The sequence below is a fragment of the Acinetobacter sp. ABJ_C1_1 genome (assembly GCF_044684115.1).
GTDB classification, from domain to species: domain Bacteria; phylum Pseudomonadota; class Gammaproteobacteria; order Pseudomonadales; family Moraxellaceae; genus Acinetobacter; species Acinetobacter nosocomialis_A.
The window spans coordinates 1-115343 of the sequence record NZ_JBITPU010000004.1; the positions used below are offsets into that span (position 1 = coordinate 1).

Consider the following 115343-nt stretch of genomic DNA (forward strand, 5'->3'; position numbering starts at 1 on the left):
ACCGTCACCGCCGCCACCGCCACCGCCGCCGCCACCGCCACCGCTACCGCTACCACCATCATCTACAACAGTAGTATCTTGAATACCCGCCCCTTGTGAACAACTTGTACCAGGCGCACACTGAACACTAACATTTTCAGCTGCTAGAGTAGATTGGCTACATTGTCCAAAAGGCATACAGAACTGATTTAAAAAGCTTTCGCCTTTTACTCCTGCTCCACAATCTCCAGACATACCTGCTTTTCCACCATCAAAAGTAGAAACAAACATACGATGATTTAATACGATTGGTGTTGAAAACACTTTAGCATCTTGAATATTGGTGGACTTAAATTGATAGAACCATCCACGGGTAGCAGAAAGTAAAGCGACTGCACCATCATCATATGTATTCCAATTTGAATTAGTAATTTCCCCCAATTGATTAGTATTTGTGATTGGAGTTTGATATACAAAATCAGCTTTATATAAATTTCTATCTGCTACATCTTTATCGTAAATATTATATACCGCATCATAATTATAACCTTGGCCCGAGGCATACTGAGCTAAGGGTTTACTACGATTACCACTACCAATAGAAACAACGGCAAACGTTGTGCCATTATAGTCATACACTGAAAATGCAGGCATTTCATAAAAACGTGGACTAGCAGCACCATTATTTAAATTCAATAATAATTGTGGAGGTTTAGCAAAGTTTGCATTTGTTGCTGCAGTGTTATCTAAATCGATACGGAATAGTTGACCACCTAAATCACCAAAATAAAGATGATCAATCAAACCATCACCATTTCGATCTTCGGTACGAATTTCACTTACTACGCTATATTTTAAATTATTGGATTGAGTATAAGCTTCGGCACCTTGAGCTGTAGTCGCTTTAGCACTAGCCCACCAAAGGAGCTTACCGTTATCAGCGTCAAACATATATACACCTGCACCTTGGCTAATGCTCGGGTTATAGGTATCACTTTCATAGCCTTCATCATAACCACCGCCAACAAACATTACTCGTTTACGTTCAGTAGTTTTACCATCGCTTTTCTTCCAATTTACCCAGCCAATACTCGGCTTAGACCAACTTTGGCCCATATTACTTAATGCGGCATAAGTAGTAGTTGTACCGTTATAATAGGTTTTCTGTTCATCAGGAGATATTTGGAACAGTAACTTTGGATTACTCATATCTTGCAAATTGAGTGCATAATAACTACGCCCTCCCATTCGCAAACCGCCATACACGATCTGCTTCCCTTCTTGAGAACCATAGCCTTTACCGACAGTGAGTCCTTTTCGACTACCATCTAATACATACTGAGTATAACTAGCCCAGGGTCCATCAATACCATAATATAATTGATCGACCCCTCCATTCATGGCATCGTTTTTCAAAAATGCTTCGGGTTGTTTCTCGATCATTTCATTTGGTACAAAGGTGAATACTTCTTTTCCGCCATTACTATCCACAGAAGTACTATCATTTTTGCCAGCCTTAACTATATGTAAAAGCCCCTGTGTTGTGCCAAATAAGACATAGTCTTCACGATTTTGAGTATCAATTACGCCATTTGTATACGTAATTTGACCACTATTGGTAATTAATAGTGGTGAGGAATGCATTAACGCACCAATCTGTCTTAAAGAAGTGGACGGAGTAGCATTAAGAACTAAATGATCAGGATCCTTTGCTTGAGTCACAGTCATTGGATACCCAAGCAACGCCATTAAATAACCACGTTTCCCATCAGTTTGGTACGTCGTATCTGTTAAATCGGACTTTTTAATTTGTCTTAGAGTTGTTGTCGTTGAACCGTCTGCACTTCGATTCGTCAAAAGATTACGATTCTCTTGCGTTGTTTGATTCATTGTTAGGAGTAACTGTGACCACGCTCCTCCTTTTAGAGTGTAGCTATTACTTCCAGGCGTATTGGAATCAGAATTATCATTTGTACTGTCATTATCGGTATAAGCCCAAAAGTCACGATTTGGCAGTATTTGTCCCTTTGTAGCAGTTGCTGTACTAATTAAAGTACTATTATCACGATCTTTTAAAATACCATTAACTACTGCATATTTTTTGAGATTACCCGCCCAAAGTTGATAGTTTTTATCTGGAGTCGGTTGGAACTGAGGAAAATAAGCCTGTTTTTGTAATACAGCAGGGTTAAGACTATCTTTAGGAATAGTAGGTGAACCTGTAGTTACTGCTGGAATCTCCGAACCTAAATCTCCAAGAAATGCATTTACACTATTTACAACGTCTTGAGAGCTTGAACCAGAATACCAACCACCACTTGCATTAACACCCCATTTCGCAGCTTCTTTTTGATTTGCCGATGCAGTAGAGTTGTTAATATTTGCCAAGTTGTCAGCTAGAGAAAGTGACCTATTAAAAGATGGAATAATATTAAAATCACTTCCAAAGCCAACAACAGCAGTCTTAATCTTTAAACCAACAGGGTTACTGCCATTGTTTAGTAAAAATTGTGAAAACTGTTGAATACAATTCCAGCCTGTATCGCTATCCGTACAAGCAAATGTTTTACCACTTAAAGCTTTCTTCATTAATCCTGATGCTGAAGAGTTTCCATTTGGATCACCATCAGTTAAAACATAAATACCTTGACCACTACACTGTGTAGTACTCCCTGTCATTTGTTTAGTAATACTATCGGGACGTACATAGCTCCCTCCACTGGTTGCACCTGTACCAGCATAGTTAAAACCACTATTACTTAGTCCTTGAGTGGTGGTACCCATTAAAGAAGCCGCTGCCTCTGCATAAGCATTAGCTGTCGGAGTACCACCTCTGGCACCAAGTTTTGCAATTTCTTCTATTAGTATTCTTCTTTGAGTTTTACCATTTACAACTGCATCTAAACGTCGAGCTGGAATACGGACCTGCCCCGTTAAATTGTCTGCAGCAGTCGGCTCACCAGCAGTATTAAATTGCGTTGGACGGGAGAAAGTCGTCAGACCAATTAATTTATCATCAGAAACAGGTAAGATTCCTTTACTAGTATTACCGTTAAGCAGATCAATCATGCCATCTTTTACACGAGTAATACGATCAGGATATTGAGTATTCGGACCAGCCTTATAGTAATAAGTACTATAATTTGAAGACATTGAGGTCAAACCACTAGTAGAAGGTGCACTCTTTAACTTAGTTGTACAATCACTTTGCGAACTCGAATTACCACAACTATACCAAGATGTCCCCGACTTCATATAATAGTAAGTTGGAGCAGTTGCAGTACAATAATAACGCTTATATTCTGCAATTCCATTACTCGACAACACATTGTTATAACCCGTCTGCACAACATTACTGGGGATATCACAGGCACTAGCATCATTTTGAAGCTGCGGATATCCCATAGAACCTGAAATATCCAATACAAACATTAAAGTAATATCACCAGCTTTTGCTTTTTGATAAATATCAATATCACTGGCCTGACTTACGCTACTCGCTACTAACCCAGTACATAAAGCAGCTACCGCACTTGTTAAAAGCTTTGGATGATATGAAAACTTTAAGTCTTTCTTATCCATTATTATTTTCCCCAATTAATTAAAAATCTTGTGCAATAGTGTATTCAGTGACATTGGTGGTAAATGGAACATTTAAGCTTGTTAAACACTCTGATACTGATCTCAAAGGATTATCTAAGTCGGATTTATTAGTGACATCTGGCACTGCCGTTCCATCTGGAAGTGTCACTTCACTCATGTGTTGTTGTAGACACTTGTTAATATCAGCATGACTAACACTACTTAAACTTGGCATTAATGACACAGCAAATACTTTGACTCGTTTAGCTTCTTGGACTTGTCCTTCTTTTTCATCAAGACCACGAGTTCGAGCATAAAATGGGTCATCCTCCCCAACAGTCGAAAATTTAACTGCGACCTGAGTCATAACTGCCCTACGACCACTGGTAAACCAGTTATTGGTTGTATCGACTGCATCGCAATAACCATCTGTACCTAATGCATTATTAGTAGGTGCACTATTTCCGTCTATCCACTGCATTAAGCTGGCACGTCCAATATTAAAAAAGTCACTTTGATCTCCGCGATAACAAAAGACTAATTCCTTATTTTTGTCATTTGCATTGCTGATATAACCGAAAAGACCTGTTGCACTTAAACTCTGAATTAAGTTAGTTGGATTCTCTATTTGAAAGAAAGAAGCGTCTGAATTTTGCAATATCAATTGCTGCACTTGGCTATTCGTCGCTATATTTAAATTAATCAAACCTTTACGAATGGCTATTGTGCCAATAATCATAATTGCAACTAAGAAAATGAGTACAACAATTAACGCTGAGCCACCCTGCTTCAGTTTCATTTCCCACGCTCCCCAATTACATTACGCAAGGTAATGGTTTGTGATATCACTTGACGCACATATTTTTTTGTCGAATTCGTAGGCTTTTTTACTGTAATCGTTTGGTCCAATACTGAAAATTGTTGGTCATCTTGAATTGCGACTTCTGCACCGACTGGTTGCAATGAACGTGTTAATAATCCGATTTGAACTGAAACAATACGTGGACGAGGAGCAGTCAAACTTAAATAATCATGTATTGAAATATAACGTCGCCCAGAATTTCCTTGGACATTCAGTAAAACCCGAAAATAATCCACACGTTTCATTATAATTTCACCTGCATCCCCATAACGAGTTATAGCAGTTGGGCTCCCTGTTAGAGGGTAATAGCCAGCATCACAAGCAAGTGCTAAAGGTTGATTAGGTTCATCACTATTATTTTTATCGTCTTTACGTAAAAAATATCGTTGGACTATGACTTGACGGCCACTAGCAAGAGGAAAATTCAGATTATTTCCTTCACAATCTGTACCGCCTATATATTCATCATCAGCTTGAGTTGCGGTACCTTTAGTATCAATTGTATATTGCGGTATATATTGAATAACGAGTTGGTCACTAGCAATATCACTTCCATTACTTTGGACGTTTGATGCTCCAGTCCAAGCATTACCACTACCAACACTATCCCCCTGACTACGAGAAAGTAGATTAGGATTAGCAGTTACACCAACAATAGTTTTATAAAGATTACTAAGAGGCTCGTTAGCCGCATCTTTAGCTGAATTAATTGCAGAAGTTAAGACAATACCACCATAAGCAGTTTGATCATCAATAACCGCTTTTGGATTATTTAAGTTTGCAAGGCGAATATCTTGAGTTAAATAGTTAAGGCCAAAATTTGCATTATCTTGCACATCAGAAACACCTATCTGCATAGATAAACTTTTTTGACTAGACAAAAATAATAATATTGCAGCAGCAGTAATTATGAGACCTAAGGCTAACGAAATTATTAATTCGATTAATGTAAAACCCTGATGTTTTTTCATTTTAATAGGCCTCCATAATCACACATGTTGAATTATCGTTATATGAAGTATCTTGAGTACAATCTCCTACACCAGTGCCATTCGTTGCACTAGTATCGCCCCATGCAATATAAATACATTGACGATTATTAGTTTGTGGACAAGCAACCATATTCATAGTCATGCCTAAAGAAGACGCACTTTTCACAACCTGAGCAACATCAAAATCTGCTAGCTCCGTATCAGTACAATTGTTTTGAAAGCAATTTTTAGCGAAGTCTGTTTGTTTACTGGCATCTTGAAGTTGCTGGTTATATACAGTTAAAGAATTACGATTAACTCTCATTCGCTCGGCAAGATCACGCGCCAATGTAATTGCTTGAACACGCGAAGTACTTTCTGCACTTGCTTCTAAAGCTCTATACTGCAAAGCAATAAAGCCTAAAATGCCAATTGCCAAAATCAGCAAAGCAACTAAAATTTCAATCATACCCATACCACGCTGGAGTCCAAGGCTCTTCATGAACATGTCCCCATTGTGATTGACTGAATTGATCCCATTCTTGAAACACTAATAATTTTTGATTTATTACCAGATGCCGTATTACAAATTTCAAAAGTTGTATCTCCGGTTGCATCTTTTACCAAACCGGACATTAAAAATACTATAGAAGTATTAGATCCTGTCTTTAATTGAGCTTTTCCACTTGGCATCCAATCGATTTGATTGTCAGTATCTGCAATATAAGTAGAATTTAATTGCACTTTGACTTGTCTACGTTCTACTACAGCTTTCATACGTGCCTGATTTATACTTGAAACTAGATCTTCTGTGCTTCTATTTAAATTTTGGTTATTCAACATATCCCCAAACATTGGAACAGCCATAGTTGCAATAATAGCCATCATTACAATCGTCACTATGAGCTCAATTAAGGTGAACCCTTCTTGCGGAATAATCCCCCTCATCCCCATAACCCCAAATGAACTTAAAAATTTTATTTCTATATAAATTTTACGTTTTACTTTTACAAAACGAATACAAACCAGATAAAGGGTATAAAAAAACAGATAACTGTCATATCACAATTATCTGTTTAACTTTTTAAAATCAGTATGTTAAACAAGTCACACTTTATGCTTGTGTTACATGAATACGTAATTCTTTAGGAAGACTAAAAGTAATATTTTCTTCACGTCCTTCTAACTCTTTAGGCGCCTGAGCACCCCAATCTTGTAAACGTTGAATGACTTGCTTAATTAAAATTTCTGGAGCCGAGGCACCAGCTGTTACACCAATTTTACAAGTTTCATTGAACCATGATTGTTCAAGCTGATCAGCATTATCCACAAGATAAGCGGCTTTACCCATGCGTTCAGCAAGCTCGCGTAAACGGTTCGAATTTGATGAATTAGGTGAACCAACAACCAGTACGACATCGCATTTTTCAGCTAAGTCACGTACTGCATCTTGTCTGTTTTGAGTCGCGTAACAAATATCATCTTTGCGCGGCCCTTGAATTTTAGGGAACTTCGCACGTAAAGCATCAATAACTTTCGCTGTATCATCAATAGATAAAGTTGTTTGAGTAACAAAAGCCAATTTCTCTGGATGTCTGACTTCAAGTGCTGCCACATCAGCTTCATCTTCAACCAGATAAATGTCACCGCCTTTTAATTTGTCATATTGACCCATTGTTCCTTCAACTTCTGGATGACCTTCATGACCAATTAAAATTGCTTCAGTTCCTTCACGAGCATATTTAGTTACTTCAATATGTACTTTCGTAACAAGCGGACAAGTCGCATCAAAAACTTTTAGACCTCGACGCTCTGCTTCTTGCTGAACTGCTTTTGAAACCCCGTGCGCACTAAAAATGACAATCGAATCATCTGGTACTTGATCCAGTTCATCAACAAAAACTGCCCCTCTTTGACGCAAGTCATCTACCACAAATTTGTTATGGACAACTTCATGACGTACATAAATAGGAGGATTAAAACATTCCAAAGCCCGATTGACGATTGCTATGGCTCGATCAACACCGGCACAAAAACCACGCGGATTAGCTAACACAATTTCCATAACAGCCTCAAAATTAATAAAACAGGGGAATTTCTCGTAAATATTTGCAGTTAAAACTATTCAGTTTAAACGCACGGTACACTACAATAGCGAAGATATTTTATCATATCAGGAAAAATATCATGTCGGGTCTATTGTTTGTCGTTTCTGCTGCATCAGGAACGGGCAAAACATCTTTGGTGAAAGCCCTACTTGACCGTGTAAGCAATTTACATGTTTCAGTTTCGCATACTACCCGAGGTCAACGACCAGGTGAATTAGATGGTGTTCACTATCATTTCACAACAAAAGATGACTTTTTAGACCAAGTAGACCAAGGTGGATTTATTGAATACGCTGAAGTATTTGGTAACTACTATGGCACTTCGCAAGCAACCGTAAAACAACAGTTAGCTCAAGGACATGATGTCTTGCTTGAAATTGATTGGCAAGGTGCAGAGCAAGTACGTAAGCTGTTTCCTGAATCTAAACAAATCTTTATTTTACCGCCTACTCAATTCGATTTACGTCAGCGTTTATCTAACCGTGGTACAGATTCTGTTGAAGTTATTGAACATCGTTTAAGCTGCGCTGTTGAAGACATGCAGCATTATACGAACTTTGACTACATCATTATCAATGATGATTTTAATAAAGCCTTACATGAGCTTGAAGCTGTGATTACAGCGAACCGTTTAGTGCTATCTCAGCAAGCAAAAAGACACCAAACCTTAATTCAAGACTTGATTACTCCTCAACCAAAACAGGAATAACTTGAGTCTAGAACGAAAGCCTTTTATACTATTTAGTCTGTTCAAATTTACCATTCCAAAACGAGAACTTTTATGGCACGCGTCACCGTTGAAGATTGTTTAGATCATGTAGACAACCGTTTTGAGCTTGTGCTCGTTGCAAGTAAACGTGCTCGTCAATTGGCACGTCAAGGCATGGAGCCAACTGTAGAATGGGATAACGACAAACCAACAGTTGTTGCTTTACGTGAAATCGCTGTAGGCCACGTAACGAAAGAAATTCTTAAACAACGTGAGCAAGATTACCAAACTTCTAGTCTTGATCTTGCCCTTTCTACAAACAGCTTAAATTTAGAAGGTTTTTCTTTCTAATTACTCCTGTTTCTATAAAAAACCATCGTTTCTTTGCGATGGTTTTTTATTTGGCTTCTTCATATTTAAAACATATTGGCAAAAGCAATTATTTTCATTGAAAAAAAAATACACTTTTTCAAATGAAAAAATTGACAAGTTCCGCAATATGCTTTTCATTAAGAAGTAGATAGATTTAGTTTTTTAAGCAACAGAAAAAGGGTGGTCTATGCCAGGCGAAGAGGTCAGCCAAGCCAAGCAACAGCTCAAATTAATTATCGAACCTTACTTATCAGTAAGCGAGGTCGAGAAAGTGCTTGCTGCCTGTGATTTTGGAGATCTGGCACACACTGGTATTACACGTAAAAGTGGCGAACCCTATATTCTGCATCCAATTGCTGTTAGCTGTATTTTAGCTAACATGCGACTGGACCCTGAAACTTTAATGGCAGCGCTTTTACATGATGTCATTGAAGATACTCAATATACCAAAGAAGATATTATTGAGCGATTCGGACAAACTGTTGCAGAGCTCGTTGATGGTGTAACCAAGTTAAGCCAATCAAGCGACAAAGAATATAATAAAGCGGCGTCTTTCAGAAAAATTTTGCAAGCAACGTTACAAGATCCACGTGTCATTATTATTAAACTAGCCGATCGCTATCATAATATGACAACCTTAGGTGCTTTACGTCCCGATAAACGTGCTCGTATCGCGCAAGAAACTTTTGATATTTTTGTACCCATGGCAAGATTAGTCGGCATGAATGAAATGGCTGATAATCTTGAAAACTTGTGTTATCAAAATCTAGATTTAGACATGTTTGATAACGTCCAGAATGCTTTACTCCAAACCAAACCAGAACGATGTAAATATCAAAGTATCTGGGAGCAAAATCTTGCAGAGCTTCTGCACAATTATCATATCCAAGGCCGTATTAAAAAGAAAAATAATAATATTGAACTATTACGCCACTTCGTTAAAAACGAGATGGATTTGCAAGAGCTTACTCATAGCCATGCCTTTGAAATCGTTTTACAGTCTATTGCTGACTGCGACCGTTTATTTGCAGCATTAAAAGAAAATTTCCAAGTCATCCAATATCAAGATCATATCCGTCGTCCATTGCCTGGTGGCAATCAGTCTTTATTGATCAAGCTCAAAGGCGAAAAAACTACATTATCGCTCACTGTCCAAACTGAGCTCATGCGTAAAGCTGCCCGTTTTGGTGTGGTATTAGGTGAAAATGCACCGCAAACTTGTCGTTCTGCCATTCAGGCATCAATGCAGAACTTAAATACACTCATTGATGGTGAATGCGCTAAAACAACTTTTAATGATTTACTTGATTATTTACATCAAGAAAAAATTTGGGTCTATACCCCACATGGCCAATTACATGAATTACCACAAGGTGCAACAGTAGTTGACTTCGCCTATTCAGCAAGTCTTTTCTTGGGTAACCATGCAGTAGGCGCAAAAGTTGATGGTGAAATTAAACCACTTTCAACACCCTTAGTCAGTGGACAAGTTATTGAAATTATTACTGATGTCTTGGCAACTCCAAATCCAGATTGGTTGAGTTTCATTAACACTCAGAAAGCTCGCCGTGCTTTACAACATGTACTCAAAGATCAAGATATTGAAGAACAACGTTTAGTGGGTGCACAAGCACTTTCACGAGCATTGAAACTCTTTAATCGTTCAATCACTGATCTTTCAGAAGCAGATTGGCTAGACCTCTTACAATGGCGTCATATTGACAATAAAGATGCATTATTTGAGCAAATCGCAGTTGGAGACTTACTTCCTCAACTCGTAGCCAACCATTTGTTTGCAAATGACAAACACCCACAAGTAGAAAATTCAGACCGATTAATTCAGGGTACTGAAGGCATCGATGTTAAATATGCTCACTGCTGTAACCCTGTATTGGGCGATCTAATTCAAGGTCATTTAACACGCCGCGGATTAATTGTGCATCGAATTCGTTGTCATAATTTACTTCATGAACAACATTTGCATCCAGAAAATATTATGCCGCTTCAATGGAAAGCAGATGACGTAGATGATGTACGTTTTACTGCCTACCTTGGGATTTATATGGCCATGAATGATGAGCAGGTATCAGACCTCATCTATCAATGTCGTAAAAATAATGCAGGGGTAGAAATGGTGCATTCCAATGAGCAGCGAACTTTTGTGAACATCGTGGTGAACAATCGTAAGCACATAGCAAAAGTCATTCGTGATTTACGCATGCACTATGGGTTCCCCCGTATTGAGCGTTTAGATGCCCCTGCCCCACAAGCGGAAATTTCTAAAGTCAGCTAAAATTTGTTCTACTTTACTAAAATCTAACTTTCCAGAAGCACATAATCAATTAAATCGATGATACTTTTGTCAAAACGTATCATCGATTATGATGGAAAAAGATTTAATCAAGGAGAACCAAATGTCCCGCCAAGTCATTCATACTGAAAATGCCCCTGCTGCTATTGGCACATATTCTCAAGCCATTTTAGTAGGTAACACCTTATACCTATCAGGGCAAATTGGTTTAGACCCTTACAGTATGGAACTTGTTGACGGTATTGAAGCTCAAATCCGCCGTGTATTTGATAATCTAAAAGCAGTATGTGAAGCTGCGGGTGGCTCACTCGCAGATATTGCAAAGCTCAATATTTTCCTTACTGATTTATCTAATTTCCAGCTTGTAAACCAAATTATGGGCGAATATTTTGCTCAGCCATACCCAGCTCGTGCTGCACTTGGGGTAGCAAGTTTACCTAAAGGTGCATTAGTAGAAATGGATGGAATTGTAATTATTAATCAATAAGATAAAGATTTAACTACAGATTAATTCTTAAATATTTTGCTCTAAAATTAGATACCGCCATGCTTAGAAATCTGAATAATTATTAGATTTCCGCTTAGGTGGTATTTTTTTATCCAAAATCCCAATAAAGATAAATGAGATTTTAAATGAATTTCATTGACAAACGATAATAATTATCAATAATATCAATTATCGCATTTATATTTGGGGATCACTCCCATGTACGTTTGCTTGTGTCGTGGCATTACCGATCAGGATATTAAAGACGCTATTGAAAATGGCGCTGAAAGCTATCGTGAAATTCGCGATTTGCTTGATCTCGGTACTTGCTGTGGACGCTGTGCACCAGAAGCACGTGCTATTATTAGTGAAGAATTAGCAGAAATTGCTGCACGCATTTCTGTAGCTGCATAATAAAAATTAGTATTTAACAGTAAATTATTGACTCCTCCACCGCTTTTTGCGGAACGTTAATTGTTCCTCATTCAAGCGGTTTTTTTTGGAAGGAAATTCACCTTTACCAATATTGTGTTGTTTTTGATTGCGATTTTCATTTGCTGTTCTATAAATTACTCGCTATATCCATGATTGTTCACTAAAATGAATTCATAGATTGCCTTAAGTGAATTAAGGCAGAAATTGTTTTGGAGTAACTACAATGAAAGGCAATCGTGATGTGATTAATCAGCTTAACCAAGTGCTGTATCATCATTTAACTGCAATTAACCAATACTTTTTACACTCTCGCATGTTTAATGACTGGGGAATTGAACAACTCGGTTCCGCTGAATATAAAGAATCAATTCGTCAAATGAAGCATGCAGATAAAATTATTGAACGTATTCTATTTTTAGAAGGCCTTCCGAATCTTCAACATCTAGGTAAATTATATATCGGTCAACATACAGAAGAAGTTCTGCAATGTGATATTCGCAAAGTGAAAGAAAACATTGAAGCTATTCAAAAAGCAGTTGCATTAGCTGAAACAGAACAAGACTATGTAACACGTGATTTGGTACAAGAAATTCTAGAAAAAGAAGAAGAATATTGGGATTGGTTAGATACTCAAATTGACCTTATCGGTAGCGTTGGTATCGAAAACTATATCCAGAGCCAAATGTAATCTTTCATAAAAAATCCCCTTGAAAACAAGGGGATTTTTTATTTATCTTTTAGTAATTGCGTCAGTGTTATTTGCTGTCCATAAAGGTGCTGCAAAATAAATATTTGTTGCTCTGCTTGATCTACTTTTCCATTATAAGCAAGTAACTGAGCATATTTACGCAAATTATAAGGGGTTGCTTTGTTCTTCACAAAATTTCCCCATTGAACTAATTCTGCTTCAGATAAAGTTACATTAGGATTAAGTGCAATCCATTTTAAACGCTGCTCAAATTGGGTTAGTACAAAAATCTGGTCACTTCCCATGAGCTCAGCATTTGGCTGCTTATTTTTAAATAGTAAATTACTATTCATGACATAAACATTGTAGTCGCGCCAAATTGCGATCATAAGTATTAAGCTGACGCCCCATATTAAACGCAGAAGTTGTTTACTTAGTACAAAGCCTTTCAGTATAGGAGTCTGTGCTTGAATTACACCCAATAAAAAGCCACAAGTCAGCAAGAAATAAGCATAACGCTGCGGAAACTCCAACATGGCGTGAATAAGCACAGTACAGACCATCATCACTGCGATAATCGAGATTGTTTCTTTTGCTTGTTGATTTAGCCAAAATAACCAACATGTAAAGTAAGCAATAATCACTGTACCAAGTGGAATACCATTCCAAATAATAAGATCTAGCAACACATTATGAGCGCTGGTCGTCCACTCCGTCGTTGGAAAAAGAGCATAAGCAGACATTTGAGCAACACTGGTTTGATTCCACCCATATCCCAACCAAGGATGTTGCTGTACAGCGATTAACATTTGCGTCCAAATATTAAAACGCAGATAACCCGAGCTTGCCCGTTCAGCCAAGCTACTCGCCTGAGTTATATCTGTATGTGACCATGCCTCAATTAAGCTTGTGATAAATGGTAATACCAAACCAGCCATCAAGAAAAAACCAGCACACCATAACAGGCCTTGAAACACCCCAAAACGCTTAGGTTTATTAAATTGCTTAATAGCCCAATAGGTGAGTAAAAATGGAAAAACAATCCAAGAAGTGCGTGACTGGCTTAGGACAACTGCAAATAAAATAGTTAGCGCTGATGGCAAAAGTAACCAAACCGATGCTTTATTCTTTTCATATAAATATAAGCATCCTAATAGCCCCATAATGAGAAAGGTTGCCATATTATTAGGTTGGCCAAAGTTACCGTATGGACGGTTACCAATTAAATGCAACATATGAGCAAAATGTGTATCAATATTTAACCACTGACAAACTGCAATAAGACTAGTTGCAACTGAAACGATAACAGTAAGTAAACTAAACCCTGTAAAAATTTCATCTCTTTGTTGTGGTTCTAATGACAAGTTATAACCTACCACCACCATAAACCAGAAGCCTAACAAGTAAAGTGAACTTAGCAAAACGGTACTAAAATCGAAAACTAGCCCAAAAGCCCACTGTGCTATGGGAATTAAAATAAATGGCAATAGTAATAATTGTGCCCGTGGAATTTTTATATTTTGATAAAAAAGTGCAGCTAAGACACTTAGACCTGCCGCAAAGGTACTCATTTCGCTAGAAAACATCACCCAAGGGTTATAGTGAAATGGTGATAACCACGCAAAACCTAACAGGATTGCTGCGAGGAACAGAAAGAATACTTGCATAGTGACAGGTTATAGGTCAAAAACTTGAGAAGGATTATACATGGAAGAAAGTGAGAAGAATTAGCTTGTATATGTATCTTCTCACAAGAGATGCTAACTTATTTCCATGGTCTCAAGTCTACAATTTTAACCACTTGAGCTGAGTTTTTATCCATTAAAACAACCATATCTACAGCATTGGCTTTTAAAGGAACCCATGCATTCGCTTCTGGATATTTTCTTAAAATATTTTTTACTTGCTGTTTAGAGTTAAATTTTTCAAGTATTTCTAGACCTTGTAAATGTTGTAAGAGTTGTGGTTTTATTTGACTTAATTTTTTATAGTTTTTGGGATCTTGTGCTAAAGCTATTCCACTGAATAACTCTTGGAACATTTCTTTTTGCTTTAATTGAGGAACATTAGAATATTGGATACCAACAAATTTTGGGCCTAAAAAAGAAGATTGATATGATTTAGAAACCACTTCATTATCACGTATTAATTCAAATTGATCGACACTGTATACTACCCATACAGGTCTGCCTTTAAATACATGATAACAGCCAAAAAGAAACGCACTAATTTGAAAAATGCAAATAATAGCCAAATCAAACTTTAGAGTTTTCTTACCTTCTTTATAAATAAACAAACCTAAAAAGGGCCCAACAATAACATCGACTAAAATTAGTAAAAATAATATATGTTCCAATCCAGTTGCTTTATGCAAAGGAGCGGGATACCACATAAGAAAAATACAACAAAGCAATAAACTAATGACTATAAGTGAAAAAGTTATATGTACTATAAAGAACTTAATACGTTTACTCATATGTAATCCAAATAAAAAGCTGGAATAAATCCAGCTTTTCACTTTAAAAAAATATTTAGTTTTTGCAAGAACCAGGTAAGTATTTAGCATCAATGGTTGTATTATTTGTTGCAGTAGTAGCTAATGTTACACCTTTAGGCGTTGAAGCATTGCCACAAACCCAAGTAACGTTTTTAGCCGTATCAGAACCAGGAATAAGCGACAACACTTTGGTCGCTAATGCATTTGTGTTTGCTTTATTACCATAAGTAATATCAACGCCACCATTCGTCACATCAACTTGTGTTACATAATTACCTTTATAATCAGTATTTGTACCACCAGCACAAACTTTAGTTGCATTTTTACCGCAAACAGCAGCTTGAATATTAGCTGGCCAATCACCTACATCAGCAAAATAATCATTTACAGCTGTTTTAACACCACCCGCCACATTCAACCCTTCTGTTACTTGTGCACGAACAGTGTAATCCTGATAAGCTGGAATCGCGATTGCTGCCAAAATACCAATAATCGCAACCACGATCATGAGTTCAATTAATGTAAAACCTTTTTGTGCATTCATAGCCTTTTCCCCAAAGATTGTATGTATGTTTTTATATAAGCTTTTTCAGCTGTCATCTATATTGCAGCAACCATGCCAACTTTTATTTTAATTTAAAAACAACAAGTTATGATTTATAACAATTAAACTTAAGAGTATATTAGGCAAATAACTGACAAAAATTGTCACTCCAATTTTATTAGGATTGAATCACCAATAAAAAACCACTTCACAACTCATTTCTTTTTTTTACCATTTAATGTGATAAAAATCTCTTTAAAAGCAACCAAATAGATGACAATTTTTGTCAGTTGTTATATTAAGAGTGAATTTAAAAAAACAGCTAATCAGAGAGCAAATAACTTAATTAATAATGATAGGCGCATTCCCTAATTCATTATTTTGATCTGGCATATTTTCATCGTAAAAGCGTGACATCACATCACCAATTTGCTGAACCCCAATCACTACAGCTTGTAGATACTGTTTTTGTTTAAGCTGCTGCACAATAGACTCACAAATCTGTTGCCATACCTGATCATTCGTCGCGTTTCTAATACCACGATCAAATATAATTTCTACAGTGCGCTCACATAAATTTAAATAGAGCAGTACACCGCTATTAAGTTCAGTATCCCAAACACCAAGTTCTGCAAATAATTGCTGCGCCCTTAAGCGCGTGTTCTGTCTATATGCTTGTGAACAAGGAATATGCCCTTCTATAACGACCTGTATTTCACCAACATGACCAAGTTCTGCTTTTTGAACAGCTTCAGCAATAGCTTGTTTATCCCTTTTACTAAAATAGCGGCTACTAGCAGGAAAATAGCAAAGATGCTTAAACCAACGTTTTAAGCTTGGCTCTACATATTCCTCAATTTTTGGTTGAGTAATAATTTGTGTTGTTTCTGATATTGTTACCATGAGCCTGAAGCACCTCCACCACCAAAACGACCTCCGCCGCCGCCATAACCGCCGCCTCCACCACCGAAGCCACCTCCGCGTCCACCCCCACCAGAACCACTTAAAATAGCCTGTAAAATAAGTTGGGCAATTGAGGTAATGAGTAAAAAGAAAATACCAAATCCAAGTAGCAAACTAGTAACCACGCCAGCACCGTTTACAAAGCCTGCTACTGCTGCGGCAACACCTGCGGTAGAGGCACTAAGAGGCCGACCAACAATAAATGAGCCTACAATTCCAGCAATAAGAATAAACAATGCCATCGTCAGAGTTGTTTGTTTGGCTTGTTGTTCTTCGGCAGCCTGATGTTGGCGCTCTTTTAAATCTTGGGCAGCTTGCTGAGCAACTTCCGGATCTAGATTTAAAATTCTTGTAATTTCATCAACACCAGCGTTTAAGCCTTGTGCATATTGGGCTTGTTTAAAATAAGGTGTAATTTGATTTCGAATAATCCGACTTGCCACAATATCCGGCAATACCCCTTCTAAGCCATAACCGGTTAGTATTTGTATGCGGTGATCATTAATTGCAACTGCAATGAGTAATCCATTATCACGTTTACTCGAACCAAGTTGCCATTTTTCACCAACACGTAAAGCGTAATCAAAAATATCTTCTTGACCCGTAGTCGGTACAATTACAATACCTATTTGTGCCTTACCTTGCTGGTACAAATTTAAAATTTTCTGGTTAAGTTGCTGCTTTTCAGCTTCACTTAAAATATTAGCTTGATCAATGACAGGCTGATTTAATGTAGGTAAACCACGAATTGATTCACCATCAGCCATATCATTCGCAACCTGAGCTTGAGGCGCGGCACTTGAAGCAGCCTGCTCATTTACTTTAGGCTTCGATGCTTGAGCTTGCTGCTGTTGAATAATTTTACCTGCCACCACCGTGTCAGTTTCATCTGTAGTAGTGGCAATATTATTCTCACTCCAAGCCGCACTCTGAAACAGAACACTACAGCAGAGCATAATTAAGGTAATAACGAATACCTTAATTTGCTTAGACTGAAGCAATATAGTATTTCTCATGCGGCACTTCCTTGATTTAAATTAATCAAAAGAAACTTTTGGAGCCTGTTGAGCCGATGCTTCCGCAGAGAAATTAGCTTTAGGATGCATACCAATCACTTTTGCTGTTACGGCTTGCGGGAACTGACGGACATAAGCGTTATAGTCCTGAACAGTTGTAATATAACGATTACGTGCCACAGCAATTCGGTTTTCTGTACCCTCAAGCTGAACCTGTAATTCTTGGAATTGGGTATTGGCTTTTAAGTCTGGGTAATTTTCTGAAACAGCAATAAGTCGAGATAATGCACCTGTTAACTGGCTTTGCGCTTGTTGATATTTTTCAAGTAATGCTGGGTCTTCTAATACTTCTTTATCGACCTTCAAGCCTGCAACATTTGCACGTGCCTGAGTGACTTCTGTTAATACTTGCTCTTCATGCTTAGCATAGCCTTTAACTACGTTTACAAGGTTTGGTACCAAATCTGATCGACGTTGATATTGGTTCTGTACCTCAGACCAAGCCGCTGTTACAGCCTCATCTTTGACCTGTAAAGTATTATAGCCACAGCCAGAAAATAGTAAGGTGCTTGCAAGTGTTGTCGCGATTACAAGTTGTTTAAACGTTTTCATCGTCACTTTATCCTCAAGTTTTTCTTTATATTTTTAACCTCTTGTCTCGATTGTATGATGAATTTGGCATTATTGTGTTGCTTTTATTTTATAGATTTAAAAAAACCGGATCTTTAAATCCGGTTTTTATTCTAGCTTGGTCTTAACCTTGTCTCCTTTTAGAAACTTGTCATTTGGTATTCATCGGCCAAATAGCTTTTCCAGTAATCGACCATATGTCCATAATCTGTTTGACTCGGATGAAAGTCCTTTTTGTAATAAGCAAAGTATTCTGGTGTCAGTTGTATAATCATTTTAACAAGCAAATACACACCAAAAATATTTCCTCCCATTTTAGGCAAGCTTTTCCATTTATCTTGCCAAAATAATCGCGTTGTACCATAGAAAGCAAGACTCGCAAATCCTGTAGTGACACTACGCATTAATAATCTGCGAATACGGTCATCGCCATAGACATGTTGATAGACATCAAATGCAACTGAACGATGTTCAATTTCCTCAATAGCATGCCAAACCCAAAGCTTTAGAGCATCTTGATCTAAAGTTTTTAATAATTCAGGATGCTGTAAAATATATCCTCCAAGCAAAGCCGTAAAATGCTCAAATGCACAGGTAAGGGCGAGCTGTAGCTTAGGTGGAATTGTCCTTAAGTATTTATCACGTTCATTTAACCAAGCTTGAAAACGATCCAAATTATAGTCATCACGGCGCCAAGCCTCATTAAATTCACTATGAGCTTTGGAATGCATGGCCTCTTGTCCGATAAACGCTGCAATTTGTGCTTGTAGCTGAGGATCTGAGACTTTATCACGCACATTACGGACGCTATTTACAAAAAACTGTTCTCCGACTGGAAATGTTGAAGAGAGTGCAGTTAAAAAATGGGACATTAAAGGCGAATTTGCAAAATAATAGCGCTTGATTGCTTGAGGATTAAACTCAAGCCGACGCACCGTAATACCCAACGCTTTTCGACGATTTAAATATGATTTTTCTGCCGTCATACCTGCGATGTTCATGCTCAACACCTACTGTATTGAAGAAGAGAGCTTTGAGTATGTCGTGGGACTTAGGCACTAAAAAGGGCAAAAAAGCTTATTGTATTTGCCAAAAACGTCAAACCGATTAATGGTAAAAAATAAAGCCTGCATATCGCAGGCTTTATCAAAAACTTTAGTAATGATTTTTTAGATTAAACACCAAGGTAATCTAAAATACCTTCAGCAGCTTGACGACCTTCCCAGATTGCTGTAACTACAAGGTCTGAACCACGGACCATATCACCACCAGCAAAGATTTTTGGATTTGATGTCTGGAATTTAAATTCTTGCTGTTCCGGTGCAACAACACGGCCTGAACCATCAAGATTGATATTCACATTACCAAACCAGTCTGCTGGGCTTGGGCGGAAACCGAATGCTAGTAAAACTGCATCAGCTGGTAATACTTCTTCAGAACCTGGAATTGGCTCAGGACTACGACGGCCACGACTATCTGGTTCACCCATTTGTGTCGTTACCACTTTTACGCCTGTCACTTTGCCATTTTCACCAACAATCTCGATTGGTTGACGGTTAAATAAGAACTTTACGCCTTCTTCATACGCATTTTTTACTTCACGTGCCGAACCCGGCATATTACTTTCATCACGGCGGTATGCACATGTTACGTCGTGGGCACCTTGACGTAATGAAGTACGGTTACAGTCCATTGCGGTATCACCCCCCCCAAGAACAATAACTTTTTTACCATCCATGCTAATGTATTCACTTGGGTCCTTTTCCCATCCCTGACAACGGTTCACGTTAGAGATTAAGAAATCAAGCGCATCATAAACACCGTCAAGATCTTCACCAGGGAAACCACCCTTCATATAAGTGTAAGTTCCCATACCCATGAAGACTGCATCGTATTCTGCTAGTAATTCATCAATAGTAACGTCTTTACCAATTTCAGTATTTAAACGGAATTCGATACCCATACCTGTGAAAATTTCACGGCGGCGTTTCATGACATCTTTTTCCATCTTGAATTCTGGAATACCAAATGTTAGTAAGCCACCAATCTCAGGACGCTTGTCAAATACCACCGGTTTAACACCACCACGAGCTAAAATGTCGGCACAGCCTAGGCCTGCTGGACCTGCGCCAATGATTGCAACTTTTTTACCTGTCCACTTCACATGTGACATATCTGGGCGCCAACCCAAAGCAAAAGCTGTGTCATTGATATATTTTTCAGCATTACCAATGGTTACTGCACCAAAGCCATCATTTAAGGTACAAGCACCTTCACACAAACGGTCCTGCGGACATACACGACCACATACCTCAGGTAAAGTATTTGTTTGATGGCAAAGCTCAGCAGCCTGGAAAATTTGGCCTTCAGCAATGAGTTTTAGCCAGTTTGGAATGTAGTTATGTACAGGACATTTCCATTCGCAATATGGGTTACCACAACCTAAACAACGGTGCGTCTGATTAGTTACAGTTTCCGAAGTAAAAGGTTTATAAATTTCCACAAACTCTGCTTTGCGGACAGTAATATCTTTTTTCTCTGGATCTTGACGTGGTACATCCAGAAATTGAAAGTCATTATTTAGGCGTTCTGCCATGTCTCTCTCCGTGGGTAGGCGCGGATTTCCTTGTTGCCCGCACCTGCCTATGTCTTTGCAGTCGTGGAATTATTGTGGGTCAGCTTGTGTAGTTTTCAAAAGCGATTGCAAGTTAGCAGCTTTTGGTTTTACAAGCCAGAATTTACGGCTGTAGAAGTCAAACTCGTTGCGGATTTTGTAAGCCCAAGCACTACCTGTTTCCTTGATGTGCTCGTCAATAATACGCAATAAGAATTCTTTATGATCTTCCATAGATTCGGTTGAAATACGGGTTAAGTCAATTAACTCGTGGTTGTAGTAATCTACAAAGTCATTATCGAGGTCAAGCACGTAAGCAAAACCGCCTGTCATACCTGCACCGAAGTTATGACCCACTTTTCCAAGCACAGTCACAACACCACCAGTCATATATTCACAGCAGTGGTCGCCTGCACCCTCAATAACAGCGAACGCACCAGAGTTACGAACTGCGAAACGCTCACCTGCTGTACCTGCAGCAAATAACTTACCGCCAGTTGCGCCATACAAACAAGTATTACCAATAATTGCTGTATTTTGTGTTTGGAAAGGTGAACCTTTTGGTGGGAAGATCGAAATACGACCACCAGCCATACCTTTACCTACATAGTCATTTGCATCACCTTCAAGACGGATGTGCAAACCACCAGCATTCCAAACACCAAGTGACTGACCAGCAGTACCTGTTAGGTTCATTACAACCGGATGTGCTTCCATACCCAAGTTGCCATAGCGACGAGCAATCTCACCCGATACACGTGCACCAATTGAACGGTCACAGTTCACGACATTAAAGTTGAATTGACCACCAGCGCTTGACTCAATTGCAGGAAGCATTTCTTCGACCATTCTTTCAGCCAATACGCCCTTGTCAAACGGTGCATTACCTTCTACTTCACAATACTGCGCTTTACCTTCAGCAGCAGGATGAGAAGTTAACAATGCACTTAAATCAAGATGAGCATGTTTCTCTGTTTCACCCGGTAAGACTTCAAGTAAATCTACACGACCAATCAAGTCTTTAAGTGAAGCTACACCAAGAGCTGCCAACCATTCACGCGTTTCTTCTGCAATAAAGTGGAAGAAATTAATGAGCATTTGTGGTTCGCCAATATAGTGCTCTTGACGTAAATGATCTTGTTGAGTCGCAACACCAGTCGCACAGTTGTTTAAGTGGCAAATACGTAGGTATTTACAACCTAATGCGATCATTGGTGTAGAACCAAAACCGAAACTTTCAGCACCTAAAATAGCTGCCTTAATAACATCAAGACCAGTCTTTAAACCACCGTCAGTTTGTACACGTACTTTGCCACGCAAGTCATTTACACGAAGTGCTTGATGCGCTTCACTCAAGCCAAGCTCCCATGGCGAACCTGCATGGTGAATTGATGAAAGCGGAGACGCAGCAGTACCACCGTCATAACCCGAAATAGTAATAAAGTCTGCATATGCTTTAGCAACACCTGCAGCAATCGTACCTACACCCGGCTCAGATACTAACTTCACAGATACCATGGCTTTCGGGTTAACTTGTTTCAAGTCAAAAATCAGTTGCGACAAATCTTCAATAGAGTAAATGTCATGATGCGGCGGAGGTGAAATAAGTGTCACACCCGGAACAGAGTAACGTAAACGTGCAATCAAGCCATTCACTTTACCACCTGGCAACTGACCACCTTCACCTGGTTTCGCACCTTGAGCAACTTTAATTTGCAAGACTTCAGCAGAAGTTAAATATGCAGGTGTTACACCAAAACGACCAGATGCAATTTGCTTAATTTTGGAGTTACGAATTGTGCCGTAACGCGCAGGATCTTCACCACCCTCACCAGAGTTTGAACGACCACCAATGGTATTCATGGCAATTGCAATTGCTTCATGGGCTTCTGGAGAAAGCGCGCCTAATGACATACCTGCCGAGTCGAAACGAGGCAAGATAGCTTCAACCGATTCAACTTGCTCAACCGGAATTGGATTGGTTGTTTTTAACTTAAATAAGTCACGAATAGTCGCGATCGGACGGTTATTCACTAACTCGGCATATTCTTTAAAGTCTTCGTATTTGCCAGAACGAACTGCCTTATGTAGCGAGTTAATCACGTCTGGGTTAAACGCATGATATTCTTTACCAAATACGAATTTCAGTAAACCACCTTGATCAATTGGTTTACGACTTGACCAAGCTGTTGCTGCTAATTTTTTCTGGTCATTTTCAAGATCAACAAAAGTTGCACCTTGGATACGACTTGGAACACCCAAGAAACACTGATCTACAACTTCAGAAGATAAGCCTACTGCTTCAAAAAGCTGACCACCACGGTAAGAAGCAACTGTAGAGATACCCATTTTTGAAAGAACTTTTAATAAGCCTTTCTCAATACCTTTACGGAAGTTTGCTTGTGCATGAATCGGATCACCTAAAAGCTCACCTTTAGCAATCAAGTCATTGATCACATCGTATGCAAGATATGGATAAACAGCAGTCGCACCAAAACCAAGTAATACCGCAAATTGGTGCGGATCACGTGCAAAACCAGTTTCAACCATAATGTTTGCATCAGTACGCAAACCAGTTTTAATGAGGTAATGGTGTACCGCACCCGTTGCAAGTGCAGCGTTTGCAGGTAAGAAACCTTCACGAATGTTTTTATCAGTTAAAACAATTAGGGTTTTACCATCACGAACAGCTTGTGCAGATTCTTCACAAATACGCGTAATTGCCGCTTGTAAACCTTCTGTTTCAGCATAGTTCAAATCAATATCAACTGCTTCATAACCCGGACGCTCAATGCTACGGATTTGCTGCATTTTTGAATTTGACAGTACAGGGCTAGAGATGATGATACGATCAGCATGCTCAGGGCCTTGTTCAAATACATTCTGCTCACGACCTAAACAGGTTTCGAGCGACATGACAATTGATTCACGCAGTGGATCAATTGGTGGGTTTGTCACCTGTGCAAATTGTTGACGGAAATAATCTGTCACATGGCGAACTTGACGAGACAATACAGCCATTGGTGTATCGTCACCCATAGAGCCAACTGCTTCCTGACCACTCTCAGCGATTGGACGTAATAACTGGTCGCGCTCTTCAAATGTCACCATAAACATTTTTTGAGCTGCTTTTAATGTTTCGCCAGTTAAACCTTTATCAACTAGTTGTTCTTCAAGTTCTGGATTTGCATTTAAGCGAATGGCATGATCACGTAACCATTCACGGTATGGACGCATGTTCTTCAAATGCGTACTAACATCTTTAGTATCAAGTACTTTACCTGTTAGGGTATCAACCACTAAGATTTGACCTGGGCCTACACGACCTTTAGAAACTACGTCTTCAGGTTCATAGCCCCAAACACCGATTTCAGATGCCAAGGTAATGTAATCATTTTTGGTAATGACCCAACGTGCAGGGCGCAGGCCATTACGGTCAAGCATACAAATCGCATGACGACCATCTTGAATAACGAGGCCTGCCGGACCATCCCAAGCTTCCATATGTTTTGAGTTGAACTCATAGAATGCACGTAAGTCTGCATCTAGAGTTTCTACATTTTGCCAAGCTGGTGGCACGAGCATACGTAAGGCACGGAATAAATCCATACCACCACCCACCAAGATCTCAAGCATGTTATCTAAGCTTGAAGAGTCCGAACCCGTACGGTTAACGATTGGATTAAGTTCAGTAAGACCTGGTAATAATGGGTTTTCGAATTTAGGAGTACGCGCTAATGCCCAATTACGGTTTGCTGTAATGGTGTTGATTTCACCATTATGTGCAAGGTAACGGAATGGCTGAGCCAAAGGCCAACGCGGTAATGTATTTGTAGAGAAACGTTGGTGGAATACCACAATATGCGATTTTAAGCGCTCATCTGCTAAGTCTGTATAGAACTCAGCAATTGCCGCAGGCATCATCAAGCCTTTATAGCTAATGACTGTTGAACAAAGCGTAGTCACATAAAATAACGGATCTTTTTGGAGTTGTTGTTCCGCACGGCGACGCGCCAAGAATAACTTACGGTTAAATTCAACCTCAGTTACACCCATTGGACAGTTCACAATGACTTGTTCAAAAGCTGGTAAAGATTGAAGTGCAATTTCACCTAATGCATCGTTGTTTGTAGGAACGATACGCCAAGCGAGAACACGTAAACCTTCTGACTCGATTTCTTTCGTTAAAATATTTTTAGAGTGCTGTGCTAATGCTGGATCAATATTTAAAAATACCGTACCCACAGCAAAAATTTCACTTAGTGTAATATCACTTAGTTTTTTTGCTTCATCACGGAAAAATTGCTTTGGCATCGCCAATAATAAGCCGCAACCATCTCCCGTCTTGCCATCTGCGGCAATACCACCACGGTGCGTCATGCAACTTAAACTGTGAATCGCGGTTTCTACTAGATGATGACTTGATTCACCCTTCATATGGGCAATCAGTCCAAAACCACAGTTATCCTTAAACTCATCAGGTTGATATAAACCTTGAGCGGGAGCTACAGTATTAGGCGATGGCATGTGCATAGCGTACCCTTCTTTCAATAAGGCTCTTTCGAGCGTCAAACAAACAACTTCTTTTTGCGATAGTGCCTACGGATGATAGTTAGCTCAATGTTTCGCAAACAAAAAATTTTGGGCTGATAAGCCAATATACGCTGTTCCATTTTTACGTACACTGGTTTTTGCTAGAAAAATGTTTTGACTTATTTCGCACTCTTTTAAAGCAGTTCGACCCCACGACTCTGCATAGAATTCACTTCTTAGAGGGCTAAAATAGTTTGCAGCACATTAATAAGCACAACAATAAAGCAAAAAGTGTGCCATATTAAAAAATTAAGACTAAACCCTTATATTTATTATAAATATAGTTATTTTATTCACGTTATCATGTAAGAAAATGACTAAATATGCACCACATCTGGTCAAAAAATATTATTATTTAACTAATTTGCACCATTTTTGCGCATATTAAGAGGTGGATTAATTCCCTTTTGTGCCCTCATTTGTGGCATTTTTCTGTTGTCCATCATTTATTCGTGTTTGCGCAGTTCTATTAGGTTGATCAATATTGGAATTTGATTGCTGTACATCAACCACATTTCCTTCTGCATCACGACGAACTATCGTCGTTTTTGTAGCTGAGTTTGTACTAGCCGCTTTCGGCTGAGCATTTGTAGCACTACTGGTAGCACCTGCCATCAATAAAGATTCATCAATTGTAGGCAAAGCAGCTGGACGCAATCGAACTTCATAAAGCTGATTATTACCACCTTTCATCTCATCTGCCCCCAAATCATTTACCAGTGAGGCATAACTTGAGAACTGTTGTGGCTGAGGTTTAACTGACTCAGGTAATTGCAGATTAATTTGTGTTAATTGCTGAATTGCATCTTCTGAACGTTTGAATGTGCCATAGACCAACACATACTGCTCTGCTTGTTGTTCCCCACTTAAGCGGAAATAAATAAATTTATTACGGTCGGTACGGTTTTTTAAAAAGTTTTTAATAATGTCTTCATCAGAGGCACGGAATAGCTCAAGCGTCCATTGTTTTTTATTTTCATTAATAAACTTTGTACCACGGAACTCAGGTTCATGCTCACCCGAAGCAACTGTTCGAGTGGTCAAATCTAGTGGACGGACTTCATCCGCTAAAGCACCCAGATTAGGAGTTGTAGCAACTTTCTCTGGTTGAATTTGTACAGGCGCCTCAGAATCAGCCGACTTTTCAACTTCAACCAGTTTTTTGCTATCGGTAATTACCCAAAAAATAAAAGCAAGGAATAAGCAGGCAATACCACCAACCAACCAGATATATTGTTGAACATTCTGCCAAAGTGTACGTGATACAGTCATGCTTTACCTTATTTATTATCCGTGTTGATTTGCCAAAATAGCCTGTTTCATCAATTCGACATCAAAGTCTTTGGTAATTACTGCTTGCCCAAGTTGCTTTAACAACACCAAACGTAATTGCCCATTGAGAACTTTTTTGTCATGAGCCATATATCCAAGGAAATCATCCAATGGAATTTGTGGACATGATATCGGCAAATTCGCACGTTGAATGATTTTTTTTGTACGAGCTACATCTTCATTTGAGATCCAGCCCAAACGTTGTGATAAATCTGCCGCCATAACCATACCGGTTGCTACAGCTTCACCATGTAACCATGTCCCGTAACCCAGATATGACTCAATCGCATGACCGAAAGTATGGCCTAAATTAAGTAAAGCGCGCTCACCTTGTTCTTTTTCATCATTCGCAACAATACGCGCTTTATGAGCACATGAACGATAGACAGCTTCTGCAAGTAAATTAGCATCTCTTGCAACAAGGCCATCCATATTTTCTTCAAGCCAAACCAAGAAATCTACATCACCTAAAAGTGCATATTTAATCACTTCAGCTAAACCAGCTGAAAGCTCACGTGCTGGCAATGTATTCAATTGTGCCATATCAGCTAAAACGACTCGTGGTTGCTGAAAAGCACCTAACATATTCTTGCCAAGCGGATGATTGATTCCTGTTTTCCCACCCACACTTGAATCGACTTGTGAAAGTAATGTGGTAGGAACCTGAACAAAATATACGCCACGTTGGAAACAAGCAGAAGCAAAACCTGCCATATCTCCAATCACACCGCCACCTAAAGCTAAAACTGTACAATCACGGTTAAAACCAGCTTCAAGCAACGCATCAAAAATTAAATTTAAATGTTGAATATCTTTATATTTTTCACCATCGGGCAGAATACAGGTCGCAACCGTTTTACCTAGACTCTTTAGAGCTTCCTGATAGTGGCTTAAATATAAAGGTGCAACTGTAACATTACTTACAATCATGACCTGTTGACCATGAATATATGGTTCTAGTAATTGTTTCGGGTCAAGTTGACTACCAATAAAAATAGGATAACGGCGTTCGCCTAATTCAACATGTAAAGTTTGCATGAATTTATAAAACCACTAGTCAGTTCGTCTATTTTAACTTGTTCGATAGAATAAGTTGCAAAATCTTTTGTGCAAGATCACGTGCAGCACCTTGATTTGTTTCAATCGTATAGTGTGCAACTTCGCGATACAAAGGATCTCTAATCTTTAATAAATCCCGCAGTTTTTGTTCAGGATTTTCAACTTGTAATAAAGGTCTGTTTTTATCGCGATAGGTTCTTTGTAGTTGTAATTCGACAGGAGTATAGAGATAAACAACAATTCCACGTTGCTTTAAAAATTCTCGATTAGGTGCTTGAGTAATGGCCCCTCCGCCTGTTGCTAGCACTAATGCTTTACGTGAAGTGAGTTCATTCAAGACCACAGTTTCACGGGTGCGAAATCCAACTTCTCCTTCTTTTTCAAAAATCCAGGGAATAGTTGCCCCTGTCTTGCGCTCAATTTCATGATCACTATCTAAAAATTCACGCCCTAATAGTTCTGCTAAATGACGTCCAACGGTTGTTTTTCCTGCCCCCATGGGCCCTACCAAATAAATATTTGGTAGGGTTTCAAACGCTTTGCTTGGCAAGGCGCCACCTATTTCAATTGCTTTCATTAAAAAATATATTAATGATTTCTCGCTAAAGTGTCATTAACAATTCGTGGTGTAACGAAAATCAGCAACTCTTGTTTATCATCAGACTTTACGTCTTTTCTAAATAAACGCCCAACTACAGGAATATCACCAAAGAAAGGAACTTTGGTTTGAGAATTCTTTGTCGTCTGCTCAAATACACCACCTAAAATGACAGTCTCCCCATTATCCACCAATACATTGGTATTGATATTATTCTTATTCAGAATTAATTCTCCATTCGGTGCCTCACCAGCTATAGAATCCTTAGAAATATCTAATTTCATTTGAATCTTGCCATCAGGTGTAATGCTCGGAGTAACATCCAGACTTAAGAGAGCATCTTTAAATGATGTTGTCGCTGCAGAACCAGCACCAGAAATGGTCGTCATTAAATAAGGAACTTGTTGACCTGTTGCAACTTTCGCAGTTTGTTTATCGGCAGTCATGACTTTAGGTGTTGAAATCACTTCACCATAGCCATCAGCTTGTAAAGCAGATAACTCAAGATCCAACATGAAGTCAGACATACTGATGAGCCCAAAGGCAATACTTCCCGCTGGATTAGAAACTCCCAAGTCAACGTTTAAGTTATCAGGGCGCTCAATAGTATATTTATAGCCTCCCGTAGTCTCATCTTTTTTAGGCTCACGCAAATTCCACAGGGTTGTTTCACTACCACCAACCAATAAGTTTTTATTATTGGTAATACCTTGCGAAAGAATACCCCACTTCACCCCAAGTTCTTTGGTAAATGATGTAGAGGCTCTTACAATACGTGCCTCAACCATGACTTGCTTAACTTGCACATCAAGCAACTCAATCATTTTACGAACTTTATCAATATTTTGTGCTGTGTCATTTACAATCAAGGTGTTAGTGCGTGAATCAGCTACAGCACTACCACGGGAGCTCAATAAACTCTCTAAAGCAAGAGTATCTGAATTGGCAGTACGGTTTGCAGCTGCCCCTTTTGCATCACGAGTATCTTCAATTAGCTTAAGTACATCAACCGCTTTCGCATAACTCATACGAATATAATCTGTTTGGATCGGAGCTAACTTAATTGTTTGCGCTAAGGCTTTTGCTTCATCATCTTCTGCTTTAATTAACTCAGCGACTGGTGCAATCCAGATCACGTTCCCGTTACGTCGTTTATCAAGGTTTTTCGTCTTTAAAATAATATCGAGTGCTTGGTCCCAAGGCACATCTTTCAAGCGTAGCGTGATATTACCTTGTACACTATCCGCAGCCACCATGTTGATACCTGTAAAATCAGCAAGTAATTGCAAAACACGGCGTACTTCAATGTCTTGGAAATCTAACGAAAGCTTATTACCAGAATAAGTCGGTGTCTTAGATGAAGAAGGTATACTTTTATCTTGTGGACGTTTTAAGCTAATCGTAAGTTTATTCTCAGCCTGATACGCCATATATTCATAGCTGCCAGATGACTGAATAGTAATTACACCAGCATCTTTTTCATTATAAGCATCAATACTTGAAACTGGCGTTGCAAAATCATTTACATTTAAACGGCGCGCTAAATGGGCCGGAATTTTTGTACCTAAAGTTCTTATAACAACTTTACTGCCTTGTTGTTGAACATCTACAGGTGTATTACTCCCTAAAAGGTCGACAACAACTAAGCCTTCTCCCTGATTACCACGTTGAAAACCAATATTTGAAACGCCTTGTTGTTGTACAGCGGCTACAGGTATAGGCTTATTACTGGTTTGGGCCGAATTAATTTTTAAAATGAAAGTATTACCTTCCACACGTGTTGTAAAAGCGCCAGCATCTTTTAGGTTTACGGTTAAACGTGAACGCTGGTCATCTGAAGTCACATCAACAGAACTTGCTTCATTGGTTGCAACTGCAATTTTAGACTGTTTTAAACTTTGCTGTGCCTTATCAAAATCTAGTATTAAACGTGAAGGATTTTCAAGTTGATAAGCTTGTGGCTGTGGTGGTAAGCCATTAAACATGACTCTAATTTCTGTGCCCTGACCTGCTATTTGCGTTGGTACAATATTGGTCATGCTGACCTGTGCAGATGCAGCCTGCATAATTGCAACAGCTACAACCCCCAAAGAAAACTGACGGAATACCTGATTCATTGTCTGACCATCCCCAATTAAATAATCTTTAAAAATACTTTTTCGTTGTTATTCCCTAAGTTTTAGGGTGCTGGCCCAATCAAGACCAATGTTCTCGGTCTCTCGACATAGCCTTCTCGACCATCTGGTACGATCTCAACCAAATCAATCTGGGTCGGGCTAATATGAGTAATACGGCCCTGATTCATACCCATATAATTACCCACTTGTACCCGTTCAATTTGATGATCTGGTGTTTGGATTAAAGCCAATATTTGACCACGATTATTACGCATGCTCCCTTTCATATTTAAAGCTTCAAGTGCATAACTTTCTAATGGCTGTGGCGTACGTGAGAAATTTGGATAAACCCGTTTTCCAGCCATAATCTTGAGTTCAGCAGCCAACGAGCTTGGCATAAATGGGCTTTTCAATTGATGAGCAGCATAATTAAATTGTGGTACAGGGGTAAAAATCGGTGCTGGTTCAATAGGTAACGGTGGCTGGTTACGGATACTTGCCATTTGCTGGTTCACAGCATCGATTCTTGAATCACATCCCACAAGGGCAGCACAAGCCAAAACATAAAGAGTAATTTGCTTAATTTTCATCATCACTCTCCTATTTCGGCTGAGCAGAAGTGCTAGTAGATGCAGAGGCTGCTGGAGCCTGGGCCGATTGTGTCGGTGTATCTGTTGCTTCTACATATCGATAAGTTTTCGCTTTAATAGAATAATTCAGTACAGGAATATCCGACTTACTATCTTTGGCTGGTGATGCATCAACAGTAAAATCGTGCATGGTTACAATACGCGGTAAAGCGGCAATACTACTTACGAAAGCTCCAAATGCGTGATAGTCCCCTGTAGCCTCAATTGCGATAGGTTGTTCGATAAAAATTTCTTGCTTAACTTCATTTTCTAAGCGGATATTTTTAAATTTCAATCCAGAGTTCACACCAGTTAAGTTAATATCTTCAACTAAACTTGGAATCTCTGTTTCTTTCGGCAACTGTTCTAATTGCTGGTTGAAATTTGCCTGCATCTCTTGAAGCTGCACTTGATACTGTTGAAGGTTACGTAATTTCGAGTCTTTTTCTCGAAATTCATTTAATAAATTACTTTCCTGAGCTTGAGCATTGTCAATTGCTTGTAGCTTTGGCTGAATAGCAACAAAATATCCCAAAGCTAACACAGCAAAGAAAATAAAAATCCAGCAAGTAATTTTTACAGATATTGGCCAACTACCATAGTTGTTCATATCCAGCGTATTAAATTGCTGAAGGAATTTATCTAAATTGAATTTCTTTTTCTTTGAAGCTGATTGCTCTAATGATAATTCTTGAAGTTCATCTTGACTCATTTGGCTGCCCCCGTGTCTTTAGCTACGGCTGGCTTATCAGCATCCTTATTCGTTGTGGTCACGCCCATTTCCCCCAAATCGACAGTCACAACAAAACTGCCATAATGATCTTCTACTCTAGGAAGAAGAGAGCTAGCAGTCTTATCTTTTTTATCTTCAGTCGCCAAGAAAGAGCTCATAAAAGCATTACGATACCAAGGAGATGCTTCAAGATTACGGAGTAATTCAGCTACCGTATTTGGACTTTCAGCCTTACCCTCTATTGTAAATTTATCCCCGGTTCGGCTAAATTTAGTGAGATACATTGCTGGTGGTGTGACTCGAACAAGTTCATCAACTAGTCGCACCACTACTGGACGTTGACCCTGCAAATCTTGAATCAACTTCATGCGCTCAATAATGGCATCACGCTGTTCTTGTAAACCGTTTAATGCTTTTAATTGCTGATCAAGATTTTGATTTGTACTTGTAATAAGTTGGTTTGCCTGCGTTTGATCATCTAGTTTATGATCAAAATAGAACCATCCCCCAAATACGGTTGTAATCCCCAAAACAACCACCCCAAAGCATAAAGTTATAAATTGTTTTTTTCGTTGCTCCCTCAGCTCTTCACGCCAAGGTAGTAAGTTAATTGTTGCCATTAATCAAAACTCCTTAAAGCCAAGCCACACGCCACCATTAAAGATGAAGCATCATTTTCAATTTTTTGAACGTCGACTTGAGGAGAAAAGCCCATTTGTAAAAATGGATTGGCAATAGTGACACGGTAACCTAATTTTTGCTGCAAAAGTTTAGCAAGGCCTGGAATGTTAGCATTCCCCCCTGCAAGCAAAATATGGTCAATTTCATTGAATTGGGATGAAGAAAAGAAAAACTGTAATGAGCGAGCTGCCTGCTGAACTACAGCATCTAGAAACGGATCTAGCACTTCAATTTCATAGTCATCTGGTAAAGTGCGGTCTTTTTTCGCTCGGCTTGCTTCTTCTAAAGACAAACCATAACGACTTTGAATTTCAAGCGTAAGTTGTTTGCCACCAAACACTTGCTCACGGGTATAAACAATCTTGCCGTTTTGCATGACAGATAATGTCGTCATGGTATGGCCAATATCTAAAATCCCTATCGTATTTGCACCCATCGGTAAGCTATCAGCAAACACACTAAAAGCACGTTCGACCGCATAACTCTCGACATCTGCCAATTTAGGATTCAAATCTGCCAACTCAAGGACTTCAACGCGTGTTTCAACGTTTTCAGTTCTTGTTGCGACCAAAAGAACATTTACACGATTTGGATTTGAAAGACGATCAGGCAAAACCTCAAAATCAAGGCTCACCTCATCCAACGGGAACGGTATGTACTGCTCCGCATCCACACGAATCTGAACTTCACGTTCGTCATCGCTCATATCTGCATCCATTTCGATAGTTTTATGAATAACCGTCGATGTCGGAACAGCAATTGCAGCATTTTTGGTCTGGGGATTTGCTAAATTCATCGCCCGTTCCAAAGCCTCTGCCACTGCTTCTGGATTTAAGATATTTTTTTCAACTACACTGTTTTCAGGTAAAGGCATCAAAGCATAGCTTTCCACCCAATATTTACCGTTCTTGACAGAGAGCTCTAACAACTTAACAGAAGTCGAACTAATATCGACGCCCATTAACCCCTTATTAGGTTTACGATATAACCTGAGCACACTATTGTCCTATTATTTTTTTATCCCCAAAAAAAATTACAAACCAATAATCTCGGTCTTTATTTTTACACGGATACAATATCTCATCTAACAATCCGCATGTCTAAAGGCTATACTGACCACAATTAGTTTGTATTCGATCTTATTAAAGCTTACTTATCATGAAAAAGCTATCCAGTTTGGGCTTCGTGCGTCCAATTTTTTTGATCATTATTATTATCTTAGTCTCACTTCCGATGGGATTTTATGGCATGTATCTCTATATTGCCCCAACCCTCCCGGAAATGAGTTCACTAAAAAAAGCACCGCTTTTAAAGCCATTGCAAGTCTATACAGCCGACAACCAACTTATTGCTGAGTACGGTGGTAAGCTTTCTATTCCGGTTGAATACAAACAAATTCCTCCTACTTTTATTCATGCCTTCCTAGCAGCAGAAGATTCTTCTTTCTTTGAACACAGTGGCATTAGCTTTAAAGGTTTAGGTCGTGCTTTGAGTGAAAGTGTGACTGGTTCTGATGTGCAAACAGGTGGTTCGACCATCACCATGCAGGTTGCAAAGAACTATTATTTAAGTCCAGAAAGAACATTAAAACGCAAACTAACAGAAATCTTTTTGGCTCGAAAAATTGAGCAAAACTTATCTAAAGAAGACATCTTAAGTCTTTATGTCAATAAGATTTTCTTGGGTAAAAATGCTTACGGTATCGCAGCTGCTGCAAAAATTTACTATAACAAGAGTATTAATGAGCTTAGCATTGCTCAAATGGCTATGATTTCTGGCTTACCGAAAGCACCGTCTAAATACAACCCGGTTGTTAACCCAGAGCGCGCACTTGAACGCCGTAACTGGATTTTAGGACGTATGTTGCAGCTCGGTTATATTTCTCAAGCAGAATATCAAAAGGCTGTTGCAGAGCCAATTAACTTGAACATGCCTAACCGCGACCTAAATAATATTCACCCATATGCAGGTGAAATGGTCCGTTCAGAGCTTGTAAAACACTTTGGTGAACAAGCAATTGACTCAGGCTATAAGGTTTATACAACTATTAATGCCCAACGTCAGGCTATTGCAGAGAAATCTGTACAAGATGGCTTAGAAGCTTATGACCGTCGTCATGGCTGGCGTGGAGCTGAAGCACATGACAAACCATTAAGCCAATTTAGAGCTTATGCCAACACCTATCCAGCAGAAGTGACTAAAGTAAATAGCAACTCTTTTGAAGCATTAATGCAAGATGGCTCAACAGTTACTGTGCAATGGTCTGGCATGTCATGGGCACGCCCCTATCGCAATGCGAATAGTGTAGGTGGAGCACCTTCACGTGCATCTCAAATTGTTAAAGTGAAAGATATTGTTCGTTTACGACCAAATGATACCAAAACTGCATGGTCGTTAGTTCAAGTACCAAAAGTTCAAGGCCAGCTTATTGCAATTAACCCAAATGACGGCTCAATTGAAGCCATTGTTGGTGGTTATAATTTCTATCAATCAAAATTTAACCGTGCTTTACAAGGCTGGCGTCAGCCTGGTTCTACCATCAAGCCATTCCTCTATGCTTTAGCGTTAGAGCGTGGTATGACTCCTTACAGCATGGTCAACGATAGTCCAATTACCATTGGTAAATGGACACCGAAGAACTCTGATGGCCGTTATCTAGGTATGATCCCTTTACGTCGTGCTTTGTATTTGTCGCGTAATACCGTATCAGTAAGACTTTTACAAACAGTAGGGATTGAACGTACTCGCCAGTTATTCATGGATTTTGGGTTACAAGAAGATCAAATTCCGCGCAACTACACGATTGCTCTAGGTACACCTCAAGTGTTACCAATTCAAATGGCAACAGGTTATGCAACGTTTGCAAACGGTGGTTACCGTGTTCAACCACATTTCATCCAACGTATTGAGGATGCATACGGCAAAGTTATTTACGAAGCTAAACCAGAATATGCATGTATTCCATGTATTAATGCCCCTGAAACCAAAGGTGATGCGCAGACAACTACACCAGATGATCAAGTTGTTGAAGTTACCAATAAAGAGTTAGAGCAGAAAGAAAAGGCAGCTAAACAGCTTAACCTTAAACAAACTGATAAAAATAACAGTCAATATCGTCAAGCTCAGCGTATTTTAAAATCAAGCTCAGCTTATGATATGGCAAATATCTTACGTGATGTAATTGAGCATGGTACAGGTCGTGCTGCGCTTAAAATTGGTCGTAGTGACTTAGGTGGTAAAACAGGTACAACGAACGATGCAAAAGATGCATGGTTTGCGGGCTTTAATGGCAAGTTAGTTGCGATTACATGGGTCGGCTTTGACCAACCGACGACACTTGGTCGTCGCGAGTATGGCGGTATTGCGGCATTGCCAATCTGGATTAACTTTATGGACCAATCCCTAAAAGGTACTCCAGCAGCTTGGGTGAGTTTAGATAAAGATGCTCAGGCACCAATTTCTCGTGACAAACAAGCCGTCGTTACTGAGGTAACAGATAAGAAAACATATCGTGCTGCACCACCATTAGCACGTCCACTCTATCGTCCTGCACCGCCACAACCGAAAGCTAACACCAATAATGACTTTGATGACTTACCTGGTGAGGAAATTGTAATTCCATCTAAAGCAGCGCCTCCAGCAATGAAGCCTTCACAAGGAGCAGCGCCGAAGCGTGACAAAGATGAATTAGAAAACTTGATTAACCAAATTGAGTAAAAATAAAAAAGCCATCGTTAGATGGCTTTTTTATTACGTTTTTGAAAAAGATATATTTGAAATGAGGCTGTTACTTGCAAGTGTGATTGCTGTTCCAATTGCATACGGCGCTCTGGAGAGGCCTTATATGCATATGGGGTCATAGCAATCAGATTCTTTAACGCTTCTTGGTCAAGTAATAAAGGAGCATCTATAACTTGCTGTTCTTTCAACTCAAATAAATCTTGCAGTTGTTCAACAAATTTTTGCGGTGTGTGCGGATTGACCTGCTCAAACAGTGCTTCACGCATCGCATATAAATGTTCAGTTGCAGGTGTGACAACAATTAAATACCCATCATCTTTTAGCACACGTAAAATTTCTGCTTGTGGAATCGGGCTAAAAAGGCTGGTACACACATCCATACTTTGATCAATTACAGGTAAAGTTGCTCCTGTACCCACAACCCAAGTCACTTTGTCATTTAACTTTGCTGCACGTTGTACTGCATTTTTTGCAATATCTACGCCTATACACTGCTCAACAACATGCTGCATTGCACTGGTGTAATAACCCTCGCCACAACCAATATCAAGTACAGCTTTGGCTTTAAGCTGTTTCAGTAAATCGACTACAGCTTGCTGTAAAGGTTGATAATAGCCTCCTTGTAAAAAGGCACGGCGCGCATCTACAGACTCAGGAGTATCCCCCGGATTTTTACTGTGTTTATGCTGTACAACGTGTAAGTTCACATAACCTTGTTTTGCAATGTCATAACTATGGCCCTGATCACATCGCCAAGTTTTACTTACTAATTCGAGTCTCTGACGACACACGGGACACATTAAATTTTGCATAGTCACTTCTAATTATTCTCTTGTTCTTTTTGCTGTAAATAAGCCTTTGCTTGCGTACCAACAAAAGTACGGCCCGCATTTGTTCCATTAATCCATTCATCTACTTCAAACAAATCAAATAAACCAATTTTAATTAAAGTCGGAATCGCAATTTTTAATTCCTCTTCAATTTGGCCTCTTTGCCCTGCATTATATAAATCAATGTTATGCAGCATCGTCGCTACTGTTCCAGTTTGTACCTGACTGCCATCTTTAAGTACAACTTGAGGTAACACTTCCCCATCACTAACCACTTTTTGGTTAATTACAGATAATTGGTCTAGCCCAACAACCTTTGTCATTTACCTCTCCAATAAAAAAAGCCAGTAGAAACTGGCTTTATATTGACACCAAAATAATTTCTAGCGCAATTTTAAGGTCATTAGGCCTAAAACCACTAGCATAATCGTAATAATCCAGAACCGGATAACCACTTGGGTTTCTTTCCAGCCTTGTTTTTCATAGTGATGATGTAAAGGTGCCATCAAAAATACGCGCTTATTCCGCATTCGCAACGACCCGATTTGCAAGAAGACCGATACAGCCTCCATCACAAAAACACCACCCATAATCGCAAATACGATTTCTTGGCGTACCATAACGGCAATTGTTCCAAGCATTGCGCCTAGAGCTAAAGCCCCCACATCACCCATAAAGACTTGAGCTGGATGGGCGTTATACCAAAGAAATGCCAAACCTGCACCAATCATGGCAGAACAGATTACAACCAGTTCTGAAGTATATTTAACATATGGAATATGCAAATAATTAGCAAAACGGATATCGCCAGATAAGTAAGCAAATACGCCTAAACCAGAAGCAACCATAACGACTGGCATAATGGCTAAACCATCTAAACCGTCAGTTAGGTTAACTGCGTTAGACGCACCATTAATTACTAAATAAGTGAATACAATAAATGCCAAACCTAATGGAACAATAGAAAGTGGAATTGAAAGATTCTTAAAGAAAGGAATCAATAAATCCAGCATATTTGCAGTGTGTTCTGCATTAGATTGTTCAGTTGCAATTAAATATAAGGCGATACCAGCACCGAGTGACGCAATAGAAGTCCAGAAGAACTTCTTACGAGCAGGTAAACCTGCATTGTCTTTATAGCGAATTTTAATCCAGTCATCTGCCCAGCCAACTGCGCCGAATACAACCATTACACCAAGCACAATCCAAACATAAGGGTTAGATAAATCAGCCCATAACAAAGTACTAATACCGATTGAGAGTAGGATTAAAATCCCGCCCATCGTCGGTGTACCCATTTTTTTAGCATGATTTTCAGGAGCAAATGAACTTACTGCCTGACCGTATTTTAACGCCTGTAATTTACGAATCATGATCGGCCCGAGAACCAAACCAATGGTCAGTGAGGTTAATACACTGAGTAAAGAACGTAATGTTAAATAACGAACGACCTGAAACGAACTGTGATAGCCCGCAAGGTGTTCAAACAACCATAACAGCATTTAAAGTTTCTCCATCAAATCAGCCATCAACGTTTCCATATGAGTAAAGCGAGAACCTTTAAACAGGAAACTCATGGACTGTGGTTGATGTGTTTGGATTAGATTGATTAAAAATGGAAGCGTCTCAGCTTGAGTCTGAAATGCTTTCAATTTATTAGAATGAAGGCCTGCACCTTCGAGAGCTGCTGAGGCAAACTGCCCCACTGCAATAATATGGTCTAAAGGAAGCTCGGCGAGGTCGCGACCTAAATCGTGATGTTCTTGCCAACTGCTATTACCTAACTCACCAATATCCCCCATCACCATGACTTTAATGCCATTTTGTTGAAGTAATACTTGTGCCGCAGCACGCATGGACGTTGGATTAGCGTTATAAGTATCATCAATAAACAAGTAAGGCGCTTTTTGAATAAAGTTCAAACGACCTTTCGCACCTTGCGCTTGCTCTAAACCTTTTACAATATCTTCTAGGCTAATACCTAATGCTAAAGCAAACGCTACGGCTGCCGTTGCATTTTGTACATTATGCTCACCAGCAAATGGCAATCTTACAAGGCTAGAACCTTGAGGCGTATGTAGCTGAAAATTGGCAGACTGCGGCAATAATTCAATATCTGTAGCAAAGACGTCACCACCTGTACCAAAGGTAGAGATTTGATGACCTTTCGCAGCTTCACGAATCTCGGTAGTGAAGTCGTCTTGTTGCGGAACAATGGCAACGCCCTGAGGCAAAATATGACGATAAATTTCCGATTTAGCACGGCAAATACCATCACGCCCGCCGAACTCGCCCAAATGAGCAGTTCCAATATTTAAAATGCCAGCAACGTGTGGCTGAACAAGTTTTGATGTGTAATCAATTTCGCCTTGATGACTTGCGCCAAGTTCCATCACTGCATACTGATGTTCCTTACGAAGCTCGAGCAGCATCATCGGCACGCCTAGGTCATTATTTAAGTTGCCTCGGGTAATGAGTGTGGGTGCTAAACGAGACAGTATGCTTCCTAGCATTTCTTTGGTGGTGGTTTTGCCACTACTGCCTGTTAAAGCAATCACTTTCAATTGAGCATTTTGTTCGCGGCGATAAGCACCTAATTGCCCCAAAGCCAAACGAGTATCAGCAACCACAAGCTGAGCAATATCAACATCTAATGGACGTTCAACAATAGCGATTTGACAACCATTTGCTGCAACTTGTGCAACGAAATCATGTGCATCGAAACGCTCACCTTTTAGTGCTAAAAAGGCGTCCCCACTTTCTGCATGACGTGAGTCAGTCAAAATACGTTTAATTTCAGTTTGAGGGATCTGGTCTTTATGCCAGTAACCCTGCGTTGCCTGTTGTAATTGTTGAGCTGTCCACGGTTCCAAAGGCACGGTACTGGTGGTTGAAGTATGCATAATTTTTCCTATTGTGCAGGGTAAGCAGCATCTACCGTATGATGTTGTGCATCAATCGCAGAACGCACTTCAACCACATCATCAAACCAGTGACGCACACCATTAATTTCTTGATAATTTTCATGTCCTTTACCGGCAATCACCACAATGTCACCAGCTTGAGCTTGCTCTGCAACAAATTTAATGGCTTCACGTCGGTCATGAATTTCATGCATACGATGCCCTGAAAAATCGATTCCTTGCTTCATGTCAGCAAAAATCTGTTCAGGGTCTTCTGTTCTTGGGTTATCTGAAGTCAAAATAACCGGATTTGCGCCATCTAAAGCAGCTTGGGTCATGAGTGGACGCTTACCACGATCACGATCACCACCACATCCAAATACTGCCCAAAGCTCATTAGAAACATGACGCTTTAATGTTTTAAGCACTTGAATCAATGCATCTGGCGTATGAGCATAATCGACTACAAATAGTCGCTCATCATCACGAATGACTTGCATTCGGCCTGGGGCACCAACTAGTTTAGGAACAAAATCAACTAATGCTTGTAAATCGAAACCAGCTTGCTCAGCAGCTATGAGTGCAGCAATCAAATTTTCAACATTGAAATGACCTAATAGCGGACTTTCTACCGCAAATGAACCTTGCAGCCCCATCAAATTAAAGGTTGCACCTGCCAAGCTATAACTTAAATCGGTAATGTAATAATCAGCTGTATTTTGAGTAAGCGAATAAGTCAAAATTTTAGGTTGTGCTGGATTATTCTGTGCAGACTTAATCATTAAATCTGCATGAGTATCATCTAGATTAATCACAGCAACTTTTAACGAATTAAACTGGAACAAACGAGCCTTTGCTTCTGCATAAGCTTCTAGGGTGCCATGATAATCGAGGTGGTCACGACTTAAATTACTATAAACAGCAATTTCAATATCACAACCATTTAGTCGGCCCTGCTCAAGACCATGTGAACTCGCTTCTAAAGAAGCAAAAGTTGCACCCTGCTTAGCATAAGCATGTAATTCATTTTGTAATTGTAGAGCATCAAGAGTGGTATGCGTAGAAGGTGTCAAGTCCGGTAAAATACCATTACCAGTCGTCCCCATCACTGCACAGCGCTGCTGTTGTGAACTAATTAACTCAGCAATTAAGCGAGAAATAGTCGTTTTACCATTCGTTCCTGTTACAGCAATAATCCGTAATGGTTTAACTGTATCAGTCTGTTGTAAATAACGTTTTTGCCACTCACCCATGCGCTGGCGCACATCAGGACATACCCACTCATTTGCCACACCTAATTCGGTTTCACTAATAACAGCGAGCGCTCCATTTGCTAAAGCTGCTTCAGCAAATGTACGTGTTTTTTCAGGTTGGCTATAACTGGTCAAAGCAATAAAAATTTGGCCTGTTTCGATTTTACGACTATCTAAACCAAAGCCATGAAATGGCTGGTGAGGCCATTGAGCATCAATCTCGATTGGATTAATTTCTTGAAAAGAAACAGTCATAGCTTACCTGCGAGTAGGATTCTGTGGAGTATTAAGTGGCTTATCAAGCGGCACGTTCATTAAACGTAGCGACTCTTGCATAATACGAGCAAAAACTGGGGCAGCAACCAAACCACCGTAATAACGACCTTGTGGATTTTCCACAACCACAATAACAGCTAGACGCGGATCACTGATTGGTGCAACGCCGGCAAATAAAGCACGATATTCACTATTTGAGTAACCCTTACCATCAGCACGCAATTTATGAGCGGTACCTGTTTTACCACCTACTCGATAGCCTGGAATATTGGCTTGTGTCGCTGTACCACCCGGCATAGTCACTTGCTCAAGCATTAACAAGACTTGATCAGCAATTTTCGGATTAAGAACCTGCTCACCCTTAGGTGCCTGATCTAATTTATGCAAGCTTAATGGCATTTTTACGCCATGATTTGCAAGCATGGCATAGCCTTGAGCCAATTGAAGGATAGTTGCGTTTAGACCATAACCATAAGCCATAGTACCAATTTGAGAAGAGTTTAATTTACTTACAGGAAGTACTAAACCAGAACTTTCCCCTGGGAACTTCACAGCAGAACGCTTACCAAAACCAACACGATTAAAGAAGGTCGGCAATGTCTCTTTTGGAAGTGATAATGCAATTTTTGCAGAACCCACGTTTGAAGACTTAATAATGACGCCTGTTACGGTCAAAGTCCCGTAGTTATGGGTATCACGAATGGTATGCCAACCTAAACGCATTGAACCAGGTGAGGTATTTACAATGGTATTTGGTGTGTATTGACCCGTTTCTAAAGCAGCAGAAATTGTGAATGGCTTCATGGTTGAACCTGGCTCGAACATATCGATCGCACCACGGTTACGCATAGCATCTTTATTAGACAAGCCATTCTTATCATTCGGGTTATAAGATGGCCAACTGGTCATAGCCAAAATTTCACCCGTTTTAACATCAACCGCAATAGCCGTTGCTGAACGTGCATTATTCGCGACACCAGCAGCCGTCAATTCACGGTACATAATGTACTGTAAGCGAGAGTCGATACTTAAAGTGATATTCTCACCCGGCTCACCCTCACGGATTACTTCAGAAACTTTTAAACGGTTACCGCGCTTATCACGAATAATTTTTTGTTCGCCATCTACACCGGAAAGTTGTTTATTCAACTGCATTTCCAAGCCTTCAACCCCCTGACCCTCACTGTTGGTCAAGCCAATAATTTGAGCATTTGGCTGTGGTTGCGGATAATAACGTTTATAAGTTTTTTCTGCGTAAACCCCTTGGAAGTTACCTTTCATAATGAGGTCGGCTTGTTGCGGTGGTACTTCTTTCTTCAAAACCAAATAGCGAGAACGCGGACGTGCATTCATCTGTTTTTTAAGATCAGCACGGTCAACACCGACCACATCGGCAAGCTCATCTAGGTTTAAATTTTTATCTGGTAACTGACGTTTTAATTTACGATTCTTCGGATCTTGTTTTAGTTCAGCTGTAATTTGATCGTATAAATGTTTGGTTTCAAAATAATCACGTGGGTCCATCACAATTTTCATGATTGGACTACTAATCGCTAAAGGTACACCGTGACGATCACTAATCACACCACGCATGGCTTCTACACGTTCAGTACGCAAAATATTGGCATTGGCCTTATTTTGTAAAAAGTCCTTATTAATAATTTGAACGTAAAATGCACGTGCAATTAATACCACAAAACACAGTAGCACCACTGCCCAGAGCAGATAAAACCGCCACATATCAAAGGCAAGACTTGGTTTTTCCGAAATAGACTGCTGTTTTTTTCGTGTTTGCTTTGTTCGCTTATCTACCATACAGCAAGGCCTTACTTATTTTGCTCTGAGGTCATCGGTAAAGAAATTACCACCGTTTCTGCAGCCGGTGGCGAAAACATTCGTAATTGTGTCACAGCACGTGTACCAATTTGAGCAGTCGCACCAAATGTTTGTTGCTCAATCAATAAACGTCCCCATTCAGCATTGAGGTCGTCACGTTCACGCATATAAGAGCTTAACTCTCTATAATCATGACGGTATTCAAATACCTGTAATACCACCATCATGGCACTGATAAAAACCAATGCCACCATGACTGTATATACCACAACTTTTTTGACCACTTTATTTTCTGTGGTTTCGATTTCATCACTGCTTTTCATTACGCGCCTTTTTGTTCCAAGCGTTCAGCAACCCGAAGCCATGCACTACGTGAACGTGGGTTCGCTTTTACTTCTTCTTCACTCGCACGAACCCGTGAAATTTTCTTTAATCTTCTCGTATCAATCTGTTGTTGAGGCATGCCCCAACCAGAGTCCTCTGCAAGCGTTGATTCTTTTTGAATAAACTGTTTGATCAACCGGTCTTCAAGCGAATGGAAGCTGATCACAGACAAACGTCCTTTTGGTTTAAGCAAGTCTACAGCTTGCGGCAAAAACACTTCAATATCATCTAGTTCTTTGTTAATAGCAATACGAATTGCCTGAAAAGTACGCGTAGCCGGATGCTTATGTTTTTCCCATTTTGGGTGGGCTGTTTTTACAAGTTCAGCCAATTGTGCTGTCGTATCTAATTTTCCAGCCTGTTTAATTGCTTTAGCAATACGTCGACTATATCGTTCTTCACCATATTGATAAATGATATTCGCCAACTGCTCCTCTTCAATTTCAAGCAACCACTCGGCAGCCGTCAATCCTTTAGAGTTATCCATACGCATGTCCAAAGGACCATCTTGCATAAAACTAAAGCCGCGTTCAGCTTGATCTAATTGAGGAGAAGACACACCTAAGTCTGCCATAATTCCATCGACACTTTGCACCCCAATTTCCTGCATTTTTTCTTTAATTTCAGCAAAACTTGCATGAATAATGGTAAATCTTGGGTCTTCTTGTGCTAAAGCAGCCGCAACTTCCAGAGCTTGAGGGTCTTTATCAAAGGCATATACTCGGGCATTTTCATCGAGTTTAGACAATAATAAGCGCGTATGCCCGCCCCGTCCAAAGGTTGCATCGATATACACCCCAGTTGTGCGATCTGCCAATAAGCTTTCAACGGTCTCAAAAAGTAAGACAGAAATATGCGACATAGGAGTTAAATCATAGCGTAAAAATGTAACTGCACATTATCACCTTGTTTATGATGAACACCAAACGGCTTTTTGTAGGAAAATATTAATTTTTCATAGAGAAAACCGTTTTCTTTGCATTTTTTAAGCAAAATAAAAAAGCAAGCTTACCTTTTCAGGTTTACTTGCTTCAATATTAAAAGTTTAAGTAATTTTTAAACGGCTACTCTAAATATATTTATCTTTACTATTTCCCTTCATAAATCTGATCGAAGATGGCTCCATTGGCAAAGTGAGTTTGCTGAGCTTTTGCCCACCCACCAAAAACATCGTTAATAGTAAATAATTTAATTTTTGGAAATTGTGCTGCATATTTTGCAGCGACCTGAGGATTACGTGGACGGAAATAATGTTTAGCGGCCAACTCTTGTCCTAAAGGTGAATATAAGAAGTTGAGATAGCCTTTAGCTAAAGTACGGTTACCGTCCTTGTCGACTGTTTTATCTACAATCGCAACAGAAGGCTCTGCCAAAATTGAAATGGATGGATAAACAATTTCATATTTATCTTTATCAAGCCCTTTAGTTGCCAATAATGCTTCATTCTCCCAAGAGAGTAGAACGTCTCCAATTCCACGCTCAGCAAATGTAGTCAGCGAACCACGTGCCCCAGAATCTAGCACTTTGACATTGTGATAAAGTTTTTTAACCAGCTCTTTTGCTTTAGCATCATTTCCACCCGGCTGTTTTAAAGCATATCCCCATGCAGAAAGATAAATCCAGCGCGGTGCTCCCCCCGTTTTCGGATTAGGCGTAATAATTTCAACACCAGGTTTAGTTAAGTCATTCCAATCACGAATATTTTTTGGATTACCTTTCCTAACCAGAAAAACAACTGTGGAGGTATAGGGCGCAGAGTTATTAGGAAACTCTTTTTGCCAGTTCGGCTGGATATATCCGGCTTTAACAATTTCATCAATATCATTCGCTAAAGCCAAAGTCACCACATCTGCTTGAAGGCCTGTCGCTACAGCTCGAGCCTGTTTCCCAGAGCCACCATGGGATTGTTTAAAATCAACGTCCTGACCTGTACGTTGCTTCCAGAACTTTCCAAAAGCCTGATTATATTCTTGATAAAATTCGCGAGTTGGATCATAAGAAACATTTAAAAATGTAGTCGCAGCCTGTACTGCACTTACGGCTAACCCCATATATGTAGCGACCGCAATTATTGCTATTCTTTTCATTTATAAAAACCAATTTCATTTTTAAACTATACTATATTTTTATGTTTTCATTTTTCCATCAAATACTTATAACAATTCAAGGTTTACTAATCACTTTAAACGATATAAATTTTGCTTAGTTTTTATTCATAATTTCGAAAAGTTTTGTAATTATTCTTATAGTTTATTTATAGTCTTCACTTTATCTACACATTAATTTGTTAAATAATGAGACGTAATGGATACAGATAGGCTACATTTGAAAGATACCAAGGTGAAATAAAGGTGTTTTTTGTAAAAAGTGTGACATAGTTCTACTTTTTTATTAAAATTTATGTTTGAATCGTAGCGTTACCGTAATTTACATTTGGTTAAACTCAAAAAATAGACGAAATGTACGTACTGAGGGGATGAGTAAAAATGAAAACTAAGTATGGAAAAGCTTTGAGTTTGGGTTTGGTGCTCAGTTTTGCATCACAATTATCTGTTGCCGCAGCACTCAAAGATACACCAACCAAAAGCGTTTCGGACCGTCAGTCTTCGCTTATTGAAAAAGCGCTAGACCAACAAAAACGCAATACTATAGCCTTACCATCTACAGATGATGAGCTAAAAGTACTTAACACTATTCGTGTAACACCTACTCAAAATTTTCTTGCTGCACAGCATGAACGTTTTTCACGTTTTGTTCAGGCAATCTTCCAGCCACATACTTCTTAATATTTGAAACAGCCCCTCATCGTTTCAAATTAAGCCCAGTCTGCCGTTAAATAAAAACGTCAGAATACTGGGCTTTTTCGTTATAATAGTTTCAATTTTTATTTTGACCCATTATCTATGAAAGTTCGTACTCGTATTGCACCTTCTCCTACTGGTTTCCCTCATGTTGGTACTGCCTACATTGCCTTATTCAACATGTGTTTTGCGAAACAACATGGCGGGGAATTTATTTTAAGAATTGAAGATACAGACCAACTTCGCTCTACACCAGAATCTGAAAAAATGATTTTAGATTCTTTACGCTGGTTAGGTTTAAACTGGTCTGAAGGTCCAGATGTGGGTGGCCCACACGCGCCTTATCGCCAATCAGAGCGCATGGGAATTTATAAGCAATACGCGTTAGAACTTGTTGAAAAAGGTCATGCTTTTTACTGTTTCGCGACAGCAGAAGAACTAGATCAAATGCGTGCTGAACAGCAAGCACGTGGTGAAACACCAAAATATGATGGCCGTGGCTTAAAGCTTTCTCAAGAAGAAGTCACTCGCCGTCTTGAAGCGGGTGAACCTCATGTCATTCGTATGAAAGTGCCTGAAGAAGGCGTATGTAAATTTAATGATTTACTACGCGGCGAAGTAGAAATTCCTTGGGCACAAGTCGATATGCAAGTTCTTCTTAAAACAGATGGCTTACCGACTTATCATTTAGCAAACGTAGTTGATGACCATTTAATGGAAATCACTCATGTATTGCGTGGTGAAGAATGGCTTCCATCTGCACCAAAGCATCAATTACTTTACCAATATTTTGGTTGGGAAATGCCAACGCTTTGCCACATGCCATTGCTACGTAACCCAGATAAATCAAAATTATCTAAACGTAAAAACCCAACATCAATTAACTACTACCGCGATATCGGTGTTCTACCAGAAGCCTTACTCAACTATTTAGGCCGTATGGGCTGGTCAATGCCAGATGAGCGTGAAGTATTTACTCTTCAAGACATGATGGATCACTTTGATATCCAACGTGTATCTTTGGGTGGTCCGATTTTTGATGTCGAAAAACTCAATTGGTTAAATGGCCAATGGATCAAAGGCTTAACACCAGGCCAACTATTAGACCGTTTACTTACTTGGAAAAGTGATCGCAGCACTTTAGAAGACATTGCTGCCGCTATTCAACCACGTATTAATTTACTTTCTGAAGCCGTGAATTGGGCTGGTTTTTACTTTAACCATATGCCACAAATTACAGCCGAAATGTTTGAAAGTAAAAAATTGACTCAAGAACAAGTTCGTCAAAGCCTACAATTTGCAATTTGGCGTCTTGAAGGTCAGTTTACTTGGAATAATGACACGGTTAGCCAAACCCTAATGGACTTGGCAAATCAGATGGGTATTAAATTACGTGACTTTATGCCAGCGTTCTTTATTGCAATTGCCGGCTCAACCAGCTCAACACCAGTGATGCAATCAATGGTTACGCTTGGCCCTGATTTAACCTTTGCTCGTTTACGACATGCATTAGAAATTGTTGGTGCACCGAGCAAAAAAGAAGTAAAAATCTGGGAAAAGCTCAATGAAAGCTTAAAATTGCCGAAAAATGAAGCAACTAGCGAAGCTTAATTCATTTTTTTATTGACGTGTGGGCGCATTCAACCTAATATTGCGCTCACACAAACTGGGGCCATAGCTCAGTTGGTAGAGCGCTACAATGGCATTGTAGAGGTCAGCGGTTCGATCCCGCTTGGCTCCACCAAGATCCTTTGTGTTTGCCTCATCAAGTCCCTATCGTCTAGAGGCCTAGGACATCGCCCTTTCACGGCGGTAACCGGGGTTCGAATCCCCGTAGGGACGCCATTTTCTTTTTGAAAAATTCATTTTAAAGACTCTTTCGTCACCTTCCTGTCTATTCTTTGACACCTTCTTGATTGCACATTTGTCTATTTTATCTAAAATAGCGTCTTTCTCAAATTCTCTCAATGTGTAATATGCAGCCATCTGACAATCAACTAGATGCTCAGCATCAGAACAGTACTGCACCTTTAAAAAGAGCCATGAGTACTCGCCACCTTGTGATGTTATCGCTAGGGGGAGCAATCGGTACTGGTTTATTTTTGGGTTCAGGGGAAGTCATTTCACAAACTGGACCTATTGGCGCAATTATTGCCTACATTCTTGGGGGTGCGATTGCTTACATGGTGATGCTCTGCTTAGGCGAGCTGGCTGTCCACATGCCTGTTTCTGGCTCTTTTGGTGCATATGCGCAAAAGTACATTAGCCCAAGTACAGGTTACATGATTTCATGGATGTACTGGCTAACATGGACAGCAACGCTAGGAACCGAGTTTACCGCTGCTGCTCTACTTATGCAGGAATGGTTTCCACAAATTTCAATGTGGATCTGGACACTTATTTTTGCAGTAACTATTTTTGGACTCAATATTAGTTCAACTCGAGTATTCGCTGAGTCAGAGTTCTGGCTGGCACTGGTTAAGGTCGTTACCGTTATTGCCTTTATTGTGCTTGGGTTATTAGCCATTTTTGGTTTAATTCCTTTTCATGGCGCTCAAACTGCTCCTCTGTTTAGTAATTTAACTGCCCAAGGCTGGTTCCCACACGGTTTCCTCCCTATCTTTACGACCATGCTGATTGTGAATTTCGCGTTCTCTGGAACAGAACTGATTGGTGTGGCTGCTGGTGAAACGAAAGATCCTGCACAGAACGTCCCTAAAGCGATTAATGCTGCAATCTGGCGTCTTCTTATCTTCTTTGTAGGCACCATTATTGTGATTAGCGCATTACTTCCTTTCCAGCTTGCAGGCTTAAGCAGTGAAAGTGTAAGTAGCAGTCCTTTCGTTACTGTATTTAATTACATCGGGATTCCATATGCTGATGACATCATTCGTTTTGTAATTATTACGGCACTGCTCTCAGCTGCAAATTCAGGTTTGTATGCAGCTTCACGTATGATGTGGTCTTTATCAGAACAAAAACTACTTCCAAGTGTATTTGCCACACTTTCAAAAAGTGGAACACCTATTGTGGCTCTGGTTATTACCATGTTTGGCGCAATCCCAGGTTTGTTATCGGAACAGTTTGCACCTGAAACCATCTTTAAAAACTTACTCGGTGTTGCAGCTTTTACCATGGTTATTGTCTGGATGAGTATTTGTTTAAGTCAGTTCAATTTCCGTAGGCACTGGTACCGAGCTGGTCATACAGTTAAAGATTTAAAATATGCAGCACCACTATTCCCCATCGTTCCAATTTTAGGTTTTCTTTTCTGCTTTATCACCTGTTTAAGTATGGCAGCTGACCCTCAAATGCGAGCTGGTTTTGTAGGTTGCTTAATTTTTACTGCTTTATGCTATGTAAGTTACTTTATTTTTTATCGCGACAAAGCTTAAGTGCTTGTAATTAAAAAGTGTAGCAAAAAGCTACACTTTTTTTTGCCTAGATACTGGCTTTATAGAATCTACCGTTGTAGATTAAAATTTATATTAAAAACAATTCTTTGCCTACAATGAAAATTATATTTATCCATGGGATGAATCAACAGAATTACACAGCACATCGTTTAAAGGAGCATTGGCTAAAAGTATTTAAACTCGGCTTAAAACAATTACATTGTAGAGTTAATTTAAGAGATCTACATATACATATGCCATTTTATGGCGATTTAATGACGAAATATCAATTATCCAATCAATTAGACCTAAACACCTTACTTCCAAAATCTTTTAACTTTCATTTACCTATCCATTTAAACCAGCAAGCCTCTACACCTAAGGAGCATACTCCTTTTGTACCCCATCTCCCCCTTTCTCCTGATCAACCTGCAGAAAGCTTATCAGAACGTTTATATCTGACTTCACAGTTAGTAAAAGATCGTGTTCTTAAAGAAATGGTGGTTCTTTTAAATAATTTTCCCAAACTACATGAGAGTTTAATTCAACAATTCTTGATTGAAACTTACATGTACTTATCTAATCCTGATTTTATGTACGAAGTTCACCAAAGAATTTTAAAACAAATGCATGATGATGAAGAGTGCATTGTAGTCGCACACTCTTTGGGCTCTGTGATCGCATTTCACTTGTTATCAGATCCGGCTTATCATTTTTCAGTACAACGCTTTGTTACCTTGGCTTCACCACTTTCTTTTCGGGTGATCCAAAGTAAACTTCCCATTCCGATTGAACGACCAAAATGCCTCAATGGTGATTGGTATAATTTCTACTCAAAAGATGATTTTTTAACTGCTTTCCCGTTAAGTGAAGCACCTTTTGATTTTACCCCGCCCATCATTAATCAAGAGATTTTTACTTTTGCTAACCAGCCCCATGAAATTGTGGGTTACTTACAACATCACGAAGTTATCAAAGCCATTATCGAACCTTTTCAATAAAAATTAGCCATAAATGACTATATTTTCTACAATTTGAGTTATTTTTAAGCGCTTGACTGTTTTTTTTAATATTTCTTCAGAAAACTATTTGACACTTTTATTAAATCGACCTAATATACGCCCACCTCTGAAACGTCCCTATCGTCTAGAGGCCTAGGACATCGCCCTTTCACGGCGGTAACCGGGGTTCGAATCCCCGTAGGGACGCCACTAAATTCGAGGAAAAGCAAAGATTAATTATCTTTGCCGAGAATTTAGGCAAGCAGTTTACTGCGCGCAGGTAACTAGCCTCATATAAGTCCCTATCGTCTAGAGGCCTAGGACATCGCCCTTTCACGGCGGTAACCGGGGTTCGAATCCCCGTAGGGACGCCAAATTCTAAAAAGCCACTGCATAACGACAGTGGCTTTTTTCTTCTTATCTAGACAATAAAAAAGCTGATCATCAATCAGCTTTTCATCAATATAATTTAATTCGCAATTCCAACTTGGACTTCAAGACGACCTGATTGAACACGCAGACCTTTTATTTCAAATTGATCTACCAGTTGCTGCACAAGCTCACGGCTTTCTCTCAAAATATTGAGCCCCGGTAATATACTAAAGTCTGTCAAGCTTAAAAGTTTTTCTACCATCCATGAACGGTTGTTAATGAAGTCAATAAATCCTGCCTGTTCAAGATCAATAAACCACATACGATGACCATCACGCTGAATGCCTGGAATATCACGAATCAAATGATTAATCAGCGATGGTATAGGCAACATATTAATGACTTCAAAACCGACTCGCCCAATTCGACGGACTGCCCAATTCGACAATGTTCCGCCATGACGTATTTGCACATCGAGACTCTCATCCATTTGGCGTAAGCGTAAGAATTTTTCTTGCCCAATACGGCATTCCAATACCCGAAAATCTAAACTCAGCCGATACAGGAAACGGTGATAGTGCCCATCGATTTCAACCTGAAAACGATCATTGCCACATTGAACTTTAATATCATCAATTTCTGAACGATCTATTCGTTTACGAATTTGGCTGTTTAACAGCATTTCAGGCAAATATAAATTCAGCGTACTCTTACCTAGAAAAGTACGGGCCATAATTAACGCAACCTGACGCGCAGTTTCACTGGTTTCAGAGACCATATCTCTAACAGTTCCTGCTGCCAGATTGGTCATGCCAACGACTCCACGCTTTGTATGAGTTGTTACATGGTCTAAAGCATCTAAAGCTGCATCTGCAACCTCGGCAAGATTACGTGTCGTATCACTAGCAAACCCGACGGCATCATGAGCATGTTGCAAGGTCTTATGCAGCAAACGGCGTGAGAATGACAGTTTTATAGGGTCAGGGTTCCCTGAAACTGTTGATGTCGTTATAGGCTTCGACTTATTGTCATCTTCTTGACCCAAGTCCTTCTCCTTTTTATATTTCTTTCGCATCCTATTAATCAGCTTTTCAGCTCATTCCCAGTGTTGAACACACTTGGTTTTTATCTAGATTAGCATGCTCTACAGTATTATTTTAACTTTTATGTGTACGCATAAATCATCATTTTTTTATATATGCTTGTTTCAAAAAAGTATTTTATATCTAATCATCACCTCACTTTTCTAAAGCCCTACAAATTTTTTCCTTTCCCTGCATTTCCGTTAGAATAGATTCAAATTTAATGTGGAGCTGTCATGCAATATCGTTGCCCTCAATGTCAAAGTGTTAAAATTATGCCTGTAAGCCAAGGTGTTAACAGTGCCAAGCCTGTTGTGCCTAAGAGCTTAGTGATTTTAGTTCCTGCCATTTTTGTACTATTACTCTTGGTTGTAATTAGTATTTTTATGTGGATTTTTGGCAATGGCGCTGGCACTTCTCTACAAATTGCAACGGTCGTTGTTTTTGTTGTGACTTTAGGGGCAGGTTTTATGTTCTGGCGTGATTTGCCGGACTTTAAATTGTCTATGCAAGCATTTATGCAGTCACAAAAACACTGGAAATGTCGTGACTGCAATCACGAATGGGAAATTTAAAAAAGTATTCACATCAGCTTAATGCTGATGTGAATGTTCTTTGTCAGTCTCATCATGTTCATGTGAAGCATGTTGAGCGATATGCTGGCAATTGATCTCGGCATCATCTTCAATTTGCAATGTCACTTCACCAATACCATGCTCATGAGAAAGCATTTCAACAGCATCTTGATAGAGCTTAGTACGGTCAGCTTCGGGCGCAAATAAGTGCACGGTTAAATGGATGTTTTTAGAAGTAATCGCCCATACCTTGAGTTGGTGAATACTTTCAACACCATTTAAAGACAGTAAATCTGCACGTAACTTTTCGATATCGACTTCTTCGGGTACGCCTTCGAGCAAAATATTGATACTTTGTTTAAGCAAAACCCATGTTCTTGGTAATACCCAAAAACCAATCAGTACCGCAATAATCGTATCCACCCAGTACCAGTTGGTAAAGTAAATCACAACTGCACCAATAATAACGCCAACCGAGCCTAGCGCATCACTCAATACCTCTAAATAAGCGCCTTTGACATTTAAGCTGTTATTGGCACTCGACATGAGGATTTTCATTGAGATGAGGTTAATTACCAAACCAATGGTTGCCACAATGAGCATGCCCACACTTTGAATTTCAGGTGGTTTAGAGAAGCGGATATAGGCTTCATATAAAATATAAATCGCCACCACGAAAAGCATGAGTGCATTAAATAATGCAGCCAGAATTTCAAAGCGCTGATAACCAAAAGTACGTTTATTATCGGCTGGACGCTTTGCAATCTGAATTGCAACCAAAGCAATTGCCAGAGCAGCAGCATCAGTAAACATATGCGCAGCGTCAGAGAGTAATGCCAAACTTTGCGTGATTAAACCAGCAACAACCTCAACAATTAAAAATGTTGAGGTGAGTGCTAAAGCAATCATTAATTTCTTAGCATTACCTTCAGTCACTACAGCATGACTATGATCATGACCATGTTGTCCACCCATTTTGCGGACTCCTTATTATTTATCTTTATGGAGAGGTAAAAGTAATGATAGATACATCTCTACTTTTACCTCTTTCAAACACTTTTTTGAATTGACGCTATCATCAAAAAAGATATCTCAAAACGATGACATTATGAATGCTCAGTGCTTTTCGTTTTGCTTTCATTCATCCATCGATAAATCACAGGCAATAGAACCAGAGTTAATATCGTAGATGAAATAATGCCACCAATAACGACTGTTGCCAAAGGTCGTTGTACTTCTGCTCCGGTTCCTGTCGCCAAGGCCATTGGAATAAAACCAAGTGAAGCAACAAATGCTGTCATTAATACTGGACGTAATCGTAATACCGCTCCTTTCCAAGTTGCTGCATGAACATCTAAAGTTGCTCTCAGTTCTTTAATGAACGTGAGCATGACCAAACCATTCAATACTGCAACACCCGATAAAGCGATGAAACCGACCCCAGCAGACATGGAAAGTGGAATATCCCTCAACCATAAAGCCACTAATCCGCCAGATAAAGCGAAAGGAACTCCACTAAATACCAGTAAGCTGTCTTTAAAATTACTAAATACAGCCATCAGCAACACAAAGATCATGATGAGCGCCATCGGCACGACGATTTGCATTCTTGCTGTAGCAGAAGCAAGATTCTCAAACTGTCCTCCATAGCCTAACCAGTAACCGCTAGGTAGCTTTTGCTGAGCCAGTTTGCTTTGCATCTCTTGTACAAAAGACCCAAGATCACGATCACGCACATTTGCTGTCACAATGACGCGGCGCTTACCATTTTCACGACTTACTTGAGCAAGACCTAGAATATTCTCAACCTTAGCGACGTCTTGTAACTGAATTAGACCACCGTTTGGTAAGCGAATCGGTAACTGAGCTAACTGCTGAGGCGTACGCATGTTTTCCTGCAAACGAATCACAAAATCGAAACGTCTATCGCCCTGTAAAATTTGTCCTACACTCTGCCCACCGATACTCGCGGCAACAATATCCTGAATAGACTTGACTGATAAACCGTATTGGGCAGCCAATGCATGATCAACATCTACATTCAGTAATGGCAAACCGTCAGTCTGTTCAACTTTGACTTCACTGGCACCTTGAATACTACGTAGCTGTTGGGCTATTTTTTCTGCTTCCTGATTGAGGACCTGCATATCGTCCCCAAAAACTTTCACCCCAATATCACTACGTACACCTGAAATGAGCTCATTAAAACGTAGTTCAATTGGTTGTGAGAATTCACTGTTATTACCAGGAATCTGATTCACGAATTGCAGCATTCTGGCACGCAATTCATCTATTGTTTCTTTAGGGTTTGGCCATTGATCGTGTGGTTTTAATAGAACAATACCATCGGAAATATTAGGAGGCATGACATCGGTAGCAACCTCGGCTGTTCCTGTTCTTGCAAAAATGGCTTTAATTTCAGGGAAGGCTTTCAGTAACTGCTTTTCCACATTCTCCTGAATTTTAAGCGACTCCTCTATGCCTGTGCTCGGTGCACGCATGAGTTGCAACGCAAAATCACCCTCACTGAGTTGAGGCGCGAACTCACTTCCTACTCTTGTTGCAATTGCACTTGTTAAAATCAAGATGCTGACCGCTGCTGTAACAACAACATATCGGAAGGCATAAGCCTTATCGAGTAAACCTGCATAACCTTTTTTCAAGGCCATCATCCAACGGCTTTCTTTTTCCTTCACTTCACCCGTAACAAACAGAGCGACAGCTGCCGGAACAAAGGTCACAGATAAAATAATTGCTCCCAATAACGCTAGGACAACGGTCATTGCCATAGGGTGGAACATTTTTGCTTCTACGCCTGCTAAAGCAAAAATTGGTAGGTACACGACCATAATGATGATCTGACCAAATATTAATGGTCGGCGTGCCTGTTTAGCTGCGAGAAAGACCTCTGTAAAGCGTTCTGAACGCGTTAATAAGCGACCTTTTAAATGCTGTGCTTCAGCTAAACGCCGAATACAGTTTTCAACAATAACAACTGCCCCATCCACAATGATCCCGAAGTCTAAAGCGCCTAGACTCATGAGGTTGGCACTGATTTTCTGTTCTGCCATACCTGTTAAGGTAAAAAGCATTGCCAACGGGATAATACAAGCAGTGATTAAAGCAGCGCGAAAGTTTCCTAAAAAAATGAAAAGAATAACGATGACTAAAATCGCCCCTTCAATCAAATTTTTAGCTACTGTTTTAATTGCTTTATCTACAAGGTTACTCCGATCATAGACTGTTTCGATCACAACACCCTGAGGGAGTGATCTCTGAATTTCCTGAACTTTCTGATCAATCGCTTTGGCAATGGTTTTACTGTTTTCGCCCATCATCATCATGGCGATACCTAAAACAGTTTCCTGTCCATTATAGGTAGCCCCACCCGTACGCAAGTCATGACCAATCGATACTGATGCCACATCAGCAACCCGTATAGGTAAACCGTTTTTCGTGGCGACCGTAACGTTCTGAATGTCTTGTATCGACGTCAGCATACCTGGAACACGAACTGTGAGTTGCTGACCATTCTCTTCAATAAATCCGGCACCGCGGTTTTCATTGTTATTTTGAAGCGCATCTTGTAAATCGGTGAGAGGAATCTGCAACTGTTGTAACCGTGTCAGATCTGGAGAGACCACATAAGTTTTGTTGTATCCACCAATGCTATTAACCTCGGCTACCCCTTGTACGCGTTGTAACTGGGGCCGAATAATCCAGTCTTGAATTTCACGCAAGTCCATCGCGCTATAGGCTGAACCATCTGCTTTTTTAGCATTTGGTTCCGCTTTTACCACCCATTGATAAATCTCACCGAGTCCAGTTGAAATTGGAGACATTTGCGGATCAATACTATCGGGTAAAGCACTCTTAGCTTCTTGTAAACGCTGGTTAATTAACTGTCTTGCCCAATAAATATCTGTGCCATCTTTAAAGATAATGGTGACCTGAGAAAGACCATATCTGGAAATTGAACGAGTCTGTTCCAGATTTGGAATACCAGACATGGCATTTTCAATCGGATAAGTGATCCTTTGCTCAACTTCTGGTGCCGTAAAGCCATTGGCCTGACTATTGATTTGTACCTGTACGTTGGTGATATCCGGCACGGCATCAATTGAAAGTTTTTGATAGCTATAAATTCCGACACCAATCCAAGCCACGACAAACATCATGACCCAAATGGCGTTGTTAATTGAAAACTGAATGATTCGATCAAACAAACCTTCAGCCTTTGGCAAATCAGGTTTATTAATGTCCATGCTCAGCCTCTCCTTTTTCAAGTTCGGACTTGAGCAAGAAACTACCTTGAGTCACATATTGCTGCTTTTCGGTAATTCCTGATTTAGCCTCAACCCATTGCGCATCTGAAGAATAATTGCCTAACTCTACCGCAACAGGAGCGAAATGAATTTTGTCCTTCTCCTGTTTTGCAACAAAGACCACATTCTTTCCATCAATCTGTTGTACCGCTGCCTTGTTAACCCGTAATACAGTCGCTGCATTATTTTGTTTCAGTAACACGTTGACCATTAAGTTAGGACGTAATTCTTTTGAAGGTGTCAGCACCTTGGCACGAACCTGTAAACGACCAGTTTGAGTATCTGCTTCTGAAGTTAGGCTTTGCACCTGCGCTTTGAAAATATTATTCGTTTGCAGTGACTTAAATTCAATTTCCTGATTAGGCTGAATATTGGTATTTGCACTTGGTAGCACAAACTCAACCCATAACTGATCTAGTCGATCAATAACAAATAACTGTTTATCAGGACCAATTTGCTCACCAATCACAATATCTTTATTACTGATTACACCGCTTAAAGGTGCAGTCAAAACATATCGACCTTTACTTGAGCGAGTCGCTCCTAAGGCACTTAAACGGCTATTTGCTGCCTGTACCTGAATTTGTGCCTGACGATAAGCATTATAAGCACGCTGATAATCTTGACGTGCTGAAACACCTTGTTCCCACAATTGTTTTTCACGCTGATAATCTTGCTGCGCTAATGTCAGTGCTTCTTGCGCCATGCTTAAGTTAGCTTGTTGATCAACTAAATCTGGTACAAATAAAGTCGCCAGGGCCTGACCCTTTTCAACTTGTTGTCCCAGTGCAACATTTACGCTGTCTACTCGTGCAGAAAAAGTTGAAGAGACATGTGCTTGCTGGTCTGTGTTTACGACAAGTTTGGCAGGATAAGAAAGGCTCTGCTCAACTTCGCCACGTCCTACTTGCTCTAACTTCACACCATATTCAACCAGTTGCTTGGAAGTCAGGTTTAAACTTCCTTCCTCTTTTTCAGACTCACCATGGCCAGCTTCACCTTCCGCATGCCCTTCTTCACTTTTCTCGGTATTGGACTGTTTTTTTCCAGAGAAAAATAACCAAGCACTTAAAGTAAGACAGACAATCAGTAACAAAAGAGCAATAAGCCATTGGTTTTTTAATTTTTTAACTGACATTACTCTGCCCCTCCAACTGTCGGCAACTTATAGGTGTCTTGCCATAAATTTTGATTAATTTGATTTAATGCATCTCCAGACATCACCATGTTTGGATCGATTCCGAGAGCTAAACTTTCTGCCTCAATTGCTTTTTGCCAAGCAGATTTAAGGAGTTGAACTTTTTTCAAACGTTGTTCTTGTAATTGCAGGGTAGATTGCTGGACGTCAGTAATCGCAAATTTACCAACTTTAAAGCCAAGCAACATTTTCTCCTGTACCGTCTCTGATAAAGGAATCTGTTGCTCATTCATCAAGTTATATTGCTGTTTCAAACCAGCCAACTCGTACTGTAGGGTACGAATAGAATTCAAACTTTGCTTTTTATAAAAGCTTTGCTGCTGGTCAATTAAATTGAGTTTGCTTTGGGCAGCTTTCAACGCATATTGCTGGCGATTAAAAATATTTAAAGGAACCGCAATACCTACTCGTATCTGATTTTCGGTACTGCTCGTTTCTGCGGTTTTACTACGAACTATGCCCATATTTACGGTAGGCGTAGGGCGATTTTTTGCCTTTAAATAATTAATTTCAGAATTTTGTTGTATTGCTTGAAGCCGCATGGACTGTTCTAACAAATTCTGTTTTAAGTATTGATCGATATCACCTTCATTTTTTAAAGGCCACGCACTTTTTATATCTGGACGTAAGGTGAAGTTATCTTCCGTCTCACCCCATAAGTTCGCCAGTTTTCTTTTAGCACTACTCAGAGATAATTCAACTTCCTGATATAAACGCTGGTTTTCAACATGCGTCATTAAAGTCCGATCTAAATCAACCTGCGCAATACTGCCCGCCTGAAAACGTAAACGGGTCGCATCTAAAAGGTTTTTACTCGTTCTTAACTGTGCTTTGGCAACTTCATGTTCAAGCTCTAAAATCGATACTTGTGACCATAAATATTTTACTGCCAGCTTTAGCTGAGCCTCATATAAAACCTGATTTAACTCAACTTGATTTTGCTGAACACTAGCCAGTTTTTTTGCTGCGGAGCGTACACCAAAAATATCTAGTTTTTGCGAGATCCCAAGTTCTAGTTCCTGATCTTTTCCAGATTTAAAACCCGTTTGCTGTACAGAAACCGTCGGATTTTCCCATAGCTGGCTCTGTTTGATATTGCTCTCTGCAATGTCTTGTTGAGTTTGCCAAATTCCTGTTTGAGTCTGAAATTGCTTAACCTGATCAAGTACTTGCTCAAACGTTAAAACATTCTGTACGCGCTGCGGTTGAGTATTCTCAGCAAGGTTCTGATTTGAACTGGCTGCATTTGTTACGACACCAGTTGAAAGTGCAACAGCAACAACTAATGATTTAAGTACCCAAGATGTGCTCAGACTAACGAAACATTTTTCGTATAAAAAAATAGACATAAATTAACCCTATGAAATAAATAATATTTCTGGTGGGTTATTTTTCGGCTACCCCACCTATAGCAGGGTTAAAACAGGAGGAGGGTCTTGTTTAGAGATATGAGGGGACTTATAAGAATTGGACCAATAATATTGTTGTTTCGGCTCAGATGACTGTATTAACGGTGAAACAATTTTTTCTTGTGCTTCTACAATCACAACATGAAAACACGAAGGTAAATGGTCGTGATGATCGGACAAGCTTAAGGGAGCTTTATGCATAGTCCCTTCAACTTCTGTCTTTTCAGTATGGCTATGCTGTGAAGCTTCATAACTCAACGCTGCATGATGCCCAAAATGATGTAATGCTTTTTCCTGATTTTCATGGGCGCAAAATGCCGCTGCCACATTCCATAGACTTTGGAATATAAGCAAACAGAATAAGACGGACATGAAAAGTGCAGAACGTGGCAACAGCACACCATTAAACTAAAAAGTTGAACAAAGCCACTATAGCAGGCACCTAGCATGTAATAAAATTACAAAACATTGATTTATTGGTTGCATTCTTTTCACTTAAAGCTAAGCCATTTTTTATCTTCACAAAAATAATTTTTTTAAGAGTAATGTTTATGTATAAAACGTTGACCACTTGCATATTAGCCACTTGTCTTGGCTTAACCGGATGCGCAACATCTATGTTATCGACAGCCCTTCCAAGTGAGACAACTGAGGTCAAAACAACCATTTTAAAAACAGATCAAATTATTTCACTGGGACAAGCAGTGAAAAACCAGCAAGAGCAAGGTCTTGTATTTGTAGGCAAAGACTATAGTTATTTAATGACCGAAGGTAGCTCAGAGTTTTTAAGTATTATTAAAAATATTCCAGTAAATCAAAGAACTTTAATTATTTCCTCTCCTCTTATGCTTGAAATGGATGATCCCACTCATTTTCATGGTGAACTCAAATTTCAATACAACATTCCTGATTCAAAGTTGAGCGAACAAGAAAAAGAAAATTTAAAAAACTTAGGATTTAAAAATCACTTCATGGTTATGGAGCAACAAACACAACTTTTATATCCTTATGCCATTATTCGTTTTAAAGGCCAAATTTACCAAACCACTGGAACCCTAAAAGCTCAACAAACACTACCTACCCCTTATCCAATTGCCTTACAGCAAAAAGATGAAATAACAAAGAAGCATCCGTTTAAACGTGTAACACGTATGGCGCTTTATCCTTTGGCCCTGGCGTTTGATGTGGTCACGGTAGCTCCATCACTGATTTGGGCAGATTTGCATGGTGACTTTACTAAATAAAAAACTTTTTTCTTAAAATAATCAGCCAGCTCATAAGCTGGCTTTGTTTAAAGAAATTTCTTTTGTTTGATATTTATAAATTTTCTCAAGAGCTTTTTGCTCAAAATAAAATCTATTTTCTAAGTTTAAAAGCTCTCATTTCAGTCAAGAATGCCACTATTCTTATAGTAATTTCGCTAAGCGTAAAAACACGTGTAACTTTTATGTAAGCTAAAACCTCAGCATTTTTCATCCAAATGCGCTATATCACATTTACAAAATAAAACATAAGATTTCCATATAAGGGACTAGCTTAAAAGTGTGAGTCAATTCAATCAAATTGAGGAACAAGGGGAGACTATCATGGATATGAAAACAATCAAGCATGGGCTTAATCACTTGTTTGCCTTTGAAAACTTGCCAGCCGATATGCATTCACAAGCTGAGGATGAAATTGAACAAGGCTTACGCTTTGAAGAGTTAGCCGTACAAGATCATGAACGTATGCAAAATTGGCTAGATATTACCCCAAACGACCGCAATGCAATGTGGTGCTACCTCCGAGCAGCTTTAAGAGGTAACGCTGACGCTTCCTTTAAACTTGGGATTGGCTATTTAAATGGTCAATTTGGTTTAGATAAAAACTATACAGAAGCTGAAAAGTGGTTAAACAAAGCAGCAAGCCAAGGTCATCCCTATGCTGAACACTGCTTACAAGAAGCTTTTAGTAAACTTGCCTTCTAATAAAAAAACCAGCCCTTAGGCTGGTTTTTTCAATCTAGCAGTAATTAACCGCTAATTTTTTTGTATTTTTTGCGATGAGGCTGAGCGTCATCACCAAGCTTAGCACGGCGATATGCTTCAAACTCGGTATAGTTACCTGTATAGAACTCTGGTTGCTCATCTTCAAATGACAAGATGTGAGTTGCAATACGGTCAAGGAACCAACGGTCATGCGATACCACCATTACCGTACCAGGGAACACCAAAATTGCATCTTCAAGTGCACGTAAAGTTTCTACGTCCAAGTCGTTTGATGGCTCATCCAGTAAGATAACGTTTGCGCCTTGCTGTAAAATTTTTGCAAGTTGTAAACGGTTACGCTCACCACCAGACAATTCGCCTACGCGTTTCTGCTGATCTTGACCTTTGAAGTTAAAGCGACCGATATAAGCACGTGATGCAATTTCATAATCGCCCACTTTCAAGATATCTAAACCGCCAGAAACTTCTTCCCAAACTGTTTTGTTATCATCTAAAGTGTCACGAATCTGACCCACATAAGCAACTTTAACCGAATCACCAAGTGTTACAGTACCGGTGTCAGGTTTTTGCTCGCCTGTCATCATACGGAATAAAGTCGTTTTACCCGCACCGTTAGGACCTACAATACCGACAATCGCTGCTGGTGGCACCGTAAATGACAAGTTTTCGTAAAGTAAACGATCACCAAATGATTTACTGATGTTCTCTACTTCAACAACCTTGTTACCTAAACGTGGACCAGGTGGAATATAGATTTCAGAGGTCTCGTTACGCTGTTGGAACTCGCGTGAGTTAAGCTCTTCAAAACGCTCCATACGCGCTTTGTTTTTCTTTTGCTGACCTTTCGCATTTGAACGAACCCATTCAAGTTCTTTTTTCAATGCTTTAGCAAAAGATTCTTCTTGTTTCTGCTCTTGTTCTAAACGAGCATTTTTTTGCTCCAACCAAGAAGTATAGTTACCTTGGTAAGGAATACCATGCCCACGGTCAAGCTCCAAGATCCACTCGGCAACGTTATCAAGGAAATAACGGTCGTGCGTAATCGCAACGATTGTGCCTGGGAAGTCTTTTAAGAAACGCTCTAACCAAGATACAGACTCTGCATCCAAATGGTTCGTCGGTTCGTCAAGAAGTAACATGTCTGGTTTAGAGAGCAATAAACGGCAAAGTGCTACACGGCGGCGTTCACCACCTGAAAGCTTACTTACGTCTGCATCCCAAGCTGGAAGGTTCAAGGCATCTGCCGCGATTTCAAGCTGGTTGTTTAGGTTGTGCGCATCCCAAGCATGGATAATTGATTCTAATTTTTCCTGCTCTTTCGCAAGCGCATCAAAATCTGCATCTGGGTCTGCATATTCTGCAAATACCTGATCAAGACGTTCTAAAGCATCTAAAGCTTCACGTACGCCATCTTCAACGTTACCACGAACGTCTTTCGTTGGATCAAGTGGCGGCTCTTGCTCTAAATAGCCGATTTTAATTCCAGGTTGTGCACGAGCTTCACCAGAGAAATCTTTATCTACGCCAGCCATAATACGAAGCAAGGTAGATTTACCCGCACCGTTCAAACCGAGAACACCAATTTTGGCACCCGGGAAAAATGATAAAGAGATGTCTTTTAAGATTTCGCGCTTTGGCGGAACCATTTTAGACACTCGGTTCATCGTATAAATATATTGGGCCACGCAGGACTCCTCAATTGAAAAACCAATACATCGCAAGAAGCGATAAAATAATCGCGCGTATTATACGATGAAAACACTAACGACTTGAAGTTATGATTTCCATCGTACGGATTTATCAAACAATTTTCTTTTTCAATAAGTTGCAAAATGTTTATGTATAAGATTTATACAACGTTTCAGCGTATATTTTTCTATCTTTATTCCTAAAATTGGAAAACAAACCAGAATTTCTGCAATTTTCTATATAAATTTTAGGCTAGACTCGCTCAATATTTAACTCACGAAGATGAAGTAATCATGACTTATAAAGATGAAACCCTAGCCATTCACGCAGGCTACAGTCCTGAAGCAACAACAAAAGCAGTAGCTGTTCCTATTTATCAAACAACTTCTTATGCATTTGATAATACACAACACGGTGCCGACCTTTTCGATTTAAAGGTTCAGGGCAATATTTATACCCGTATTATGAACCCTACCACTGCTGTGCTTGAGCAACGCCTTGCTGCACTTGAAGGTGGTATTGGTGCATTAGCTTTGGCATCAGGAATGGCAGCCATTACTTATGCCATTCAGACCATTACCGAAGCTGGAGACAATATTGCTTCTGTCTCAACTTTATATGGTGGTACATATAACTTATTTGCCCATACGTTGCCAAAACAAGGGATTGAAGTCCGCTTTTTTGATTATCAAAAGCCTGAAAGCTTGCGTAATTTAATTGATGATAAAACTAAACTTGTTTTTGTTGAGTCAATTGGTAACCCGCTCGGCAATATCATCGATTTAGAAGCAATTGCAAAAATCGCTCACGAATATGGAGTGCCTGTCGTTGTCGATAACACGGTTGCCACTCCTGCTTTATTAAAACCATTTCAATATGGCGCCGATATCGTTATTCATTCTCTTACCAAATATATTGGTGGACACGGTAATAGCATTGGTGGCGCGATTGTCGATAGCGGTAAATTTCCTTGGGGTAAATATCCAGAGCGTTTTAAAGTTTTGAACACACCAGACCCAAGCTATCATGGAGTGAATTATGTCGAAGCATTAGGTGAGGCAGCTTATATTGCGCGAGCACGTGTAGTGCCATTACGTAATACAGGGGCTGCGATTAGCCCGCTCAGTGTTTTCTTAATTTTACAGGGTCTAGAAACGCTTAATTTACGTATCGAACGTCATACTGAAAATGCTCAGAAAGTCGCGGAATATTTGCAAAATCATCCGAAAGTAAAATGGGTCAATTACGCAGGCTTAAAAGATCACCCACAGCATCAACTTGCACAAAAATATGTAAAAGGTAAACCTTCTGCAATTTTATCTTTTGGGGTTCAAGATGGTCGTGAAGGCGGTACCCGCTTCATTGACGCGCTACAGTTATTTACCCGACTTGTGAACATCGGTGATGCGAAAAGTTTGGCTTGCCACCCTGCAACCACAACTCACCGCCAGCTCAATGAACAAGAACTTAAAGCTGCTGGTGTAAGTGAAGATATGGTTCGTCTTTCTATTGGAATTGAGCATGTTGATGACTTAATTGCCGATTTAGACCAAGCACTTTCAGCTGTATAAATTTTAAACCATTCAACAAGCCTCTGGAATATAGAGGCTTTTTTATTTTCAAGTGATTTAACCCTCAATAATAATTAATGGATTAGGGTAATAATTTAGAGTTTTTACTCTAAATAAATTGTTAAATTTCATATATTTACACACTAGACAATTTTTAAACATCTATTAAGATAGGGCAATATTTAGGAGTTCATCAGGATGAACCAACGGTTGTAAAAATAAAAATTACATACCGGAATAAATAGCCCCTGCCCCTACTTAGGTAAAATGCTGTGAATAAAAAATTAGAAGCTCTGTTCCAGGAAAAGGTACAAGGTAAAGTCATTTTAGTGACAGGCGCCTCAAGTGGAATCGGTTTAACGATTTCGAACAAACTTGCTGACGCTGGTGCGCATGTTTTACTGGTTGCCCGTACTCAAGAAACATTAGAAGAAGTTAAAGCAGATATTGAAAGCCGTGGCGGTCAGGCATCAATTTTTCCATGTGATCTTAACGACATGGAAATGATTGATCAGGTTTCTAAAGAGATTTTAGCTTCTGTTGATCATATTGATATTTTAATTAATAACGCTGGCCGCTCTATTCGTCGTGCTGTTCATGAGTCTTATGACCGTTTCCACGATTTTGAACGTACCATGCAATTGAACTACTTTGGCGCTGTACGTTTGGTTCTTAATATTTTGCCACATATGATCCAGCGTAAAGATGGGCAAATTATTAATATTAGTTCGATTGGTGTATTAGCAAATGCAACACGCTTCTCGGCTTATGTTGCCTCTAAAGCTGCGCTTGATGCATTTAGCCGTTGTCTTTCTGCCGAAGTTCATGCACATAAAATTGCGATTACATCAATTTATATGCCTTTAGTGCGTACACCAATGATTGCGCCAACCAAGATTTATAAATATGTACCAACTCTTTCACCTGAACAAGCAGCTGACTTAATTGCTTATGCAATTGTGAAGCGTCCGAAACGTATTGCAACTAACTTAGGCCGTTTGGCATCTATGACCTATTCAGTCGCGCCAGGCATCAACAACATGTTTATGTCGATTGGTTTCCGTCTGTTCCCAAGTTCTGATGCAGCAAAAGGCCAAAAAGCTGAGAAATTGAACTGGGCACAAAAAGCTTATGCACGCATTTTCCCAGGTGAACACTGGTAATTTGACATATTAAGTTGAGTTAACAAGAAAAAAGCGCTTCTGACGAAGCGCTTTTTTATTTCATGCTATTTAAGTATCTAGAAATTCAACATGTCCTGTTTTTACATCGTAAATCGCACCAATAATTGCAATCTCACCACGGTCTAGCAGGTCTTTAAGTACTGTACTGTTATTAATAATATATTGGATGTTGTAGTGAACATTCATCGCTGTCACCTGATTAATAAAAGCTTTGTTTAACTCACGCGGTTGCATAATGTCATATACACTTTCTACCGAACGCATGAGTGGGCCAAGTACATATTGAATATGCGGCATTTCTTTGACATCAGAAACTTGTTTTTGCTGTAGTCGTAGCTGACATGCACTGGTCACTGCACCACAGTCGGTATGACCTAAAACTAAAATGACTTTAGAACCTTTGGCCTGACAGGCAAACTCAAGCGAACCTAGTACTTTTTGACCTGCAATATTACCTGCAATTCTTAAACTAAATAGATCACCAATCCCTACATCAAAAATCATTTCAGTGGGTGCACGAGAGTCCATACATCCTAAAACAGCCGCAATCGGATGTTGGCCTTCATCTGCCGTGACACGAATTTGACGGTAAATATCGCGTTGTAAACGTTCATTTTTTACAAAACGTTCATTACCTTCCTTAAGTAGGGTAACCACCTGCTGCGGACTTAACTTACGCTGTAAATCTCTGGTACTAATGTAGATATCAAGAACTGCATCATCTACTTCTTCATAGTGCTGTTTAAACCCAATGAGCTTCAGATCGACCTGACGCTTAACTGCAGTTTCATTCTGATAATCTTGAATGACCTGATAAATATCGGGATCAATTGAGTCACATTGAGTGGCATCAATAATCAACTGCTGATCTTTATGAACATGCTCTAATGCAGAAATGAGCGCTGAACGATTAAGAAAAGTTACCTGTGATGGAAGCTCAATACGAGTCACAATTCCATGTAAATGCTTTTCTTTATATACGCGAACACCTTTATTGAAGTTGCCATATAAAATAAACGCGCTACTGGTAAATAGACCCACCAAAATTCCGGTTAATAAGTCTGTCAGTAAGATTGCAACAAGGGTGATAATGAAAGGTAAAAACTGTTTCCAGCCTTTTTGATACAGCTGTTTAAATAACTTTGGATGAGTCAGTTTAAAACCAGTCACAATTAAAATCGCTGCGAGCGCAGACAATGGAATCATGTTCATGAGTTGAACAAAGAATAAAACTGCTAGCAGCAATAATATGCCGTGAATGATCGTTGAATATTTACTACGTGCGCCTGTATTTGCATTTACAGAACTACGGACAATGACCGAAGTCACTGGCATTCCGCCAATTAAGCCTGAAACAATATTGCCCGCACCTTGTGCCCACAGTTCACGATTAGGTGGAGATGAACGCTTTTGAGGGTCAAGTTTATCCGCTGCTTCTAAGTTTAGTAATGTCTCTAAAGATGCCACAATCGCGAGTGTAATTGCTCCGGTATAAATTAATGGTTCAGCCAGATAGCTAAAGTCTGGAAAAACTAATACCTCTTGCGGCGCTTGTAATATGTTTGGTAGTTGAATCAAATTATTGCTTTGCACAGCCCAAGGCGAGCCAATATTCATCAAAACAAAATTTAAAACTGCTGCAATGACCACAGCAATTAAAGCCGAAGGTATGGCTAACTTTTTAAGTGGGCTGCTATCCCAAGCTAAAATTAGAAATAAACTCAGTAGCCCAATAAACGCCGCACCCGCATCGAAATGCTGAAGAAAAGTATCGGGTGTGGCAGTCCAAATTTTTCCCCATGAAAAGTCAGTCAACCCAAATAAATATGGCAGCTGCGTCACAATAAGAATAGCCCCAATAGCAGCCAATAATCCTAAAATGACGTTGTTTGGAATGAAGTTGGCAAAGAAACCCAACTTAAATATTCCAAATAAAATTTGTAAAATTCCTGCAAATACAATACACAATAAAAAGGCGGCATAATTGCCGCCTAATTGATCTAACTGTACAAGGATGACCGCAGTCAATCCTGCTGCTGGACCAGAGACACTGATGTGAGAACCACTCAGTAGGCCAACAATAATTCCACCAACAATTCCGGCAATAATGCCAGAAATGATTGGAGCGCCTGAGGCTAAGGCGATACCCAAACATAAGGGTAAGGCCACGAGAAATACGACCACTCCCGAAAGGAGATCGTTTAAATGAAATCTATTTTTCAGTTCTAAAGCCGGCATAAAAACAACCATTTATAATATAAAAAAACAATCAATTTTTAATGTAACTGCCTGAAAGTGAGGAACTTACTTCAAGGCTTTATCGATATTGTCTGACATCAGGAAAGGGTTAAAGTTGAGTTATGCTATAACGTTGTATAGTTGATTGTAGATTTCACACCGTTTTTGTTGATCTTAAGATTCACCTCATCTTTACCACTGCGATTTCTGAAAAACCGAGTTTCACACTCACTGGAACACACTCCGAAAACAATAAAAAACCTCCCGTTTGGGAGGTTTCTTTAGGTCTTCTAAAGGCTCTTATTTAGAACCTTTAATTCCTGCTTGTAGTAACAATGCACCAAAACCACCAATTTTTTGCTCTTGTGGTTTTTCTTGTTTGCTACGTTGTGGACGTTCAACCTGATCTTTACGTGGTTGTTGAGGACGCTTACCTTGCGGCTTACGCTCAGAACGCTGTTCGTTATTTTGCTCACGACGCGGTGGACGCTGTGCCTTAACAGGAGCTGCACCTTCTGCACGCATACTCAAGTTCACACGATTACGCTCAGCATCAACTTGCATCACACGCACTTGTACGATTTGACCTGGTTTTACCACTTTATGTGGGTCAGAAACGAATTCATTTGCTAATTCAGAAATATGAACTAAACCGTCTTGGTGTACGCCAATATCAACAAAGGCACCAAAATTCGTCACGTTCGTTACAACACCTTCAAGTTGCATGCCTTCAGTCAACTGAGCAACTTCGGTAATGTCTTCACGGAATTTAGCAGTACGGAATTCTGGACGTGGGTCACGACCCGGTTTTTCCAATTCTGATAAAACATCCTGAATAGTCGGCAAACCGAATTTTTCATCAACAAACTCTTCAGCTTTTACCTGACGAATAATTTCAGTATTACCAATAATGTCTTTAACAGTTGTCGCTTTTGCTGCAACAATTTTCTCGACAAGACCATAACTTTCAGGGTGAACAGCAGAAGCATCTAAAGGTTCAGAACCATTTTGGATACGTAAGAAACCAGCTGCTTGTTCAAAAGTACGCTCGCCTAAACGTGGTACGCTTTTCAACGCTTGACGGTTATCAAAACGGCCATGCTCTTTACGGTATTCAACGATTTGCTGAGCAATCGCTTTGTTTAAACCCGCAATGTAAGCCAAGATTGCTGGTGAAGCAGTATTTACATCAACACCGACAGCATTCACACAGTCTTCTACCACTGCATCAAGCGTTTTTGCCAAACCAGTTTGGTTTACGTCGTGTTGATATTGACCTACACCAATCGATTTCGGGTCAATCTTCACAAGTTCAGCAAGTGGGTCTTGTAAACGGCGCGCAATAGATACTGCGCCACGAATTGAAACATCAAGCTCTGGAAGTTCTGCTGCAGCAAGTTCACTTGCAGAGTAAACAGATGCACCTGCTTCGCTTACAGTCACACGCGTTAATTTAAGATCTGTATTTGCAGCCATCATTTCTGCAACTACAGCTTCTGTTTCACGGCTCGCAGTACCGTTACCAATCGCAATAAGCTCTACGTTATATTCACGGCATAAACGTGCAAGCTCAGCAATAGAGCCTTCTTTGTCTTCTTTAGGCGCAAATGGGTAAATCGTGCTGTGAGCAAGTACATCACCAGCATCGCTTACTACAGCCAGTTTCACACCAGTACGAATACCAGGGTCAACACCCAAAGTTGTACGGCTACCCGCTGGTGCAGATAACAATAAATGACGAAGGTTTTCAGCAAATACCTGCATTGCTTCTGCTTCGGCAGCAAGTCGTTTTTCTGTTAGTAATGAATGCTCGATTTGAGGACGAACCTTACCTAACCAGAATAATTTTGCAGTTTGCTTCAAGAAGTCTTGGCGAGCTTGTGGTTGAACTTGATCTAGGTTGTATTCAGTTTCAATACGAGCCAATGGTGCATCATCTTCGCCATCTACTTTTAAACCAAGTACGTTTTCTTGACGACCACGTAACATTGCCAATAAACGATGAGAAGGTAATTTATTTAAGCCTTCAGAGAATTCAAAGTAATCACGGAACTTTTTGCCCACTTCTTTCTTTTCTTCAGAAGCAACAGTACTTTTTAACACTGCTGTTTTTGCAAAAGTCGCTTTTAATTCTGTAGTCAGCGCAATATTTTGTGCCCAGTCATCAATTAAAATATGCTGGATCGCATCTAACTGACTTTCAACATCTGGATAGTCTTCATGGCTAAAACCAGCTAATGCTTCTGTCGGATCAATTTGTTCTGCAATAATTTTTTCGGCAATTGGCCCCAGACCCGCTTCTTTCGCCTTGAAAGACTTGCTCGTACGTTTAGGACGGTACGGCGCATAAATTTCTTCTAAAGCATTTTTTGTTTCGGCTGCATTCACCCGCGCCAACAAGTCATCATTCAATTTATTCTGTTCTTGCAATGACTGAATGACCTTTTCACGGCGCTCATATAAATCACGTAAATACGCTAAACGAGTATCTAATTGGCGTAACTGCGTATCATCTAAACCTTGTGTTACTTCTTTACGGTAACGGGCAATGAATGGAACACTGGCACCTTCGTCAATTAAGCGGATGGCAGCTTCTACTTGGTTTGGACGTACGGCAAGCTCACTTGCCAACTGCTGAACTAAGTCAGTCATCGTGTTTGATCCCACAAGGATAAAGTTTAAAAGCACTGATTATAAAGACCAAGACTATAAAATCCACACTTGTTTGCGTATTCAAAACGTTTTTTTGTATTGACTGTGAATTTTTCACATTCTTCACTTCATAAAAAGTGCTCTGTGCTACGTATTTTGGCCTTTAAACTCATATTTTACTGTTTAAAAAATCTGAAATTTATAGGACAACCCTTAAGCAAAATGAAATTTTTAATATAAATTACGAGAAAATGAACATATTGATACAGTACTAAAATGAGCAAAAATATAGTTTTTCTTATCTGTCTAAATAAATTATTAAGCTTTAATATCTAAATGGCTTATCGACCTTTTAGAAAATAAGCTTTGAAAAGTAGCGCTAATTTTTAAAATAATTTATTTGAAACAATTATTTATTAAAATTTAATCGAATAGAATTTAACAAATGAGCGAATGCTTGGTTTTTTCTTTAAGGCTTTGCTAAATTATGGGCATAAGATGTTGTTTTTTGGTTTCAAGCCCCTACGAAAATTGTAATTTTGAGCAAATTGATACATAGTCTTAACAAGAACATCGGCATTATACTGAGGGCTTGTTGGCAATAAGCCTAACCGATCCAATAATATATAAATTATGACTTTAAAAGGGAGTACATCATGAGTTTAGTTGTACCTGCTGAACATCCTGAAACCGTACATAACGAAACGGATCGTGTCGAGCGCATTTTAGTGGTCGATGACGATGTGCGTTTACGTACCCTCTTGCAACGTTTTTTGGAAGATAAAGGCTTTGTTGTAAAAACTGCCCATGATGCCTCACAAATGGATCGTTTATTACAACGTGAGTTATTTTCACTTATCGTGCTCGACTTTATGTTGCCCGTTGAAGATGGTTTAAGTATTTGTCGTCGTTTACGTCAATCAAATATTGATACACCAATTATTATGCTAACTGCACGTGGTAGTGACTCAGACCGTATTGCTGGTCTTGAAGCTGGTGCAGATGACTATCTACCAAAACCATTCAACCCAAATGAGCTTTTAGCACGTATTCGTGCAGTATTACGTCGTCAGGTTCGTGAAGTTCCGGGCGCTCCAAGCCAACAAGTTGAAGTGGTTAGCTTCGGCCCATGGTCTTTAGACTTATCTACACGTACATTAACTCGTGAAGGTCAGATTGTTACCTTAACGACGGGTGAATTTGCCGTATTAAAAGCATTGGTACAGCATCCACGTGAACCGTTAACACGCGATAAACTTATGAACTTGGCTCGTGGTCGTGAATGGGGTGCAATGGAGCGCTCAATTGACGTTCAAGTGTCTCGTCTACGTCGTTTAATTGAAGATAACCCAGCGCGCGCACGCTATATTCAAACTGTGTGGGGCGTAGGTTATGTATTTGTTCCAGATGGTGCTGAATAAGCTTGAGATAAAATAGAGTGAGTTTAGAGCCAATATCACCGCAAAGTTTTACCGACTACGTTGCGTATTCAGAGCGTAAACGGACGAGATGGGAACGTTTTCTCGACAAAATTAAGCCACGTTCTGCTGCCATGCGTACCACAATTTTGGTACTGCTGGTGGTGTTCTTTAGCCTCTTTATGTCTTTGTGGTTTTTTTGGCGAACTCTCTATTTACCTGAAATTCAACAACATGCCCGTTATCTGGCAGTTGAATTAGAACTGGTCAATAACCCTAATATTCGTATTTTTCATCGTGATAGCGAAGTTGATGTCGATACTTGGTTACGTAATCGGGTTGGTATTGAATACATAACCGATCCTAAAGAGTATCCAAGCGTTCGCGATAAAGTAATTGCCGAGATTTTTACCAACCAAGTTGAGCAAAAACTAGCCAATGAAATTGGTGCAAAAGACGTTACCGTTTACTTCCAGTTTAAACCTAGCCCACGTATATGGATTCAGACTCCTGAAATGCATGGCAACTGGGTCCGTGAGCCTTTAAAAACCTATGCAAACTATAGCCCTGAGCTATTAATTGGTTGGGTTGTGGGTGTTCCTTTAGTGTCAGCCATCATTATTTTAATTTTAGTTAGACAAATGAACCGCCCCTTGCGTCGTTTGCAAAATGCTGCCAATGAATATAGTAAGTCTGGAACTGCACCTTATTTAGATACCAACCATGGACCTCTAGAAATTCGCCAAGTTAACCAAGCCTTTAACCGCATGGTGTATACGCTTGAACAAGCCGAGCGTGAAAGACGAATCATGTTAGCGGGTATTTCACATGATCTAAGAACTCCCCTTACACGTATTCGTTTAACTGCAGAAATGCTACCTGATGAATTTCTGCGTGAAGGGTTGGTCTATGATGTAGACGATATGGATGCAATTTTGAATCAATTCATCTCATATATGCGTGATGGTTCTGATGAAGAATTAAAAGACACCAATATCAATATATTACTGCAAGAATTAATTATTCAGTTTAAACCGCTCGATATTCGTTTTGAGGTGCAAGATGTTCCGATTATTCCTGCGCGTAGTCTCTCTTTAAAACGACTGATTGCCAACCTTATTAATAACGCAAAACGTTATGGTGCAGAGCCAATCGAACTCAGTGCAAAAGTTGAAAATGAACATATTTTGATTACCGTTGCCGACCATGGGGAAGGTATTCCAGAAGATCAAATTGAAGAATTAATGCAACCATTCGTGAGAGGCGACTCTGCTAGAACCATCCAAGGAAGTGGTTTAGGTCTTGCCATTGTTAAGCGTATTGTCGACATTCACCAAGGCGAAATCCAAATTCATAACCGTGAACAAGGTGGTTTAGAGGTTGTTATTTCACTACCTATTCCAAAACCAGCGGCTGAAGAAAATACAACACCAAATCCTTTGGAAAAAATTAAACAAACTTTAAGTGAGCGCTTCTAATTTGATCAACCGATCATTTAAAGCGCTGTTTTAAAATTTATTAAATACCAAATAAATCAACATATTAAAAATCATAAAATAAATTTATACCCACATTTATTTAAAAAATTAGACCTTAGCCTAACACCTATGCACTTTTCATTTTTTCATAGCTAAAATCCCGTATGTTTTGACAATATTGAGGATGTCCAATGTCTTTAAGTCGTATTCGCCTAGCTTCTCTTCATGACAAGGTCATCAGTGCTGAACAAGCTGCGCAATTCATCAAAAATGGAATGACCGTTGGTATGAGTGGTTTTACTCGTGCTGGTGAAGCTAAAGCTGTTCCACAAGCACTTGTAGAGCACGCAAAGAAAAATCCGTTAAAAATCACGTTAATTACGGGTGCTAGCTTAGGTAATGACTTAGACAAACAACTCACGGAAGCAGGTGTTTTATCTCGTCGCATGCCATTCCAAGTCGATAACACTTTACGCCGCGCAATTAACAACGGCGAAGTTATGTTTATTGACCAACACTTGTCAGAAACTGTTGAGCAAATGCGTAACCAGCAACTTAAACGTCCAGACGTTGCGGTGATTGAAGCAATTGCGATTACTGAAGATGGCGGCATTATTCCAACAACTTCTGTGGGTAACTCTGCAAGCTTTGCTATTTTTGCCGAAAAAGTTATTGTTGAAATCAACACATCTTTAAGCGAAAGCTTTGAAGGTTTGCACGACATCTATATTCCGACTTACCGTCCAACTCGTACGCCAATTCCATTAACAAAAGTGGATGAGCGCATTGGTACAACTGCAATTCAAATTGATCCTGCAAAAATTGTTGGTATTGTCTTTAACGACACACATGACTCACCATCAACAGTCACTCCTCCAGATGATGAGACTCAAGGCATTGCAAACCACCTCATTGCTTTCTTTAATAAAGAAGTTGCTGAAGGCCGTTTACCAAAGAACCTTGGTCCATTACAAGCAGGAATTGGTTCTATTGCGAATGCTGTATTAACAGGTTTAAAAGATTCTGATTTTGAAGACCTCATCATGTATTCAGAAGTTCTACAAGACTGTACTTTTGAACTCATTGATGCAGGCAAAATGAAGTTTGCTTCTGGTAGCTCAATTACGCTTTCAGCTAAATGTGGCGAAAAAGTTTTTGGCAATATCGAAGCTTACAAAGACAAATTAGTGCTTCGTCCGCAAGAAATTTCTAACCATCCTGAGCTTGTACGTCGTTTAGGTATTATCGGTATTAATACTGCGCTTGAGTTTGATATTTACGGTAACGTGAACTCAACTCACGTATGTGGTACGAAAATGATGAACGGTATTGGTGGTTCAGGTGACTTCGCTCGTAACGCTCATTTGGCTATTTTCGTAACCAAATCAATTGCTAAAGGTGGTGATATTTCTTCTATCGTGCCAATGGTGAGCCACGTTGACCACAGCGAACATGACGTTGATATTTTAGTAACAGAGCAAGGTTTAGCTGACTTACGTGGTTTAGCACCTCGTGAACGTGCTCGCGCTATTATTGATAACTGTGTACACCCGCTTTACCGTGATGCATTGAACGACTACTTTGATCGTGCATGTACTAAAGGTGGTCATACCCCTCATTTACTTCGTGAAGCATTGTCTTGGCATGCAAACTTCGAAGAAACAGGTCAAATGCTCCAAGCAGCACCTGTTGCAAAATCAGCTTAAATCACCGGTTTTATTCAAGCACTCCTTCGGGGGTGCTTTTTTATTTGTTTAAATTATTCAAAACTACTGCTCAATTGCGTATTTTTATTTTATCTTTTCAATACATCAAAACAAAAAGTAGAAATCCATATGTTCATTATTCGCCAATTTACAAATGCAGATCTGGATGATGTGGTCAATTTATGGGAAAGCTGTGACCTAACCCGCCCTTGGAATAACCCTGAAACGGATATTTTTAGAAAAGTTTCACAACAGGATGATTTATTTCTGGTTGCTATTAAAGATGAGCAACTGATTGGCACGCTCATGGGCGGCTACGACGGCCATAGAGGCTGGATTAACTATTTGGCTGTTCATCCCCATCAACAACGCTTAGGAATCGCTACAGCGCTTGTTCAGCAGCTTGAAAAGCGCCTTATCGCTCGCGGCTGCCCAAAACTTCAATTATTGGTGCGTAAAGATAATTTGAATGTTTTGAACTTTTACGAACAGCTCGGTTACGACGAAGTAGAAGCCGTGTGCTTAGGCAAACGACTGATTAATGATAGTCCTCACGAGTAGAGACAAGTTTTCAGTTGAGCCATTTTTAGAAAGTGAAGGTAATATTGGGGATAACTCTGTTTAGTTGTGGATAAGATGAGATTTATACACAGGCACGATCTTCATATTTTTTATTAAATCAGCAGACATGAAAAAAGCCCCATACTTTAAAGTATGGGGCTTTTTCGAATATGGTGGCGAGACCCAGGATCGAACTGGGGACACACGGATTTTCAATCCGTTGCTCTACCTACTGAGCTATCACGCCGATGGCCTGTATTAAGCCGTATCTCAGAACAATAGTCAACAATTATCCTGAGTTTCTGATTTAAATGGGTATTTTTTATACTTAAAAAAAATCCCTGATGGGATCAGGGATTGAAAACACAAATAATGGTGGCGAGACCCAGGATCGAACTGGGGACACACGGATTTTCAATCCGTTGCTCTACCTACTGAGCTATCACGCCGAAGTGGGCGTATTAAACAATGTTTATAAGAAGACGTCAAGCAACTTCCGTATTTTTTGTAACAAGTGTTTAATTTTAAATCACAAGTACAGTAAAAATAAGATTTTAGCTATGCAATTTACCAATATGCGCTAAGCAGCGATGAATGGCACCACAGCCTGGCTCAAAAATTTTAACGCCTTTTGATTCTTCTATACGACAAGCTTCTTCTACCAAGCGCTCAGCTACCCCACGACCACGGTTCGCAGGGTGCACCACAATATATTCAAGTACCTTGCTTTCACCTTGTCCTGAACACCAGATTGCACCTATAATTTTGGTGTTAAATTCGGCAGTGTATAGCGTGGTATACTGCTGTAAATCTTGTTCAAGTTGTTCAATCGCATCGTGCCCGTCACCAAACTCCGGACTTGTATCATACAGTCGCTCAAGCTGATCGCGGATCTCTGAATTATCTAGAGAACTATAAGCATGTACGGTAATAGGCATTGATTAACCCTCCTGAGCAAACTATGATGCTGTCACGAATTCGTCACAGCGAAATTGTCGTTAACATCCAATCATTTTTGACGTTTTTTGAGGAACGTGTCCATGACGCAACGTATCAGTGAAGTGGTTAGAAATACCAATGAAACCAAAATTCGAGTTCGTTTAAATCTCGATGGTACTGGTCAAGGCACACTAAACACCGGAGTTCCATTTTTAGACCATATGATTGATCAAATCAAGCGACATGGCTTATTTGATATCGATATTCATTGTGATGGAGACCTCGAGATTGACGATCATCATACCGTAGAAGACTGCGGTATCACGCTTGGACAGGCTTTTGCACAAGCTTTAGGCGATAAAAAAGGTTTACGCCGTTATGGTCATTTTTATGCGCCATTAGACGAAGCTCTATCTCGCGTAGTGGTAGATTTATCTGGTCGTCCGGGTTTATTTATGGATATTCCATTTACTCGCGCACGTATCGGCACATTTGATGTGGATTTATTTTCCGAGTTTTTCCAAGGTTTCGTAAACCATGCGCTTATGACCTTACACATCGATAACTTGAAAGGTAAAAACAGCCATCATCAAATCGAGAGTGTATTTAAAGCACTAGCGCGTGCTTTACGTATGGCATGTGAAATTGATCCACGTGCTGAAAACACGATTGCATCGACAAAAGGTAGCCTCTAATGACACGTATCGCGTTACTTGATTATGGCATGGGCAATCTACACTCAGCTGCTAAAGCACTTGAGCATGTAGGCGCTACAGTCGATGTAACTAACGACCCAAAATTAATTGCACAAGCCGATAAAATTGTTTTCCCGGGTGTTGGGGCAATGCGTGACTGTATGCAAGGCATGCGTGAAGCAGGTATTGATGAAGTCGTACGCAACGCTGCTTTTAATAAACCTGTTCTTGCAATTTGTGTAGGCATGCAAGCGCTTCTACAAAGCTCTGAAGAAAATGGCGGTGTAGACGCACTAGGCATTTTTGAAGGGGTGGTCAAACACTTCCCTCAAATGGAAGGTTTAAAAGTCCCACATATGGGCTGGAACCAAGTTCACCAAATGGACCCAAGCCATCCAATGTGGAACAACATTGAACAAGATGCTCGCTTCTACTTTGTACACAGCTACTATGTTGAACCTAAAGATGAAAACCTTGTGGCTGCAACATGCGAATATGGCGTGAACTTCTGTACGGCAATTCACAAAGATAATTTATTTGCGACTCAATTCCACCCAGAGAAAAGTCACACTGCAGGTTTACAGTTACTGAAAAACTTTGTGGAATGGAATATTTAATTTCACGAAAGCTTTAAACAGATCAGGTCTAGATGGCCTGATCTTTTTTTTTATTTATAATAACTACCAATCATTTATAGAATGATATTTTATTCAACAAAATATTGAATATTCATACTTTTAAATAAAACCAAATGATCAGGATAAACACAATGAATTCACCTTTTGAAAATCAACCACTTCAGCAGGATTCACCCTTTAAGGCGAATGGTCGTTTTGGACGACTCTCATATGCTGCTTGGACCTTTCTATTTACCTTAACCCTCGCTGCTGTTGTTCTACTTATTATTTTTACTTTCGGACTTACACAAAATGAGGGCGCTCCAGGCTTTACTGCGCCGGGCTTAGTCTCGATTGCCATTCTCTATATCATCGGTATTTATATTAGCTTCGTATTTACCATCCGCCGTTTGCATGATCGCAATAATACAGGGTGGCTATCTTTACTCATGCTCGTACCAATCGTGAATATTGGCCTTGCCATTTATTTATTCTGTGCAAAAGGAACTGAAGGTCCTAATGATTATGGACCGAAGCGTCCAACGCCAAGCTGGGAACGTGTTTTAGGCTGGATTTATATTGCACTTATTCCACTTGCAGTAATTTTTGCTATTGTTGCCACAATCATGGCTCCTACCTATGAAGGCTATGTTGAAAAAAGCGAAAGCGTTATCATTGGGTCGCCATCTCAGTCTCAATAATTTTTAAAGTCGCGTATAAAGCCTAGTTCTCTAGGCTTTATTCATATATAAAGCTAATAGCTCAATTTATTTGTACGCTGTTAAATATGTCCGAAGTCCCTTCCCTCCTTGATAAAGCCTCTATTCAGCAGCTTCCACCTTTTAAAAATCTTAACCACCAAAATATTGTGGTGATTGAAAATACTGAGCAATGCAAAACTATTGAAGAAGAATTAAAAGCAGCAACCTTTTTAGGTTTTGATTCAGAGTCTAAACCGACTTTCCGGGTGGGTGAAGTTTCGACAGGTCCACATCTGATTCAGCTTGCCGCTGAACATAAAGTCTATTTATTTCATGTCAATTCATCGACTTTAAAATTTTTGCAGCCTATTTTGTCCAATCCAAAACAACTTAAAGTCGGTTTTGGCCTTAAAAATGATAAGCATATTTTTCACAAAAAAGGCATAGAGCTTGAAAGCTGCATTGACCTTGCTAAAGGTTTTAGTCACTTTGGTTTTACCCAGCAAATGGGTGTACAAAAAGCTGTAGCACTGTTGTTTGGACAGTATCTTTCGAAGTCAAAGAAAATCGGAACATCAAATTGGGCACAGAAGCCACTTACATCACAACAAATAAGCTACGCTGCCGCCGATGCGTATGCAGCTCTACTGGTATTTTTAGAGCTTCGTAAACAAAACCTATTACCGACTCACATTTCACAAACGATTCAAACCGCACTTCACGCGTAAAGTTATAAAAGTCTTTTCTAAGGCTTAGCGATTGATCAATACTTTGCTAAGATGTGCACAATTTCATAAACATGATGAAGCAAGGAGCGAAAGCATGCTAATCATTCCAGCAATTGACCTGAAAGATGGTAAATGTGTGCGTTTAAAACAAGGGCGTATGGAAGACGATACCGTTTTCTCTGACGATCCAGTTGCAACTGCCCAGCATTGGGTAAATGAAGGCGCACGTCGTTTACATTTGGTTGATTTGAATGGCGCTTTCGCAGGTACCCCAATTCATAAACCTGTTGTTGAAGCGATTGCTAAAGCTCAGCCAGAATTACCAATTCAAATTGGTGGTGGTATTCGCTCATTAGAAACAATTGAACACTACTTAGAAGCTGGCGTGACTTTTGTCATCATTGGGACTAAAGCAGTTCAAGAGCCAGAATTTGTAGAAGAAGCGTGTAAACGTTTTGCAGGTCACATCATTGTTGGTATTGATGCCATGAATGGTATGGTTGCAACTGACGGCTGGGCAAACGTTACTGACGTTAAAGCAACCGACTTAGCGAAACGTTTTGCAGATGCTGGTGTGTCTAGTATTGTTTATACAGATATTGCACGTGACGGCATGATGCAAGGTGTAAACGTTGAGCAAACTGTCAACTTGGCTGAATACTCAGGCTTACCAGTGATTGCTTCAGGTGGTGTAACTAACCTTGATGACGTTCGTAACTTAAAAGGCAAACCAGGCATTTTAGGTGCGATCACAGGCCGTGCAATTTATGAAGGTACTTTAAACCTTCGTGAAGCTCAGCTTCTGTTAGATGAAAATCGTCTTTAATTTCTAAGATGTAAAAAAGAGCCACTTTAGGCTCTTTTTTTATTTTAATCATTTCTAATCTAATAGTTTTTCTAAATCGATCACCTCATCTGCAAGCCCCATTGCATAAGGTGAATGCGTAATCATAATCACAGACGGAACAACTTGCTGAATATACTCAAGTATATTTTTTGCAGTATCTACATCTAAAGCTGCGGTCGGCTCATCTAATATGATGAGTTGTGGACGAGCCAAAAGACCTCGAAGAATACAAATTCTTTGTTTTTCTCCTCCTGAAAAATTCTTATAAATTTCAGTTAGATCATCATCGAGCGTTAACTGATGCTTTTTCAAAATATGCGATAAGTTAAACTGCTCAAGCATCTGAAGTAAGTAAGAATCTTCGTATATATGTTGAGAGTTATAGACTAGATTCTCTCTTAAAGAATAAGGAAAAATCACAGGTTGCTGGGCAACATAGACCACTTCATCAAAAATATGCTTAGAAAAGTTATGACTAATATCGATATTTTTATACAAAAGCTGTCCAGATTGAATCTGATATACCCCCATTAAATAATTCATCAGAGAAGTTTTACCTAGCCCTGTTTGCCCAATCACGACATACGTTTTATTAGCCAAAATTGTTAAATTAAAATGGTCTACTGCTCTTTTTCCTAACGAAAATTTGGCATTTATAAATTGAAATATGACTTCGGAATGTTGAATGGTAGACGACGTATATTGCTCTTTCTTGAGATTAAAATACTGTCGGTATTTTGCTAAAGCCACAAAGTTGCCATTTAACCGCATCAAACTTTGGGAAACAGCCAAAAATGGATTGGTGAGTTGAATAATATAAGTGCTTATCAATACGAAAGCCCCAGCTGTCAATTGCTTGTCAGTTGAAAGAAATACAGTAAATAACATAAAAATAAGTAAGAATAAAAAGATCATAAACAACTGAGAAATCATCAATAATCCTATTTTCTTATTCCTATCTTTTGCCGTTGTGATATATAAATTTAGAGTGTCATTAAATTTTGATAACTGAAACGGCACTGCATTTTTTACTTTAATTTCATAGGAGTTAGATATTTGATGTATTAAATGACTATTCACTAAATTGTCTTTTTCATACATAGCATCGAATAGTGAACTACTTCTTTTATTTATATAAAAGGAAACGATAAAAATAATAATAGCGACCAATAAAAAGCTAAAACTGAAAAGTAAACTAATGGTCATAAACAAAACCGCAAAAATCATTACCAATTGGAAAATAATTGGTCCTAAATAAAAAGTTAACGTTAAATTAATCTCACCAAAAGCAGTACTTCCTCTTTCAAGATCACTCATTACTGTTCCAGCCTCGATTTGATCTTGTGCATCTTTTTTTAGATTTAAATAATTTTTTAAGCCTGCAGAAATTAATGATCCTTTGAAATCGACCATCAAATAAGCCCCAAAAATATTTTGCGTCCAATGGCATAACTCATTGACTAACCATGCGGTCGCGTAGGCAAGTACAAGTAGATATAAAAAATTAAATGGGAGCTGAATATTGAGTAAAAAGTTATATTCGTGTGCAGAATAATCGATAATAATTTTTAGCAAGTATGGTAATAAAGTCGTAAAAAATGCTGCAAATACCACTAATAAAAACATAAGAAACATACTACTTCTTTGTTTCTTATAGTTTTCTTTAGAAATATTCCAGATAAATTTATAGTTCTGAATATCTTGCGAACTTAATAAAAACTTCATTTCTCTATCTTTTTTCTGTTAAAACGATTTAAAAATAATTTCATTACACAAGAAATATCATAACTTGTCTTATTTATTGTTCTTCATGTTTTTTGTTTAAAACTAAACTTACAATTTTTTAAATAAGATAAATGCAAGATATAAAACCGAATACTTCATATAGTTTTAAAAAAGATTTTAAAGTTAATACACCACATTACGAATGAATTTAAGTATTTGATTACCGCTATTCACATACGTATAAGTCACTGAACTGGCATATATAATTGAAGAGCCAGCAGCTATAGTTTTTGAGCTATCTGCAAATTGTATGGTTAGCTCACCTTCTAATACATAAATAAGTTCTTGCCACCCTTCTGGGTCTGCTTCAGCAATATAAGATTCCCCTACTGCCAGTGACCATGTCCAAAGCTCAACTTGGCTATGGGATGGAACTGAAGCCAGTAAGGTTGCTTTGCTTTCCTCTTTTTCACCCTGCCAAGCAAGTACATTAACCAAGGCTTGTTCTTTATGCTCGGGTGCGCTCACAATCGTTCTAAAGTCTACCCCCAACACTATCGCAATCGCGTCGAGTTTAGCTAGGCTGATATTGACTTGTCCTGTTTCTAAAGCAGCAATCGTTCGTCTACTTACACCTGCCTGATCTGCCAAGTCCTGTTGGCTTAAACCACGCTCATCTCTTAGTGAACGGATATTTGTGCCTACATGCTGTAAAACGGTACTCGACTGGCTCATAGAATAGGTAGTAAAGAAAATTTGAGCAATATATTGCACAAAACTGAAGAATAGCGCAATATGTGCAGTATATTGCACAATTTATTTTAATTTTGAGTATGCCACCAATTTCTTTGAGTTCAAGCAAAGCCCCTCAGTTAGCACTCGTTTTGATTACTATGGTTTGGGGCGGAACATTTCTTACAGTGCAATATGCACTGAATTTTACATCGCCTATGTTTTTCGTAGGCTGCCGCTTTGCTGTAGCAGCGCTAACGTTATTGCTTATTTCATTCAAGAGCATGAAAGGCGTTACGTTAAAAGACTTAGGTGCTGGTACTGCAATTGGTGTAGTGATTGTAGGCGGTTATGGAACTCAAACGATTGGCCTGCAAACCATTCCGAGTAGTGAGTCGGCTTTTTTAACGGCGCTTTATGTTCCACTTGTTCCTATTCTAATGTGGCTCATCTTTAGAAAGACACCACATGTCATGACTTGGATAGGAGCAGCTTTGGCCTTTGCTGGTCTTGTTTTATTAACAGGTAATGGTTTTGAGCAAATTTCATTAAGTTTTGGCCAGCTTTTAACAGTACTTGGCTCAGTTGCGATTGCTTTAGAAATTATTTTTATTAGTTACTTTGCTGGAAAGGTAAATTTGCGCCGTGTGACCATTATTCAACTTGCTGTCGCGTCTCTACTTTCGTTTGCCGTTATGCCTGTGGTGGGTGAGCATACGATTCCAGCATTTTCATGGCCGCTTGTACTCCTTGCTGTTACATTAGGTTTAGCAAGTGCGCTGATTCAATTTGTGATGAACTGGGCTCAGCGTATGGTTGATCCTTCACGTGCTGCGATTATTTATGCAGGAGAGCCTGTTTGGGCAGGAGTTATTGGCCGAATCGCAGGTGAGCGTTTACCAGTTATTGCTCTTTTTGGCGGTGCTTTAGTGGTGTTAGGTGTTTTAGTCAGTGAGTTAAAACTTAAGTTACCCATTAAAAAAACTAAAAGAATTCGAGAATAAAAAAGAGAGCTTAACGCTCTCTTTTTTATATCTATTATTTTTTCTTTAATAAAATGCAGGGCTCGTAGTACTCAACTACCGGCATTGGATCATAGAATGGATGAAGCAATTTCTTCCATTCCTGATAAGCCTCAGACTTTCTAAACCCTTCGGTATGATGCTCCATCTCATCCCAAGAGATCATTAGAATATAATGATGTGGGTCAGTTGCATGCTTAATCAGTTGGACAGCATTAAAGCCTTCCATTGGATAAACAATATGTTTTGCCTGCTCGAATGCTTTAAGAAATGCTTCACTTTGCTCAGGCTTTATACTCAAATGCACATGTTCAATAATCATGATTTATTGATACATCGGACGATTGTCGTTTAATGCAATCAAACCGCGAATTGCACGATATACGATCCAGATCCATGCTGCTGTAATCACGCCTACACAGAATACAGTCGAAGAGATCGCAACGCCTGCAAATAAATCGGTATTTTCACCCGTAAAGAATAAGAAAATAAACGGTAAAAAGGCAATAATATTCCAAGCGAGATACCACCAGAATGTTCTGATTTGCCATGTAAAGTGGCTCGCAAAAATTGAACCTTGTACATCGGAACGTTTTACGTAGTTAATAATTAGAGCAATAATCGCAAGTAAGCCGCCTGTAAAAATGGCAACAATATAAAGTACATATAAAATAAGTGTTAAAGTACGATTTGGATCTTGGTCGATAGAACTATTCATTTTTATACCTCTCAAGTTTAATAAAACAATTTACTTTTATAAGCCCCGCAGAACATTTAAGGGAGAAATTAGCCACAAAATCAAAAGTAAATGAAAGAATATGGTACAAAAATAAATCTTACGGAATGGTTGTTTTTGTGTTTTATGTCTCAATTTTTGTTGTGCCCACCATGCAGCAGGCCAGCCGCCTAAAAAGCTAACGATGTGTAAAGTTTGTTCAGGCACACGGCGATTGCCTAGTTGTGCAGCCTCTTTATCTTGTGAATAAAGCCAGTAACTTAAAACATTCATCATTAAAACAAACAACAGAGTATAGGCTGGTAATGTATGGATAAAGCTCATAATGCCCATTAAAACAAAATAAAATACGATCCCCATTTGCATGGCAGACAATGGTTTTGCTTGAAATGAAGATTCTGGTTTTGCTGACTTTGCAGCTTTGCGAGTTTGAGATGCCTTTAAATAAGTCACCTGCTGGGCACGGAAGCGACCTCGTTCATCGAGAATGACCAGATACTCTAATGCACAACCAATAATTGGCCGAGGTCCGGGGCGTGCAAAATCTTTGATATGCAAAAAGACTCGCTCTTTTTCAGCATCATCTGGCTGAATAAAGCCATAACCTTTTTCGTCGAACCATTCGACTAATCGCCCCTGATCTCGCATCTTTATTCCTTTTATGCTTTTACATGACTTAAACGGTCTTGCATCATTGCTCGCATTTCTTGCGGGTCTTTTTGCAAAATGTCGTCGCCTGTACGTCCTTCTTCTTTATTTTTTTGAGCAACTTGCAAGCGCATTGACCAAAAACGGCATGCTGCCATTGCTAAGAATACATCTAAACACTCAAGTTCATCTGAAGTAAGCACACGAACTTTTTGGTATGCCGCTAAGTAAGCCGCTACTTTGTCTAAGTTTAAATGTGCTTCTGGATATTCGGTACAAAAATCATTGATGGTAATCGCAATATCAAACAGCAATTCATCTTGATTTAACTCGTAAAAATCTAAAATACCTTGTAATTGCTCACCTTCAAACAGCGTATTGTCACGGAACAAATCAGAGTGAATAAAACCTGTTGGTCGATTTGAATACTGCGCTGTTTTCGCATTGAAAGCTTGATAAACCTGCTCAAGTAAAGCTTGGTCATCTTGAGACATATTTGGCTTAAGCTGCTCTGCAACGCCTGTCCAGTATTGATGATCGCGTCGATATTCACGCTCAAGCGGAAAATCTTGTAAAGCCACATGCAGTTTCGCCTGTGCATCTGCAATTGCCGCAACTTGTGCTACTGTGGTTTGCATGGGATGGTGACCCATGAGACGTGGTGCAATCTGTGCAGGCTTTTCTGCAATCACGTGAACCGCTTGTCCGCTATGCTTCAACGGTACAGCAACGGGTACATCATGAGTGCCTAATTGTTCAAGTACAGGAATAAGTTCACCTGCCCCTTTGGCATCTAACTCTTCAAACACGGTAAGTACATATTGTTTGCGGTTTACATCAACCAAAAAATAATTGGTGTTTTGAATACCTCCCTGAATTGGGTTCAGCTCCAACACCTCTAATCCATAAGGTGCAGCAAAGGTGCGAACTTCATCTAAACTCAACGGGGTATAAACCGACATGGAAAACCTGCAAAAAACATCTGTGAAGTTTGATAGAATACCTCTTCCCTCCATGAAGGTGTAGCGCCTGTGTAGGAACTTTCACCAACGGCGATTATTTTTGGAAAAAGCTATGCTTGCTAAACGTATTATTCCTTGCCTAGACGTTGATAACGGACGCGTAGTTAAAGGCGTTCAATTCCTCGATATTCGTGATGCGGGCGACCCTGTTGAAGTGGCACGTCGCTATAACGAACAAGGTGCAGACGAAATTACCTTCTTAGACATTACCGCTACACATCATGGACGAGATACCACTTACCGTACTGTTGAACGTATGGCCGAGACTGTATTTGTGCCATTAACGGTTGGTGGTGGTGTACGTAAGGTTGAAGATATTCGTGCATTATTAAATGCAGGTGCAGACAAAGTAAGTATTAACTCAGCTGCCGTATTTAACCCTGAATTTGTTCAAGAAGCTTCTCAGCACTTTGGCGCGCAATGTATTGTGGTTGCGATTGATGCCAAGAAAACTGGTGACAACAAATGGGAAATCTTTACTCACGGTGGCCGTAAACCAACGGGTATTGATGCCATTGAATGGGCTGTGAAAATGGCTGACTACGGTGCGGGTGAGTTACTCATTACCAGTATGGATGCCGACGGTACTAAAGCAGGTTACGATATTGCCTTAATGCGTGCCATTAATGACCGCGTTACCATTCCAACAATTGCTTCAGGCGGTGTAGGTAACTTACAACACCTTGCAGACGGTATTTTACAAGGTGGTGCAGATGCCGTATTGGCTGCAAGTATTTTCCACTTTGGCCAATATACGATTCCAGAAGCTAAACAATACTTAGCTGATCAAGGCATCGAAATGCGCTTGTAAGCTTATATATTTAAAGGGGCGATATGCCCCTTTATTTTTTTATGCAGCGCCATCTACCGAATTTAGCTCACTAACGAGTTGAGGCTTTTCTTTTTTCTCGACCCATTTTGCAGGAAAGATTTTTTCTACAGCTTGAGACAGTGGTCTAGCCAACACAGCTGGCAAGCGAACACCCAAAGGATTTTGTTCTTTTAAATCTGCCGAAGACACCACCCGTGTTCCCATCACATAATCAAACCAAGGCTTAGTCACACACCAATTAGCATCTTGATTTGAGTTCATGTGGTGGTCGTAGTGCCACGGAATTTTACGCTTTGCCCAGTCAGGCTCTAAATGTGCACGGCGATGAATATAATAATAATTACCAGCACTGTACCAAGCTGCAAGTGCCATACCTTTTGAAAATGGATAGAAAATAGCACTTGAGACTGTTGCGACTACAGCAAGCGAAATTAACTCATTTTTAGTTCGCCAGTTTCCAACTCCCTCAACATAGCAATCATCATGAAATTGTTGTTTACGTACTTCCCGATGATGTGCCCAATGTGACTCCATGCTCTTTGGCACTGGGCTATAGCGCGGTTGTCCAGCACGGTGTACACCATGCAAAATATATTTGTGTGCCACCCATTCAAATGCATTTGCAACTGCAATTCCGGCAATAAAACCTTTTAACATCACCTAACTCCTTTTTCTTTTTATTCAGCATATAAAATTCGTTATGCTAGGTATTGACCAGAATTTATGGTTTCATTGACAAATCACGACAAGAAAGAGGTGGTCACGGATGCCACAACTAAAAAATTACACAGGTTCGGTGTATGGAGGACTGGGACATCTATTAAAAGCTTATTGTGAAGCCAACCAGTTAACTATTCCTGAGCAATTAGAACAAATTCAAAATCTGGAGCGTTTTGACTATGTGGTTTGGCGCGATCTATTAGAAGTTATTTATAAACTAGATCCGAAGCCGGGTTTAGGGCTAGAAATTGCCAAATATGTACAACCAAAACACTTAGGGATTATTGCCTACCTAGCGCTCTCTTGCGATAACTTAGGGGAAGCTTTAATTCGCTATCATGATTTTCATCGTCTGATTTATGACGGTAGCCCTTTAGTGGTTGAGCTATATGAACAATATGCTTCGATTCGCTGGGAGGCGACTGAGCTACACCCTACTCAGCTTACCGATGAAATTGCGATTGCACTGGTCATTCAGTTTTTACGTCTTTTTATGTCTCATGAGGATGTGCATTTACATGAAGTACATTTCTTAAATGCTGCCCCTAAAAATATCAGGGTTTATGAACAATACTTCCAATGTCCCGTTCGTTTTAGCCAGCCGCGTACCGAGTTGCTTATTCCAATTACGGAAATTCATAAGCCGCTTAGCAGCGCCGACCACACCCTACAGCAGTTATTGGTTCAGCAAGCACAAGCGCTGTTAGAACAATTACCAAATTCGACCCAACTTGATCAGCGTTTACAGCATTCAATTTTGACTGGACTGCAAAAAAATCAATATCAAATTGAATATATTGCTGCTCAATTAGGCCTGTCCGTGCGGCAACTCCAACGTCATTTACAACAACAAAACACCACCTTTCAGGAACGTGTACAGCAAGTGCGCTTTATGCTGGCAACCGAGTATTTAAAAGACCCACATTTAAGCTTACAAGAGATTGCCCTTTTACTGTGTTACTCAGAACAAAGTGCTTTTCAAAGAGCATTTAAACATTGGACCAATCAAACACCCCAACAATGGCGAGTTCAATTTTTAGACAAAGAATAACCTACCAAAACTTACAAATCTTTTCTTGATTAAAACAACACTGAAAACAAAAATTTCATATAGTCACATGCTTAATTTTTTGTGACATATTTCACATTAATTAAAAAATAGATCAATAGATGAGTAATCACAATGAATAAATATTTTGCTGAATTCCTAGGTACGTTTTGGCTAGTCTTTGGTGGTTGTGGTAGCGCAGTGTTAGCCGCAGCTTTCCCTGAACTTGGTATTGGCTTTGCAGGTGTAGCCCTTGCCTTTGGTTTAACCGTACTCACTGGTGCTTATGCTCTCGGGCATATCTCTGGTGGCCATTTTAACCCCGCGGTCAGTGTCGGTCTTTGGGTCGGCGGCCGTTTCGATATTAAAGATTTAATTCCTTATATTGTTGCACAAGTGGTTGGTGCAACTGCTGCTGCATTTGTTCTCTATATTATCGCTCAAGGTCAAGCTGGCTTTACTGGTGTGGGCGGTTTTGCTTCAAATGGTTTTGGTGATTTATCGCCAAATAAATTTGGTCTAGGTTCTGCTTTTATTATTGAAGTGGTACTTACTGCGTTCTTCTTAATCGTTATTTTAGGGGCAACTGACCGCCGTGCACCTGCTGGTTTTGCACCTATTGCGATTGGTCTTGCATTAACGCTTATTCACTTAATCAGTATTCCGGTTACAAACACTTCTGTGAACCCTGCACGTAGTACAGGTGTTGCATTCTTTGCTCAAACTGGTGCTTTAAGTCAGTTGTGGTTGTTCTGGGTAGCGCCGATTTTAGGTGCTGTGATTGGTGCAATTGTTTATAAGGTAGTTGCTGGGGATAAGGATTAATTCTTTATAACCTTAATCTGCTATCGCGGTGGGTGACATGGATGTCACCTGTTGAGCAGGGGTACACGGAAGTGCCCTCTGCTCAACAAAGCCTTTTGCTTACTTTTGGGCTTTCAAAAGTAAGAAATGTCTATACAAACTCACTAACACCTAACGTGGTATGAAAGACTGTATGGCAACATGACTATGCTAAACATCACACATAAAATGCATAAATTATAAAAACGGATTATTCACTTCTTGTTCAGCTGGACGTTCAATTTTCTCAGGCAACTCTTCTTTTTCCAAAGCTGCAACTACATCGTTTAAAAAGCTCTGTAATGCCTTTGCCTGCTCTAACCCGACTTTATCTTTAGTAATTTGCAAATTGCCATAAATGCTCACGCAATCGACATCATTTTCTAATGTTAAATCTTCAATTGAAGAAGACTCTGTACCCTTTTCAAATGGCTTAAACATAAGTGTGGTCTCGTTGTTATATCTTCACAGTGTAATACGATCAATTTAAAAAAAATCAATCAAAATTAAAAGTGCCGATAAAATTAAAAAAGCGCCCATCAAGATATTAAAATATTTCAAACGGTTGCCCTGATTAAGCACCACTGAAAATTTATCACCGCAGAAACCCCAAAAGAACAAACACACATAACAGGTAAAAAAATAAATAACGATAAAGACTGGCAATGCCTGCGGATTTTCAATACTGGTAAACATGGTAATACCCGATACACAGGCTAACCATGCTTTAGGGTTCAGCCACTGTAACAAGAACCCATCTTTAAAATTAGGAATAATCATCTGTTCTACAGGAACACTGGAAATAGAAATATTTGCAGCAGAAAGAATAATCTTAATCCCGATATAGCAAACAAATAGCGTTCCACAAACTGCAAGAATTTTTAAGACAACTGGAAATTGAGTTAATACACTTTGCAGACCAAATGCCATAAAAATCAAAAGCAAAGTAAAGCCAATGGTGGCGCCTGAAATATAGGGAAGCGATCTTTTTAGACCGTGATTTAAGCTGGTCGATAAAATAACGGTATTGACTGGACCCGGGGTAATCGACATGGCAAAAGAAAAAAGAAACATCGAGGCAAACATTGTTATTGTCCTTATTCGAATAAGATGAACAGACAGATCTGTATATTCATCTTATTGTATTGAATAAGAACTGCGCAATACTTCCTACAAATGCTTATTTAATGATTTGCAAGAAATAGTTCACTAAGGCTTCTACTAATTGTTTCACAATAGCTTTTCTAGTTTCTTCATCAATACTTGGAACTTTTGATTCCATAGGTTCAGAAGAAGTACTTTTCTGCTTTTTAAACTGGTCTTGTAATGCGTGAATCTGATCTGTACTTAAGTCTCGTTCACACTGGCTTTCTCCGTCCCAGTGTAAATAATCTAGCTTCTGGTTTGACTTAACTTGGCTAGATGTTAACGGCAGACGATAGACATTACGTTTTTGTTGTTCGGTGAGTTGAGGGAATAGGTTAATTCCCAACTTTTCCTCTAAATAACAAACACTCACGACCTTAACCTGCTGTGAGTTGTTATTTGGTGCGTAGTAAGCGCCAATTGCGCCAGTTTTAGGATAATAAACAGCCTTATACACTGCGCTTGGAACGAGGACACCACGACCAATCGTTTTGAGTCGTTGACCTTCAAAAATTGGTCCCGTCACGATATAAGCATCTTGCTTTTGCTTAGTAACCACAGCGCGCGTAGCATCTTCAAGCTTACGCCAAACTTCCTGATTATTTTTAGGTGCCTGCGGAACCATATTACTGAGCGAGAAGCTATCGTACTGAGAGTCCTTAGTCGGCATATCACCATTTGGTGACATGTGCCCGCGGTCATAACCTGAGCCACGATAGTCGCTTAACAGTGAACGGTGACGTTCAGGAACGCGAGTTTCTTCGTGGAAATTATCTTCACGTTTAATTTTAGTACTTAAACGTTCTGGACTTAGATATTCAGCTGACCATAACGGCGTTTTAGACATACCTGAGTACAAGACATTGAAACCATTAAAGCACAGCGGATAACTGTCTTTTTTTAAGCTGTCTTTATTCAAAGCAGGTGGAATTTCGCGATAGAACTGGTTTAGACAAGTCGAGTTGGTACTTAAAGGCGAAAACCACTGTGAAATTTTTTCACCGCCAAAAGCGAAGGCAAAACTTCCTGCTGCCACTCCGGCAAGTACAATTTTGCCAAAATGCTCACTTAAAGAAAAATCACCGAAGATGCCTGAACTACTTTTTTTACTAGCCATGTTTCTATCAATACCACTGTCCATATGCAGCTTAACAATCCTGCTTTTTTAAGTATATCGCTTATCTTTCAAATGGTTAAAACATGGTCATCTTTTTTGTAACTCCATTTCTTGTTCGGTAACAGTTTGTTGGCATTGTGAGGAACTTTCACTATTGAATTGGGTTAATTGCGTATCTTTCATTGAAAAGCCCTCATGCCTTATGACATGGTTAGCTCCACAAATTTGGATAAAAATATAAACGGAGTCCATTTAATGATCCATTCAAAGATTATTGGTATTGGCGTAATTGCTGGACTGTGCAGTATGGCAGCCCTAGCTGAACCTGCTGTTCAACCAGGTGAAACTTTAGAAAGTTTGTCTAAAGTAAAAGTCACTACAACCGTCAATGGGCAACCTGGCTCTATTAGTGATTTAGTGAATAGTGGGAAAGTACAACCCGTTTCTGCTCCACCAACAGGCGCAGCACCTACTGGTGCCCCTATTCCAGCTGATGTCCCTCCTGCTCCTCCAGCAGATGCACCACCAGCACCTCCAGCGGGCGGTGAAATGGCTGCTCCAGCGCCACAAGACCCAAATACACCACCGCCACCAGCTGACCCGAACCAGTCAGCAGACCCAATGGCAAAAGAGGGTGCATTGCCAGCAGATGCACCTATGCCACAAGCTCAATAATCAGAGCCATAAAAAAACCAAGACTTATGTCTTGGTTTTTTTTATTACATCAAATTTTTTATATTTCGATTTGACTACCTAACTCCACCACACGGTTGGTTGGAATTTGGTAGAAGTCGCTCACCGGACTGGTGTTACGCTGCATCGAAATAAACAGCTTTTCTCTCCACGGCGACATACCATCACCCACCGAGTGAACAATACGATCGCGGGAAATAAAGAAGCTGATATGCATTAAGTCATATTCAAGACCTAACTGCTCATAAGCTTGCATAAGCGCTTTTGGCACATTCATTTCATCTTTAAAGCCGTAGAAAATTTTAATACGGTAGAAATGTTCAGCTAAAGCTTCTGTCGTAATACGCTCTTCTGGTGGAACGAATGGCACATCTTCAATCACCACAGTCACCAGAATATTACGCTGATGCAGCACTTTGTTGTGCTTAATGTTATGCAGCATGGCATGTGGCACAACGTTTGGTGTACCTGTCATAAACACGGCATCACCCGGCACCCAGTGCACGCTGTTACCAATACTTTTCACAAACAAGTCTAAAGCTAAAGTGTCATGTTCAAGTTTGGCAAAAGTAAGCTCACGACCACGTTTCCATGTCATTAAGATGGTGACTGCAATACCACCAATGAGCAACGGCACCCAACCACCTGATAGCACTTTAAGTGAAGTTGCTGCAACTAAAACCGATTCTAAAATGAAGAATGGAATAATCAGTAACACCACTTTTGGCCAGCTCCATTTCCACGCTGAGTAGATAAAGATGGAAACCAAAATCGTGTCACAGAGCATGGTTAAAGTTACTGCTAAACCATAAGCACTTGCCAAGTTTGAGCTGGTTTTGAAAATCAGAATTAAGATAATAATTGCGATTAAAAGTAACCAGTTTAAGAACGGTACATAGATCTGACCTTCTTCAGACTCAGAGGTATGTTTAATACTTAAACGTGGTAAATAACCCAATTGAATCGCTTGACGAGCAAGAGAAAATACCCCAGAAATTACAGCTTGAGAGGCAATCACTGTTGCCATAGTCGCCATAATAATCATTGGGTAAAGTGCCCACTGTGGAACCAGTAAATAGAACGGATTTTCAATTGCCGCAGGGTCACGAAGTAACAATGCGCCCTGTCCTGCATAGTTTAAAACTAAGCATGGCAATACTACAAAGAACCACGCAAGACGAATCGGAACTGGTCCAAAATGCCCCATGTCGGCATAGAGAGCTTCACCACCTGTTACTGTTAACACCACAGCACCCATCACAAAAAAGGTCATGATTGGATGATGGTAGATAAACTGAATTGCCCAATGCGGACTAAACATGCCGAGTACAATCGGTGTTTGAATAACGCTGTGAAGGCCTAATGCACCTAAAGAGATAAACCACACAAGCGTAATAGGACCAAAGAACTTACCTACAAAGGCTGTACCATGTTTTTGTACTAAAAACAGCGTAATGATAATAGCAATGGCAATTGGCATAATGAACGGGTCAAAAACGTTGGTTGCAATAGACAACCCTTCGACCGCAGACAATACCGAAATTGCTGGGGTAATAATACCGTCACCAAAGAACAGTGATGCCCCAATAAAGCCAATGGCAATCATGTAGATTTTTTTGTTGTCGGCAATTTTTGCTTTACGCAAATTCAATGCGAGTAAGGCCATAATACCGCCTTCACCATTGTTATCTGCACGCATGACAATTGCGACATACTTGATGCTGATGATCAGCATTAAGCACCAAAAAATAATGGATAAAATTCCTAATACGTTTTCAGGCTGAATTCCCAAACCATGGGCAGTATGGAAGGACTCTTTCAAGGCATAGAGCGGACTCGTTCCGATGTCTCCAAAGACCACCCCAAGAGCTGCCAAAGCCGTGGCAGGCAAGGTCGCTTTTTTGGCCGTATTTTGCATTGTGTAATTAAACCAATAGATTTTTAGCGCAATCTTATCACCTCTATTATTTTTTTTCTGTAATGCTCGTCTTAAATCTTGGCAGAACCTGATTTTTTAGTTACTATCGCACGCCTTGGTGAGGTGTCCGAGTGGCTGAAGGAGCACGCCTGGAAAGTGTGTATACGTTTGCGCGTATCGAGGGTTCGAATCCCTCTCTCACCGCCAGAATTCAAAAAAAGACCTAATCGTTTCGATTTAGGTCTTTTTTATTGCGCTTTTTTAATAAATCTAAATAAAGTCAATTTAATCAAAGATAAGTAACTTCGCACCATTCAAGCTAAAAGACTGATGGGGTTCCGAGTTATCCCCTACTTGATAACTCATGCCTGAAGTTAAAGTAAATGTTCGCCCGTCTTTCAATCTACTTTCTAGCTCGCCTTCTAGGCAAAATAATATGTGTCCTTTTTCACACCAATGGTCTGCTAAGTAATTTGCTGAGTACTCGACAAGTCTTACTCTTATTTTATTTCCTTCTTCACCAAAAATTGGGTTTTCCAATAAGCTTTTCCTGTTTCACCGCTATATTCAGTGACTTCAATTTCTTCCCAGTTTGTAATTTGAAATGGAAAAGGCGCGATATTCATAGTTTTTCCAGAGACGTATTATTGTATTTTCAACTTATAGACAAAATTGGTTTTTGCAAACGATTTAAAAATCTATTTCTTAAGGTCCATTGCCTAACTCAAAAAGAAGTCCATCAGATTTCCCTAATCAGCCTTAATCCAAATCGAACACTTCTAATGACTCTACATAAGGCAAAATAAGATATTCATGATGAGATAAATGTTGTTCTAGCTGGTGATGCGTTGTTTGATTGAATTGATAAAAGTTGCTCAACTCATTAAGTAATTGAGGCGTTTTATTTGCATCAAATTTTGGTGTTTTAATAAAGAATAATAAGCTTGCACCTAAACCCACATACTCTAAGCCATAGTTTTGATCTAAATGCTCAATCAAGCTAAAAGACTCAAAAGGGTTCAAATCACAACTAAAATATCCATTGAGGCAGGCTGCAAATTTCTGAGTTTCAGTTGGACTATTGACTAACTTTACTTGAATAACGGCATCTAAAATTTTGTCGGGTTCAGCATTGATCTGTAGCAGAGTTGCTTGATCTTCATCGCTATAGTTAAGTTTTTTAGGCAAGTTATTAAAGTTTATATAGTTTTCTGGCTTTAATAATTGTTCAATATGATATTGAAGCTCTAAAGGTCGAGTATTTTCCCAACTTGCTGCACTGTCATCTTCAACGAATTCTGTGGTATCAAAATAAAGCCCATCTCCCATTGAAGCATGCATGGAGGTGTATTCACATTGTCCTACATCTTCTAAAAGTAATAATACTTTTTTAGGTAAATGCTTATGCTTAATTTCTGAATATAAGTTAGCAACATCGTTCCATGAATTTATTTCACTGATTGTTGCGTAGCATATTAAATCATGAGCATCGTCAGTTATAAGGGAATTTTCTTTTTCTTTAACATCAAGAATAGTCATAAATTTTTAAATTTAATCTATATTTAGCAGACATTTATATCATAAATAAACTGTATATTTAACTTAAAACCTTAATGTAACTTTTTAAAAATCTTCTATATAAGAAGCCCAAACTCTCACGTTCAGGCCTTCCTACCTTAAAACCTACTCAGACAACGCTAATAACTTCTGAACATATTCAATCGCATTATTTTCTATGTCTTGTTGAGTCGGAACATCGTCATCTTCTGAAGGGTTTGTGTCTAAACCATAAAATGCATGAAGTGGTTGGTAGTCCGCACCAACATATAAAGCTGTTAGCTTAAATGGAGTAAAAATTTGCTCTAAAGAAAGGTTATATCCACCATACTCTGAATAAACTTTTTCTTGCACACCCGCAGACAAAGCCAACATAAACTTTTTATTTTTAAGCTTATCGCCTGTTGAACCATACCCCCAACCATAAGTCACAACTTCATCAATCCATTTTTTCAATAGCGGTGGACAGTTAAACCAATACACTGGGAATTGAAATACTAAATTTTCGTGTTCTTCGACTAGTGCTTGTTCTTTGGCAACGTCAATGACACCGTCTGGGTAGGCTTGATAAATTTGGTGAACCGTAAATTGGTCTGGGTGTTTTTCTAGTTCTTCTACCCATCTTTTATTTACAACAGATTGGTCTATGTGAGGATGGGTAACAATGACTAATGTCTTTTTCATTATGAAAACACTCTTATCGGAAAGTTGATAAATCGATTATAGAAGTGTACTTTCCTAAATATAAGTACGGTAATTTATGTTATATACTATACTAAAAGATAGTGTAGATTTTAAAAATGACTGAGTGCATTCCTTCATATACACCATTAGAAGATACGGGTTTTGGCTATACCCTTTCTTTGATTAATGGCAAATATAAAATGATTATTATGTATTGGCTGTATGAAAAAAATGTCATGCGTTTTAATGAGATGCAACGCTGTATTGGCAACATTTCATTTAGAACACTCAGCAATACGCTTAAAGAATTGGAAAGAGATGGACTAATTACTCGCAAGGAATATCCTCAAATTCCGCCAAAGGTTGAGTATCGACTTTCAGAAAAAGGGCAATCTTTAATTCCTTTGTTAGATATGATGTGCCAATGGGGCGAGCAAAATAAGCCGTCTTAGTTTTATAGACTTAAAGTGATACTAATTATGAGAAATGAATTAAGAGAAATTTTTATTAAGGGATGCGAAGATAAAATTGAGAAGAAGGGAGACAATGTCGGTCTGTCTTTTTATGCTTTTTTTAAAAATAAGAATGACAACCCTGAGCTACTCATGGAAGCAGCTCATTGGTGGATTATGGAGCATAAGCTAGATCACTTTGAGAAAGCCGTTAAGATTAAACAGATGGTTTTAAGTGAACAATAATTAGAGTTATTCGAAAAGGCTTAAATTTAAATAGTTTAAGCCTTTTTATTATTTTAAAAGCATTTACTTAACATATGGCCAAACATCAGGATCTGTATATTCTTCATCGATATGATAGCCCTCAGCCTTGGCTTTTCTCTCTTCCTTTTCCCGATATTTTTGATTTTCAATTAATCTCTTTTTAAATGCTTGCTCGAATTCGCTAGGTGTCATTTTATCAGAGTCAGGAATTGAGTCTCTTTCATTGTAACGAACACTCTGAAAGCTAAATCTAAGCATATATTGCTCTTCATTACGCTCATTCTTAGCTGTTCTTTTTAAACTGATATCTAACATAACTCCATTAGCATACAACCTATAACCTAATGATTTTGTAGGAATATTATTTATTATATTTTTCCACTCTTCAAAAGTAAAAATATAGCTTGGATCAATGACATCACGACTTTTCGATAGATGTTTAATATTATCCTCTTTAGCAATCCGCGGAGCATCTGTGAAGAAATAGTTTTTCCAGCCAGCCTGATTAATACGTTTCATTAAGGCTACATAGCTTTGATAAGCTTGCTCTGGAGTAGCGAATTCTTCTTTTGTGAGACCCGCATCGATATCTAAAACTTGAATCCCTCCATTTTTGTCATATTGAGTACCTAAAACAGAAAAAACATGTTCAATTAACAAACTGTTAGGACCATTCTCTATGGTTAATTTTCCTAAGTTAGGAGGAGAAAATTGAAGTTCTCTAAAGCTAACACCAGCTGGGTGATTATCGACATTTCCATCACTATGCTTTGAAAAATCTTGAATACCTTGTTCACCCATATGCAAAGTGTAGGTCTGCTGATTCATAGTCAAATTCTCATTATGTTCTGATGTTGGCTGACAAGCGGAAAGTAATAATCCAAAAATAAAGATTAGGAAATATTGTTTAAATTTTGCCATCATTACTATCTTTCCCTACTTTAAACTCTGCTTTGCTATTTCCCCATCCTGCAATAGTTTCTAATTCTTTTTCTAAAAAGCCTCTTCCTTTATCACTTTGCATTAATCGATGATACTTAGCAGCCGCAACTTTAATCCATTTCATACGACTATCATAAACTTCAACTTGTGTACCCTCTAATGGTTCGCTGTAAACCGTTTCAGGTAATTGGGATAAAACCCCCGCATGACGTCCTTTATACTGTCCTTGTTTATTAGGTTTAACTGCATCGGCCCCATAATCACTAGATAAAACAAGAGTACTATCGGGTAAACCTGTAATACGTTGTAAAGAAGCCTGTTTCTGAACTTTCCACTCTTTCCACACAAGTTCTTGTAAAATATTAAATTGTTCTTGAACAGCAATCGCCATCAGATGGTCAAAAAGATTTTTAGAAGCCGTTTTAAAATTATCGTTTCGAGTTTTTCCTGCTCGCTTAAAAGTATTTTCAATATCAGGTAAATACCCAAAACCCTCTTCTATCTGGTCAGTGCATCCTAACTGTTTAATAACTGATAAGGAGTTAGACCAAGGCAAATTCTCAACTTCTTTTTTAATATGTTTAAAACCAGATACATTTCGGGCTTTCATACAACTTTTAAAGGAGGCTGATGAAGCACTCCATGCATAATGCCATGGTGCAATATCCATAAATAACCATAAATTGCCCTTAGCAAAAGAATGTACAGGATCTCGAATCATAGAACTAATAACAGGGGCTGTTAAAACGCCGCCTACAGCACCAGAAATTACAGGTGCCCACTTATATCCCCATGCAGTCAACCCATGTTTAAAAATAGCAGCTACGGTTTTAGACGCAAATGCCCCAAGCCCCATCCAATAGTAACGACCTCTAAATAATTTAGTTCCTGAAATTTCTTGTTCTAAATAAATTCGTGCATAGACAGAAGCAATACGTCTTGCTCTAGCTTCATAACCAGGTTCAAGTTTGTAATGATTCGCACTTTTAAGATTAGAAACTCTTTTTATAGCTTCTTGTTGATAAATTTCCCAAAAAGTTAAACAATCACATTTAACGGTTTTACAGCTATTTTCCGTAGTATTGGTATTACTGTCCCAATCAAGACTTCCACTCATTTAGCATCACCATCATTATCAGCAGAATCAGCCTCGAAACTTATCCAATTTAAATCCAACTTCAAATTTTCTTGCTTAGAAGAATGAATACGCTTAGACCTCCCTTTGTCATCTGCTTGAGAGATATACTCGTGCTCATCGGTAGAAATTTTATAGTCTACTTTTTTCATAGGCTCGCCAGAGGGTAATAGCATTTGAAACTTCTCGTTATAAGCCTCATAAGCAGGTAATCCTTGAATATTTACTCCGACTTCAGCCCCACCTTTAAATAGATGTTGCCCAGCTTTTACTTCAAACTTTGCTGGAGTAATTAATGTAATACCATTTTTATTAATAATAATCTGAGAACCGCCAGCCATATACAAAACCTTATCTGGTAAAATTTTATTTGTCTTCCTAAAATAGATTCCATGAAGATTAACTTAAAACGCTTAATATTATGACCTTTATTCTTGCTATTCAACTTGAGGATAGTATTGTGATTGCAGCAGATACTCGCAGTACTATACCGCAGCAGAATAATAGCTCATATTTATATCAAGATGGTATTCAAAAGCTTTTCACATGGGAAAACGGTATTATTACAGGAACTGGTGAATTAAACCTTATCCAAAATGTCATATATTCTTTCAATAAAGTTAATAAACATAGTATTGATGAACTGCCAAACTTATTGAAAGCATCCAAACTAAAACGTGAACAAGAAATCACACACTCACAGTTAGAAATCACAAAATTACTATATTCAACTTATAGTAAAAATGGGGCACAACTTTACTCGATTCAACCTAATAAACTAGAAGAATATGAAGTGATTAGATGCGAGAAAAATGAAATTTTACTATGGACATTTAATCCTAATATTCACCCTATCATTAATGCATTAACAGAACTATATTCCAGCCTAAAACCATTGAATGTATTTAATAATATCACTGACTGTATCTACTACTATTTAGGCCAAATATCTCCTATCTTTCATAAACAAGCACAACATGATTCTATGATGAGTAAAGAATTTAACTTCTTTTTTCAAGCCAAAGATGAATATTTTTTTGGAGAATTTTTAAATAATGACTCTAGTACACTAAATAAGAAATAATCTTTAAAGGTAGCGCCGCTATCAGACCTCCCCACCTTAAAATAATCAAACAACTCCTCTTACACCAAACAAAACTATCTCGACTTAAGCCATCCGCCTATTTCTTTTAATACATCAACTAGCTTTTCTAATTTTCGGCCTTCCTCAGTTAAAGAATATTCAACCTTAACAGGAACTTGTGCATAGACTTCTCTTAAAATAAAACCTTCTTCTTCTAAAAAACGTAGCTCTAAAGTCAGCATTCTCTGAGAGATATTAGGGATAGCTCTGCGTAACTCATTAAAACGCATGGTTCTTTCTAATAAAAAAGAAATAATGAGCATGCGCCAACGGCCGCCTAACACCGTCATGGCTTCTTCGACTGTACAGCCTGAAATGTTATCTTTCATAGATGATTACTAAGTATAATAAATATACCTACATAACAAAAAAATGCCTAATTTACAACCTATACCTAATTATAAATAATGCTTCTATCTAACCAATCACGGATATTTACTGTGGAATATAAAGAAATTTCAAAGAAAACCATCGGGCATTTATATTCAGCTCATTCATCTATTAGATCTTCAGATTTAGACCCAAAACTAATTGCTTTAGCCGAGTTGCATGTATCTCAAATCAATGGCTGCGCGTATTGCTGTGCTTTTCATTCCAAGGAGTTAAGAGATTTTGGTATAGCTCAAGAAGTTATCGACCAAATACCGGGGTATAAACATTCAAAAGCTTTCTCTGAAAAACAAAAAGTCGTTTTAGAGTTTGCGTCCGCAATTACCTATTTAAATGACCCGAAACAAATTGAAGCGACCAGAGAAAGTTTGGCTCAGCATTTTAGTGAAAAAGAGATTGTAGATTTAACGGCGAGTATTTCTTTAATGGGAGCATTAAACAGACTTCGAATTACTTTAGGCGATTAAGCCCCATGAAATATATGCTTGAGCACTCAAATTTTTAAGTTTAAAAAAGGCCTAAAGCTAGGCCTTCCCCCTCAAACCCGCTTTAAAAAATACTCAAGCAAAGCATCTCTTTCCCTTTCTTCATCTGAACTTAACAGGCCCAGAATTGCACCATCCATCATAAATACAAATATCTCCGCTTCTGAATAGGAAACTGTTTTTTTGGTTTCCATGAGCAAGCAGAAAATTTCATTTTTAAGCCACCGCCTATATCTGAGTGCAGTTTGATACGCATTTGGATAAAGCTTTTTAATTTCAAAAATCGCCTTAAACAACAGGTAATACGCGCTTTTTAAGTCAGCATGTAAAAGGTAAATTTGCCTGAGTTGATCAGACAAATCTGCATTTTGGTAAAGCCCACTCACCACACTCACTTTTTCTTGTAACTGCTCTTTTTGCGCGACCAAGCACCTTTCAATAAATCTTTCTTTGGAGTGAAAGTAGCTATAAAAGGTGCCTTTATTTATTTGAGATTGGGCAATAATTTGGTCTACCCCGACCTTATTAAAGCCATATTGTTTAAATAAATCTGTTGCTATATCAATCACGTGTAATGCCCTACGTGAAGCGTCTAAATTTTTCATGTGTACCGCTTAAAATAATTTTTTTTTGTAAATAAACGAGATAGAAATGCCGTCACTCTTAAATTGAGCGCTAAATACAGGCGTGCAAAAGCAGCACAAAAATGGTGTGCTCGCCTATCTCGGGTTTTATTGTTGCTATGATTTTTTAGTCGTAATGACCTATGGCTTAAAACCTAGAGTCGGTTAAACCGTTTTAAAGACCAGTTGGGTATAGAATCAAAGATTTTGGCAAAGGTTGCCAATGAGAGAGATGAAATAGTACGCATGAGCGAACTCCTTGGGTAATTAAGAAGCTTCGCCACATCACTGCTAAATGATTATGGTGGCGAAACGAAAAGGGGTTAGCAGACTGATTTACCCAAAAATCAGCACATCCGAAGATGTCCCCCTCCCGTTCCGCCGCAGAGAGGGACACGTAGGGATGCCCACAAAAAAGAGAGACTTTTTCGTGTGCTTTGGGTAAATACGGCCTGCTAAAACCGACTGGCAATGTGGCCAGCAGGCAAAGGATAATCCGCGTGTTTTTAAGTGTCAATGTAAGGTTGAATAGAAATTGGTTAAATAATTATTGTTGTTTATTCAATTAGATATTTAAGCTAAAAAGACCTTCAATTTAAATTTAACGATGTCATGATAATAATAAAAATGGTGACAGAGCGAAAAGGGATTAGCAGACTGGAAACAAAGAAACCAGCACACCTGAAGGTGTTCCCTTAACACTCTACCGTAGAGTGGTGATAGAACGATAAGAGGTTAGCAGACTGGACACACAGAACCAGCACACCCGAAGGTATCCTCTTACCGTTCTACCGTAAAATGGTGGCAAAACGATAAGGGGTTAGCAGACTGGGCACAGCACCAGCACACTCGAAAGTGTCCCCTTTTCGTTCTACCGCAAAATCGTTTGCAAACAAAGAATAGTTATCAAGTTTTTAAGTGTCAATATTCATATATTATTAATTTATAAAATATTTTTATTTCTACTGGTTCATTCTTTCATTATTAATTTACCGTTCATTTTCAAACCTGTTTAAATGAACAGATTGATCGCGCTATAAATAAAAGCTACAGTAAATAAAGTTTGAATTTTATAACTTTAAATAAATTGATAACGCACGCAGGCAAAGACATGGAAACCATACATGATTTTTATCGCCGCTTTTCTTTAACCAGAGATAGCGATTACTCGGTTCCATCAACTTCATTTGGACATTTTAACGTGTTCCAACGTGATGCCTGCTCGTTCCTCACACCTTATAGCCGCCGCGATTATTATAAAATTTCACTGGTTTTAGGCACAGGCGAACTTCACTATGCCAACCGCTGGATACGAGTCGACCGTCCTGCTTTACTGTTTTCAAACCCGATGGTGCCCTATGCATGGGAAATTAATTCGCCCGAACAAGCAGGCTGGTTTTGTCTATTTACCGAAGAGTTTGTAAACCAAGAATCGCGACAAAGCTTTTTAAAAGACTCTCCACTGTTTAAGGTCGACGGCGACCCTTTGTATTTTTTAAACGATCAACAAGTTGAAGAAATTTCATTTATTTTCAAAAAGATGATGACTGAAATAAATTCAGACTATATTCATAAATACAACGTTTTAAGAAACTACTTGCACCTACTTGTGCACGAAGCCATGAAAATGCAACCGACCCAACAGTTTGAAAAACATAGCAATGCTGCGGTTCGGATTTGCCATTTATTCTTTGAGTTATTAGAGCGCCAGTTCCCCATCGACTCGCCACATTTTCAGCTTAAACTCAAAACTGCAAATGACTTTGCCTATGGCCTGTCGGTACATGTGAACCATTTAAACCGAGCAGTAAAAGAAGCCACAGGAAAAACTACCTCTGAGCATATTAGCTCGCGTATTACGCAAGAAGCCAAAGCACTATTACAACACACCAGTTGGAATATTTCCGAAATTGCCTATAGCTTAGGCTTTGAATATTCAGCGTATTTCACCAACTTCTTTAAGAAAAATACGGGCTTTTCGCCTAAAAAATTCCGCGAAGATTGTGTGGCCTAAAAACAGATTGTTTGAATTTTATAATTATTGGTTTGAATGTTATACGTCAGTTTGAGCCAAAGCATTTTATAGTTTTTCTACTCAAGTGATTTTGCAAAAGAGTGTGAAAAATGAAATATAGAACTTTAGGACAAACAGGCGAAAAAGTATCAGCACTTGGTTTAGGTTGCATGGGAATGAGCTTTGCCTATGGTGCCTCAGACGACACACAAAGCATTGCCACTCTAGAAAAGGCATTAGACCTCGGTATTAACTTTTGGGACACTGCCGACATGTACGGCAACGGTGCAAACGAAGTTTTGCTCTCAAAAGTTTTAGAAAAACACCGCGACAAAGTGTTCTTGGCGACCAAATTTGGCTTTCGCTATAAAGAAGACAACCTTAACCCACAAAACTCTTTAGAGTCTTATATCGACGGTTCTCCTGAGTGGATTAAAGTTGCGGTCGAAAACAGTTTAAGACGCTTAAATACAGACGTGATTGATTTGTATTATGCGCACCGCATTGACCCGAATGTTCCAGTTGAAGACACGATTGGCGCAATGGCTGACTTAGTAAAACAAGGTAAAGTTCGTTACCTAGGACTTAGTGAAGCGTCGGCTGAAACCATTCGTAAGGCACATGCGATTCATCCGATTGCAGCAGTTCAACATGAATACTCGCTACTTACTCGTGAGTTTGAGCAAACCCATTTGCAAACGATTCGCGAGTTAGGCATTAGCCTTGTGCCATATTCACCGCTGTCACGTGGTTTAATCACCAATACGCTTGATGTGAGCAGCCTAGACGAAAGTGATTTCCGTCGTCAGTTACCACGCTATCAAGGTGATAACTGGAAAAATAACCAAAGCTTGGCGCAAGCATTTAGCGACTTTGCTCAAAGCAAAAACGCGACAGCGGCTCAACTGGCTTTGGCTTGGATTTTGGCGCAAGGTGACGACATTATTCCAATTCCGGGTACGCGTAAAATCGAGCGTCTCGTAGAAAATGCAGGTGCTGTTGACCTTCATTTAACAGCGGCAGATTTGGCAGAAATTGAAGCGATTATTGCGAGATACCCAAATATGGGCGCGCGCTATAATGCTCAGCAACTTGCTGCGGTGAACCATTAAAATATAAGCCATAAAAAAGTCCGACTCAGTGTCGGACTTTTTTTATTTAGTCTTTGCTATAAGTGCCTTGCTGGCGGCCACCGTCCCAAATCGCGTCTAAGGACTTGTCAGAAATCGTTAGGCTTTCAGGAAAAATACTTAAATCCTTTTTAAATTTAGCCTCTGGTTTTAAACCAATACAGTCACCGTTTTTCCACCATGTGCCTTCTGCATATTGGTCTAAAGCACCTACAGCAAGCATCCATTTAAACTTGCCATCTGGCTGAAGTAAAAGCTCTGAACCAACTTCCATCACGCCATTTAAATAATAGTGCCCACTCCACGCCTCATCGGCTTTTTGGAATTTCACTTCTTTACATGTTGTATTTGCTACATCCGCATAGACCTGAGCAGACAAAATAACCGTCAAAAGAAGTAGTAAACGTACAAATATGTTTTTCATTATTTAGTTCCTAGAGTTTTAAGCTTATTTTGCAGACTCAACTTTTAAATAAGTGCCGTCTGCATAAACGTTATGTCCAAAGCCACAGCCCGAGTTGCCCTCGTTTTGTTTAACTTGAATGTAATTGCCTAATTTCGCATTGGTTTTAAAATCGAGCTGAATACGGCAATCTTCATCTTTATAAATGGTTTGCTTGGCATTGGTCGGCATTTTGGTGTCGAACTGCCCCATGTTTGGGCCATAAATTAAGCTTCGTAAGCCCATATAAACACCCGAATAGCCAATCGCATACTGGCTCTGCTTACGAGTTACCGTAATGTGATCCCACTCACCAAAACCCGAGTAACGCACATATTCGCCTGACAAATCATTTGAGGCTTTAGGGGCTGGTAACTGCTGAAGATTAAACTGACTCAATTTTGATTTTTCATCGAGCATAAACCATGCTCTCGCCCAAAGTGGCTGACCCAATTTGGCATAGGCTAAGCCCACATTATTGTTGGCAACTTCAATATCACGGTCGGTAAATTTAACTGTGGTTTCATCTTCATTGGCTTTACAAAAAGCAGTCCAAGAGGCTTGGCTTTGGAAGTTTTCGAGCGCTTTTTTATATTGTTTTTGGTCGTAGTTTTTCTTACCTAAACTCGCGTATTGCTTCACCTTATTACAGCCTTGCTGTAGTTCTTGTTCAAAAGAAAATTCTGCATGGGTCACCGCCAGAGCCGAAAGTGTAAGAACCGCACAACCTGAAATAATAGATTTAATCATTTTTAAAATTCTTTAATAATTAACTAATTATATAATATGAGTAAGTTTTATAAATCACAATTATTTGAAACAAAAGTCTATTAGAAGCATTTAAGTTTTTATAAAGTTTATTAAATAAATTCCAAATAAATCTTTATAAATATTGCTTGTTAACTGATTATTTTAGTTGAATATTCATCCAAAAAATAATGTAGACTGCATGCGTAAAACTTAGGAAGAATTATAAGAGTGAATAATCTAGTTATTGGAACCCTATTTGCACTTTGTGCAGCGGCTTTAAATGCCTCTATTGGTGTAATTAGTAAATTACTCATGCACAGTGGTTTAAACCCACAAGACATTGCCTTTTTAAAAACCATTATCGCCTTTTTCTTTTTAAGTGTGTTTTTATTTAAAGTGCCTGTGAGCCAAAAGATTGCCTACATCAGTAGCACTCCAAGCAAGCTCAGTGTTTTTACTCAAATTGCCATCTGTGCTTTTTTAGGGATTTTCTCTTTATTCTTTTTCGAGACCATTGCCTACAACCACGGTGCTGCTGCCAATGTCGTTGTAGTACTTATGGCTTCGGCTGCTATTTCTGCCCTATTTTTTGGTCGGTTCATATTAAAAGAAAGCATCTATATTCACTCTCTTGTAGGAACATTATTGGCAGTTTCGGGTATTAGTATCATTTCATGGAAAGGTGAAAATAGCCTTTTAATGCTGATCAATGCTTCTATTGCCGGTACGGGTTATGGCCTATTTTCAGTTTTAGTTAAAAAGTTCAAATTAAACGGTGGGCTGTTTCTTACCAAGTATTTATTGCTATTTGGTAGTGTTTATCTTGCGGTTCCGTTTTTAATCAACTTGCATAGCATTACTTTTAATAGTGACATCATTTTAGGTTTGATTGGTTTAGCTGTTCTACCGACTATACTTGGCTTTTTCTGTACCACTAAAGCGTTGTCTTATATGAGTGCCGCAAAGGTACAAGTGACCGAGCTTTCCGAACCTATTTTTGCAGCGCTTATGGCTTGGGTTTTTATTCATGAACAGCCAACTTTATCGTTTCTATATGGCGCAATTTTCATTATTTCAGGCATCTTTTTAATGAACAAAGCGCCTAAATCATAATTTAGCCAATTTCATTTATTTCGTCTGCGTGGTGGCAAGCCACTTGCACCACACTGGCAAAGTTAATCGCCATTTGTGAAGGGGCATGTTTTTTATAAGCAAGCCCTAAACCCACCGTAGGTACAGGCGCTTTTAAAGAGCGATAAGCCACACCTTGTATTTGCAATTGTTTGGTCGACTCTGGCACCAAAGATACCCCTAAATTTGCAGACACCAACGATAAAATTGACACAATTTGCGGTGCGTTTTGTCCAATTTTAGGTTCAAAACCACGCTCATGACAGGCTTGTTTAATCGCATCAAAAAGCCCTGCGCTAATTGAAGGTGGCGAGACAATAAAATCAAGCTCTCGCAGTGTGGTTAGATCAATTTCTTGTGTTGAATCATCTAAAGTCAAAGACTTGGAAGGCAAAGCCGCAATGAGGGGCTCAGCCAATAATTCTTGAAGAATGAGGCTATCTGGAATGTTGCGAGGCGAACGAATAATCGCGACATCTAAACGGTCTTCAAGTAATAGGTCAATGAGCAGTAAGGTATTAGCTTCTTCTAGCTTTAAATCCACTTTAGGATATTGCTGCTGAAAATAGCGAACGCATTTAGGAATGAGAGGGTTCAGCATTGAAGTGCCTGTAAAACCTAATCGTAGTTGACCAACTTCGCCATTTGCCACTTGCTTAACAAGGTTTGCTGCATCTTCTACACGCTGCTGTACGGGCTGAATCGCATTTAAAAAGGCAAGCCCTGCTTCGGTCAGCTCGACTCCATGTGGTGAACGAATAAATAAATCTGCACCTAATTCTTCTTCTAAGTCGCGTATTTGCATGCTTAAAGGCGGCTGGCTCATATTTAAACGATGCGCTGCTTTAGTAAAATTTTTTTCTTCTGCTACCGTTAAAAAGTAGCGTATATGCCTGAGTTCCATTGTTATATATAAAACATATCATGACCTATTGTTAAATATATTAGAAAAATACCATCTAAATTGCTAATTTTAATTCATCGAATTTTCTCGATGCAGCATGCCCCAAAGCACTGCTCTTTCTTTCTGTCATGGTCATGATATGAGCTCTTCATCTACACCCAGCACTTTAAACACTGAAGCAACTTCTGTGCTTTCCCGCGAGTGGATTCACAAAGGAACTAAAGCCTATAAACATGCAGGTTTCGCTTTGTTCCTCGTAGGTTTTGCCAGTTTCTCACTAATTTATTGTGTACAACCGCTGTTGCCTGCATTTAGTCAAAGCTTCCAGATTAGTCCTGCGAGTAGCTCTTTGGCGCTGTCATTAACGACTGCTTTTTTAGCCATTTCGATTGTGCTATCGAGTGCCTTTTCACAAGCGATTGGCCGTCGCGGTGTAATCTTTACGTCCATGCTGTGTGCAGCAATTCTTAATATTGTCTCAATGTTTACACCGAACTGGCACAGTTTACTGATGGCGCGTGCATTAGAAGGTTTATTGCTTGGTGGTGTACCCGCAGTGACGATGGCTTGGATTGCTGAAGAAATTGCACCTGAACACTTAGGTAAAACTATGGGGTTGTATATTGCAGGTACGGCCTTTGGTGGCATGATGGGCCGTGTCGGTATGGGTATTTTGGTTGAATATTTTTCATGGCGCACCGCTTTAGGCTTACTTGGGGCAATCTGTTTTATTTGCTCAATTGCCTTTTTAAACTTACTGCCTGCTTCGCGTAATTTTGTGCAGAAAAAAGGGCTGAATTTAGGCTTTCACATACAAATGTGGCGTGCTCATTTAAGCAATACTAAATTATTACGCCTGTTTGCGATTGGTTTCTTGCTCACTAGTGTTTTTGTGACTCTGTTTAATTACGCGACTTTCCGTTTAAGCGGCGCGCCTTATTCACTGAGTCAGACTCAAATTAGCCTTATTTTCTTGTCATATAGCTTTGGGATGGTGTCTTCATCGTTAGCAGGTAGCTTAGCCGATCGCTTTGGTAAAAAGACCATGATGATGAGTGGCTTTGCGCTCATGATTGTGGGTAGCCTCATGACCCTACTCAGCTCGCTTTTTGGCATTATTATTGGGATTGCCTTTATTACCACAGGGTTCTTTATTACTCACTCACTTACAAGTAGTTCAGTCGGCGCTGAAAGCAAACAAGCTAAAGCTCATGCCAGTTCGCTGTATTTACTGTTTTACTATATGGGATCAAGTATTGTCGGTTCGGCAGGTGGTTGGTTCTGGTTACACGGCGGCTGGAGTGCGATTGTAGCCTTGACCGTTGTACTGTCATTATTGGGAATATTTTTAGTGGTTTATACCTCACATGCGAAAGCGAATTAATTGATACATGAAAGGAAAATTACATGTCGAGTTTATTTGTTTATGGCACTTTAGGCCCTGGTCGCCCTAATGCGCATATACTTGAAAATATTGGCGGCCAGTGGGCAGAAGGTTGGGTAAATGGAAGCTTACGTAATGAAGGTTGGGGCGCGGATTTAGGCTATCCGGGAATTGTACTCGATGATAGTGCTAACCAAGTGCAAGGCTTTGTTTTTAGCTCAGAACATTTAGATGCAAACTGGAAATTACTAGATGACTTTGAAGGTGAAGAGTACGAAAGAGTACCTGTACAAGTCACTCTAAATAGTGGCGAACGTGTTGATTCATTTATTTATACGCTGAAACCTTAAGTTATTTCTAGAGCTTAACCAAATGAATATTTAAAATTTGAGAGAAAAAATTTAAATGCTCATTTTTTGGCTTGTATTTTTTTTAAGAAACTGTAAAATTCACTCCACATCGCCGGCATAGCTCAGTTGGTAGAGCAACTGACTTGTAATCAGTAGGTCCACAGTTCGAATCCGTGTGCCGGCACCATCATTAAACCTCATGAATATTTGATTTATGGGGTTTTTTGTTGTCTATAGATTTTAAAATACGTCATTTATAATTATTTTCCCCAATTCGCTAACCACTTCTTTTGTCGCTGCTATATTTTCAAACCTAGTATGTCCATCATATTTTGAAGGTATATATTTTTCCAAAATATTATTATAAACCTGAGCTTCAAAATGATTTTCTTAAACGAATTTATTTCCTCCAAAACACAAATCTTACTTTCTTAATTTTTTTAAAAAATAGATTTAAAAATAAGAAATATTAACAAGATACGATTATAATGCGCCCCCAAATAAGGTCATGATAATAAGCCCTATTTTATAAACCTTCATTCATTACTACATTCAACGGGGAAAAGATGAAACTACGTTTTGTTTTGCCTACTTTATTTATAATGTTGCCTTTTACAGTACAAGCTCAAAACACGAGTTCTGCGGCTCAAGCAGAAAACATTGTAAAATCACCAGTCTGCGTACTTGAGACTCTACCTTCTGCTGACCACTATAAGTCTCTTAAACGCATTAAAGTCGCAAAAGGAATATATGGCGGCTATGAAGAAATAAAACCTAAATTAGCAAACGCAGCACGTAAATATGGTGCAGATGTAGTGATTGATTATGAGCAGAGACAAAGATTTGGTTTCTGGCCATGGCGTATTGTTCGTCCAGTACTTACAGGTATTGCGGTAAAATGGAATACACCATTTGATTGTGCTGCCTTAGGCGGAAAAGAAATTCGTTAATAAAAAATGAAAAAAGCCCAACTTCCTGTTGGGCTTTTTTCGTATTTCGTTACTAGGTATACATCCTGTAATACCTCACGTCCTGATGCTTAAACTTATTATTGTTGTTTTACGTTTCGAAACTTCCTGTTCCTGATGAGTTCATCATAGGCAATTCATCGCGTCATAAAAAGACGCCAATTTCCCGAATGTATGTACGAAAAAGCGTACGGGCTTGTCAGAATACCTCTAGCCTTCTTTTTTCTTCTCTATCATTTTTTCAAAGTGTTTAAGATTCGGGTTTAGCATATCCCAAGCATAGGCTTGGCTTACAAAGACTTCCGCTTTAGGTTGGTAAAGACTTGGGTCATCCAGCGTACCTGCACGTATTGAAATCATTTCAGGGGCAATTTCAGGTAAACCAAAAAGCTGGGATCCACACGTTGGACAAAATGCTCTTTTAATCGCTCGGCCAGAAGAACCTAGGGTCTCAAAATATTTAAGTTCGCCCGTTATTTTTAATTCAGATTGGTGAAAAAAAGCGATTGGTGCATAGGCCGAACCTGTTGCCTTTTGGCAATCACGACAATGGCAATTAAAGCTATAACGTGGCTCTGCTTCGCTTTGGTAGCTCACCGCTCCACATAAACACGATCCCTGATATTTGGCTGACATGGCTCCTCCTATTTTTTTATTGCTGTTATTTGAATATAACGGACATATCCACTTTGGTAGAGTTGCTGGCATAACTTTGCAGTCATTTGAATTTTAAAATTTGCCAACCCTCGGCTCTGAAATTGTCCTTGCTGTTTTTGAATATACTCTGAAAAACCTAATAATACTTGCTCAGATAAATCTTCAATTTGAATATCTGTAAAACCTTGCTGTTGCAAAATCGTTCTTAGTATTTGTTCAGTTGGTACAGCATCCCAAGCGACATCGGCTGCTTTGAGTAAATAACGATGCTTTTGTTCTTGTAGCATGGTCATGTTTTGGCATGAGTCGGCACGCATTAAGTAGTGAAAACCTAATCGACCTTTTGAATTTAAAACTGGAGTGACCGAATCTAGAAATGAATTTAAATGACTGTGGTAAGCCGCATCGATACAGAGCACCACGTCGAATGGTTGTTTGAGTTCAAATTGTTTTAAATTTAAAAATGAACCACAGAAAATCTGGCTTATTTCAGGAATAAGTTTTTGAATTTTATGAACACATTCAGCTTGTAGCTCAACGGCACTCATACTTTTGGGCTGATAGTGTTGTAACCAGTGCAATAAACTCGCGCCCTGTCCGCAGCCTAAATCGAGTAAATAATCTTTTGAATTTAAATTGACAGCTTGTGCCAAATGGTCGGCCAATTGGCGACAAGCTTCAGGGTAGCTTTGGGTATTTTTCCAAAAACCCAAATTTGTCCAAGCTAGCTCTCCATCATCTCCCAAACTTGATGCATCAATGGCATATTTATGAGGAATGAGTCGAGAAAGAGCTGCTCGAACTTTTGTTTTCACAATTTTAGTAACCGAGCTCAGGAGCAACTTCAACCTGAGGTTTTAAACCTACAAATGGTAAAGGAGCACCTAAAATTTCAGCAATGTGCATTGCAGAAGTCACGGCTGACTCTAAAATTGGCAAGCCATCACATGACCATGAACCACAGTAAAAGACTTTACGGTTTGGTTCTAAATGACGTTGCTGTAGCTCTTTGTTTAAAGCAATGGTTTGCGAGTCTACAACTGCACGCGTTAAGGTCACTTTTGAAATGATTTTTTTAGGGTCAATATCAGTCACTGGACGCCAAGTTTGGAATACAGGATTTTTGCCCACAAGTGATGGCTCAACAGCGTTCATCCAAACTGTAAACTGCTGACGAGTAAACTTACGGTCCATCATATAGCTCAGCACTGACCAGTCCTTACGGCGTGGTGGCATTACTGTTGCGTCAGTATGAATAACCAAGTCACCTTGCTCAAAACGGAACTGTTTAAGCAAATTCATATCATCTGCAAACTGTTCAGGGTTTAAGAACTCTTCAATCTTAGATGTTGGTGTCGCCACAATAACGCGGTCAAATGTGCCCTTATCGCCCTGCGCATTTTCAACCAGTACTTTTTCGCCTTGTTGCTCAACTTTCTTAATTGCCGAACCGCTATGGATATCAATGCCTTTAATTAAGCTATCTACAAATGCAGGTGTACCGCCTTTCATACGCAAGAGCATGTCGCCATCAGTTAAATGACGCAAAAACTCAAGAAGGTTTTTTGCAGGCCAATCGCCAATTGTTTTTGGGTTACATGTACAAATGGTATAGAGCACTGGCATAACTACGCCATGCCAGAATACTTCTTCTATGTCGTTCTGATTAATAAATTCAGCGAGAGTAATATCTTGATTTTTAGATTTGAAAAACTGGTGAATCGCAGTTTTTAATTGCAACATCCCTTTCACAAGACGCCAGCCATACTGCTGGATGCCTTTACGGTTATTGATAATTGGAAAATTACCAATACGGCTACGAGATGTGGTTAACCATGTTTCAGTACGATCTTCAAATAACCAGCTACAAGACATATAGGTACGAACTGGGAAAGTTTTAATACCTAAGTGTGCAGCAAGGCTGAGTGTATTTTTCCATAGATGCGGGTTCATAACACGCAATGGCGCATCAATAATCCCACCATCGAACTCAATGCTATGGCTATCCATTCCCCGGCCAGGAAGTGCTTCAAATATCGTGATTGTATGTCCTGCATCTTTCAGAATTCTTGCTGCTGCAAGTCCTGCCATTCCACTGCCAATAATTGCGATATCCAAAATGATGTCCCATTTTTCGAGAATTTTTTTGATTATCACTCATACCCCAAAAAAACACCGTATTAAAAACTACCAGATTTTTATTTTTTGCATCAATTTATATAGAAAAAATTTAAAGAACGCGTGCAAATGATTTTCATAAAATTTTACAAAAGAGGATAAGTGTATAAAAATCTATATTTTTTAAAAATTTAAAAAAATTCTTTTAAATAAAATAAGATAATTTAACTATATTTATATCATTCGTTTTACAAGAAAAACTTTTTGCGGTATCATGGGGTCATAATAATGAGAACTAAATCACACAAAACAATGCCGACACAATAACGATGTCCATCATAAAACTAGAAACTTTACAGCGAAAAAGCCCGCTATTCACACTTGATAGCGGGCTTTTTATTACTTTGTTTTTAAAGGTTCATTAAGCGCAGTTTAGCAATTTATGCTTCTTGCATGATTGAACCGAATTTTCCACGATTAAAGTCATCAATCGCTTCCATAATCTCGGCTTTGGTATTCATGACAAATGGACCATAACCTTCGATTGGCTCATTCAGTGGTTGGCCAGTCAACACTAGGAATTTAGTGTCTTCTTCAGCATTTAGACTAAACTCAACACCTTCACGAGACAAAATCGCAACAGTTTTACCTTCAAGACGGTTTGTATCATTAATCACAACCGCACCCTCTAACACCACCACAAGTGTGGTA

The 115343-nt window shown here is 39.2% G+C and carries 109 protein-coding genes, 8 tRNA genes and 3 pseudogenes (1 of these 120 running past the window's edge); 50 read left to right on the forward strand and 70 right to left on the reverse strand.

Features of this window, described 5'->3' with window-relative positions; translation table 11 throughout:
• From ACG59Z_RS07135 to ACG59Z_RS07155, 5 genes are all read right to left on the reverse strand, one after another.
• Window positions 1-3561: pilus assembly protein PilY (locus ACG59Z_RS07135; RefSeq protein ID WP_400198638.1), on the reverse strand; the 3561-nt coding region annotated here is incomplete at its 3' end.
• A 19-nt stretch (window positions 3562-3580) separates the two neighbouring features.
• Window positions 3581-4360, reverse strand: coding sequence for a pilus assembly PilX N-terminal domain-containing protein (locus ACG59Z_RS07140; protein WP_311069791.1), 780 nt, complete (start codon window positions 4358-4360; stop codon window positions 3581-3583).
• Window positions 4357-5394 (reverse strand): PilW family protein, encoded by a 1038-nt coding sequence (locus ACG59Z_RS07145; protein WP_311086521.1) that lies wholly within the window; start codon window positions 5392-5394, stop codon window positions 4357-4359. Before ACG59Z_RS07145 ends, ACG59Z_RS07140 begins: the two co-directional genes overlap by 4 nt.
• 1 nt (window position 5395) lies before the next feature.
• Window positions 5396-5896, reverse strand: coding sequence for a type IV pilus modification protein PilV (pilV, locus tag ACG59Z_RS07150; RefSeq protein ID WP_400198641.1), 501 nt, complete (start codon window positions 5894-5896; stop codon window positions 5396-5398).
• The gene (locus tag ACG59Z_RS07155; RefSeq protein ID WP_304591404.1) at window positions 5893-6342 is read right to left on the reverse strand and encodes a GspH/FimT family pseudopilin; all 450 of its coding nucleotides are present in this window, start codon (window positions 6340-6342) and stop codon (window positions 5893-5895) included. The genes pilV and ACG59Z_RS07155 overlap by 4 nt, the downstream gene beginning before the upstream one ends.
• Here ACG59Z_RS07155 and ACG59Z_RS07160 point away from each other — a divergent pair.
• Window positions 6251-6496 (forward strand): annotated as a pseudogene (locus tag ACG59Z_RS07160) (hypothetical protein); the annotation flags it as partial. The gene ACG59Z_RS07155 and the pseudogene ACG59Z_RS07160 sit on opposite strands and share 92 nt — an antisense overlap.
• A 12-nt stretch (window positions 6497-6508) precedes the next feature.
• Here ACG59Z_RS07160 and ispH read toward each other — a convergent pair.
• Window positions 6509-7459: a 4-hydroxy-3-methylbut-2-enyl diphosphate reductase gene (ispH, locus tag ACG59Z_RS07165; RefSeq protein ID WP_396480102.1), complete on the reverse strand. Its 951-nt coding sequence runs from the start codon at window positions 7457-7459 to the stop codon at window positions 6509-6511.
• A 122-nt stretch (window positions 7460-7581) separates the two neighbouring features.
• On the opposite strand from ispH, the gene gmk reads away from it, so the two are divergent.
• The 7 genes and pseudogenes from gmk (at window position 7582) to bfr (ending at window position 12504) form a co-directional block, all read left to right on the forward strand.
• Window positions 7582-8211: a guanylate kinase gene (gene gmk, locus ACG59Z_RS07170; protein ID WP_263614720.1), complete on the forward strand. Its 630-nt coding sequence runs from the start codon at window positions 7582-7584 to the stop codon at window positions 8209-8211.
• Between the two features lie 72 nt (window positions 8212-8283).
• The gene (gene rpoZ / locus ACG59Z_RS07175) at window positions 8284-8562 is read left to right on the forward strand and encodes a DNA-directed RNA polymerase subunit omega (protein WP_000135049.1); all 279 of its coding nucleotides are present in this window, start codon (window positions 8284-8286) and stop codon (window positions 8560-8562) included.
• A gap of 38 nt (window positions 8563-8600) precedes the next feature.
• Window positions 8601-8731 (forward strand): annotated as a pseudogene (locus ACG59Z_RS07180) (hypothetical protein).
• A 39-nt stretch (window positions 8732-8770) separates the two neighbouring features.
• On the forward strand, window positions 8771-10876 hold the full coding sequence (locus ACG59Z_RS07185) for a RelA/SpoT family protein (RefSeq protein WP_400198646.1): 2106 nt from the start codon (window positions 8771-8773) through the stop codon (window positions 10874-10876).
• A 121-nt stretch (window positions 10877-10997) separates the two neighbouring features.
• A complete protein-coding gene (locus tag ACG59Z_RS07190; protein WP_002051728.1) occupies window positions 10998-11381 on the forward strand; it encodes a RidA family protein in 384 nt (127 codons plus the stop codon).
• Between the two features lie 219 nt (window positions 11382-11600).
• Window positions 11601-11795 carry a bacterioferritin-associated ferredoxin gene (locus tag ACG59Z_RS07195; RefSeq protein ID WP_000289091.1) on the forward strand — a complete coding sequence of 65 codons (195 nt, stop codon included), beginning with the start codon at window positions 11601-11603 and terminating at the stop codon, window positions 11793-11795.
• A 244-nt stretch (window positions 11796-12039) separates the two neighbouring features.
• Window positions 12040-12504 carry a bacterioferritin gene (bfr, locus tag ACG59Z_RS07200; protein WP_000678123.1) on the forward strand — a complete coding sequence of 155 codons (465 nt, stop codon included), beginning with the start codon at window positions 12040-12042 and terminating at the stop codon, window positions 12502-12504.
• Window positions 12505-12542: 38 nt separating this feature from the next.
• Here bfr and ACG59Z_RS07205 read toward each other — a convergent pair whose 3' ends face one another.
• The 17 genes from ACG59Z_RS07205 to ACG59Z_RS07285 all read right to left on the reverse strand — a co-directional run bounded on the left by ACG59Z_RS07205 (window position 12543) and on the right by ACG59Z_RS07285 (window position 33507).
• Window positions 12543-14171 (reverse strand): Wzy polymerase domain-containing protein, encoded by a 1629-nt coding sequence (locus tag ACG59Z_RS07205; RefSeq protein WP_400198651.1) that lies wholly within the window; start codon window positions 14169-14171, stop codon window positions 12543-12545.
• 98 nt (window positions 14172-14269) lie between these two features.
• Window positions 14270-14980: a TfpX/TfpZ family type IV pilin accessory protein gene (tfpZ, locus tag ACG59Z_RS07210; protein WP_263614723.1), complete on the reverse strand. Its 711-nt coding sequence runs from the start codon at window positions 14978-14980 to the stop codon at window positions 14270-14272.
• A 55-nt stretch (window positions 14981-15035) separates the two neighbouring features.
• Complete coding sequence (locus ACG59Z_RS07215; protein ID WP_004705212.1) at window positions 15036-15545, reverse strand: pilin; 510 nt, start codon at window positions 15543-15545, stop codon at window positions 15036-15038.
• A gap of 342 nt (window positions 15546-15887) precedes the next feature.
• Entirely contained in the window at window positions 15888-16448 is a 561-nt protein-coding gene (locus ACG59Z_RS07220) for a TPM domain-containing protein (protein WP_400198653.1), read from the reverse strand.
• Window positions 16442-17524, reverse strand: a complete 1083-nt coding sequence (locus ACG59Z_RS07225) for a TPM domain-containing protein (RefSeq protein ID WP_400198655.1) — start codon at window positions 17522-17524, stop codon at window positions 16442-16444. The genes ACG59Z_RS07220 and ACG59Z_RS07225 overlap by 7 nt, the downstream gene beginning before the upstream one ends.
• 21 nt (window positions 17525-17545) lie before the next feature.
• Window positions 17546-18136, reverse strand: coding sequence for a LemA family protein (locus tag ACG59Z_RS07230; RefSeq protein ID WP_087606419.1), 591 nt, complete (start codon window positions 18134-18136; stop codon window positions 17546-17548).
• A 158-nt stretch (window positions 18137-18294) separates the two neighbouring features.
• Complete coding sequence (locus ACG59Z_RS07235) at window positions 18295-19155, reverse strand: metal-dependent hydrolase (protein WP_400198658.1); 861 nt, start codon at window positions 19153-19155, stop codon at window positions 18295-18297.
• 173 nt (window positions 19156-19328) lie between these two features.
• Entirely contained in the window at window positions 19329-20750 is a 1422-nt protein-coding gene (locus tag ACG59Z_RS07240; protein ID WP_111811563.1) for a glutamate synthase subunit beta, read from the reverse strand.
• A 69-nt stretch (window positions 20751-20819) separates the two neighbouring features.
• Complete coding sequence (gene gltB, locus ACG59Z_RS07245) at window positions 20820-25295, reverse strand: glutamate synthase large subunit (RefSeq protein WP_400198660.1); 4476 nt, start codon at window positions 25293-25295, stop codon at window positions 20820-20822.
• A 462-nt stretch (window positions 25296-25757) separates the two neighbouring features.
• Window positions 25758-26633, reverse strand: a complete 876-nt coding sequence (locus ACG59Z_RS07250) for a hypothetical protein (protein WP_311069802.1) — start codon at window positions 26631-26633, stop codon at window positions 25758-25760.
• A 15-nt stretch (window positions 26634-26648) separates the two neighbouring features.
• Window positions 26649-27731, reverse strand: coding sequence for a 3-dehydroquinate synthase (gene aroB, locus ACG59Z_RS07255; RefSeq protein ID WP_400198662.1), 1083 nt, complete (start codon window positions 27729-27731; stop codon window positions 26649-26651).
• A 28-nt stretch (window positions 27732-27759) separates the two neighbouring features.
• On the reverse strand, window positions 27760-28329 hold the full coding sequence (aroK, locus tag ACG59Z_RS07260; RefSeq protein WP_000643712.1) for a shikimate kinase AroK: 570 nt from the start codon (window positions 28327-28329) through the stop codon (window positions 27760-27762).
• 11 nt (window positions 28330-28340) lie between these two features.
• Window positions 28341-30467 (reverse strand): type IV pilus secretin PilQ, encoded by a 2127-nt coding sequence (pilQ, locus tag ACG59Z_RS07265; RefSeq protein WP_396462574.1) that lies wholly within the window; start codon window positions 30465-30467, stop codon window positions 28341-28343.
• 62 nt (window positions 30468-30529) lie between these two features.
• Window positions 30530-31057, reverse strand: coding sequence for a pilus assembly protein PilP (locus tag ACG59Z_RS07270; RefSeq protein WP_031956424.1), 528 nt, complete (start codon window positions 31055-31057; stop codon window positions 30530-30532).
• Window positions 31058-31067: 10 nt separating this feature from the next.
• On the reverse strand, window positions 31068-31808 hold the full coding sequence (locus ACG59Z_RS07275; RefSeq protein ID WP_263614733.1) for a type 4a pilus biogenesis protein PilO: 741 nt from the start codon (window positions 31806-31808) through the stop codon (window positions 31068-31070).
• Window positions 31805-32449 carry a PilN domain-containing protein gene (locus ACG59Z_RS07280; RefSeq protein WP_031956429.1) on the reverse strand — a complete coding sequence of 215 codons (645 nt, stop codon included), beginning with the start codon at window positions 32447-32449 and terminating at the stop codon, window positions 31805-31807. The genes ACG59Z_RS07275 and ACG59Z_RS07280 overlap by 4 nt, the downstream gene beginning before the upstream one ends.
• A complete protein-coding gene (locus ACG59Z_RS07285; protein WP_311086530.1) occupies window positions 32449-33507 on the reverse strand; it encodes a pilus assembly protein PilM in 1059 nt (352 codons plus the stop codon). The genes ACG59Z_RS07280 and ACG59Z_RS07285 overlap by 1 nt, the downstream gene beginning before the upstream one ends.
• A 161-nt stretch (window positions 33508-33668) precedes the next feature.
• Between ACG59Z_RS07285 and ponA the strand changes: the two genes are divergently transcribed.
• Window positions 33669-36227, forward strand: coding sequence for a penicillin-binding protein PBP1a (gene ponA / locus ACG59Z_RS07290; RefSeq protein ID WP_400198665.1), 2559 nt, complete (start codon window positions 33669-33671; stop codon window positions 36225-36227).
• 17 nt (window positions 36228-36244) lie between these two features.
• On the opposite strand, the gene ACG59Z_RS07295 is transcribed toward ponA, so the two are convergent.
• The 9 genes from ACG59Z_RS07295 to ACG59Z_RS07335 all read right to left on the reverse strand — a co-directional run bounded on the left by ACG59Z_RS07295 (window position 36245) and on the right by ACG59Z_RS07335 (window position 45820).
• A complete protein-coding gene (locus tag ACG59Z_RS07295; protein WP_263614737.1) occupies window positions 36245-37069 on the reverse strand; it encodes a putative RNA methyltransferase in 825 nt (274 codons plus the stop codon).
• A gap of 2 nt (window positions 37070-37071) precedes the next feature.
• Window positions 37072-37404: a hypothetical protein gene (locus ACG59Z_RS07300; RefSeq protein ID WP_263614738.1), complete on the reverse strand. Its 333-nt coding sequence runs from the start codon at window positions 37402-37404 to the stop codon at window positions 37072-37074.
• A gap of 60 nt (window positions 37405-37464) precedes the next feature.
• Entirely contained in the window at window positions 37465-38583 is a 1119-nt protein-coding gene (gene mraY, locus ACG59Z_RS07305; RefSeq protein ID WP_263614739.1) for a phospho-N-acetylmuramoyl-pentapeptide-transferase, read from the reverse strand.
• Complete coding sequence (murF, locus tag ACG59Z_RS07310; RefSeq protein ID WP_400198668.1) at window positions 38584-39984, reverse strand: UDP-N-acetylmuramoyl-tripeptide--D-alanyl-D-alanine ligase; 1401 nt, start codon at window positions 39982-39984, stop codon at window positions 38584-38586.
• 8 nt (window positions 39985-39992) lie between these two features.
• A complete protein-coding gene (locus ACG59Z_RS07315; RefSeq protein WP_400198670.1) occupies window positions 39993-41492 on the reverse strand; it encodes a UDP-N-acetylmuramoyl-L-alanyl-D-glutamate--2,6-diaminopimelate ligase in 1500 nt (499 codons plus the stop codon).
• Window positions 41493-41495: 3 nt separating this feature from the next.
• On the reverse strand, window positions 41496-43328 hold the full coding sequence (gene ftsI / locus ACG59Z_RS07320) for a penicillin-binding protein PBP3 (RefSeq protein ID WP_263614742.1): 1833 nt from the start codon (window positions 43326-43328) through the stop codon (window positions 41496-41498).
• Window positions 43329-43339: 11 nt separating this feature from the next.
• Window positions 43340-43672, reverse strand: a complete 333-nt coding sequence (locus ACG59Z_RS07325; RefSeq protein WP_396462580.1) for a cell division protein FtsL — start codon at window positions 43670-43672, stop codon at window positions 43340-43342.
• Window positions 43672-44595, reverse strand: coding sequence for a 16S rRNA (cytosine(1402)-N(4))-methyltransferase RsmH (gene rsmH / locus ACG59Z_RS07330; RefSeq protein ID WP_017398295.1), 924 nt, complete (start codon window positions 44593-44595; stop codon window positions 43672-43674). The genes ACG59Z_RS07325 and rsmH overlap by 1 nt, the downstream gene beginning before the upstream one ends.
• A 226-nt stretch (window positions 44596-44821) precedes the next feature.
• On the reverse strand, window positions 44822-45820 hold the full coding sequence (locus ACG59Z_RS07335; RefSeq protein ID WP_263614743.1) for a sulfate ABC transporter substrate-binding protein: 999 nt from the start codon (window positions 45818-45820) through the stop codon (window positions 44822-44824).
• Window positions 45821-46219: 399 nt separating this feature from the next.
• Here ACG59Z_RS07335 and ACG59Z_RS07340 point away from each other — a divergent pair, with 399 nt between their 5' ends.
• The 8 genes from ACG59Z_RS07340 (at window position 46220) to ACG59Z_RS07375 (ending at window position 51304) form a co-directional block, all read left to right on the forward strand.
• The gene (locus ACG59Z_RS07340) at window positions 46220-46519 is read left to right on the forward strand and encodes a DUF4179 domain-containing protein (protein WP_400198673.1); all 300 of its coding nucleotides are present in this window, start codon (window positions 46220-46222) and stop codon (window positions 46517-46519) included.
• Window positions 46520-46636: 117 nt separating this feature from the next.
• Complete coding sequence (gene gltX / locus ACG59Z_RS07345) at window positions 46637-48145, forward strand: glutamate--tRNA ligase (protein ID WP_311086535.1); 1509 nt, start codon at window positions 46637-46639, stop codon at window positions 48143-48145.
• 57 nt (window positions 48146-48202) lie between these two features.
• Window positions 48203-48278: transfer RNA gene (locus ACG59Z_RS07350), tRNA-Ala, on the forward strand.
• A gap of 25 nt (window positions 48279-48303) precedes the next feature.
• A tRNA-Glu gene (locus ACG59Z_RS07355) sits at window positions 48304-48379 on the forward strand.
• 131 nt (window positions 48380-48510) lie between these two features.
• Window positions 48511-49929, forward strand: coding sequence for an amino acid permease (locus ACG59Z_RS07360; RefSeq protein WP_400198676.1), 1419 nt, complete (start codon window positions 48511-48513; stop codon window positions 49927-49929).
• A 116-nt stretch (window positions 49930-50045) separates the two neighbouring features.
• The gene (locus tag ACG59Z_RS07365) at window positions 50046-50930 is read left to right on the forward strand and encodes a hypothetical protein (RefSeq protein ID WP_396462582.1); all 885 of its coding nucleotides are present in this window, start codon (window positions 50046-50048) and stop codon (window positions 50928-50930) included.
• Window positions 50931-51064: 134 nt separating this feature from the next.
• Window positions 51065-51140: transfer RNA gene (locus ACG59Z_RS07370), tRNA-Glu, on the forward strand.
• An 88-nt stretch (window positions 51141-51228) separates the two neighbouring features.
• Window positions 51229-51304: transfer RNA gene (locus ACG59Z_RS07375), tRNA-Glu, on the forward strand.
• A 95-nt stretch (window positions 51305-51399) separates the two neighbouring features.
• Here the strand turns inward: ACG59Z_RS07375 and ACG59Z_RS07380 are convergent.
• Window positions 51400-52347: a hypothetical protein gene (locus ACG59Z_RS07380; RefSeq protein WP_319915099.1), complete on the reverse strand. Its 948-nt coding sequence runs from the start codon at window positions 52345-52347 to the stop codon at window positions 51400-51402.
• A gap of 273 nt (window positions 52348-52620) precedes the next feature.
• On the opposite strand from ACG59Z_RS07380, the gene ACG59Z_RS07385 reads away from it, so the two are divergent.
• On the forward strand, window positions 52621-52959 hold the full coding sequence (locus tag ACG59Z_RS07385; protein ID WP_002051673.1) for a membrane protein: 339 nt from the start codon (window positions 52621-52623) through the stop codon (window positions 52957-52959).
• 18 nt (window positions 52960-52977) lie between these two features.
• Here ACG59Z_RS07385 and ACG59Z_RS07390 read toward each other — a convergent pair whose 3' ends face one another.
• The 5 genes from ACG59Z_RS07390 to ACG59Z_RS07410 form a co-directional block, all read right to left on the reverse strand.
• Window positions 52978-53934, reverse strand: coding sequence for a cation diffusion facilitator family transporter (locus ACG59Z_RS07390; protein WP_148356599.1), 957 nt, complete (start codon window positions 53932-53934; stop codon window positions 52978-52980).
• A gap of 131 nt (window positions 53935-54065) precedes the next feature.
• On the reverse strand, window positions 54066-57224 hold the full coding sequence (locus ACG59Z_RS07395) for an efflux RND transporter permease subunit (protein ID WP_400198679.1): 3159 nt from the start codon (window positions 57222-57224) through the stop codon (window positions 54066-54068).
• Window positions 57214-58422 carry an efflux RND transporter periplasmic adaptor subunit gene (locus ACG59Z_RS07400; protein ID WP_400198680.1) on the reverse strand — a complete coding sequence of 403 codons (1209 nt, stop codon included), beginning with the start codon at window positions 58420-58422 and terminating at the stop codon, window positions 57214-57216. Before ACG59Z_RS07400 ends, ACG59Z_RS07395 begins: the two co-directional genes overlap by 11 nt.
• On the reverse strand, window positions 58422-59831 hold the full coding sequence (locus tag ACG59Z_RS07405; RefSeq protein ID WP_400198682.1) for a TolC family protein: 1410 nt from the start codon (window positions 59829-59831) through the stop codon (window positions 58422-58424). Before ACG59Z_RS07405 ends, ACG59Z_RS07400 begins: the two co-directional genes overlap by 1 nt.
• Before the next feature lie 57 nt (window positions 59832-59888).
• The gene (locus tag ACG59Z_RS07410; protein ID WP_343568854.1) at window positions 59889-60284 is read right to left on the reverse strand and encodes a cation efflux protein, CzcI-like; all 396 of its coding nucleotides are present in this window, start codon (window positions 60282-60284) and stop codon (window positions 59889-59891) included.
• Window positions 60285-60442: 158 nt separating this feature from the next.
• Here ACG59Z_RS07410 and ACG59Z_RS07415 point away from each other — a divergent pair, with 158 nt between their 5' ends.
• Together ACG59Z_RS07415 and ACG59Z_RS07420 are read left to right on the forward strand one after the other, a co-directional pair.
• The gene (locus ACG59Z_RS07415; RefSeq protein ID WP_400198683.1) at window positions 60443-61135 is read left to right on the forward strand and encodes a hypothetical protein; all 693 of its coding nucleotides are present in this window, start codon (window positions 60443-60445) and stop codon (window positions 61133-61135) included.
• 342 nt (window positions 61136-61477) lie between these two features.
• Entirely contained in the window at window positions 61478-61858 is a 381-nt protein-coding gene (locus ACG59Z_RS07420) for a tetratricopeptide repeat protein (protein WP_263614751.1), read from the forward strand.
• Between the two features lie 44 nt (window positions 61859-61902).
• Here the strand turns inward: ACG59Z_RS07420 and ettA are convergent, their stop codons facing one another.
• Window positions 61903-63564: an energy-dependent translational throttle protein EttA gene (gene ettA / locus ACG59Z_RS07425; protein ID WP_400198685.1), complete on the reverse strand. Its 1662-nt coding sequence runs from the start codon at window positions 63562-63564 to the stop codon at window positions 61903-61905.
• 297 nt (window positions 63565-63861) lie between these two features.
• On the opposite strand from ettA, the gene ACG59Z_RS07430 reads away from it, so the two are divergent.
• Both ACG59Z_RS07430 and ACG59Z_RS07435 read left to right on the forward strand, forming a co-directional pair.
• Window positions 63862-65139: an O-acetylhomoserine aminocarboxypropyltransferase/cysteine synthase family protein gene (locus ACG59Z_RS07430; RefSeq protein ID WP_400198687.1), complete on the forward strand. Its 1278-nt coding sequence runs from the start codon at window positions 63862-63864 to the stop codon at window positions 65137-65139.
• A gap of 272 nt (window positions 65140-65411) precedes the next feature.
• Window positions 65412-66302, forward strand: coding sequence for an SDR family NAD(P)-dependent oxidoreductase (locus ACG59Z_RS07435; protein ID WP_262094070.1), 891 nt, complete (start codon window positions 65412-65414; stop codon window positions 66300-66302).
• 69 nt (window positions 66303-66371) lie between these two features.
• Here ACG59Z_RS07435 and ACG59Z_RS07440 read toward each other — a convergent pair whose 3' ends face one another.
• Both ACG59Z_RS07440 and ACG59Z_RS07445 read right to left on the reverse strand, forming a co-directional pair.
• Window positions 66372-68561, reverse strand: coding sequence for a bifunctional SulP family inorganic anion transporter/carbonic anhydrase (locus tag ACG59Z_RS07440; protein ID WP_400198689.1), 2190 nt, complete (start codon window positions 68559-68561; stop codon window positions 66372-66374).
• A 300-nt stretch (window positions 68562-68861) separates the two neighbouring features.
• Window positions 68862-71213: a Tex family protein gene (locus tag ACG59Z_RS07445; protein WP_400198691.1), complete on the reverse strand. Its 2352-nt coding sequence runs from the start codon at window positions 71211-71213 to the stop codon at window positions 68862-68864.
• 656 nt (window positions 71214-71869) lie between these two features.
• On the opposite strand from ACG59Z_RS07445, the gene ompR reads away from it, so the two are divergent.
• From ompR to ACG59Z_RS07470, 5 genes are all read left to right on the forward strand, one after another.
• A complete protein-coding gene (ompR, locus tag ACG59Z_RS07450; protein ID WP_000060753.1) occupies window positions 71870-72634 on the forward strand; it encodes a two-component system response regulator OmpR in 765 nt (254 codons plus the stop codon).
• Between the two features lie 17 nt (window positions 72635-72651).
• Entirely contained in the window at window positions 72652-74109 is a 1458-nt protein-coding gene (locus ACG59Z_RS07455; RefSeq protein WP_263614755.1) for an ATP-binding protein, read from the forward strand.
• A gap of 39 nt (window positions 74110-74148) precedes the next feature.
• Window positions 74149-74265 (forward strand): hypothetical protein, encoded by a 117-nt coding sequence (locus tag ACG59Z_RS07460; RefSeq protein ID WP_263614930.1) that lies wholly within the window; start codon window positions 74149-74151, stop codon window positions 74263-74265.
• Window positions 74266-74300: 35 nt separating this feature from the next.
• Window positions 74301-75815 carry an acetyl-CoA hydrolase/transferase family protein gene (locus tag ACG59Z_RS07465; RefSeq protein ID WP_400198695.1) on the forward strand — a complete coding sequence of 505 codons (1515 nt, stop codon included), beginning with the start codon at window positions 74301-74303 and terminating at the stop codon, window positions 75813-75815.
• 129 nt (window positions 75816-75944) lie between these two features.
• On the forward strand, window positions 75945-76376 hold the full coding sequence (locus ACG59Z_RS07470) for a GNAT family acetyltransferase (protein ID WP_108679750.1): 432 nt from the start codon (window positions 75945-75947) through the stop codon (window positions 76374-76376).
• Window positions 76377-76547: 171 nt separating this feature from the next.
• On the opposite strand, the gene ACG59Z_RS07475 is transcribed toward ACG59Z_RS07470, so the two are convergent.
• The 3 genes from ACG59Z_RS07475 to ACG59Z_RS07485 form a co-directional block, all read right to left on the reverse strand.
• A tRNA-Phe gene (locus tag ACG59Z_RS07475) sits at window positions 76548-76623 on the reverse strand.
• Between the two features lie 126 nt (window positions 76624-76749).
• Window positions 76750-76825: transfer RNA gene (locus tag ACG59Z_RS07480), tRNA-Phe, on the reverse strand.
• A 105-nt stretch (window positions 76826-76930) separates the two neighbouring features.
• Window positions 76931-77314, reverse strand: coding sequence for a GNAT family N-acetyltransferase (locus ACG59Z_RS07485; RefSeq protein WP_002052206.1), 384 nt, complete (start codon window positions 77312-77314; stop codon window positions 76931-76933).
• Window positions 77315-77416: 102 nt separating this feature from the next.
• Between ACG59Z_RS07485 and hisB the strand changes: the two genes are divergently transcribed.
• From hisB to hisA, 5 genes are all read left to right on the forward strand, one after another.
• Entirely contained in the window at window positions 77417-78010 is a 594-nt protein-coding gene (gene hisB / locus ACG59Z_RS07490) for an imidazoleglycerol-phosphate dehydratase HisB (protein WP_000194096.1), read from the forward strand.
• Window positions 78010-78627 carry an imidazole glycerol phosphate synthase subunit HisH gene (gene hisH, locus ACG59Z_RS07495; RefSeq protein ID WP_006581041.1) on the forward strand — a complete coding sequence of 206 codons (618 nt, stop codon included), beginning with the start codon at window positions 78010-78012 and terminating at the stop codon, window positions 78625-78627. The genes hisB and hisH overlap by 1 nt, the downstream gene beginning before the upstream one ends.
• A gap of 152 nt (window positions 78628-78779) precedes the next feature.
• Window positions 78780-79328 carry a DUF805 domain-containing protein gene (locus ACG59Z_RS07500; RefSeq protein WP_400198699.1) on the forward strand — a complete coding sequence of 183 codons (549 nt, stop codon included), beginning with the start codon at window positions 78780-78782 and terminating at the stop codon, window positions 79326-79328.
• Between the two features lie 86 nt (window positions 79329-79414).
• Window positions 79415-80056 (forward strand): 3'-5' exonuclease, encoded by a 642-nt coding sequence (locus tag ACG59Z_RS07505; protein WP_400198701.1) that lies wholly within the window; start codon window positions 79415-79417, stop codon window positions 80054-80056.
• Window positions 80057-80150: 94 nt separating this feature from the next.
• Complete coding sequence (gene hisA, locus ACG59Z_RS07510; protein WP_032049901.1) at window positions 80151-80882, forward strand: 1-(5-phosphoribosyl)-5-[(5-phosphoribosylamino)methylideneamino]imidazole-4-carboxamide isomerase; 732 nt, start codon at window positions 80151-80153, stop codon at window positions 80880-80882.
• 54 nt (window positions 80883-80936) lie between these two features.
• Here hisA and ACG59Z_RS07515 read toward each other — a convergent pair whose 3' ends face one another.
• Together ACG59Z_RS07515 and ACG59Z_RS07520 are read right to left on the reverse strand one after the other, a co-directional pair.
• Window positions 80937-82628 carry an ATP-binding cassette domain-containing protein gene (locus ACG59Z_RS07515; protein WP_400198704.1) on the reverse strand — a complete coding sequence of 564 codons (1692 nt, stop codon included), beginning with the start codon at window positions 82626-82628 and terminating at the stop codon, window positions 80937-80939.
• A 183-nt stretch (window positions 82629-82811) separates the two neighbouring features.
• Window positions 82812-83363, reverse strand: a complete 552-nt coding sequence (locus ACG59Z_RS07520; protein WP_311069899.1) for an XRE family transcriptional regulator — start codon at window positions 83361-83363, stop codon at window positions 82812-82814.
• Between the two features lie 98 nt (window positions 83364-83461).
• Here ACG59Z_RS07520 and ACG59Z_RS07525 point away from each other — a divergent pair, with 98 nt between their 5' ends.
• Window positions 83462-84364, forward strand: a complete 903-nt coding sequence (locus tag ACG59Z_RS07525; protein ID WP_400198805.1) for a DMT family transporter — start codon at window positions 83462-83464, stop codon at window positions 84362-84364.
• A 34-nt stretch (window positions 84365-84398) separates the two neighbouring features.
• Here the strand turns inward: ACG59Z_RS07525 and ACG59Z_RS07530 are convergent, their stop codons facing one another.
• From ACG59Z_RS07530 to ACG59Z_RS07545, 4 genes are read right to left on the reverse strand one after another with little or no spacing between them, the layout of a single operon-like run.
• The gene (locus tag ACG59Z_RS07530; protein WP_400198705.1) at window positions 84399-84704 is read right to left on the reverse strand and encodes an antibiotic biosynthesis monooxygenase family protein; all 306 of its coding nucleotides are present in this window, start codon (window positions 84702-84704) and stop codon (window positions 84399-84401) included.
• Between the two features lie 3 nt (window positions 84705-84707).
• Window positions 84708-85100, reverse strand: coding sequence for a membrane protein (locus ACG59Z_RS07535; protein ID WP_019458458.1), 393 nt, complete (start codon window positions 85098-85100; stop codon window positions 84708-84710).
• 36 nt (window positions 85101-85136) lie between these two features.
• Window positions 85137-85766, reverse strand: coding sequence for a DUF1294 domain-containing protein (locus ACG59Z_RS07540; protein WP_400198708.1), 630 nt, complete (start codon window positions 85764-85766; stop codon window positions 85137-85139).
• Between the two features lie 11 nt (window positions 85767-85777).
• On the reverse strand, window positions 85778-86728 hold the full coding sequence (locus ACG59Z_RS07545; protein ID WP_400198709.1) for a homoserine kinase: 951 nt from the start codon (window positions 86726-86728) through the stop codon (window positions 85778-85780).
• Between the two features lie 112 nt (window positions 86729-86840).
• Between ACG59Z_RS07545 and hisF the strand changes: the two genes are divergently transcribed.
• On the forward strand, window positions 86841-87599 hold the full coding sequence (hisF, locus tag ACG59Z_RS07550) for an imidazole glycerol phosphate synthase subunit HisF (protein ID WP_017386435.1): 759 nt from the start codon (window positions 86841-86843) through the stop codon (window positions 87597-87599).
• A 39-nt stretch (window positions 87600-87638) separates the two neighbouring features.
• Here hisF and ACG59Z_RS07555 read toward each other — a convergent pair whose 3' ends face one another.
• Window positions 87639-88277 (reverse strand): hypothetical protein, encoded by a 639-nt coding sequence (locus ACG59Z_RS07555; protein ID WP_400198712.1) that lies wholly within the window; start codon window positions 88275-88277, stop codon window positions 87639-87641.
• Between the two features lie 109 nt (window positions 88278-88386).
• Here ACG59Z_RS07555 and ACG59Z_RS07560 point away from each other — a divergent pair, with 109 nt between their 5' ends.
• The 3 genes from ACG59Z_RS07560 to ACG59Z_RS07570 all read left to right on the forward strand — a co-directional run bounded on the left by ACG59Z_RS07560 (window position 88387) and on the right by ACG59Z_RS07570 (window position 90377).
• A complete protein-coding gene (locus ACG59Z_RS07560) occupies window positions 88387-89391 on the forward strand; it encodes an AraC family transcriptional regulator ligand-binding domain-containing protein (protein WP_400198714.1) in 1005 nt (334 codons plus the stop codon).
• Between the two features lie 132 nt (window positions 89392-89523).
• The gene (gene aqpZ / locus ACG59Z_RS07565; RefSeq protein WP_400198716.1) at window positions 89524-90213 is read left to right on the forward strand and encodes an aquaporin Z; all 690 of its coding nucleotides are present in this window, start codon (window positions 89524-89526) and stop codon (window positions 90211-90213) included.
• Between the two features lie 41 nt (window positions 90214-90254).
• Window positions 90255-90377, forward strand: coding sequence for a hypothetical protein (locus tag ACG59Z_RS07570; RefSeq protein ID WP_253860721.1), 123 nt, complete (start codon window positions 90255-90257; stop codon window positions 90375-90377).
• A 52-nt stretch (window positions 90378-90429) separates the two neighbouring features.
• Here ACG59Z_RS07570 and ACG59Z_RS07575 read toward each other — a convergent pair whose 3' ends face one another.
• The 3 genes from ACG59Z_RS07575 to ACG59Z_RS07585 all read right to left on the reverse strand — a co-directional run bounded on the left by ACG59Z_RS07575 (window position 90430) and on the right by ACG59Z_RS07585 (window position 92494).
• Window positions 90430-90672, reverse strand: a complete 243-nt coding sequence (locus ACG59Z_RS07575) for a hypothetical protein (protein WP_000476056.1) — start codon at window positions 90670-90672, stop codon at window positions 90430-90432.
• A 45-nt stretch (window positions 90673-90717) separates the two neighbouring features.
• Window positions 90718-91317 carry a LysE family translocator gene (locus ACG59Z_RS07580; RefSeq protein WP_039246060.1) on the reverse strand — a complete coding sequence of 200 codons (600 nt, stop codon included), beginning with the start codon at window positions 91315-91317 and terminating at the stop codon, window positions 90718-90720.
• 94 nt (window positions 91318-91411) lie between these two features.
• Window positions 91412-92494: a DNA/RNA non-specific endonuclease gene (locus ACG59Z_RS07585; protein WP_400198719.1), complete on the reverse strand. Its 1083-nt coding sequence runs from the start codon at window positions 92492-92494 to the stop codon at window positions 91412-91414.
• A 255-nt stretch (window positions 92495-92749) separates the two neighbouring features.
• On the opposite strand from ACG59Z_RS07585, the gene ACG59Z_RS07590 reads away from it, so the two are divergent.
• On the forward strand, window positions 92750-93169 hold the full coding sequence (locus ACG59Z_RS07590) for a hypothetical protein (RefSeq protein ID WP_287084232.1): 420 nt from the start codon (window positions 92750-92752) through the stop codon (window positions 93167-93169).
• 58 nt (window positions 93170-93227) lie between these two features.
• On the opposite strand, the gene ACG59Z_RS07595 is transcribed toward ACG59Z_RS07590, so the two are convergent.
• Complete coding sequence (locus ACG59Z_RS07595; protein WP_400198722.1) at window positions 93228-95105, reverse strand: potassium transporter Kup; 1878 nt, start codon at window positions 95103-95105, stop codon at window positions 93228-93230.
• Between the two features lie 117 nt (window positions 95106-95222).
• Here ACG59Z_RS07595 and ACG59Z_RS07600 point away from each other — a divergent pair.
• Window positions 95223-95312: transfer RNA gene (locus ACG59Z_RS07600), tRNA-Ser, on the forward strand.
• Between the two features lie 78 nt (window positions 95313-95390).
• Here ACG59Z_RS07600 and ACG59Z_RS07605 read toward each other — a convergent pair.
• The 3 genes and pseudogenes from ACG59Z_RS07605 to ACG59Z_RS07615 all read right to left on the reverse strand — a co-directional run bounded on the left by ACG59Z_RS07605 (window position 95391) and on the right by ACG59Z_RS07615 (window position 97346).
• Window positions 95391-95731: pseudogene (locus ACG59Z_RS07605) on the reverse strand (DHCW motif cupin fold protein).
• Between the two features lie 133 nt (window positions 95732-95864).
• Entirely contained in the window at window positions 95865-96644 is a 780-nt protein-coding gene (locus ACG59Z_RS07610; protein WP_400198724.1) for a hypothetical protein, read from the reverse strand.
• A 144-nt stretch (window positions 96645-96788) separates the two neighbouring features.
• Window positions 96789-97346 carry an NAD(P)H-dependent oxidoreductase gene (locus ACG59Z_RS07615; protein ID WP_400198726.1) on the reverse strand — a complete coding sequence of 186 codons (558 nt, stop codon included), beginning with the start codon at window positions 97344-97346 and terminating at the stop codon, window positions 96789-96791.
• 116 nt (window positions 97347-97462) lie between these two features.
• On the opposite strand from ACG59Z_RS07615, the gene ACG59Z_RS07620 reads away from it, so the two are divergent.
• Complete coding sequence (locus tag ACG59Z_RS07620) at window positions 97463-97798, forward strand: helix-turn-helix domain-containing protein (protein ID WP_005300806.1); 336 nt, start codon at window positions 97463-97465, stop codon at window positions 97796-97798.
• A gap of 27 nt (window positions 97799-97825) precedes the next feature.
• Window positions 97826-98044 (forward strand): DUF6500 family protein, encoded by a 219-nt coding sequence (locus tag ACG59Z_RS07625; RefSeq protein ID WP_253860714.1) that lies wholly within the window; start codon window positions 97826-97828, stop codon window positions 98042-98044.
• Window positions 98045-98107: 63 nt separating this feature from the next.
• Here the strand turns inward: ACG59Z_RS07625 and ACG59Z_RS07630 are convergent, their stop codons facing one another.
• Genes ACG59Z_RS07630 through ACG59Z_RS07640 form a run of 3 tightly spaced genes read right to left on the reverse strand, consistent with a single transcriptional unit; the run spans window position 98108 to window position 100483 of the window.
• A complete protein-coding gene (locus ACG59Z_RS07630) occupies window positions 98108-98989 on the reverse strand; it encodes a hypothetical protein (protein WP_400198729.1) in 882 nt (293 codons plus the stop codon).
• Window positions 98973-100124, reverse strand: a complete 1152-nt coding sequence (locus ACG59Z_RS07635) for a DUF2515 family protein (RefSeq protein ID WP_400198731.1) — start codon at window positions 100122-100124, stop codon at window positions 98973-98975. Before ACG59Z_RS07635 ends, ACG59Z_RS07630 begins: the two co-directional genes overlap by 17 nt.
• Window positions 100121-100483, reverse strand: coding sequence for a hypothetical protein (locus tag ACG59Z_RS07640; RefSeq protein ID WP_002052154.1), 363 nt, complete (start codon window positions 100481-100483; stop codon window positions 100121-100123). Before ACG59Z_RS07640 ends, ACG59Z_RS07635 begins: the two co-directional genes overlap by 4 nt.
• Window positions 100484-100563: 80 nt before the next feature.
• On the opposite strand from ACG59Z_RS07640, the gene ACG59Z_RS07645 reads away from it, so the two are divergent.
• On the forward strand, window positions 100564-101226 hold the full coding sequence (locus tag ACG59Z_RS07645) for a hypothetical protein (protein ID WP_400198733.1): 663 nt from the start codon (window positions 100564-100566) through the stop codon (window positions 101224-101226).
• A gap of 74 nt (window positions 101227-101300) precedes the next feature.
• On the opposite strand, the gene ACG59Z_RS07650 is transcribed toward ACG59Z_RS07645, so the two are convergent.
• Window positions 101301-101615 carry a helix-turn-helix domain-containing protein gene (locus ACG59Z_RS07650; RefSeq protein ID WP_000654309.1) on the reverse strand — a complete coding sequence of 105 codons (315 nt, stop codon included), beginning with the start codon at window positions 101613-101615 and terminating at the stop codon, window positions 101301-101303.
• A 111-nt stretch (window positions 101616-101726) separates the two neighbouring features.
• On the opposite strand from ACG59Z_RS07650, the gene ACG59Z_RS07655 reads away from it, so the two are divergent.
• Window positions 101727-102143, forward strand: a complete 417-nt coding sequence (locus tag ACG59Z_RS07655; protein ID WP_400198735.1) for a carboxymuconolactone decarboxylase family protein — start codon at window positions 101727-101729, stop codon at window positions 102141-102143.
• Between the two features lie 71 nt (window positions 102144-102214).
• On the opposite strand, the gene ACG59Z_RS07660 is transcribed toward ACG59Z_RS07655, so the two are convergent.
• A complete protein-coding gene (locus ACG59Z_RS07660; RefSeq protein WP_400198736.1) occupies window positions 102215-102766 on the reverse strand; it encodes a TetR/AcrR family transcriptional regulator in 552 nt (183 codons plus the stop codon).
• Between the two features lie 1129 nt (window positions 102767-103895).
• Here ACG59Z_RS07660 and ACG59Z_RS07665 point away from each other — a divergent pair.
• Together ACG59Z_RS07665 and ACG59Z_RS07670 are read left to right on the forward strand one after the other, a co-directional pair.
• Window positions 103896-104798 (forward strand): helix-turn-helix transcriptional regulator, encoded by a 903-nt coding sequence (locus ACG59Z_RS07665; protein ID WP_342371094.1) that lies wholly within the window; start codon window positions 103896-103898, stop codon window positions 104796-104798.
• A gap of 110 nt (window positions 104799-104908) precedes the next feature.
• The gene (locus ACG59Z_RS07670) at window positions 104909-105910 is read left to right on the forward strand and encodes an aldo/keto reductase (protein WP_400198740.1); all 1002 of its coding nucleotides are present in this window, start codon (window positions 104909-104911) and stop codon (window positions 105908-105910) included.
• Window positions 105911-105956: 46 nt separating this feature from the next.
• Here the strand turns inward: ACG59Z_RS07670 and ACG59Z_RS07675 are convergent, their stop codons facing one another.
• Window positions 105957-106352 carry a hypothetical protein gene (locus ACG59Z_RS07675; protein ID WP_400198741.1) on the reverse strand — a complete coding sequence of 132 codons (396 nt, stop codon included), beginning with the start codon at window positions 106350-106352 and terminating at the stop codon, window positions 105957-105959.
• A 24-nt stretch (window positions 106353-106376) separates the two neighbouring features.
• On the reverse strand, window positions 106377-107120 hold the full coding sequence (locus ACG59Z_RS07680; RefSeq protein WP_400198743.1) for a hypothetical protein: 744 nt from the start codon (window positions 107118-107120) through the stop codon (window positions 106377-106379).
• 228 nt (window positions 107121-107348) lie between these two features.
• Here ACG59Z_RS07680 and ACG59Z_RS07685 point away from each other — a divergent pair, with 228 nt between their 5' ends.
• The gene (locus ACG59Z_RS07685) at window positions 107349-108233 is read left to right on the forward strand and encodes a DMT family transporter (protein WP_400198745.1); all 885 of its coding nucleotides are present in this window, start codon (window positions 107349-107351) and stop codon (window positions 108231-108233) included.
• Window position 108234: 1 nt separating this feature from the next.
• On the opposite strand, the gene ACG59Z_RS07690 is transcribed toward ACG59Z_RS07685, so the two are convergent.
• Window positions 108235-109155: a LysR family transcriptional regulator gene (locus ACG59Z_RS07690; protein WP_400198746.1), complete on the reverse strand. Its 921-nt coding sequence runs from the start codon at window positions 109153-109155 to the stop codon at window positions 108235-108237.
• A 139-nt stretch (window positions 109156-109294) separates the two neighbouring features.
• On the opposite strand from ACG59Z_RS07690, the gene ACG59Z_RS07695 reads away from it, so the two are divergent.
• The 4 genes from ACG59Z_RS07695 (at window position 109295) to ACG59Z_RS07710 (ending at window position 111839) form a co-directional block, all read left to right on the forward strand.
• Window positions 109295-110539: an MFS transporter gene (locus ACG59Z_RS07695; protein WP_400198748.1), complete on the forward strand. Its 1245-nt coding sequence runs from the start codon at window positions 109295-109297 to the stop codon at window positions 110537-110539.
• 23 nt (window positions 110540-110562) lie between these two features.
• The gene (locus ACG59Z_RS07700) at window positions 110563-110889 is read left to right on the forward strand and encodes a gamma-glutamylcyclotransferase family protein (protein ID WP_304403046.1); all 327 of its coding nucleotides are present in this window, start codon (window positions 110563-110565) and stop codon (window positions 110887-110889) included.
• 111 nt (window positions 110890-111000) lie between these two features.
• A tRNA-Thr gene (locus ACG59Z_RS07705) sits at window positions 111001-111076 on the forward strand.
• Window positions 111077-111455: 379 nt separating this feature from the next.
• Window positions 111456-111839: a hypothetical protein gene (locus ACG59Z_RS07710; RefSeq protein WP_039252305.1), complete on the forward strand. Its 384-nt coding sequence runs from the start codon at window positions 111456-111458 to the stop codon at window positions 111837-111839.
• A gap of 228 nt (window positions 111840-112067) precedes the next feature.
• Here the strand turns inward: ACG59Z_RS07710 and ACG59Z_RS07715 are convergent, their stop codons facing one another.
• The 4 genes from ACG59Z_RS07715 to ACG59Z_RS07730 all read right to left on the reverse strand — a co-directional run.
• On the reverse strand, window positions 112068-112493 hold the full coding sequence (locus ACG59Z_RS07715; RefSeq protein WP_400198752.1) for a GFA family protein: 426 nt from the start codon (window positions 112491-112493) through the stop codon (window positions 112068-112070).
• An 8-nt stretch (window positions 112494-112501) separates the two neighbouring features.
• The gene (locus tag ACG59Z_RS07720) at window positions 112502-113329 is read right to left on the reverse strand and encodes an SAM-dependent methyltransferase (protein WP_400198753.1); all 828 of its coding nucleotides are present in this window, start codon (window positions 113327-113329) and stop codon (window positions 112502-112504) included.
• A 4-nt stretch (window positions 113330-113333) separates the two neighbouring features.
• Window positions 113334-114632, reverse strand: coding sequence for an FAD-dependent oxidoreductase (locus tag ACG59Z_RS07725; RefSeq protein ID WP_060465166.1), 1299 nt, complete (start codon window positions 114630-114632; stop codon window positions 113334-113336).
• Window positions 114633-115072: 440 nt separating this feature from the next.
• Window positions 115073-115343, reverse strand: the 3' portion of a protein-coding gene (locus tag ACG59Z_RS07730; RefSeq protein ID WP_227062560.1) for a pirin family protein. The gene runs 602 nt beyond the window's last position; 271 of the gene's 873 nt are visible here — the last part of the coding sequence; its start codon lies beyond the right edge, outside the window; the stop codon is at window positions 115073-115075.

Excerpts from the sequence above, each read along its gene's own strand:
- ACG59Z_RS07315 (WP_400198670.1), bottom strand. The coding sequence starts at position 41,492 with ATGACTGTTTCTTTTCAAGAAATTAATCCAATCGAGATTGATGCTCAA.
- ACG59Z_RS07155 (WP_304591404.1), bottom strand. The coding sequence starts at position 6,342 with ATGAGGGGGATTATTCCGCAAGAAGGGTTCACCTTAATTGAGCTCATA.
- rpoZ (WP_000135049.1), top strand. The coding sequence starts at position 8,284 with ATGGCACGCGTCACCGTTGAAGATTGTTTAGATCATGTAGACAACCGT.
- ispH (WP_396480102.1), bottom strand. The coding sequence starts at position 7,459 with ATGGAAATTGTGTTAGCTAATCCGCGTGGTTTTTGTGCCGGTGTTGAT.
- ACG59Z_RS07270 (WP_031956424.1), bottom strand. The coding sequence starts at position 31,057 with ATGAAAATTAAGCAAATTACTCTTTATGTTTTGGCTTGTGCTGCCCTT.
- ACG59Z_RS07225 (WP_400198655.1), bottom strand. The coding sequence starts at position 17,524 with ATGAGAAATACTATATTGCTTCAGTCTAAGCAAATTAAGGTATTCGTT.
- pilQ (WP_396462574.1), bottom strand. The coding sequence starts at position 30,467 with ATGAATCAGGTATTCCGTCAGTTTTCTTTGGGGGTTGTAGCTGTTGCA.
- ftsI (WP_263614742.1), bottom strand. The coding sequence starts at position 43,328 with ATGGTAGATAAGCGAACAAAGCAAACACGAAAAAAACAGCAGTCTATT.
- ACG59Z_RS07710 (WP_039252305.1), top strand. The coding sequence starts at position 111,456 with ATGAAACTACGTTTTGTTTTGCCTACTTTATTTATAATGTTGCCTTTT.
- ACG59Z_RS07585 (WP_400198719.1), bottom strand. The coding sequence starts at position 92,494 with ATGGCTAGTAAAAAAAGTAGTTCAGGCATCTTCGGTGATTTTTCTTTA.
- ACG59Z_RS07465 (WP_400198695.1), top strand. The coding sequence starts at position 74,301 with ATGTCTTTAAGTCGTATTCGCCTAGCTTCTCTTCATGACAAGGTCATC.
- ACG59Z_RS07645 (WP_400198733.1), top strand. The coding sequence starts at position 100,564 with ATGACCTTTATTCTTGCTATTCAACTTGAGGATAGTATTGTGATTGCA.
- ACG59Z_RS07235 (WP_400198658.1), bottom strand. The coding sequence starts at position 19,155 with ATGAACATCGCAGGTATGACGGCAGAAAAATCATATTTAAATCGTCGA.
- ACG59Z_RS07250 (WP_311069802.1), bottom strand. The coding sequence starts at position 26,633 with ATGACTGTATCACGTACACTTTGGCAGAATGTTCAACAATATATCTGG.
- ACG59Z_RS07145 (WP_311086521.1), bottom strand. The coding sequence starts at position 5,394 with ATGAAAAAACATCAGGGTTTTACATTAATCGAATTAATAATTTCGTTA.
- gltX (WP_311086535.1), top strand. The coding sequence starts at position 46,637 with ATGAAAGTTCGTACTCGTATTGCACCTTCTCCTACTGGTTTCCCTCAT.
- ACG59Z_RS07360 (WP_400198676.1), top strand. The coding sequence starts at position 48,511 with ATGCAGCCATCTGACAATCAACTAGATGCTCAGCATCAGAACAGTACT.
- mraY (WP_263614739.1), bottom strand. The coding sequence starts at position 38,583 with ATGCTGTTATGGTTGTTTGAACACCTTGCGGGCTATCACAGTTCGTTT.
- ompR (WP_000060753.1), top strand. The coding sequence starts at position 71,870 with ATGAGTTTAGTTGTACCTGCTGAACATCCTGAAACCGTACATAACGAA.
- ACG59Z_RS07430 (WP_400198687.1), top strand. The coding sequence starts at position 63,862 with ATGACTTATAAAGATGAAACCCTAGCCATTCACGCAGGCTACAGTCCT.
- hisH (WP_006581041.1), top strand. The coding sequence starts at position 78,010 with ATGACACGTATCGCGTTACTTGATTATGGCATGGGCAATCTACACTCA.
- ACG59Z_RS07675 (WP_400198741.1), bottom strand. The coding sequence starts at position 106,352 with ATGAAAAACATATTTGTACGTTTACTACTTCTTTTGACGGTTATTTTG.
- ACG59Z_RS07515 (WP_400198704.1), bottom strand. The coding sequence starts at position 82,628 with ATGAAGTTTTTATTAAGTTCGCAAGATATTCAGAACTATAAATTTATC.
- ACG59Z_RS07635 (WP_400198731.1), bottom strand. The coding sequence starts at position 100,124 with ATGAGTGGAAGTCTTGATTGGGACAGTAATACCAATACTACGGAAAAT.
- ACG59Z_RS07715 (WP_400198752.1), bottom strand. The coding sequence starts at position 112,493 with ATGTCAGCCAAATATCAGGGATCGTGTTTATGTGGAGCGGTGAGCTAC.
- ACG59Z_RS07340 (WP_400198673.1), top strand. The coding sequence starts at position 46,220 with ATGAAAACTAAGTATGGAAAAGCTTTGAGTTTGGGTTTGGTGCTCAGT.
- ACG59Z_RS07300 (WP_263614738.1), bottom strand. The coding sequence starts at position 37,404 with ATGACAAAGGTTGTTGGGCTAGACCAATTATCTGTAATTAACCAAAAA.
- ACG59Z_RS07500 (WP_400198699.1), top strand. The coding sequence starts at position 78,780 with ATGAATTCACCTTTTGAAAATCAACCACTTCAGCAGGATTCACCCTTT.
- ACG59Z_RS07390 (WP_148356599.1), bottom strand. The coding sequence starts at position 53,934 with ATGGGTGGACAACATGGTCATGATCATAGTCATGCTGTAGTGACTGAA.
- ACG59Z_RS07610 (WP_400198724.1), bottom strand. The coding sequence starts at position 96,644 with ATGACTATTCTTGATGTTAAAGAAAAAGAAAATTCCCTTATAACTGAC.
- ACG59Z_RS07505 (WP_400198701.1), top strand. The coding sequence starts at position 79,415 with ATGTCCGAAGTCCCTTCCCTCCTTGATAAAGCCTCTATTCAGCAGCTT.
- ACG59Z_RS07660 (WP_400198736.1), bottom strand. The coding sequence starts at position 102,766 with ATGAAAAATTTAGACGCTTCACGTAGGGCATTACACGTGATTGATATA.
- ACG59Z_RS07625 (WP_253860714.1), top strand. The coding sequence starts at position 97,826 with ATGAGAAATGAATTAAGAGAAATTTTTATTAAGGGATGCGAAGATAAA.
- ACG59Z_RS07555 (WP_400198712.1), bottom strand. The coding sequence starts at position 88,277 with ATGTTAAAAGGTTTTATTGCCGGAATTGCAGTTGCAAATGCATTTGAA.
- ACG59Z_RS07485 (WP_002052206.1), bottom strand. The coding sequence starts at position 77,314 with ATGCCTATTACCGTACATGCTTATAGTTCTCTAGATAATTCAGAGATC.
- ACG59Z_RS07400 (WP_400198680.1), bottom strand. The coding sequence starts at position 58,422 with ATGTCAGTTAAAAAATTAAAAAACCAATGGCTTATTGCTCTTTTGTTA.
- ACG59Z_RS07215 (WP_004705212.1), bottom strand. The coding sequence starts at position 15,545 with ATGAATGCACAAAAAGGTTTTACATTAATTGAACTCATGATCGTGGTT.
- ACG59Z_RS07530 (WP_400198705.1), bottom strand. The coding sequence starts at position 84,704 with ATGATTATTGAACATGTGCATTTGAGTATAAAGCCTGAGCAAAGTGAA.
- aroB (WP_400198662.1), bottom strand. The coding sequence starts at position 27,731 with ATGCAAACTTTACATGTTGAATTAGGCGAACGCCGTTATCCTATTTTT.
- ACG59Z_RS07405 (WP_400198682.1), bottom strand. The coding sequence starts at position 59,831 with ATGTCTATTTTTTTATACGAAAAATGTTTCGTTAGTCTGAGCACATCT.
- ACG59Z_RS07665 (WP_342371094.1), top strand. The coding sequence starts at position 103,896 with ATGGAAACCATACATGATTTTTATCGCCGCTTTTCTTTAACCAGAGAT.
- ACG59Z_RS07545 (WP_400198709.1), bottom strand. The coding sequence starts at position 86,728 with ATGTCGGTTTATACCCCGTTGAGTTTAGATGAAGTTCGCACCTTTGCT.
- ACG59Z_RS07195 (WP_000289091.1), top strand. The coding sequence starts at position 11,601 with ATGTACGTTTGCTTGTGTCGTGGCATTACCGATCAGGATATTAAAGAC.
- ACG59Z_RS07190 (WP_002051728.1), top strand. The coding sequence starts at position 10,998 with ATGTCCCGCCAAGTCATTCATACTGAAAATGCCCCTGCTGCTATTGGC.
- ACG59Z_RS07365 (WP_396462582.1), top strand. The coding sequence starts at position 50,046 with ATGAAAATTATATTTATCCATGGGATGAATCAACAGAATTACACAGCA.
- ACG59Z_RS07650 (WP_000654309.1), bottom strand. The coding sequence starts at position 101,615 with ATGAAAGATAACATTTCAGGCTGTACAGTCGAAGAAGCCATGACGGTG.
- ACG59Z_RS07620 (WP_005300806.1), top strand. The coding sequence starts at position 97,463 with ATGACTGAGTGCATTCCTTCATATACACCATTAGAAGATACGGGTTTT.
- ACG59Z_RS07580 (WP_039246060.1), bottom strand. The coding sequence starts at position 91,317 with ATGTTTGCCTCGATGTTTCTTTTTTCTTTTGCCATGTCGATTACCCCG.
- ACG59Z_RS07220 (WP_400198653.1), bottom strand. The coding sequence starts at position 16,448 with ATGGTAACAATATCAGAAACAACACAAATTATTACTCAACCAAAAATT.
- ACG59Z_RS07230 (WP_087606419.1), bottom strand. The coding sequence starts at position 18,136 with ATGAAAACGTTTAAACAACTTGTAATCGCGACAACACTTGCAAGCACC.
- gltB (WP_400198660.1), bottom strand. The coding sequence starts at position 25,295 with ATGCCATCGCCTAATACTGTAGCTCCCGCTCAAGGTTTATATCAACCT.
- ACG59Z_RS07590 (WP_287084232.1), top strand. The coding sequence starts at position 92,750 with ATGATCCATTCAAAGATTATTGGTATTGGCGTAATTGCTGGACTGTGC.
- hisA (WP_032049901.1), top strand. The coding sequence starts at position 80,151 with ATGCTAATCATTCCAGCAATTGACCTGAAAGATGGTAAATGTGTGCGT.
- ACG59Z_RS07440 (WP_400198689.1), bottom strand. The coding sequence starts at position 68,561 with ATGCCGGCTTTAGAACTGAAAAATAGATTTCATTTAAACGATCTCCTT.
- tfpZ (WP_263614723.1), bottom strand. The coding sequence starts at position 14,980 with ATGAGTAAACGTATTAAGTTCTTTATAGTACATATAACTTTTTCACTT.
- ACG59Z_RS07680 (WP_400198743.1), bottom strand. The coding sequence starts at position 107,120 with ATGATTAAATCTATTATTTCAGGTTGTGCGGTTCTTACACTTTCGGCT.
- ACG59Z_RS07615 (WP_400198726.1), bottom strand. The coding sequence starts at position 97,346 with ATGAAAAAGACATTAGTCATTGTTACCCATCCTCACATAGACCAATCT.
- ACG59Z_RS07395 (WP_400198679.1), bottom strand. The coding sequence starts at position 57,224 with ATGGACATTAATAAACCTGATTTGCCAAAGGCTGAAGGTTTGTTTGAT.
- ACG59Z_RS07525 (WP_400198805.1), top strand. The coding sequence starts at position 83,462 with ATGCCACCAATTTCTTTGAGTTCAAGCAAAGCCCCTCAGTTAGCACTC.
- ACG59Z_RS07520 (WP_311069899.1), bottom strand. The coding sequence starts at position 83,363 with ATGAGCCAGTCGAGTACCGTTTTACAGCATGTAGGCACAAATATCCGT.
- ACG59Z_RS07575 (WP_000476056.1), bottom strand. The coding sequence starts at position 90,672 with ATGTTTAAGCCATTTGAAAAGGGTACAGAGTCTTCTTCAATTGAAGAT.
- ACG59Z_RS07445 (WP_400198691.1), bottom strand. The coding sequence starts at position 71,213 with ATGACTGACTTAGTTCAGCAGTTGGCAAGTGAGCTTGCCGTACGTCCA.
- ACG59Z_RS07275 (WP_263614733.1), bottom strand. The coding sequence starts at position 31,808 with ATGAGTCAAGATGAACTTCAAGAATTATCATTAGAGCAATCAGCTTCA.
- ACG59Z_RS07415 (WP_400198683.1), top strand. The coding sequence starts at position 60,443 with ATGTATAAAACGTTGACCACTTGCATATTAGCCACTTGTCTTGGCTTA.
- ponA (WP_400198665.1), top strand. The coding sequence starts at position 33,669 with ATGAAAAAGCTATCCAGTTTGGGCTTCGTGCGTCCAATTTTTTTGATC.
- rsmH (WP_017398295.1), bottom strand. The coding sequence starts at position 44,595 with ATGTCGCATATTTCTGTCTTACTTTTTGAGACCGTTGAAAGCTTATTG.
- hisF (WP_017386435.1), top strand. The coding sequence starts at position 86,841 with ATGCTTGCTAAACGTATTATTCCTTGCCTAGACGTTGATAACGGACGC.
- ACG59Z_RS07335 (WP_263614743.1), bottom strand. The coding sequence starts at position 45,820 with ATGAAAAGAATAGCAATAATTGCGGTCGCTACATATATGGGGTTAGCC.
- murF (WP_400198668.1), bottom strand. The coding sequence starts at position 39,984 with ATGCATACTTCAACCACCAGTACCGTGCCTTTGGAACCGTGGACAGCT.
- ACG59Z_RS07205 (WP_400198651.1), bottom strand. The coding sequence starts at position 14,171 with ATGCAAGTATTCTTTCTGTTCCTCGCAGCAATCCTGTTAGGTTTTGCG.
- hisB (WP_000194096.1), top strand. The coding sequence starts at position 77,417 with ATGACGCAACGTATCAGTGAAGTGGTTAGAAATACCAATGAAACCAAA.
- ACG59Z_RS07420 (WP_263614751.1), top strand. The coding sequence starts at position 61,478 with ATGGATATGAAAACAATCAAGCATGGGCTTAATCACTTGTTTGCCTTT.
- ACG59Z_RS07325 (WP_396462580.1), bottom strand. The coding sequence starts at position 43,672 with ATGAAAAGCAGTGATGAAATCGAAACCACAGAAAATAAAGTGGTCAAA.
- ACG59Z_RS07630 (WP_400198729.1), bottom strand. The coding sequence starts at position 98,989 with ATGATGGCAAAATTTAAACAATATTTCCTAATCTTTATTTTTGGATTA.
- aqpZ (WP_400198716.1), top strand. The coding sequence starts at position 89,524 with ATGAATAAATATTTTGCTGAATTCCTAGGTACGTTTTGGCTAGTCTTT.
- ACG59Z_RS07470 (WP_108679750.1), top strand. The coding sequence starts at position 75,945 with ATGTTCATTATTCGCCAATTTACAAATGCAGATCTGGATGATGTGGTC.
- pilV (WP_400198641.1), bottom strand. The coding sequence starts at position 5,896 with ATGAAGAGCCTTGGACTCCAGCGTGGTATGGGTATGATTGAAATTTTA.
- ACG59Z_RS07185 (WP_400198646.1), top strand. The coding sequence starts at position 8,771 with ATGCCAGGCGAAGAGGTCAGCCAAGCCAAGCAACAGCTCAAATTAATT.
- ACG59Z_RS07540 (WP_400198708.1), bottom strand. The coding sequence starts at position 85,766 with ATGCGAGATCAGGGGCGATTAGTCGAATGGTTCGACGAAAAAGGTTAT.
- ACG59Z_RS07385 (WP_002051673.1), top strand. The coding sequence starts at position 52,621 with ATGCAATATCGTTGCCCTCAATGTCAAAGTGTTAAAATTATGCCTGTA.
- ACG59Z_RS07240 (WP_111811563.1), bottom strand. The coding sequence starts at position 20,750 with ATGGCAGAACGCCTAAATAATGACTTTCAATTTCTGGATGTACCACGT.
- ACG59Z_RS07640 (WP_002052154.1), bottom strand. The coding sequence starts at position 100,483 with ATGGCTGGCGGTTCTCAGATTATTATTAATAAAAATGGTATTACATTA.
- bfr (WP_000678123.1), top strand. The coding sequence starts at position 12,040 with ATGAAAGGCAATCGTGATGTGATTAATCAGCTTAACCAAGTGCTGTAT.
- ACG59Z_RS07695 (WP_400198748.1), top strand. The coding sequence starts at position 109,295 with ATGAGCTCTTCATCTACACCCAGCACTTTAAACACTGAAGCAACTTCT.
- aroK (WP_000643712.1), bottom strand. The coding sequence starts at position 28,329 with ATGAAAGCAATTGAAATAGGTGGCGCCTTGCCAAGCAAAGCGTTTGAA.
- ACG59Z_RS07700 (WP_304403046.1), top strand. The coding sequence starts at position 110,563 with ATGTCGAGTTTATTTGTTTATGGCACTTTAGGCCCTGGTCGCCCTAAT.
- ACG59Z_RS07595 (WP_400198722.1), bottom strand. The coding sequence starts at position 95,105 with ATGCAAAATACGGCCAAAAAAGCGACCTTGCCTGCCACGGCTTTGGCA.
- ACG59Z_RS07690 (WP_400198746.1), bottom strand. The coding sequence starts at position 109,155 with ATGGAACTCAGGCATATACGCTACTTTTTAACGGTAGCAGAAGAAAAA.
- gmk (WP_263614720.1), top strand. The coding sequence starts at position 7,582 with ATGTCGGGTCTATTGTTTGTCGTTTCTGCTGCATCAGGAACGGGCAAA.
- ACG59Z_RS07280 (WP_031956429.1), bottom strand. The coding sequence starts at position 32,449 with ATGGCAACAATTAACTTACTACCTTGGCGTGAAGAGCTGAGGGAGCAA.
- ACG59Z_RS07535 (WP_019458458.1), bottom strand. The coding sequence starts at position 85,100 with ATGAATAGTTCTATCGACCAAGATCCAAATCGTACTTTAACACTTATT.
- ACG59Z_RS07670 (WP_400198740.1), top strand. The coding sequence starts at position 104,909 with ATGAAATATAGAACTTTAGGACAAACAGGCGAAAAAGTATCAGCACTT.
- ACG59Z_RS07140 (WP_311069791.1), bottom strand. The coding sequence starts at position 4,360 with ATGAAACTGAAGCAGGGTGGCTCAGCGTTAATTGTTGTACTCATTTTC.
- ACG59Z_RS07570 (WP_253860721.1), top strand. The coding sequence starts at position 90,255 with ATGTCACCTGTTGAGCAGGGGTACACGGAAGTGCCCTCTGCTCAACAA.
- ACG59Z_RS07560 (WP_400198714.1), top strand. The coding sequence starts at position 88,387 with ATGCCACAACTAAAAAATTACACAGGTTCGGTGTATGGAGGACTGGGA.